We start from the raw sequence: 115343 nt of genomic DNA, 5'->3' as shown, positions 1-115343 counted from the left end.
CCCTGATCGTAACAATGCGGTAACAGGGTGATTGACTTCCCCCCCATCGCTCACGACTATAGGCGTCCCGCGGCGCCCGTATGCCGCATCACACCCATTTAGGCCCGGACAGCCCTGTGACCGAACATCACGCACGATGATGTGCCGCTCCGGAAGATGAATACACGCGTTGTACGCAGTCGTTTTTCACAGCGCCTGAACGAGGATTTCGCTACATGCCTGAAGTAACCCTGACCACCCTGCATGGCCTGAAGGCCAAGGGTGAGAAAATCACCATGCTGACCTGCTACGACGCTACCTTCGCCAAGGCCGCCAGCCAGGCCGGCGTCGAGGTGCTGCTGGTTGGCGATTCGCTCGGCATGGTCCTGCAGGGCCATGACAGCACCCTGCCCGTCACCACCGACGACATGGCCTACCACACCGCCTGCGTCAAACGCGGCAACGACGGTGCGCTGATCCTGGCCGACCTGCCCTTCATGGCCCATGCCACGCTCGAGCAGTCGTTCGCCAACTGCGCCAAGCTGATGCGCGCCGGTGCGCACATGATCAAGGTCGAAGGTGCCGCCTGGCTGGCCGAAACCATCCGTCTGCTGGCCGACCGCGGCGTGCCGGTGTGCGCGCACATGGGCCTGACCCCGCAGACCGTCAACGTGCTCGGTGGTTACAAGGTCCAGGGGCGCCAGGAAGGCCAGGCGCAACAGATGCGCGCCGATGCCATCGCCCTCGAGCAGGCTGGCGCCGCCATGCTGCTGCTCGAATGCGTGCCCAGCGAGCTGGCCACGGAGATTTCCCAGGCGGTGAGCATTCCAGTAATCGGTATCGGTGCCGGCAGTGGTACCGACGGTCAGGTACTGGTGCTGCACGACATGCTGGGCCTGTCGCTCAGCGGTCGCGTGCCGAAATTCGTGAAGAACTTCATGGCTGGCCAGCCCGATATCCAGAGCGCCCTGGCGGCCTACGTCAAGCAAGTCAAGGACGTGAGTTTCCCAGCACCTGAGCACGGGTTCAGCGCATGAATACCGTCAAGACTGTCCGCGAACTGCGCGCCGCCGTAGCGCGCGCCCGCGGCGAAGGCAAGCGTATCGCCTTCGTCCCGACCATGGGCAACCTGCACAGCGGCCATGCCGCGCTGGTGACCAAGGCCGCCCAGCGCGCCGACTTCGTGGTAGCCAGCATCTTCGTCAACCCGCTGCAGTTCGGCGCAGGCGAAGACCTCGACAAATACCCACGCACCCTCGCCGCCGACCAGGAAACCCTGTTGCAGGCCGGTTGCCATCTGCTGTTCGCGCCCACGGTCGAAGAAATGTACCCCGACGGCATGACCGTGCAGACGCGGGTGAGCGTGCCACAACTGTCCGAAGGCCTGTGCGGCGCCAGCCGCCCCGGGCACTTCGAGGGTGTGGCGACGGTGGTCAGCAAGCTGTTCAACATGGTCCAGCCGGATCTGGCCGTGTTTGGCGAGAAAGACTACCAGCAGTTGGCGGTCATCCGCGCCATGGTGCGTGACTTGAACATGCCAATCCAGATCATCGGTGAGCCGACCGTGCGGGCTGAAGACGGATTGGCGCTGTCTTCGCGCAACGGTTATCTCAACGCTGAGCAACGCGCTGCGGCACCTGCGCTGTACCAGGCGCTGGGCCAACTGGCCGAAGGTATTCGTCGCGGGCGACGCGACTTCGCGGCATTGCTCGACGAGGGCCAGGCCAAACTGGTGGCGGCCGGGTTCCGCCCGGACTACCTGGAAGTGCGTCATGCACTGACCCTGAAGCCTGCGCAGCCGGGCGATCGCGATCTGGTGATTCTGGGGGCGGCGTATCAGGGGAGCACGCGGTTGATCGACAACCTCTACCTGCATCTGGACGAGCCTTCGGCGTAATCCAGACCGGCCTCTTCGCAGCACTACGTGCGAGGAGGCCGCAACTGCCCTACCCTGTCCCGAAACCCCGCAAAAATTTCATCCTCCTCCTGCCCCTGACCATTCCCGCCGCCTGACCAATGCCTATAATGGGCCTCTCCTGCAACTGGCAAAGACTGCCAGTGTCAAAGCCTGACCATGCCCCAAGGAAACCATCCGCAATGGCGTATTACCGCACTCCCCACGATGTGACGGCCCTGCCCGCCTGGCAGGCGCTCCAGCAGCACCGCGATGCCATGCAGGGATTCAGCATGCGCGACGCCTTCGCAGCCGACCCCAAGCGCTTCGAGCAATTCTCGCTCAGCAGCTGCGGCCTTTTTCTCGATTACTCGAAGAACCTGATCAACGAAAAGACCCGCGAACTGCTGGTCGAACTGGCCCAGGAAGTCGGCCTGGCTGATGCGATCAAGTCGATGTTCAGCGGCGAGATCATCAACGGCTCCGAAGGCCGTCCCGTACTGCACACCGCCCTGCGCCGCCCGGTTGGCGACAAGCTCAGCGTTGGCGGCGTCAACGTGATGCCCGAAGTGCACAAGGTTCTCAACCAGATCACCGAACTGGTCGGCCGCATCCACGACGGCCTATGGCGCGGCTACAGCGAAAAGCCGATCACCGACGTGGTCAACATCGGCATCGGCGGCTCCTTCCTCGGCCCCGAACTGGTTTCCGAGGCCCTGCTGCCCTACGCCCAGCGCGGCGTGCGCTGCCACTACCTGGCCAACATCGACGGCAGCGAGTTCCACGAACTGTCAGCCAACCTGCGCGCCGAAACCACCCTGTTCATCGTTTCGTCGAAGTCGTTCAACACCCTCGAAACCCTGAAGAACGCCATAGCGGCACGCACCTGGTACCTGGCCCAGGGCGGCTCGGAAGCCGAGCTCTATCGCCACTTCATCGCAGTCTCCAGCAACAAGGCCGCCGCCGTGGCCTTCGGCATTCGTGAAGAAAACATCTTCCCGATGTGGGATTGGGTGGGCGGGCGCTATTCGCTGTGGTCGGCCATTGGCCTGCCGATCGCCCTGGCCATTGGTACTGCCAACTTCAAGGAGCTGCTGTCCGGCGCCTATACCATGGACCAGCATTTCCAGACCGCGCCGTTCGAAAAGAACATGCCGGTCCTGCTGGCCCTGCTCGGCGTTTGGTACGGCAACTTCTGGAATGCCAGCAGCCACGCGATCCTGCCGTACGACCACTACCTGCGTAACATCACCAAGCACCTGCAACAGCTGGACATGGAGTCCAACGGCAAGAGCGTATTGACCGACGGTTCCCCGGTGAAAACCGAGACCGGCCCGGTGATCTGGGGTGGCGTTGGCTGCAACGGGCAGCACGCCTATCACCAGTTGTTGCATCAAGGCACCCAGATGATTCCGGCCGACTTCATCGTGCCGGTGGTGAGCTTCAACCCGGTGGCCGACCATCACCAGTGGCTGTATGCCAACTGCCTGTCGCAGAGCCAGGCGCTGATGCTGGGCAAGACTCGCGAGGAAGCCGAGACCGAGCTGCGCGCCAAAGGCCTGAACGAAGCAGATATCGAAAAGCTGGCACCGCACAAGGTGATTCCGGGCAACCGTCCGAGCAACACCCTGGTGGTCGAGCGCATCAGCCCACGCCGCCTCGGCGCGCTGGTGGCGATGTACGAGCACAAGGTCTTCGTGCAGAGCGTGGTCTGGGGCATCAACGCCTTCGACCAGTGGGGCGTGGAGCTGGGCAAGGAGCTGGGCAAGGGCGTCTACCAGCGTCTGGTCGGCAGCCTGGAAGACAGCGCCGAAGATGGCTCGACCCAAGGGCTGATCAACTACTTCCGCGGCCGTCACCGCGGCTGACCTGAACGCTGCATTCGCGGGCGAGCCCGCTCCTACAGGCCCTCTGTAGGAGCGGGCTCGCCCGCGAAGAGGCAAGCGCAGGTTGAACAACAGTTCCAGCTACACTGTCCATCGAATAGCCGTTGAAGTCCCTCCGACAAGAGCAGGACCACCCGCCATGTTCGATATCCGCGACTACCCCCAGGCCCTGTCTGTCAGCCAGGCCGCCGAACTCTCCGACGCAGATTACCGCCGCCTCTACCGCCAGTCGGTGGACGACCCCGATACCTTCTGGGCCGAGCAGGCCAAACGCCTGGACTGGATCAAGCCCTGGTCGAGCGTGCAACAGTGCGACCTCAAGACCGGCACCGCACGCTGGTTCGATGGCGCCCAGCTCAACGTCAGTTACAACTGCATCGACCGCCATCTCGACAAACGTGGCGACCAGACCGCCCTGCTCTGGGAAGGCGACGACCCGAAAGACGCCAAACCGATCACCTACCGCGAGCTGCATCGCCAGGTCTGCCGCCTGGCCAACGCCCTGAAGGCCCGCGGCGTGAAGAAAGGCGACCGGGTCTGCATCTACATGCCGATGATCCCCGAAGCCGCCTACGCCATGCTCGCCTGCACGCGGATCGGCGCCATTCACTCGGTGGTGTTCGGCGGTTTCTCCCCCGATGCCCTGCGCGACCGCATCCTCGATGCCGACTGCCGCACGGTGATCACCGCCGACGAGGGCGTGCGCGGCGGCAAGCGTATCCCGCTCAAGCAGAACGTCGACAAAGCCCTGGCCAATTGCCCGGATGTCAGCAGTGTGCTGGTGGTCAAGCGCACCGGGGGCGATGTGGCCTGGAGCGAAGGACGCGACCTCTGGTACCACGAAGCCACCGAGCACGTCGGCGACGACTGCGCCCCCGAACCGATGGCCGCCGAAGACCCGTTGTTCATCCTCTACACCTCAGGCAGCACTGGCAAACCCAAGGGCGTGCTGCACAGCACGGCGGGCTACCTGTTGCAGGCAACGATGACGTTCAAGGTGGTGTTCGACTACCGCGACGGCGAAGTCTTCTGGTGCACCGCCGACGTCGGCTGGGTCACTGGCCACAGCTACATCGTCTACGGCCCGCTGGCCAACGGTGCCATCTCGCTGATGTTCGAAGGCGTGCCCAACTACCCGGATATCTCGCGTTTCTGGCAGGTGGTCGACAAGCATCAGGTGAACATCTTCTACACCGCGCCCACGGCCCTGCGCGCCTTGATGCGCGAAGGCAACGCACCGTTGCAGGGTACCTCGCGCAAGAGCCTGCGCCTGCTCGGCAGCGTCGGCGAGCCGATCAACCCCGAAGCCTGGGAATGGTATTTCGAAGCCGTGGGGCAAAAGCGCTGCCCCATCGTCGACACCTGGTGGCAAACCGAGACCGGCGGCATCATGCTCACCCCTCTGCCTGGCACACCACGCCTGAAGCCCGGCTGTGCCACGCAACCGATGTTCGGTGTACAACCGGTGCTGCTGGACGAAAAAGGCAAACCGATCGAAGGCCCTGGTGCCGGCCTGCTGGCGATCAAGGCCAGTTGGCCAGGGCAGATCCGTCGCGTCTATGGTGATCACCAGCGTATGGTCGACACCTACTTCAAACCCATGCCCGGCTACTACTTCACCGGCGATGGCGCACGCCGCGATGCTGACGGCGACTACTGGATCACCGGGCGTATCGACGATGTGATTAACGTATCCGGCCATCGCATCGGCACCGCCGAGGTGGAGAGTGCGCTAGTCCTGCACGACAAGGTCGCCGAGGCTGCGGTGGTCGGCTACCCCCACGACCTCAAGGGCCAGGGCGTGTATGCCTTCGTCACCACGATGAATGGCATCACCCCGGACGATGCACTCAAGGCCGAGCTGCTGGCGCTGGTCAGCAAGGAGATCGGCAGCTTCGCCAAACCCGAGCTGATCCAGTGGGCACCGGCCTTGCCCAAGACCCGCTCGGGCAAGATCATGCGGCGTATACTGCGCAAGATCGCCTGCAACGAACTGGACAACCTCGGCGATACCTCGACCCTCGCAGACCCCAGCGTGGTCCAGGGCCTCATCGACACACGCCTCAACCACTAGACGGCCGCCAGGCGGCCAGTACAGGTCGCCATGGAAGCCTTACGTCGCCGCATCGAAACCCAGGTCATGAGCCTCACCGGGCTGGCCCTCGGCCAGCTCGACCTGGAGTCCCCCAAGGGTGACCCGGGCCTGTTCGGCCCGCAAAGCGTCAGCTGGCAAGTACATGGTGATTTCCCCAGCATGCTGATCGGCGGCATCAGCGCATTGATGCTGCAACTGCTGCATCCACTGGCACTGGCCGGGGTCTGGGATCACTCGAATTTTCGCGAAGACCTGCTCGGCCGGCTGCGCCGCACCAGTCAGTTCATCTCCGGTACGACCTTCGGCTCGACTCGAGATGCCGAATGGTTGATCGACAAGGTCCGCAGCATCCACCTCAAGGTGGTCGGTACCGCTCCCGACGGACGCCATTACGCGGCCAGCGACCCGGACCTGCTGACCTGGGTGCACGTGGCGGAGGTCAGCAGTTTTCTCGCCGCCCACCTGCGCTACTGCAACCCACGGCTGTCAGTGGCTGACCAGGATGCCTACTACGACGAGATCGCCTTGATCGCCGAGCGGCTGGGCGCCCGAGACGTCCCGCGTTCATGTCGTCAGGTAGACGACTATCTGCAGCACATGCGCCCACAACTGCACTGCGATGCCCGCAGCCTGGAGGTGGTCGGCATACTGCTCGAAGCCCCGGCGCCCAGTCGGCTGGCAGAACCCGTGGGCAAGCTGATGCTGCACGCGGGCATCGACTTGCTGCCCGATTGGGCCAGCGCCCTGCTCGGTCTGCACCAAGGCCCCCTGCAGCGTCGCATGGTGCGCCTGGGCGTGGAGCGTACAGCGCCCGTGTTGCGCTGGGCCATGCGCGACGGTTCGGCGCATCGCGCCCGGCGGCGGATGGGCTTGCTCTAGGAGTTCTCCGATGTATCGGAACTGATTTGACGTGCCATACTCCAAGCACCTCCGCTCGAGACAGACGACGCCGCACATGCCCAAAGGATTGAATCGCGCCATTGGCGCCTTGCTGGCCATCGTGGCCCTGTACAGCCTGCTTGGCTTCTTCATTCTTCCCGGTGTGGGCCTGCGCATCGCCAACCAGCAACTGGCGCAGTACGCCACCGTGCCGGCGCACCTGCAGCGTATCGAGTTCAACCCGTTCAGCCTTGAGCTGACGTTGTGGGGCCTGCAGATCGGCGAGCCGGGCAAGGAGCAGGTGGCCTTCGAACGCCTCTACGCCAACCTCTCCCTCGACAGCCTATGGAGCGGCGCCCTGCACCTGGACGCGGTAGAGCTGGACAAGCCGCGCACCGAGCTGCTGTTCGCCAAGGACGGCAGCCTCAACCTCAGTCAGCTGTTCAAGCTGCCGCCGAGCGAGCCGAAACCGGACGAGCCGCCGAGCGATCCGTTCCCGCTGCGCATCGCCAGCATCAAGCTCAACGAAGGCTACCTGCACTTCCAGGACCTGCGCCCGAGCGAACCCATCGAGTTCCTCTACGACTCGATGAACCTCGAACTGAAGAACCTCAGCACCTTGCCGGACGACAGCGCCGACATGACGCTGGTCGCCAACGGCCCAAATGGCGGGCGTATCGACTGGAGCGGCAACCTGAGCCTGTCGCCCATCACCTCCGAAGGCACGCTGAAGATCACCGACAGCAAGATGAAGCTGTTCTGGCCCTACGTACGTGATGCTGTACCGCTGGTGCTGGAAGACGGCGTGCTCAGCCTCGATACCCACTACAAACTGAACCTGTCCAAGGAAACCGAGCTGCTGCTCGATAACGCCTCCGTGCGCGTCGCGCCCTTCGCCATCAAGGCGCCCGATGGCCGCCCGCTGGCGCGCCTGGCCAGCCTTGAGGTCAGCGAAACCTCCATCGACCTGGCCAAGCAGCTGGTGACCGTCGGCAAGATCCGCAGCGAAAAACTCGAAACCTGGGCGGCCCTTGAACGTGACGGCCAGCTCGACTGGCAGAAGCTCTTCGCCAGTCAGCCCGCCAAAGCCACCCCCAAGGAAAAGGCCGAGCCCGCCACCGCAGCGCCGCCCCCCGAGGAAAACGCCGCCAAGCAGCCCAGCAAACCCTGGCAGGTTCTGCTCAAGGATGTTCAGGCACGCAACTACATGATTCACCTGGCCGACCGCAGCCAGAAAGAGCCCGTGGCACTCGATGTCGGGCCGCTCAACCTGGACATGCAAGGCTTTGACAGCCTCAACAAGTCGCCCTTCACGCTCAAGCTCGACACCGGCGTGGGCCGCCAAGGCAAGCTGCAGGCTGCCGGCCAGGTCAACCTGGCACCGGTCACCGCCAAGCTGGACGTCAGTACCCGCGACATCGACCTGCGCGTGGCCCAGGCCTACATCAGCCCGTTCATTCGCCTGGAGCTGCGCAGCGGCATGCTCGCCAGCGATCTCAAGGTCGACCTCAAGGGCACCGAGCCACTGGCCTTCAGCGTGGCGGGCAAGGCCCAGGTCAACCAGTTGCACACCCTCGACACGATCAAGGGGCGCGACTTCGTGAAATGGCAGCAGGTGAACGTCGATGGGCTGTCCTATGTGCACGGCGATGCCCTGTCGATCGACAAGGTCACCCTGTTGCAGCCCTACGCGCGCTTCATCATCAACGAAGACCGCACCACCAGTGTCGACGACCTTCTCATCCCGCAACCTGCTGACGCACCAGCCGCCAGCCAAGCGAAACCGGCCACAGCCAGCAATGAAAAGCCACTGGGCATCCGAATCGGCCAGATCGATATCAACGATGGCTCGGCCAACTTCGCCGACCTGACATTGACGCCCAACTTCGCCACCGCCGTGCAGCAGTTGAACGGCCAGATCGGCACCATCGACAACCGCAAGCCGCTCCCGGCGAAAGTGGACGTCAAAGGCAAGGTCGATCGCTACGCGCCGGTGACCATCAAGGGCGCATTGAATCCGTTCGACCCGATGGCCAGCCTCGACATCGCCACCAGCTTCAAGCGCGTCGAACTGACCACCCTGACGCCCTACTCCGGCAAGTTCGCCGGGTTCCGCATCCGCAAGGGACGCCTGAATCTCGACCTGCACTATGTGATCACCAAAGGCCAGCTCAAGGCCGAGAACAAGGTCGTGGTCGAGCAACTGCAACTGGGTGAAAAAGTCGACAGCCCCGATGCCGTCGACCTGCCTATTCGCCTCGCTGTCGCGTTACTCAAGGATACCGAGGGCAAGATCTCCATCGAGCTGCCTGTCACGGGCGATCTCAACAACCCGCAGTTCAGCGTCATGCCGATCGTCTGGCAGACCCTGCGCAACCTGGTGCTGCGTGCGGCGCAGGCGCCGTTCAAGTTCATCGGCGGATTGATTGCCGGTGGCGGTTCGGAAGATCTGGGCAACGTATCCTTCGCTCCCGGCTCCAGCGATCTCAGCAGCGAGGCCCAGTCGGCCCTAGACAAGCTGGCCTCGGCCCTGCAACAGCGGCCGGAACTGCGCCTGGAGATCGAAGGTACCAGCGCACAGAGCAGCGACGGCCCATTGATCGCCCAACAGCGTCTGGAACGCGAATACCAGGCGACCTGGTACAAGATTCTGCAGCGGCGCGGTGACAAGGTTCCGGCCAATGCCTCGATGCTGGTAGTCGACGACAGCGACAAGCCGGCCATGCTCGAGGGCATCTACCGCACCCGTCTCAAGCAGCAGCCACCTGCGGAATGGGAAAAGCTCAGCCGCGAAGAGCGCACCATCAAGCTGCGCGAGGCGGTGCTCAAATCCTGGGCCGAAAGCGCGGCCTTGCTGCGCAACCTCGGCCAAGACCGGGCGAGCAGCATCAAGGACTACCTGGTAGACAAGGGCAAGCTGGAGGATGACCGGGTGTACTTCATCGACACCACCCTGGGGCAGGCCGAAAGCGACGGGCGAGTGATCACCCCGATGCATCTGGACGCAGAGTAATCCCTGAACGATTTCAGAGGCGCAAAGAGAAAGCCCCGGCAGATGCCGGGGCTTTCTCTTTGGGTGGCCAGATCCTTCTGACCGACGGGACAATCCTTATTCAGCTTTCAGCGCTTCAGCGGTCACGCTTTTCACGCCTTTAACGTTCTGGGTGATGCGCACCGCTTCTTTCTTCTGCGATTCGGTTACTTTGACATCGGAAGAAAGGGAGACAACACCGTGGCTGGTTTCAACTTTGATATCGCTGCCTGGGATGCCTTTTTCGGTCAGCAGATCAGCCTTGACCTTGGTGGTGATCCAGGTGTCCGAGGTTTCTTGCTTGGCGTCGGCCACCGGTTGGTTGGAAGCCAGCATCACTGGAGCTTGGGTAGCCTCTGCGGCGAATGCGCCGTTAGCCATCGACAGAGTCAGGGCGGTAGCAGTAGCGGCAGCAATGGCAAACTTCTTCATGTGGGTCACTCCTGTTTATTCGAAAGATCTGCGCCGAGGTTCCTGGCTGCAGGTATGAAGGTAGTTGCAGGGGCTGTGCCAGTTTTTCCGCTTCGCTTGATTCCTTTAAAAACAAAGAGTTACGGCATTTCACTTGTCAGGAGAGTCGTGCAATTTGCAACCCCGACGAAAAACCTGCATGCAAGATGCAAGTCCAACAGGTTTTTCTGCGCGCATAAAAAAAGGACCTCCGAGGAGGTCCTTTTTTCAGTCATTGCCGATAAGGCTTAGACACCCGATGCCTTGGCAGCGGCGACGTCCTTGATCGACAGCTTGATACGGCCGCGGTTGTCCACGTCCAGTACCAGTACTTCGACTTCCTGGCCTTCTTTCAGCACGTCGGTAACCTTCTCTACACGCGCATCGCTGAGCATGGAGATGTGCACCAGACCGTCCTTGCCAGGCAGGATGTTGACGAAGGCGCCGAAGTCGACGATACGCTCGACCTTGCCGACGTAGATCTTGCCGATCTCGGCTTCTGCGGTGATACCCAGGATGCGCTGCTTGGCAGCATCTGCCGCTTCCTTGGTTTCGCCGAAGATCTTGATCGAGCCGTCGTCTTCGATGTCGATCGAAGCTTTGGTCTCTTCACAGATGGCGCGGATGGTGGCGCCGCCTTTACCGATGACGTCACGGATCTTGTCGGTGTCGATCTTCATCGCGATCATGGTCGGGGCGTTGGCCGACAGCTCGGTACGCGACTGACCGATGATCTGGTTCATCTGGCCGAGGATGTTCAGGCGAGCTTCCAGGGCCTGGCCCAGGGCGATCTCCATGATCTCTTCGGTGATGCCGTTGATCTTGATGTCCATCTGCAGCGCGGTAACACCTTTGGCGGTACCGGCAACCTTGAAGTCCATGTCGCCCAGGTGGTCTTCGTCACCCAGGATGTCAGTCAGGATCGCGAACTTCTCGCCTTCCTTGACCAGGCCCATGGCGATACCGGCAACCGGCGCTTTCATTGGAACGCCAGCGTCCATCAGAGCCAGGGAAGCACCGCAGACCGAAGCCATGGAGCTCGAACCGTTGGATTCGGTGATTTCCGAAACGACGCGGATGGTGTACGGGAACACGTCAGCGGCAGGCAGCATGGCCTGGACCGAGCGACGAGCCAGACGGCCGTGACCGATCTCACGACGGCCAGCACCGCCCATGCGACCACATTCGCCTACCGAGAACGGCGGGAAGTTGTAGTGCAGCATGAAGGGGTCTTTCTTCTCGCCTTCGAGAGTGTCCAGCAGCTGGGCGTCACGGGCGGTGCCGAGGGTGGCAACGACCAGGGCCTGGGTTTCACCACGGGTGAACAGTGCCGAACCGTGGGTCTTGGGCAGAACACCGACTTCGATGTTCAGCGGACGTACGGTCTTGGTGTCGCGACCGTCGATACGCGGCTTGCCGTTGACGATGTTTTCGCGAACGGTGCGGTACTCGATTTCGCCGAAGATGTCTTTGACTTCGCTCGCCGATGGCTGGCCTTCTTCACCGGAGAACTTGGCGATGGCCTGGTCACGCAGCTCGCCCAGGCGCGCGTAGCGGTCGGCCTTGACGGTGATGGTGTAGCCCTGGGATACGGCTTCACCGAACTCGGCACGAATAGCGTCGAACAGTGCAGTGTTGGCAACGGCTGGTTTCCAGTCCCAGGTTGGCTTGCCGGCTTCGGCGGCCAGTTCCTTGACGGCCTTGATCACAGCCTGGAACTCGTCGTGGGCGAACAGCACGGCGCCCAGCATCTGGTCTTCGGTCAGTTCCTGGGCTTCCGATTCGACCATCAGTACGGCGTCGGAGGTACCGGCAACGACCATGTCCAGGCTCGAGGCAGCCAGTTGCTCGTAGGTCGGGTTAAGCAGGTAGCCGGTGCTTTCGTGGAAGGCAACGCGGGCGGCGCCGATCGGGCCTTCGAACGGAATGCCGGAGATGGCCAGGGCAGCCGAGGTACCGATCATCGCAGCGATGTCCGGATCGGTCTTCTTGCTGGTGGAAACCACGGTGCAGACGACCTGCACTTCGTTCATGAAGCCTTCAGGGAAGAGCGGGCGAATCGGACGGTCGATCAGACGCGAGGTCAGGGTTTCTTTCTCGGAAGGACGGCCTTCACGCTTGAAGAAACCGCCAGGGATCTTGCCAGCGGCGTAGGTCTTTTCCTGATAGTGCACGGACAGCGGGAAGAAGCCCTTGCCTGGATCGGCTTGCTTGGCACCGACCACGGTCACCAGCACGGTGACATCGTTGTCGACGGTGACCAGCACGGCGCCGGTGGCCTGACGGGCAATGCGGCCCGTTTCGAGAGTGACGGTCGATTGACCGAACTGGAACGTCTTGATTACCGGGTTCACGGTTTCCTACCTTTTCAGTGGCTCTTGGGGGAACTGGGAAAACTGGGATCTTGCGAATTCTTGGGCGGAAGGGAGTGTCGACTCCGTTGACCGTCCAGATACAACACGAGGCTGGGAGCCTGGGCGTCTTGCGAAAAATTCGCTCGACGGCATCAGGCTGCCAACCTCGGAGATACGCGTGGCGTGTCCAAGGGTAGCGCTGACAAGCAGCGCTCCCCAAGCATGCGACACGCCATGCACACCACTGGCCAGTCCGCTATTAGCGACGCAGGCCCAGGCGACCGATCAGGGCGCTGTAACGAGTGGTGTCTTTGCCCTTCAGGTAATCCAGCAGCTTACGACGCTGGTTGACCATACGGATCAGACCACGACGGGAGTGGTGGTCTTTTTCGTTGGCCTTGAAGTGGCCTTGCAGCTTGTTGATGTTGGCGGTCAGCAGAGCAACCTGCACTTCCGGGCTACCGGTATCGCCGGCGGCTTGCTGGTAATCGGCAACGATCTGAGCTTTTTCTTCGACGCTGAGGGCCATTTGGCTTCTCCTGATAAACGGATCCCGCAAGCGGGGTCCAATAGGCCAGGGACTTGAATCCCTGTATTAATAAAAAGAGGTATGACCGTGCCTACTGACAGCCATCCTCGGTTCCCCAGCGCACGACCGAAGCCCTGCCCTGTGGTTTCGGTCATTCCGACCGAATCAGTCGACGCGGCGCAATGCGCCCGTCTTCGCTCACTTCACCGATACCGATGAAGCGACCATTGTGATCCTGTACCCGGACCATGCCGAACTGCGGCGCGTCCGGTGCTCGCACTGACTGACCGTGCAGCCAGTAGAACGCGCTGTGCTCGGACAACAGCACCAGCGGCCAGTCCTGCAGCCCGCTGTCGGACGGCATGAGGAAGCGATCGAGTGCTTCGTTGCCGCCTTCGGCATGCGCCTGCTCGAGCTCCTCGAGCGTCACGGTCTGTGCCAGGGCGAAAGGCCCGGCCTGGGTGCGACGCAGTTCTGCGACATAGGCACCACAGCCCAGCACCTCACCGATATCCTCGACCAAGGTGCGGATATAGGTGCCTTTGCTGCAGCCGACCGAGAGGCGCGCACGGGTGCCTTCGCACTCGAGCAACTCCAAGCGGTTAATAGTAACAGAACGCGCCTCGCGCTCCACTACCTCTCCTGCACGCGCCAGCTTGTAAAGCGGCTGGCCGTCACGCTTGAGCGCCGAGTACATCGGCGGCACCTGGCGGATTTCACCTCGAAAACGCGGGATCGCGGCTTCGATATCGGCGCGACCAACGGTCACCTCGCGGGTCTGCAGCACCTCGCCTTCGGCGTCCGCGGTGCTGGTAGTCTGCCCCAGCTGCATGACGGTTTCGTAGCCCTTGTCGGAATCGAGCAGGTACTGCGAAAACTTGGTGGCCTCACCGAAGCACAGCGGCAAAACACCGGTGGCCAGTGGGTCGAGGCTGCCGGTATGGCCGGCCTTTTCTGCATTGAGCAGCCAGCGGACCTTCTGCAACGCTGCATTGGAGGTGAAACCCAAGGGCTTGTCGAGCAGGATGATACCGCTGACGTTACGACGGATACGTTTGACCTGGGCCACCGCTTACTCCTTGGTGTCCAGCTCGTCGGCATCCTTGTGCAGGCGATCTTCAGCCACCGCACGCTCGATCAGTGCCGAGAGGTGAACACCCCGGCTGACACTTTCATCGAAGTGGAAATGCAGTTGTGGAACGCTGCGCAGTTGCATCGCCCGCCCGAGGTGCAGACGCAGGAAACTGGCGGCACTGTTGAGCGCCTTGAGGGTCTGGGGTACGGCGTCGGCGTCATCCTGGCCCATCACGGTGATGAAAACCTTGGCGTGACCGAGATCACGACTGACGTCGACCGCGGTGATGGTCACCAGGCCCACACGTGGATCCTTGACTTCACGGCGGATCAACTCGGCCAGCTCGCGCTGCATCTGGTCGCCGATGCGTTGGGTACGGCTATATTCTTTTGCCATTTTTGCTACCTGTATCTTAAAGCGGCAAACGCCCGGTCAGGCGGGTGTGCCTGACCGGGCGTTACCTTCAGAGGCCCAGCCAGCCGCCTTGCGACGGGGCCTGGGCCGCGCCCATCCCTTACAGGGTACGGGCAACCTGGACTTTCTCGAAGACTTCGATCTTGTCGCCGACCTTGACGTCGTTGTAGCTCTTGACGCCGATACCGCACTCCATGCCGTTACGCACTTCGGCGGCGTCGTCCTTGAAGCGACGCAGCGATTCCAGCTCGCCTTCGAAGATCACAACGTCCTCGCGCAGTACGCGGATCGGACGGTTGCGGTACACGGTACCTTCGATGACCATACAGCCAGCGATGGCGCCGAACTTCGGAGAACGGAACACATCACGCACTTCGGCGACACCCAGGATGTTCTCGCGAACATCGCTGCCGAGCATGCCGGTCAGGGCTTTCTTGACGTCTTCGATGATGTCGTAGATCACGTTGTAGTAACGCATATCCAGACCTTCCTGCTCGACGATCTTGCGCGCGCCGGCATCGGCACGCACGTTGAAGCCGAACAGTACTGCATTCGAAGCCAGCGCCAGGTTGGCGTCGCTCTCGGTGATACCACCGACGCCGCCACCGATGACGCGCACCTGAACTTCGTCGTTGCCCAGGCTGCCGAGCGAGCCCTGGAGTGCTTCCAGAGAGCCGCGCACGTCGGTCTTGAGGACGATGTTGAGGGTCTTCTTCTCTTCCTGACCCATGGTCTCGAAGATGTTTTCCAGCTTGCCGGCGTGAGCACGGGCCAGCTTGACCTCACGGTACTTGCCTTGACGGAACAGGGCGACTTCACGTGCCTTCTTCTCGTCAGCGACCACGGACAGCTCGTCACCGGCTTCCGGGGTGCCATCCAGGCCGAGGATCTCGACCGGGATCGACGGGCCGGCTTCCTTCACAGGCTTGCCGTTCTCGTCGAGCATGGCACGTACGCGGCCATAGTTGGAGCCAACCAGAACCATGTCGCCCTGACGCAGCGTACCGTCCTGAACCAGGATGGTGGCGACCGGACCGCGGCCCTTGTCCAGACGCGACTCGACGACAACGCCACGACCAGGTGCGGTCGGGGTGGCGGTCAGCTCGAGAATCTCTGCTTGCAGCAGGACGGCTTCGAGCAGTTCGTCGACACCGGTACCCATCTTCGCCGAAACCTTGACGAACGGAGTGTCACCACCCCAGTCCTCGGAGGTCACGCCTTCGACGGCCAGTTCGTTGCGGATGCGATCGAGGTCGGCACCCGGCTTGTCGATCTTGTTCACCGCGACCACCAGCGGAACACCAGCAGCTTTCGCATGCTGAACGGCCTCACGGGTCTGTGGCATCACGCCGTCGTCCGCCGCCACCACCAGGATGACGATGTCGGTCGCCTTGGCACCGCGGGCACGCATTTGGGTAAACGCAGCGTGGCCCGGAGTATCGAGGAAGGTGACCATGCCGCGGTCGGTTTCCACGTGGTAGGCACCGATGTGCTGGGTGATACCACCGGCTTCGCCAGCGGCGACCTTGGCACGACGGATGTAGTCGAGCAGCGAGGTCTTGCCGTGGTCGACGTGGCCCATGACGGTCACGACCGGCGCGCGGGACTCGACTTCACCTTCGAACTTCAGCGATTCGGCCAGGGAGTCTTCCAGGGCGGTATCGCTGACCAGGGTGACCTTGTGGCCCAGCTCTTCGGCGACCAACTGAGCGGTCTCCTGGTCAAGCACCTGGTTGATGGTGACCGGAGTACCCAGCTTGAACATGAACTTGACGACTTCGGCAGCCTTGACCGACATCTGCTGAGCCAGCTCGGAGACGGTGATGGTCTCGCCGATGCTGACATCACGGATGACCGGACCAGTCGGGCTCTGGAAGCCGTGCTGGTTGCGCTTCTTCAGCTTGCTCTTGCCGCCACGGCCACGACGCGCGCCATCGCTCTCTTCGTCAGTGGTGCGCGGTGCAGCGCGCGGAGTCGGAGCTTTTTCCTTCTCCTTGACCTTGACCTTGATCGACACGCGAGGGGCTTCGCCACGACGCTCACCACCGGCGCCACGACGGTCGTCGTCACGGGTGCGGTTTTCGTTGCGACGGTTCTCGTCCTTCTTGCGCTCGGCGGCACGTGCCGCGGCGTCATCGGACACCGGGGCATCGGCCACTACAGGCTCGGCAGCAGCCGGAGCCGATTCGGCACGTGGCGCAGGCGCCGCAACCGGAGCTTCGGCGGCCTGACGGCGAGCCTGCTCTTCGTTACGCTGGCGAGTCTCGGCCTCGACCTTCTCACGCGCAGCATTCTCAGCGGCACGGCGCTCTTCAGCCTCACGCTTCTGCTCGGCCTGGATCTCTTCCGGGCTGCGCTGCACGAATACTTTCTTCTTGCGTACTTCTACGCTGATGCTCTTGCTACCGGCGACACGCAGGGTGCTGGTGGTCTTGCGCTGCAAGGTAATCTTGCGTGGCTCTTCCGCCTTGCTCTTGTGGCTGCTCTTCAGATGAGTCAGCAGAACCTGCTTCTCATTGTCGGTCACTACCTGACCGGCGTCGGTGTGCGGCAGACCTGCCTCACGCATCTGCTGCAGCAGGCGCTCTACCGGTGCCTCGACCTCTTGGGCCAGTTCTTTCACCGTGACTTGCGTCATGCACTTCTCTCCTCAGGCCGCGCCTAATTACTCGAACCAGTGGGCTCGGGCGGCCATGATCAACTTGCCGGCACGCTCTTCGTCGATGCCGTCGATGTCGAGCAGGTCGTCGATCGACTGCTCGGCCAGGTCTTCGCGGTTAACCACGCCGCGCACCGCCAGTTCCGCCGCCAGGTCCTTGTCCATGCCCTCGAGGGAGAGCAGGTCTTCGGCCGGATGGGCGTCTGCCAGTTTTTCTTCGGTAGCGATGGCTTTGGTCAACAAACGGTCCTTGGCACGAGCACGCAGCTCGTTGACGATTTCCTCGTCGAAGCCATCGATGTTGAGCATTTCTTCCAACGGTACGTAAGCAATTTCTTCGAGGCTGGTGAAGCCTTCGTCGACCAGCACCTGTGCCAGCTCTTCGTCGACTTCCAGTTCCTCGATGAAGTTACGCAGGATGTCACCTGTTTCAGCTTGCTGCTTGGCCTGGATATCCTTCTCGGTCATCACGTTCAGGGTCCAGCCAGTCAGCTGACTGGCCAGGCGAACGTTCTGACCGCCGCGGCCGATAGCCTGCGCCAGGTTGTCCTCGGCAACGGCGATGTCCATTGCGTGGGCATCCTCGTCAACGATGATCGCCGCGACTTCGGCCGGCGACATGGCGTTGATGACGAACTGTGCCGGGTTCTCGTCCCACAGGACGATATCCACACGCTCACCACCCAACTCACCGGAGACTGCCTGGACGCGCGAACCCCGCATGCCGATGCAGGCGCCTTGAGGATCGATACGCTTGTCCTTGGAGCGCACGGCGATCTTGGCGCGCGAACCCGGATCACGGGACGCTGCCATCACCTCGATCAGGCCCTCGGCGATTTCCGGCACTTCGATGCGGAACAGCTCGATCAGCATCTGCGGTGCGGTACGCGACAGGATCAACTGCGGGCCACGGTTCTCGGTGCGGATTTCCTTGAGCAGTGCACGCAGGCGCACACCGACGCGGAAAGTCTCACGCGGGATGATGTCTTCGCGAGCCAGCAGCGCCTCGGCATTGTTGCCCAGGTCGACGATGACGTTGTCGCGGGTGACCTTCTTGACGGTGCCGGAGATGATCTCGCCGACACGCTCGCGGTAGGCGTCGACCACCTGGGCGCGCTCGGCCTCACGGACCTTCTGCACGATGACCTGCTTCGCGGTCTGGGCGGCGATACGACCGAACTCGATGGACTCGATCTTCTCCTCGATCACGTCGCCAATCTTGGCGTCCGGATGAGAGTCCTTGATCTTGTCCAGCCAGGTTTCAATCGCCGGATCGTCCAGGTCGTTTTCGTCGACCACGGTCCAGCGACGGAAGGTCTCGTAGCTACCGGTGTGGCGGTTGATTTCCACACGCAGATCGACTTCGTCTTCAAAACGTTTTTTGGTTGCGGTAGCCAGGGCCACTTCCAGCGCTTCGAAAATGACGCCGGGTGGTACACCCTTTTCGTTGGATACCGATTCAACAACCAGCAGTACTTCTTTGCTCATCGTACGCCTCGCCTTGCGCAAGCCATTAGGCCCGGAATGTCCGCCGGGCCCGGCACGTCTCAGTCAAAACTGGGAATAATATTGGCCTTGTCGATCGAGTCGATCGGCAGCAGGAATTCGTTGGTATCCACCTGGATCACCACGTCCTGATCCTCCACACCGCGGAGAAGGCCCTGGAAGTTACGACGACCCTCGAAGGGCGTACGCAGCTTGATCTTCACTTGCTCGCCCGCATGCGAAGCAAACTGTTCCAGTGTGAACAGCGGGCGATCCATGCCTGGAGAGGACACCTCAAGGGTGTATTCACTGCTGATCGGATCTTCCACATCAAGAATGGCGCTGGCCTGACGGCTGACCGCTTCGCAGTCGTCCACCAGGATGCCGTCTTCCTTGTCGATATAGATGCGTAGTACCGAATGCTTACCCTGGGAAACGTATTCGATCCCCCAGCACTGATAGCCCAGACCCTCGACAACCGGGGCCAACAAGGCCTGCAACTGTTCTAGCTTGCTCGACACCTGAACCCCCTCGTGCATGCTGTGCAAATAAAAAATGGGCGAAGCGCCCATCCCTGAAAGCGCCGTTGAACAACGACGCGAAGAACTGTTCAGCTAGCAAAAAGCCCCTGAAAAGGGGCTCCGCTGAAGCTGGTTGCGGGGGCTGGATTTGAACCAACGACCTTCGGGTTATGAGCCCGACGAGCTACCAAGCTGCTCCACCCCGCGACAAAGCTGGGGCGAAAGTATAAGACCGAACCCTGTGCAGGGTCAATCCGACCTCCACCTGCAAGAAAGCCCGCTAAAGCGGGCTCTCATGCTTCAATTGGTACCGAGAAGGGGACTCGAACCCCTACACCCTATGGGCACAACCACCTCAAGGTTGCGTGTCTACCAATTCCACCACCTCGGCAATATTACATCTTGAAACCCGTTACTTCTGCTCTTCGGTAGGAGGAGGGACGTCACCTTTTGGGGCGGCTTCACTCTTCTGTTCCTGGAGCACCGGTACATCATCATTTACTGCCGGCTTTTGCTCTTTAACTTCCAGCACTGCTGGATCTGGCAAACCGGCTTGAGTCAGCTGGTGTGCCTGCTGCTTGGCGAAGTATCCTAACCCAAGTGCAGTCAAAAAGAAAGTGGCAGCAAGTATAGCAGTAAATTTACTCAGGAAGGTAGCAGAACCTTGGCTTCCGAACACAGTATTTGAAGCACCTGCGCCGAAAGATGCACCTGCTTCCGCACCTTTACCCTGTTGCATCAGAACCAGCGCTACCAGCGCCAGTGCAGCCAACAGATGAAAAACAACTACGACTGTTTCCAGCATATGTTCAGTTTCCTGCGGCGCGACAAATTGCACCGAATTCGTCTGCGTTCAGGGATGCTCCACCAATGAGCCCCCCATCAATATCCGGCATGCCGAACAGTTCGGCCGCATTGGCCGCCTTCACGCTACCGCCGTAGAGAAGTTGCGCATTCGCTGCAACTTCGGCGTCCAGCGCCTTCAGCTGCGCACGGATGGCAGCATGCACATCCTGGGCTTGCTGAGGCGAGGCCGTCAAACCAGTGCCAATGGCCCATACAGGCTCATAGGCAATTACTGCATTGGCAAAAGCCTTGATACCGAATGCATCGATAACACTGCTTAGTTGACGCCCGACAACTTCGAGCGTCCTGCCAGCCTCGCGCTCCTCGAGAGTTTCCCCTACGCAGAGCACCGGCTTCAAACCACTTGCCTGTGCGGCTGCAAACTTGCGATTCAGCACTTCGTCCGTTTCACCAATAATCTGGCGACGCTCCGAATGGCCAATCAACACCAACTTGCAACCGACTTCAGCCAACTGACTAGGTGCAACTTCACCTGTCAGCGCACCCTGTTCGGGCTGTACTGCAGAATTCTGTGCTCCAACGATGATCCCCTTGCCGCTCAACTCATCAATGACTTGATTGATGAACAACGACGGCGGAAACACCGCAACTTCGACACCACTCGGAAGAGCCAGATTACTCAGGCTCAGGCTCAGCTCAGCGACGCTGGCGCGGGTACCGTGCATCTTCCAGTTACCAGCTACCATGGGGCGACGCATGCTCTACCTCGTCGGTCAAAGTGGGCGCAGATCTTACCCAACCAGAATCGCGCTGGCAAGCGTCTTTCAGGCACAAACTTCTGCAACGACCTTGGCCAAGGCTTCGGCATGGCTGCGCACCTGACTTTCGTCGTCGCCCTCGACCATCACTCGCAGCAGCGGCTCGGTCCCGGACTTGCGCAGCAGCACACGGCCACGGCCAGCCATCGCCTCGGTGACCTTGGCACTGGCTTCCTGCACGGCAGGATTTTCCAGCGGATCGGCACTACCGGCGGCATAACGGACATTGATCAGTACCTGCGGGCATTTGCGAATCGCCTGACGGGCCTGGGCAAGGTTTTCACCACGACGCTTGAGCGCCATCAACACCTGCAGTGCCGCAATGATCGCGTCGCCTGTGGTGGTGTGGTTGCAGCACACCACATGGCCGGAATTCTCACCACCGAGCAGCCATTCGCGTTCAAGCAGCTCGGCCATGACATAGCGGTCACCGACCTTGGCGCGTGCGAATGGAATGTCGAGGTCCTTGAGCGCCAGCTCCAGGCCCAGGTTACTCATGAGCGTGCCAACTACCCCACCCTGCAGCTTGCCTCGTTCCTGCAGGTCGCGGGCAATGATGAACAGCAGCTCGTCACCGTCGACGATCGCTCCCGTATGGTCGACCATCAGTACACGGTCGCCATCGCCATCGAAGGCAATACCCAGATCGGCATGCCCCACCAGCACGGCCGCCTGCAACGACTCGATATGCGTGGAGCCACAGCCCTCGTTGATGTTCAAACCATCAGGCTGGGCATGCAGCACAGTGACATCGGCACCCAGCTCGCGGAACACGCTGGGAGCGACCTTGTAGGTGGCACCATGGGCGCAATCGACGACCAACTTGAGGCCGGCGAAATCAGTGCTGCTAGGCACGCTGCTCTTGCAGAACTCGATGTAGCGACCGGCAGCGTCGTTGATGCGAGAAACCTTGCCCAGTTTGCTCGACTCGACCACATTCATCGGCTGATCGAGCAACTCCTCGATCATCAGCTCGACCTCGTCTGGCAGCTTGGTACCGTTGCCCGAGAAGAACTTGATGCCGTTGTCATCATGCGGATTGTGCGAAGCACTGATGACGATACCCGCTTCAGCATGGAAGGTACGGGTCAGGTAGGCGATGGCCGGGGTCGGCATCGGCCCGAGGAGCATCACGTCAGCGCCGGCAGCCGAGAGGCCGGCCTCCAGAGCCGACTCGAACATGTAGCCGGAGATACGGGTATCCTTGCCCACCAGAACGCGGCAGTTGCCCTGCTTGCGGAAGGCCATGCCCGCCGCCCAGCCGAGCTTCAGCATGAAGTCGGGAGTGATCGGATATTCGCCAACGCGGCCACGGATACCATCGGTACCAAAGTATTTTCTGCTCATAGGAACTCCAAACGTTCTTATTCGGCGCTCTGTACCGCAGCGATCATGCGCACCACATCGACAGTCTCGGCCACATCATGCACGCGCAGGATGCTCGTCCCCATGGTCATGGCCAATGCCGCCAGTGCGAGGCTGCCGTACAGCCGCTCGCCGACCGGACGATCCAGCGCCTGGCCGATCATGCTCTTGCGCGAGACGCCCACCAGCAGCGGCCGTCCCAAGCGATAGAGTGCTTCCATATGCTTGAACAGGCTCAGGTTGTGCGCCAGGTTCTTGGCGAACCCGAAGCCCGGATCAAGAATGATTCGTTCCGCACCGATGCCGACTGCCGCGCAGGCAGCCATACGCCGCTCCAGATAGCTAGCCACCTCTTGGGTGACGTCGTCATACCGCGGATTGTCCTGCATGTTACCCGGCTCACCGCGCATGTGCATCAGGCATACCGGCAGGCCGGTGTCGGCCGCAGCATCCAGCGCACCATCGCGCTCCAGGGCACGCACATCGTTGATCAGCCCGGCGCCAAGCCGAGCCGTCTCGCGCATTACCGCGGGCGTAGAGGTATCGACGGAGATGATGACATCAAGGCGACTGCTGATCGCCTCGACGATCGGAGCGACCCGCTCCAGCTCCTCGACGGGCGACACTGCGCGAGCGCCGGGACGAGTAGACTCGCCACCTACATCGATAAGCGTGGCACCCGCCGCGACCATGGCCTCGGCATGGCGCAAGGCCTCGTCACGGCGGCTGAAGCGACCGCCGTCGGAAAATGAATCAGGGGTGACGTTGAGGATACCCATGACATGGGTACGGGACAAATCAAGAACCCGGTTGCCGCAAGGCAACCGGGTCGGGTACTGCTGAGAGGTCATATGAACCCTTAGTGTTGAGCCGCCGGACCACCGATCGGCGACTCTGGACGATCACCCTGCGACGCCTGGTTGCCGGAGGTACCGGCATCGTTGTCCCAGTCGCGCGGCTCGCGCGGCGTACGACCTGCCATGATGTCGTCTATCTGGTCGGCATCGATGGTTTCGTACTTCATCAGGGCCTCGGCCATCGCGTCAAGCTTGTCGCGGTTGTCGGTGAGGATCTGCTTGGCGGTGGCATAGCACTGATCGATGATGCTGCGCACTTCGGAATCGATCAACTTGGCGGTCTCGCCGGAGACGCTGGCGTGCTGGCTGCCAGCACTGCGGCCAAGGAACACCTCGCCCTCTTCTTCGGCGTACATCAACGGACCGAGCTTCTCGGACAGGCCCCACTTGGTGACCATGTTCCGGGCGATCTGGCTGGCACGCATGATGTCGTTGGACGCACCCGTGGTGACGCCATCGAAGCCCAGGGTCATCTCCTCGGCGATACGGCCGCCGTACAGCGAACAGATCTGGCTGATCAACGCACGCTTGGAGAGGCTGTACCGGTCTTCCTCGGGCAGGAACATGGTCACACCGAGCGCACGACCGCGCGGAATGATCGAGACCTTGTACACCGGGTCATGCTCAGGCACGACACGACCAACGATGGCGTGACCGGCCTCGTGATAAGCCGTGTTCTGCTTCTCTTTCTCGGACATGACCATGGTCTTGCGCTCGGCGCCCATCATGATCTTGTCCTTGGCCAGCTCGAACTCCTTCATCTCGACCAGGCGCTTGCTGGAGCGAGCGGCGAACAGCGACGCCTCGTTGACCAGGTTGGCAAGATCGGCACCGGAGAAGCCGGGGGTACCACGGGCAATGACGGCGGCGTTGACGTTCTCGCCGACCGGCACCTTGCGCATGTGCACCTTGAGAATCTGCTCGCGACCACGGATATCCGGCAGGCCCACCACCACCTGGCGGTCGAAGCGACCAGGACGCAGCAGCGCCGGGTCGAGCACATCAGGTCGGTTGGTCGCAGCGATGACGATGATGCCATCGTTCATCTCGAAGCCATCCATCTCGACCAGCAACTGGTTCAGTGTCTGCTCGCGCTCGTCGTGACCGCCACCCATGCCGGCGCCACGGTGGCGACCGACAGCGTCGATCTCGTCGATGAAGATGATGCACGGCGCGTGTTTCTTCGCCTGCTCGAACATGTCACGAACACGGCTGGCACCGACACCGACGAACATTTCGACGAAATCGGAACCGGAAATGGTGAAGAACGGCACTTTCGCCTCACCGGCGATGGCCTTGGCCAGCAAGGTCTTACCGGTACCGGGCGGGCCGACCATCAGCACGCCACGTGGGATACGACCGCCCAGGCGCTGGAATTTGCCTGGATCACGCAGAAACTCGACCAGTTCGCCGACTTCTTCCTTGGCTTCGTCGCAACCCGCGACATCGGCCAGGGTGGTTTTCACCTGGTCTTCGGAGAGCAGGCGCGCCTTGCTCTTGCCGAAGCTCATCGGCCCGCCCTTGCCGCCCGCACCGCCTTGCATCTGGCGCATGAAGAACATGAACACGGCGATGATCACGAGGATCGGGAAGCTGGCGACCAGCAGCTGGGTCCAGATGCTCTGCTGTTCGGGTTGCTTGCCTTCGATCACGACATGATTGTCGACCAGGTCGCCGATCAGGCCGTTGTCGGCGATGGCCGGACGAACGGTCTTGAAGTTGTCGCCATCGGTACGCTTGCCGGTGATGACGGCGCCGTCGACGGTCACACGCTCGACCTTACCGTCCTTGACCTGCTGGATGAAGTCGGAATAGTTGAGGGTCTGCGGCTCGTTAGGGCTGGAGAAGTTGTTCATCACCGTCACGAGGACAGCCGCGATGATCAACCACAGGATCAGATTCTTTGCCATGTCGTTCAATTAGCTACCCTCTGAGGTCGGCGCACGACGCAGCCGTGCCTCGCATGATATTCACCGCCCTAACTTACTACATTACCTGCGCATCCGCAGGCACCGTCTGTAACCCTTTGTGAAACCTAGACTACACGAAGTTCGGACGATCCTGAGGCCGCGGCCGATTGGAAATAACTATCGGCCAGCCCGCAAGCGCCCGCTCACTCGCCCTTGTACCCCCTGGCCAGCAAGTACTGTTCACGGGACCGATCCCGAGAGGACGACGGCTTGCGCATCTGCACCTTGTCGAACTTGCTGCGCACGTCCTTGAGGTACACATCGAAGCCTTCTCCCTGGAAAATCTTGATCAGGAAGTCACCACCGGGCTTGAGCACACGGGTTGCCAGATCCAGGGCGAGTTCGCAAAGGAACATGGCTCGCGGCATGTCCACAGCGGGCGTACCACTCATATTGGGGGCCATATCGGAAATCACAAGGTCCACATGCGAATCGCCGACCGCCTGGAGAATCTGCTCGAGTACCGAATCCTGGGTGAAATCGCCTTGGATGAAGGTCACGTCAGGGATCGAGTCCATTTCCAGGATGTCGGAGGCAATCAGACGTCCTTGACCACCAATCAGACGACTGGTCACCTGCGACCAGCCGCCCGGCGCAGCACCAAGGTCGATAACGCTCATGCCGGGGCGGATGAGGCGGTCCTTTTCCTGGATCTCCAGCAGTTTGTAGCTCGCACGCGAGCGGTAGCCGTCCTTCTGCGCCTGCTTGACGAAAGGATCGTTGAAATGCTCTCTCAGCCAGTTATGGCTGCTTTTGGAACGCTGCGCCACGGGGCACCTCGATGATTAGCGTCGTGATTGACTGGGCGGAGCCAGTGGCCCTCGGGTAAAATGGCCACCAATTTTACAGAATCAGACGAAAAGGGTCAGATTATGCCGCTCAATAACGAGCAGAAGAAACAGTACAAGTCTATTGGTCACGACCTGAAACCGGTCCTGATCGTTGCCGGTAACGGCTTGAATGAAGGCGTGATCGCCGAACTGGAGCGTGCGCTGGCCGATCACGAACTGATCAAGGTCGAAATTCGCTCGGAAGATCGCGAAGAGCGCGCCGCCGCTATTGCAGCACTGTGCAAGGCAGGCCGTGCCGAGCTGGTACAGACCATTGGCAAGAAGGCACTGATCTATCGCAAGAACCCACAGCCGAACAAGCAGCTGTCCAACATCCACCGCTACAAGTAAGGGTGGCGCCGGTCAGTGGCGCGCCTTGCGCACCCTGACCGGGACCGGCTGGGCCACCAGCACGATGCCAGAAAAGCCCAGCACCAGGAAACAGAACATCTGCCAGCGCTCCCCTACGGAAATCCCGTAGCGCAGCGTGTAGTAGCCGACACAGGCACCAAAGCCGAGCAACAGCATCTGGCCGCGGAACTGCCGCCACCAAGCCGCCAGGCCATCCACCCTCGCCAGCACTGCCAACTGGGTCAACAGCCCGAGCAGCGCCACGCCGATCAACCAGCGATCGATCTGCCCGGCGATGTCCTGCACCAATAATGGCGCAAGGCCGCTGACCTTCAGCGCCGGCACCAGCCCCACATGAAACACCCACAGACCACCGACCCAGAATACCTGGGCCAGTTGCCAGAGGATGCCCTCGAGGGACGGCGCGCGCTGGCGCCGATCAGATGTGCTTGACTTCGACAATCTCGTACTCGACGGTGCCGCTCGGCGTCTTGACCACGACCGTATCACCCTCTTCCTTGCCAATGATGGCACGGGCGATAGGCGCGCTCGCCGAGAGCTTGCCTTTCTTGATGTCCGCTTCATCCTCGCCAACGATCTGGTAGGTCACCTGATCGCCGGTCTCGGTATTCTCCAGATCCACGGTGGTCCCGAAAATCACCTTGCCGGTATGGGCGATGGTGGTGACATCGATCACCACCGAGTTCTGCAGACGCCCTTCGATGTCGCGGATACGCGCCTCGACCATGCCCTGCTCCTCACGGGCGGCGTGGTACTCGGCATTTTCCTTGAGATCGCCGAGCTCACGAGCCTCGCCGATCGCCTGGCTCAGACGTGGACGCTCGGTCTTGCTCAGGAACAAATGCTCTTCTTCCAGGGCGCGAGCGCCCTGGACGGTCATCGGGTACTTGGTAATGCTCATGCTTTGAGTCCTGCATGCAGATCCTGCAGGCGACGAACGGTCTTCTCGGGACCGAATTTCAGCGCCTCGCAGATGGCTTCACCTGCCGCAATGGTGGTCGTGCAGTAGATCTTGTGCTGCAGCGCATTGCGACGAATCGAGTAGGAATCGGCGATCGACTGGCGGCCTTCGGTGGTGTTGATGATCAGCGACACTTCGTCGTTCTTGATCATGTCGACCACGTGCGGACGACCTTCGGTCACCTTGTTCACACGGCGCACTTTCAGGCCAGCCGCTTCGATAACCTTGGCGGTGCCGGCAGTAGCAACCACTTCGAAGCCCAGGGCGATCAGGTCGCGGGCAACGCCAGCCACTTGTGGCTTGTCGTCGTCACGCACGCTGATGAACGCGGTACCGCCGGTCGGCAGCACTTCGCTGGCCCCCATCTGGGCCTTGGCGAAGGCTTCACCGAAGCTGTCACCGACACCCATGACTTCACCGGTTGATTTCATCTCAGGGCCGAGGATCGGGTCAACCCCTGGGAACTTGGCGAACGGGAAGACAGCTTCCTTGACGCTGTAGAAGTTCGGGATGATTTCCTGGGTGAAGCCCAGCTCCTTGAGGGTTTTACCAGCCATGACGCGGGCCGCGATCATCGCCAGCGAGGTGCCGATGCACTTGGACACGAACGGTACGGTACGCGAAGCGCGCGGGTTGACTTCGATCACGTAGATCTTGTCGCCCTGCAGGGCCAGCTGCACGTTCATCAGGCCGACAACGCCGAGTTCCAGGGCCATTTTCTTGACCTGAACGCGGACTTCGTCCTGCACTTGCTGGCTCAGCGAGTAAGGTGGCAGCGAGCACGCCGAGTCACCGGAGTGAACGCCAGCCTGTTCGATGTGCTGCATGATCGCGCCGATCACCACGTCGGTGCCGTCGCAGACAGCGTCCACGTCCATCTCGATGGCGCAGTTAAGGAAGTGGTCGAGCAGGACCGGGCTGTCGTTGGACACCTGGACCGCTTCGCGCAGGTAGCGCTTGAGCTCGTCCAGCTCGTAGACGATCTCCATGGCGCGACCGCCCAGGACATACGACGGACGCACGACCAGCGGGTAGCCGATGCCACCAGCAGCGTTGATGGCTTCTTCTTCGCTGCGCACGGTGGCGTTTGGCGGCTGCAGCAGGTTCAGGCGCTGCACCATCTGCTGGAAGCGCTCGCGGTCTTCGGCGCGGTCGATGGCGTCCGGGCTGGTACCGATGATCGGCACACCGGCTTCTTCCAGGGCACGGGCCAGTTTCAGCGGGGTCTGGCCGCCGTAATGGACGATCACGCCCTTCGGCTTCTCGACGCGGCAGACTTCCAGCACGTCTTCCAGGGTCAGCGGCTCGAAGTACAGGCGATCGGAGGTGTCGTAGTCGGTGGAGACGGTTTCCGGGTTGCAGTTGACCATGATGGTCTCGTAACCGTCTTCACGCAGGGCAAGGGCTGCGTGTACGCAGCAGTAGTCGAACTCGATACCTTGGCCGATACGGTTCGGGCCACCACCCAGGATCATGATCTTGTCGCGGGTCGACGGGTTGGCCTCGCACTCTTCCTCGTAGGTGGAGTACAGGTAGGCGGTGTCGGTGGCGAACTCGGCCGCGCAGGTGTCGACGCGCTTGTAGACCGGGAACACTTCCAGCTTGTGGCGGTGACGACGCAGGTTCTTGTCAGTGATGCCGAGCAGCTTGGCCAGGCGCTGATCCGAGAAGCCCTTGCGCTTGAGGCGCAGCATGTAGTCCTTGTCGATGGCCGACAGGGCCAGGGTCTTGACCTTCTCTTCTTCCTTGATCAGATCTTCCATCTGCACCAGGAACCACAGGTCGATACCGGTCAGCTCGAAGATTGCTTCGATCGTCATGCCCGAGCGGATGGCGTCAGCCACGTACCAGATACGCTCGGCGCCCGGCACGGTCAGCTCGCGCTTGAGGATGCTGGAGGCATCGGCGCTGGCCAGGTCGACTTTCGGGTCCAGGCCGCAGGCGCCAACTTCCAGGCCGCGCAGGGCTTTCTGCAGGGACTCCTGGAAGGTACGGCCAATGGCCATGACTTCACCGACCGACTTCATCTGGGTGGTCAGGCGGGCGTCGGCTTTCGGGAATTTCTCGAAGGCGAAGCGTGGCAGTTTGGTTACGACGTAGTCGATGGACGGCTCGAAGGACGCCGGGGTACGACCACCGGTGATGTCATTCTGCAGTTCGTCCAGGGTGTAGCCGATGGCCAGCTTGGCGGCGATCTTGGCGATCGGGAAGCCAGTCGCTTTCGAAGCCAGGGCGGACGAGCGCGAAACCCGCGGGTTCATCTCGATCACGACCATGCGACCGGTGTTCGGGCAGATACCGAACTGCACGTTGGAACCGCCGGTTTCGACACCGATCTCACGCAGCACCGCCAGCGAGGCGTTGCGCATGATCTGGTATTCCTTGTCGGTCAGGGTCTGTGCGGGAGCAACGGTGATGGAGTCACCGGTGTGCACGCCCATCGGGTCGAAGTTCTCGATGGAGCAGACGATGATGCAGTTGTCCTTCTTGTCGCGGACCACCTCCATCTCGTATTCCTTCCAGCCGATCAGCGACTCGTCGATCAGCAGTTCCTTGGTCGGCGACAGGTCCAGGCCACGGGTGCAGATTTCTTCGAATTCTTCACGGTTGTAGGCGATGCCGCCACCGGTGCCACCCATGGTGAACGAAGGACGGATGATGCACGGGAAGCCCAGTTTCTCGAGAACCGCGTAGGCCTCTTCCATGCTGTGGGCGATACCGGAGCGCGGGCACTCCAGGCCGATGTCCTTCATCGCCTTGTCGAAGCGCGAACGGTCTTCGGCCTTGTCGATGGTGTCGGCGTTGGCACCGATCATCTCTACACCGAACTTTTCCAGAACGCCGTGGCGCTCCAGGTCCAGGGCACAGTTCAGTGCCGTCTGGCCGCCCATGGTTGGCAGCACCGCGTCAGGGCGCTCCTTTTCGATGATCTTGGCCACCGATTGCCACTTGATCGGCTCGATGTAGGTGGCGTCGGCCATGGCCGGGTCGGTCATGATGGTGGCCGGGTTGGAGTTCACCAGGATGACGCGGAAACCTTCCTCGCGCAGGGCTTTACAGGCCTGGGCGCCGGAATAGTCGAATTCGCAGGCCTGGCCGATCACGATCGGGCCAGCGCCGAGAATCAGGATGCTTTTGATGTCTGTACGTTTTGGCATGGTTGTCACTCAAATCCGCGGGTCAGTCGGCAAGCCGTCTTGAACAATCTGGGTCAGGCGCTTCCGGACGCGGCGTGTGCCGGTCCGGGGCCTTGATGCAGGATGCTCAGCGGCGCTTGGCCATGGCATCGATGAAACGATCGAACAGTGGCGCGACATCGGTCGGGCCTGGGCTCGCTTCAGGGTGGCCCTGGAAGCTGAACGCGCTCTTGTCGGTACGCTCGATACCCTGCAGGGTGCCGTCGAACAGCGACTTGTGGATGGCGCGCACATTGCCCGGCAGGGTGGCTTCGTCGACGGCGAAACCGTGGTTCTGGCTGGTGATCATGACCACACCGGTATCCAGGTCCTGGACCGGGTGGTTGGCACCGTGATGGCCGTGCCCCATCTTGACGGTCTTGGCACCGGAGGCCAGGGCCAGCAACTGGTGGCCGAGGCAGATGCCGAACACCGGAGTCTCGGTCTCGAGAATCTCTTTGATCGCCTGGATCGCGTAGTCGCACGGCTCGGGATCGCCAGGGCCGTTGGACAGGAACACGCCGTCAGGGTTGAGGGCCAGCACTTCGCTTGCCGGCGTCTGGGCAGGTACCACGGTCACGCGGCAGCCGCGAGCAACCAGCATGCGCAGGATGTTCAGCTTGACGCCGTAGTCGTAAGCGACGACATGATACGGCAGCTCGGACGCTTCGAGGGTCGGGTGGCTGTCGGTCTTCAGCTCCCACACGCTGGAACGCCACTCGTAGCGCTCCTTGGTGCTGACCACTTTGGCCAAATCCATGCCCTTGAGGCCCGGGAAGGCACGTGCAGCCGCGATGGCGGCCTCTTCGCTGATATCGTCACCGGCCAGGATGCAGCCGTTCTGTGCGCCTTTCTCACGCAGGATGCGGGTCAGGCGACGGGTATCGATACCGGCGATGGCCACGACATTGTTGGCCTTGAGGTAGTCCGGCAGGGACTGAGTGTTACGCCAGTTGCTGGCCAGCAGCGGCAGGTCGCGAATCACCAGGCCCGCGGACCAGACGCGATCGGACTCGGCGTCTTCGGCGGTGGTGCCGGTATTGCCGATGTGCGGGTAAGTCAGGGTAACGATTTGCTGGGCGTAGGAAGGGTCTGTAAGGATTTCCTGGTAGCCGGTCATAGCGGTGTTGAACACCACCTCACCAACGGTTTGCCCGTCGGCCCCAATGGCCTCACCGCGAAAAATGCTGCCATCAGCAAGGGCGAGTATGGCTGGCTTTGTCAAGAAGACCTCCCGTAAATGACGCATGAAGGGGCGATCGCAGGTTGCAAAAAAGCGGAGTGCCGTATGGATACGTCACCCCGCTTTTATGTGCTGAATTCAATTCTCTGCGCGCTTTTAGTGGATACACTAAAGCTGTAGTTTACAGAAAAGTGAGGTTTCGGTCTACCGCATATGTGCCTCTAAAACACATGATTGCGACAGAACGACGTCGGCAGTGACGGCTCAATGCAGCTCGAGCACATCCTGCATGTCGTACAGCCCAGGCTCGCGCCCATCGAGCCACAGCGACGCGCGCACGGCCCCCTTGGCAAAGGTCATGCGGCTCGAGGCCTTGTGGGTTATCTCGACACGCTCACCCTCTGCCGCGAACAGCACGGTGTGATCGCCGACAACATCCCCGGCACGCACGGTGGCAAAACCGATGGTCTCGCGCTTGCGCGCACCGGTCTGGCCTTCACGACCATATACAGCCACTTCCTGCAGATCGCGCCCCAACGCCTGGGCAACCACCTCTCCCATGCGCAGCGCAGTACCCGACGGCGCGTCGACCTTGTGCCGGTGGTGAGCCTCGATGATCTCGATGTCCACCTCGTCACCCAGCACCCGCGCAGCAGTATCGAGCAACTTCAGGCACAGATTGACGCCAATGCTGAAGTTGGCAGCGAAGACGATCGGAATCTCCTTGCCCGCCTCCGCCAGCAGGGCCTTTTCGTCCTGCGAAAAACCGGTGGTACCGATGACCATGGCCTTGCCTGCCTTGCGGCAGAACGCCAGGTTCTTCAGGGTCACCGAGGGGTGAGTGAAGTCGATGAGCACATCGAACTCGTCGGCGACCTTGGTCAGGTCATCGGAAATCGGTACGCCGATACGGCCCAACGCCGCGAGCTCGCCGGCGTCAGCCCCCACCAGGGTGCTGTCCGGGCGATCGATCGCTGCCGTCAGGCCCGCCTGGGGAGCCTGCTGCTGCACGGCTTCGATGAGGATCTTGCCCATCCGCCCTGCCGCACCCATCACTGCAATACGTCGCATAGCCTGTTCCTTGTCAGAGATCGCCGAAGAAGCGCTTCATACCCTCGAACCAACCACTGGCCTTGGGCGAATGGGAGCTGTCGCCATCGAGCGAATCACGCAGCTCTTCAAGCAGCTCGCGCTGGCGGCGACTCAGGTTGACCGGTGTCTCGACCGCGACGCGGCACAACAGGTCGCCCGCCGCACCACCACGCACCGGCGCCACGCCCTTGCCGCGCAGGCGGAACTGCTTGCCGGTCTGGGTGCCTTCCGGGATCTTCAGCTTGACCCGGCCGTCCAGTGTCGGCACTTCCAGCTCGCCACCGAGCGCCGCATCGGTGTAGCTGATCGGCACCTCGCAATACAGGTGCTTGCCATCGCGCTGGAAGATCGAGTGCTCACGGACACTGATGACCACATACAGGTCGCCGGTCGGGCCACCATGCGCCCCGGCCTCGCCCTCGCCAGACAGGCGGATGCGGTCACCCGTATCGACACCCGCCGGCACCTTGACCGACAGGGTCTTGTATTCCTCGACACGGCCTTCGCCGTGGCAGGAGTTGCACGGGTCGGTGATGATCTTGCCCGAGCCATGGCAACGCGGGCAGGTCTGCTGCACCGAGAAGAAACCTTGCTGCATGCGTACCTGACCGATACCGCCGCAAGTCGGGCAGGTCGACGGCGTCGAGCCCTTCTTGGCGCCGGTACCATCGCACGGCGCGCAGTTGACCAGCGTCGGCACACGGATATTGACCGTGGTGCCACGCACCGCTTCTTCCAGGTTCAGCTCGAGGGTGTAGCGCAGGTCACTGCCGCGCTGGGCGCCGCCACGACCACCGCCCCGGCCACCGCCGAAGAAGTCGCTGAAGACGTCGCCGAAGATATCGGAGAAGTTGGCGCCGCCGAAGCCGGCACCGCCGCCACCCATGCTCGGGTCGACACCGGCATGGCCGTACTGATCGTAGGCGGCGCGCTTGCTGGCGTCGGAGAGCACTTCATAGGCCTCGTTGGCCTCCTTGAATTTCTCTTCCGACTCTTTGTCGCCCGGGTTGCGGTCTGGGTGAAACTTCATCGCCAGGCGGCGATAGGCCTTCTTGAGGTCACCTTCGCTGGCGCCGCGCTCGACACCCAGGACCTCATAAAAATCACGCTTTGCCATAGGTCATTTGCACTCTTGAGGGCTTTCGGCATCTGTGCACCGTGCCGTCAGCACCTGCCGCAACACGCCTGATGCGCCCTGACAGATGCTGGAAATATTTCCCGTGTTCCAGACACGCCAACGCGGGAGCAAGCCCCCGCGCGGCGACATCCTACCAGTTCACCGACCAATGGCGATGAACTGGCCGACAACATGCAGGCATTACTGCTTGTTGTTGTCTTTCACTTCCTCGAACTCGGCGTCAACCACGTCATCGTGCTTGGCTTCCGGCTCGGCCTGCTGGGCGCCGCCTTGAGGCTGCTGAGCCTGTTGCTCGGCATACATCTTCTGGGCAACTGGCGCGGAGACTTTGGACAGCTCCTCGACCTTGGCGTCGATGGCGGCCTTGTCGTCGCCCTTGACGGCGGCTTCCAGGGCAACCACGGCAGCTTCGATCGCAGCCTTTTCCTCGGCAGTAGCCTTGTCACCGGCATCGACGACCATCTTGCGGGTCGAGTGAACCAGCGCATCACCCTGGTTGCGGGCAGCGGCCAGCTCTTCGAACTTGCGGTCTTCCTCGGCGTTGGCCTCGGCGTCACGCACCATGCGCTCGATCTCTTCGTCCGACAGGCCGGAGTTGGCCTTGATCACGATCGACTGAGCCTTGCCGGTGGCCTTGTCTTTGGCGCCTACGTGCAGGATGCCGTTGGCGTCGATGTCGAAGGTCACTTCGATCTGTGGAACGCCACGCGGAGCTGGCGGGATGTCCGACAGGTCGAACTTGCCCAGCGACTTGTTCTGCGCGGCCTGCTTGCGCTCGCCCTGCAGGACGTGGATGGTCACTGCACCCTGGTTGTCGTCGGCAGTCGAGAACACCTGCGACTTCTTGGTCGGGATGGTGGTGTTCTTCTCGATCAGCGCGGTCATCACGCCACCCATGGTTTCGATACCCAGGGTCAGCGGGCTGACGTCGAGCAGCAGGACGTCCTTCACGTCACCGGCCAGTACGGCGCCCTGGATGGCTGCACCCATGGCAACGGCTTCGTCCGGGTTGACGTCCTTGCGCGCTTCCTTGCCGAAGAAATCGGCGACCGCTTTCTGTACCAGCGGCATACGGGTCTGGCCACCGACCAGGATCACGTCGTCGATCTTGCTCGCATCGATACCGGCATCTTTCAGGGCGATGCGGCAAGGCTCGATAGTACGGCTGACCAGGTCTTCGACCAGCGACTCCAGCTTGGCGCGGGAGATCTTCACGTTCAGGTGCTTCGGACCGGTTGCATCAGCAGTGATGTACGGCAGGTTGACGTCGGTCGACTGGGCGGAAGACAGCTCGATCTTGGCCTTTTCAGCGGCTTCTTTCAGACGCTGCAGTGCCAGCGGATCGTTCTTCAGGTCCATGCCGGACTCTTTCTTGAACTCGTCGACGAGGTAGTCGATCAGGCGCATGTCGAAGTCTTCACCACCCAGGAAGGTGTCACCGTTGGTGGCCAGTACTTCGAACTGATGCTCACCGTCGACTTCGGCGATTTCGATGACCGACACGTCGAAGGTACCACCACCCAGGTCATAGACGATGACGGTGTGGTCGCCCTTGGCCTTGTCCATGCCATAGGCCAGTGCAGCAGCGGTCGGTTCGTTGATGATGCGCTTGACGTCCAGACCGGCGATGCGACCGGCATCCTTGGTAGCCTGGCGCTGGCTGTCGTTGAAGTAGGCCGGAACGGTGATGACCGCTTCGGTGACAGGCTCGCCGAGGTAGTCTTCGGCGGTCTTCTTCATTTTCTTCAGGACTTCGGCGCTGATCTGCGGCGGAGCCATTTCCTTGCCAGCAGCCTCGACCCAGGCGTCACCGTTGCCGGCCTTGACGATCTTGTAAGGCACCAGCTTGATGTCTTTCTGCACGACGTCTTCTTCGAAGCGGCGGCCGATCAGGCGCTTCACTGCGAACAAGGTGTTGTGCGGGTTGGTGACGGCCTGGCGCTTGGCCGACTGGCCAACCAGGATTTCGCCGTCGTTGGCGTAGGCCACGATCGAAGGGGTGGTACGCGCACCTTCGGCGTTCTCGATGACCTTGACGTTACCGTTTTCCAGAATGGAGACGCACGAGTTGGTCGTCCCCAGGTCGATACCGATGATTTTGCCCATGTTAACTCTCCCGAAACTTGAATTTGGTAGCAGCGACTACTTTGGCCAACTGCGGTAATACTTGAAGGCTTGACACCTAGATGGGGATGCCCCGGTGGATTTCAAGCCTTTTCATCGATGGAAGGCTGGGGCGCTGCCGGCGCCTTGCTGACCACCACCATGGCGGGGCGCAGCAGACGACCGTTGAGCAGATAACCCTTCTGGAACACGTTGAGCACGCTGTTCGGCTCTACCTCGGCGTTTTCCTGCATGGCCATGGCCTGGTGATGCTCAGGGTTGAATGGCTGGCCATGAGGATCGACGGCTTCGAGGTTGTAGCGCTTGAGTGTGTCCTGGAACATCTTCAGGGTCAGCTCGACACCTTCGCGGATCTGCTTGACGTTTTCGTCATCGGCGCTGGAGTGGGTCAGGGCCAGCTCCAGGCTGTCGATCACCGGCAGCAGGTCGCCAGCGAATTTCTCCAAGGCGAACTTGTGAGCCTTCTCGACATCCTGCTCGGCACGACGGCGGATGTTCTGCAGGTCTGCCGCCACACGCAGCGACTGATCCTTGGCGGCGGCCAGCTGCTCCTCGAGCACCTGGACGCGGGCACCGAGGTCTTCGGATCCGGCTTCTTCGGCGTTAAGGTTTTGTTCATCCAGCTGTTCGTCAGCCATCGGTGCTCTCCTCCGCAATTTCTGGTTACAGGTCATGCCTGCCTTGTCTGCCGGTTATATGGGGTCGGAAAAATCAGGTTCAAGGGGCAAGCGGCATTTCCACATTCAACAGGCGGGCATTGGCAGACGCGAAAAAAGTACTGTATAAATAACCAGACATGACCTTCGGGAGCGGCCCTCATGCTGGTGCACCTGTCCATTCACAACTACGCCATCGTCGAGCACCTCGACCTCGAACTCGCCCGCGGGATGTCGGTGATCACCGGCGAAACGGGGGCCGGCAAGTCGATCATGCTCGACGCGCTCGGCCTGGCGCTGGGCGATCGTGCCGACAGCGGCGTGGTGCGCCCGGGCGCCGACAAGGCCGACCTGCTTGCCACCTTCGACCTGATCGACATCCCCGAAGCCCGCACCTGGCTGGCAGAGCGCGACCTCGACAACGACGGCCCATGTATCCTGCGCCGAGTGATCACCGCCGAAGGCCGCAGCCGCGGCTACATCAACGGCACCCCTTGCCCGCTCGGCGACCTCAAGGCACTCGGCGAGTTGCTGATCGACATCCACAGCCAGCACGAACACCAGTCGCTCCTCAAGACCGACACACATCGTCGCCTGGTCGACGAGTACGCCGGCGCCACCGACCTCGCCCGCCAGGTGCAACTGGCGGCCCAGCGCTGGCGCCAGACCCGCCTGGAGCTGGAGCGTCTGTCCAACTCCGGCGATGAGCAACGCGCCCGTCATCAGCTGCTGAGCTACCAGCTCGAAGAGCTCGACAATCTGGGCCTGGGCGAAAACGAGCTGGAACAGCTTGAGCACGAGCACAAGAACCTGACCAATGCCGAAGCCCTGTTCGGTATCTGCCGACAGGTCATCGATCAATGCAGCGAAAGCGACTCCGGCAACGTGCTCAGCGCCCTGACGGTCAGCCTCAATCGCCTGACCGCCGTGAACAATGCCCCCAAGGCATTGGGCGAGGCCGTCAATCTGATCGCCAGTGCACAGATCCAGATCGAGGAAGCGGTTGGCGAGCTCAACCGCTTCCTCGACAACTTCGACGCCGACCCTCTGCGCCTGCAGGCGCTGGAAGAGCGGCTCGACACCCTTTATACGCTCGCTCGCAAGCACCGCGTGCACCCGAGCGAGCTGCCACACCTGCAACAGCGCCTCATGGAGGAGCTCGAAGGGCTCAACGCCAGCGATGAATCCATCGAGCGCCTGGGCGGCGAACTGGCCGCCTATGCACAGCACTATAAAGAGAAGGCCGTCGAGCTCAGCAACCTGCGCCGCCAGGCCGCAGCGCAGCTGGCGGTGGCGGTCGAGCAGGAGATCCAGCGCCTGGGCATGCCTGGCGGGCGCTTCTGCATCGAGCTGTCGCCGAACGAGAGCGATGAGCTTTCGCCCCACGGGCTGGAGCAGATCGAGCTGCTGGTCAGCGCCAACCCCGGCCAGCCGCTCAAGGGCCTGGCCAAGGTGGCGTCGGGAGGCGAGCTGTCACGCATCAGCCTGGCGATTCAGGTCATCACCGCACAAACCTCGCGCATTCCCACGCTGGTCTTTGACGAAGTGGACGTGGGCATCGGCGGCCCGACCGCCGAGATCGTCGGCCAACTGCTGCGCCGCCTGGGTGAGCGCGGCCAGGTCCTGACCGTCACCCACCTGCCGCAGGTTGCAGCCCAAGGGCACCACCACCTGTTCGTGCACAAGGTGCGCAACAGCGACACCACCCATACAGCCGTGGCCAGCCTCGGCAAACGTGAGCGGGTCGAAGAAGTGGCACGCATGCTGGGCGGGATAGACCTGACCAAGGAGTCCCTGGCGCATGCGCGCAAGATGGTGGTTAGCGGCAAGGCCTGAGGTAGCACACTTCTCATCCGTGGCAGAAAGCACAAAGGCGACCCGAAGGTCGCCTTTGCTGTTCATAACGATCGAAATCGTTACTTTTTCTTACGCACATACAGGACCAGGTTGTGGTCCACGAGCTCGTAGCCATGCTCGGCCACGATCTCTTTCTGACGGCGCTCGATCTCCGCATCCATGAATTCGATCACTTCGCTGGTATCCACGTTGACCATATGGTCGTGGTGGCCGCCATCGGCCAGCTCGAACACCGCGTGGCCGCCATCGAAGTTGTGGCGAACCACCAGACCCGCTGCTTCGAACTGGGTCAGTACACGGTAGACGGTCGCCAGACCGACATCCTCACCTGCTTCCATCAGCGCCTTGTAGACATCCTCGGCGCTCATGTGACGCTGCTCGGTCGAATCGAGCATCTGAAGGATCTTGACTCGAGGCAGGGTCACCTTGAGACCGGCTTTGCGCAATTCGCTATTTTCAACCATGGTCAGCTTTCTCGCCGATGCTGCTTCGCAGCTTCTCTTAATACGGGTATGATCGGGGTTTACGTTGTCCAGCCAAGATAGTGGAAGTCGCCCACCGATGCAAAACACCAAGCTCTTGCTAACCAGCCTCACCCTCGTGGGACTGCTCGCACTCGCCGGTTGCTCGTTTCCCGGGGTTTACAAAATCGACATCCAGCAGGGCAATGTCGTCACGCAGGACATGATAGACCAATTGCGCCCCGGAATGACCCGACGGCAAGTAAGGTTTATCATGGGCAACCCGCTCCTGCAGGACACCTTCAACACCAATCGCTGGGATTATCTCTACAGCATCCAGCCTGGCGGCGGTAAGCGCCAGCAGGAGCGCATGAGCATCTTCTTCAACGAAAGCGACCAACTGGTCAGCCTGTCCGGCGATTTCATGCCAGGCGTGAGCCGCGACCAGGAAATCCTGGGGGGCAGCAGCACCACGACCGTCAGCCCGGCCAACCAGCCGTCTCAACAGCCAGAGAAGCCAGCCAAGGCCGGCTCGACGGAAGAGTCGATCCAGCGTGAAATCGACACCATCGAGACGACACCGGTGCCCACACCGGCTCCCCTGGAGACCTCGCCGCAATAACGGCATGGCCCATGAAAAAGCCCGGACATGGTCCGGGCTTTTTATTGCGCAGCGCATACAGCAACAACCTTACCCGCGTGCAGCCTTGGCCTTTTCGGCTCGCTGTCTGCGCATCGCCTTCGGGTCGATCAGCAGCGGCCGGTAGATTTCCAGGCGCTCGCCCTCCTCTACCTGACGCTGCTGCGGATCGGCGACGACCTTGCCGAACACGCCTACCGGGCAGCTTTCAATATCCAGCCCTGGCACTTGCGCAGCGATACCAGACAAGCGCAAGGCCTCACGCAGCGTCACGCCCTGCGGCACCCGGCACGCCAGCAGCCACTGGCGTGCCGCAGTCGCGTAAGCCACCTCGATACCCAGCGTCTCAGCCATGCAGCTGCTTGGCTCGCTGGCAGAAGGCATCGACGAGGGTGTTGGCTGCCTGGTTGAACAATGGCCCGAGGGTGGCGCGCACCAGCGGCCCGGCGTAATCGAACGACAGGTCGAGGCTGATCTTGCAGGCTTTCTCGCCCAACGCCTTGAACACCCACACACCATGCAACTGGGTGAAGGGCCCTTCTTCCAGGTTCATCTCGATGGATTGCCCCGGTACCAGCACATTGCGCGTGACGAACTGCTGGCTCATGCCACCCTTGGCTACCTCCAGCTTCGCCCGCATGTGCGTGTCACTCGCCTCGAGCACCGTCGAGTCCGAGCACCAGGGAAGAAACTCAGGGTAGCTGGCCACGTCGTTGACCAGGTCGTAGAGCGCCTGGGCAGGGTATGGCAGCAGGGCGGAGCGTTGAATATGGGTAGTCATCCAGGCATCACTTCCAAGCTGGGCGGCAGCGCATCGCAGCGCTTCGGAACGGTTCCGTACAACGGAACGAGGCCTGCATTGTCCGGGATTCATCCTGCTGGCTCAAGCGCACCGAACCCCATAGCCAGAGGACGTGGCGACTGCCTATAATGCCGCCCCTATGGCTAAGCAAAAGAAACATCCGACCGGGACCATCGCGCAGAACAAGAAAGCGCGACACGATTACTTCATCGAACACAAGTTCGAGGCCGGGCTGGTCCTGTCCGGTTGGGAAGTAAAAAGCCTGCGGGCCGGCAAGGCGCACCTGACCGACAGCTACGTGCTGCTCAAGGATGGCGAAGCCTGGCTGTTCGGCAGCCACATCACCCCGCTGAACACCGCCAGCACCCACGTCATCGCCGACCCCATGCGTACCCGCAAGCTGCTGCTGAACAAGCGCGAGCTCGAGCGCGTGGAGGCTGCCGTGGCGCAGAAAGGCTACACCTGTGTGGCCCTGGCGCTGTACTGGAGCAAGCACCTGATCAAGTGCGAAATCGCGCTCGGCAAGGGCAAGAAGGAGTTCGACAAGCGCGACACGATGCGCGAGCGCGACTCCAACCGCGAGCTGCAGCGTGCGGTGCGCAACAAGGGCAAGGAAGAGTAGATCTTCTTCGGCGGGCAAGTCGGAGCGGCGGTTCGGCGCTCCGACTTGCCCGCGAATGCTGCGACACGTTTCTAGCGCCCGTTGCGTCGCTCAGCGCGCGCCAAGCGCTGGGCCTCCTGCTGCGCTTCTTCCAGCACTTCCTGCACATACAGGATGTGCCGGCTCGACACCTCCCGCGCATCTTCCGCACGCCCCTCGACGATCGCCTCGTACAGTTCGCGATGCTGACTGATCAGCATGTCGCGCGTTTCCGTACGCTGCTGGTACATGCCCCCGATGTTGGTCACTACATTGCGCTTGAGCAGGTCGAACAGACCACGAATGGTATGCAGCAGCACGGCATTGTGGCTGGCCTCGGCAATCGCCAGATGAAACCGGGCATCCGCTGCGCCCTCTTCTGCACGACTGACCTCATCGACGCGGGCATAGCAGTCCTGCAGCGCATCGAAGGCGGCCTTCAACCGCGCCCGATCCGGCTCGGTGGCACGCTGGGCTGCGTAGAAGGCGCATGAGGCCTCAAGGGTGTGACGAAACTCCAGCAGGTCGCGCTGAGCCTCAGGGTTGTGCTCAAGCAACTGCAACAAGGGATCACTGAACGTCGATCCCAGCGACTCGGCCACATAGTTGCCGCCTCCCTGGCGGCTGACCAGCAGCCCCTTGGCCACCAGTTTCTGGATCGCCTCGCGCAACGACGGGCGGGAAACGCCGAACTGCTCGGCCAGGGCGCGTTCGGCGGGCAGGCGTTGCCCCGAGGTCAACGTCCCCTCGAGAATCATCCCTTCCAGTCGATCGACGATATCGTCGGACAGGCGCCGTTGGCGGACCTGATCAAAAACCATCACATGCTCTCCACAAACCCCGGCACCGATTTCGGGGCGCCTATTCTGCGCCTATCCGCGGCAGCCCGACAGATATTCCTCGATTGATCCGACGCGATCTCGCCCTCCGCTCATCGGCACTCGACCAAAGTTTTGCTTGGGACAAATTGACACACCCCGTATCCGGCTTTTAACCTAGCGACCAGTCATTGTAAATTGGTCTTACCAATTATCCAATGCCAGTGCTGACCAACAACAATTAGGGGTTACCCCATATGCAAACCTGGCAACAACTCTACACACCGCTTGGTAGTCTCGGCCTGTCCGCACTGGCGGCGGTCATCCCCATCGTGTTCTTCTTCCTCGCCCTCGCCGTGTTCCGCCTCAAGGGACACGTGGCAGGCAGCATTACCCTCGGCCTGTCGATCCTGGTGGCGATCTTCGCCTTCCAGATGCCTGTCGACATGGCCCTTGCCGCAGCAGGCTACGGCTTCCTCTATGGCCTCTGGCCGATTGCCTGGATCATCGTTGCCGCGGTGTTCCTGTACAAACTCACGGTCAAGAGCGGTCAGTTCGAAGTCATCCGCAGCTCGGTACTGTCGATCACCGACGACCAGCGCCTGCAGGTGCTGCTGATCGGCTTCTGCTTCGGTGCCTTCCTCGAAGGCGCAGCCGGCTTCGGCGCGCCCGTGGCCATCACCGCCGCACTGCTGGTGGGTCTGGGCTTCAACCCGCTGTATGCCGCGGGCCTGTGCCTGATCGCCAACACCGCGCCGGTCGCCTTCGGCGCGCTGGGCATTCCGATCATCGTCGCCGGGCAAGTGACCGGTATCGACGCCTTCCACATTGGCGCCATGACCGGCCGCCAGCTGCCGCTGCTGTCGCTGTTCGTGCCGTTCTGGCTGGTGTTCATGATGGATGGTCTGCGTGGCGTGAAAGAGACCTGGCCCGCCGCGCTGGTCGCCGGCCTGAGCTTCGCCGTGACCCAGTACTTCACGTCCAACTTCATCGGTCCTGAACTGCCGGACATCACCTCGGCCCTGGCCAGCCTGGTCGCCCTGACCCTGTTCCTCAAAGTCTGGCAGCCCAAGCGCGCGTTCGCCGAGGCCAAGGGCAGCGTCGGTGCGGCCGTGGTCAGCAGTGGCGGCAGCCAGCCTTCGCCGTACAGCTTCGGCGAGATCTTCAAGGCCTGGTCGCCATTCCTGATTCTCACCGTGCTGGTGACCATCTGGACCCTCAAGCCCTTCAAGGCTGCGTTCGCGCCGGGCGGCGCGATGTACAACTTCGTGTTCAACTTCGCCATCCCGCACCTCGATCAACTGGTGATCAAGACTGCCCCGATTGTCACCGCACCGACCGCAATGCCGGCCGTGTTCAAGCTCGACCCGATCTCCGCCACCGGCACCGCGATCTTCCTGTCGGCACTGATCTCGATGTGGGTCCTGAAGATCAATGTCAAAACTGGTCTTACCACTTTCAAAGAGACCTTCTGGGAACTGCGCTGGCCGATCCTGTCGATCGGCATGGTGCTGGCCTTCGCCTTCGTCACCAACTACTCGGGCATGTCCTCGACCATGGCCCTGGTCCTGGCCGGCACCGGCGCGGCGTTCCCATTCTTCTCGCCGTTCCTGGGTTGGCTGGGCGTGTTCCTGACCGGATCCGACACGTCGTCCAACGCCCTGTTCAGTTCGCTGCAGGCCACCACCGCGCACCAGATCGGCGTCAGCGACACCTTGCTGGTCGCCGCCAACACCAGCGGCGGCGTGACCGGCAAGATGATCTCGCCGCAGTCGATCGCCGTGGCCTGCGCCGCCACCGGCCTGGTCGGCAAGGAGTCGGACCTGTTCCGCTTCACCGTCAAGCACAGCCTGTTCTTCGCGACCATCGTCGGCCTGATCACCCTGGTCCAGGCCTACTGGCTGACCGGTATGCTGGTTCATCACTAAAGTGACAGGGGCCGGGCGCTCTGAGCGCCCGGCAGTTCCCTCAACCCACGCTGCGAGAATCCATGATCATTTCAGCCTCCACCGACTATCGCGCCGCGGCCCAGCGCAAGCTGCCCCCCTTCCTGTTCCACTACGCCGACGGCGGCGCCTACGCCGAGCACACCCTGCGCCACAATGTCTCGGACCTGGCCAGCATCGCCCTGCGCCAGCGAGTCCTGAGAAACATGTCCGAGCTGAGCCTTCAGACCCGGCTGTTCGACGAAACCCTGAGCATGCCCGTGGCCCTGGCCCCGGTCGGTCTCACCGGCATGTACGCGCGCCGTGGCGAAGTGCAAGCGGCGCGCGCGGCGGCGGCGCACGGCATTCCCTTCACCCTGTCCACGGTGTCGGTCTGCCCGATCGAGGAAGTGGCGCCGGCCATCGACCGGCCCATGTGGTTCCAGCTGTATGTCCTGAAGGACCGCGGCTTCATGCGCAACGCCCTGGAGCGCGCCAAGGCCGCCGGGGTGAAGACGCTGGTGTTCACCGTCGACATGCCCGTGCCCGGCGCCCGCTACCGTGACGCCCATTCCGGCATGAGTGGCGCCAACGGCCCGATGCGTCGTGTGTTGCAAGCCATGACCCACCCTGAATGGGCCTGGGACGTCGGCGTGATGGGACGCCCCCACGACCTGGGCAATATTTCCACCTATCGCGGCAACCCGACCGGCCTTGCCGACTACATCGGCTGGCTGGGCAACAATTTCGACCCGTCGATTTCCTGGAAGGACCTGGAGTGGATCCGCGAATTCTGGGACGGCCCGATGATCATCAAGGGCATCCTCGACGCCGATGACGCCCGTGACGCCGTCAGGTTCGGTGCCGACGGCATCGTCGTCTCCAACCACGGCGGCCGCCAGCTCGACGGCGTGCTGTCCAGCGCCCGCGCCCTGCCGGCCATTGCCGACGCGGTCAAGGGTGATTTGAAGATTCTCGCCGACTCGGGTGTCCGCAGCGGCCTGGACGTGGTGCGCATGATCGCCCTGGGCGCCGACACGGTGCTGATCGGCCGCGCCTTCCTCTGGGCCCTGGCCGTGCATGGCCAGGCTGGGGTGAAGAACCTGCTGGAGCTGTTCGAGAAAGAAATGCGCGTGGCCATGGTGCTGACCGGCGCCAAGTCGATCGGCGAGATCAGCCGCGATTCACTGGTACGCGAGTTGGGCGCCTGAGCCCTTACGAAACAAACGCCTGATAGTCCGGGGCACGTCGCGCGCCAGACGCGCCGGCCCCGCGAGGAGATTGCATGAGCCTGCCCGCTGCGTTCCTGCGTGATGCCGAGCGCCTGATCCCTGCCGAACGCCGTTTCGACGACCCGACCTCGACCCTGGCCTTCGGCACCGACGCCAGTTTCTACCGGCTGATCCCCAAGCTGGTGGTGCGCGTCGAATCCGAGGACGAGGTGGTCGAGCTGATCCGCCTGGCCCAGCGTGAGCGCGTGCCGGTAACCTTCCGCGCTGCAGGCACGAGCCTCTCCGGGCAGGCCATCAGCGACTCGGTGCTGATCGTGCTGGGCGACAACTGGAACGGCCGCGAGATTCGCAACCAGGGCGAACAGATCCGCCTGCAGCCCGGGGTCATCGGTGCCCAGGCCAATGCCTGGCTGGCCCCCTACGGGCGCAAGATCGGACCTGATCCGGCGTCGATCAATGCCTGCAAGATCGGCGGTATCGTCGCCAACAATGCCAGCGGCATGTGCTGCGGTACCGCGCAGAACACCTACCACACTCTTGCTGGCCTGCGCCTGGTACTGGCCGACGGCACTCGCCTGGACAGCGAAGACCCGGCCAGCGTCGCCGCCTTCGAGCAGAGCCACGCCGCACTGCTCGACGAACTTGCCCGACTTGGCCGGGAAACCCGCGCCAACACCGAACTGGCCGACCGCATCCGCCACAAGTACAGGCTGAAGAACACCACCGGCCTCTCGCTCAACGCACTGGTGGACTACGACCAGCCGCTGGATATCCTCCAGCACCTGCTGGTCGGCTCCGAAGGCACCCTGGGTTTCATCAGCGCAGTCACCTATGACACCGTGCCTGACCACCCGCACAAGGCCAGCGCCCTGCTGGTGTTTCCCACTGTCGAAAGCTGCTGCCGGGCAGTGACCGTGCTCAAGCGCCAGCCCGTGTCGGCGGTCGAGCTGCTCGACCGCCGCAGCCTGCGCTCGGTGCAGGAGATGCCAGGCATGCCGGCCTGGGTGAAAGGCCTGTCGAGCAACGCCTGCGCCCTGCTGATCGAGTCCCGCGCCGCCAGCCAGAGCCTGCTGCACGAACAACTGGCGCTGGTGATGGGGTCAATCGCCGAATTCCCGCTCGAGCAGAAGGTCGAGTTCAGCGAAGACCCGACGGTGTACAACCTGCTGTGGAAGATTCGCAAGGACACCTTCCCTGCCGTCGGCGCCGTACGCCAGACCGGCACCACGGTGATCATCGAAGACGTGACCTTCCCGGTAGAGCAACTGGCCGAGGGCGTCAACCGCCTGATCCAGCTGTTCGACAGGCATCGCTATGACGAGGCGATCATTTTCGGCCACGCACTGGAAGGCAACCTGCACTTCGTTTTCACCCAGGGCTTCAACAGCGCCGAGGAAGTTGCGCGTTACCAGGCCTTCATGGAGGACGTCGCGCAACTGGTGGCGGTGGAGTTCGGCGGCTCGCTCAAGGCCGAGCACGGCACCGGACGCAACATGGCGCCCTTCGTCGAGCTGGAATGGGGCAAGGACGCCTACCAGTTGATGTGGGCACTCAAGCGCTTGCTCGACCCCAACGGCATCCTCAACCCGGATGTGGTGCTCAGCAACGATCCGGACATCCACCTCAAAAGCCTCAAGCCACTGCCGGCGGCCGACGAGATCGTCGACAAATGCATCGAGTGCGGTTTCTGCGAGCCGGTGTGCCCGTCCAAGGGACTGACCCTCAGCCCGCGGCAGCGCATCGTCATGTGGCGCGATATCCAGGCCAAGCGTCGTGCCGGCCTCGACACTCGCGAGCTGCTGCAAACCTATCAATACCAGGGTATCGATACCTGTGCCGCTACCGGCCTGTGCGCCCAGCGTTGCCCGGTGGGGATCAATACCGGCGAACTGGTGAAGAAACTGCGCGGCCAGGCCGCCGATCACCTGAAGACTGCCGACTGGCTGGCCGAGCACTTCCACTCTGCCCTCAGTGGCGCACGCCTGACCCTCGCCGCGGCCAACGGCGCACGCAAGCTGCTCGGTGCCCCACGCCTGGCGCGCCTCAGCAGTGGCCTGCGCAAGGTCAGCAACGGTCGCCTGCCGCAGTGGACAGCGGCCATGCCGCAACCGCTCAAACCGATCGACTTCGGCCCGGCAAGCCACGATGCACGACCCCGGGTGGTTTACCTTGCGGCCTGTGTGTCGCGTGTCATGGGTCCGGCCTATGGCGATCGCGAGCAGCGCTCGTTGCTGGACAAGACCCAGGCCCTGCTGGAAAAGGCCGGCTACCAGGTGATCTTCCCCGACAACGCCGATAGCCTCTGCTGTGGCCAGCCATTTGCTTCCAAGGGCTACGCCGAGCAGGCCGAGCACAAGCGCCAGGAACTGATCGCCGCCCTGCTGCATGCCAGCCGCGGCGGCCTCGATCCAATCTATTGCGACACCAGCCCCTGCACCTTGCGCCTGGTGCAGGATCTGGGGGACACCCGGTTGGATCTTTACGACCCGGTGCGCTTCATCCGCACGCATCTGCTCGACAAGCTGGAGTTCACCCCACAGGAGGAACCTGTGGCCGTACATGTCACCTGCAGCACCCAGCACCTGGGCGAAAGCCAGGCGCTGATCGACCTCGCGCGGCGTTGCAGCAAACAGGTGGTGATTCCCGAGGGTATCCACTGCTGTGGGTTCGCTGGTGACAAGGGGTTCACCACGCCAGAGCTCAATGCCCATTCCCTGCGCAGCCTGAAAGATGCCGTGCAGTACTGCAGCGAAGGGATTTCCACCAGCCGTACCTGCGAGATCGGGCTGTCGAGCCATAGTGGTATCGACTATCACGGATTGGTCTATCTGGTGGACCGAGTGACACGCGCACGAGCTATTTAGGTCAGCGCAATCCCTGTGGGAGCAACTGTCTTGCTCAAAATCTAAAGACCAGCCCAATCCCCTGTGGGAGCGGGCTTGTCCCGCGAACACGGGCGTAGCCCGTGCCAGGCAGCGCGGTGTCTTTTTCGCGGGTAAACCCGCTCCTACAATGGGAGCGGGTACCCAGGCGATTGCCCAACAGCCCGCAACCATTTGTTACAAGTAAATGCTAATCTGCAGCCCCCTTCTTCCGCTGTCGTTGGCCCCCGATGTCTGAGTCCGCACCGTTGCTGTTGCGTCACCACCGTCCGTTCATCGCGTTCTGGCTTGCGCGGGTCTTCACCGCCAGCGGCTTCCAGATGCTCACCGTGGCCATCGGCTGGCACCTCTACCAGCTCACCGGCAACGTCCTGGACCTGGGCCTGGTCGGCCTGGTCGAATTCGCCCCACGGGTGCTGTTCATGCTGCACACCGGGCATGTCGCCGACCGCTACGACCGGCGCAAGGTCGCCGCCCTGTGCCAGTGCCTGCAAGGGCTCATCGCCCTGGCCCTGGCGCTGGGCAGTGCCACCGACAGCGTCACCCGTGAACTGATCTTCGTGCTGGCCTTCCTGCTCGGTGCCACCCGCTCCTTCGAGATGCCTGCGACCCAGGCACTGCTGCCCAACGTGGTGCCGCCGGGGCTGTTCCCGCGCGCCGTCGCTGCGTCGGCGTCGGCGACCCAGGCAGCGACCATCGTCGCCCCGGCGGTCGGCGGCCTGCTCTACGCTTTCGGCAGCATCTGGGTGTATGGCCCGACGGTATTGCTGTACGCCATTGCCTGCCTGCTGATGCTCAGCCTCGACTCGCGCCAGCAGACACCCCAGCGCGGCCGTGCCAGCCTGGAATCACTGCTGGCCGGCATCCGCTTCATTCGCAGTCGCCCGGACATCCTCGGCGCCATCTCGCTGGACCTGTTCGCCGTACTGCTCGGCGGTGCCACGGCGCTGCTGCCGGTGTTCGCGAAGGATATCCTGCTCACCGGCGCCTGGGGCCTGGGCCTGCTGCGCTCGGCCCCGGCGGTAGGTGCCTTGTTGATGTCGCTGTGGCTGGCGCGCTTCCCGGTAGAACGCAAGGTCGGCCGGACCATGTTCACCGCCGTCGGCGTGTTCGGCGTGGCGACCATCGCCTTTGGTCTGTCGACCTCGTTCTGGTTCTCGCTGGCGGTGCTGGTGGTACTGGGCGCGGCAGACATGATCAGCATGGTTATCCGCAGCGCCTTCGTGCAACTGGAGACACCCGATGAAATGCGCGGCCGGGTCAGCGCGGTGAACGGGCTGTTCATCGGTGCCTCGAATCAGCTCGGCGAGTTCGAATCCGGGGTCACTGCGCACTGGTTTGGCACAGTTCCGGCGGTGGTGCTGGGTGGTGTGGGCACGCTGGTGGTCACTGGCGTGTGGATGAAGCTGTTCCCGACCCTGGCCAACCGCGACCGCATGCACACTCCGCAATAGTCTTCATGGGGCTGCCTGGCAGCCCTTTCGCGGCACCAGGCCGCGCCGACAGCGGGCGCCACGCCACAAAGACCAACAGCCATAGGCCCCCGCCCCCCATGCTGGTATGATGCGCGGCTTTTTTCCGCCCCCACAAAACCACGGCAACCGGTACGGTCTGTGCTTTGCTGATGGGGTCGAATACATTCACGGCGCCGCGGCGCCATGGGAGCAGGCATGCTGGAAAGGCTGTTTCAACTAAAAGCACACAACACCAACGTGCGCACCGAGATCCTCGCGGGCGTCACCACCTTCCTGGCGATGGCCTACATCCTGTTCGTCAACCCGAGCATCCTCGGCGAAACCGGCATGGACAAGGGCGCGATCTTCGTCGCCACGTGCCTTGCCGCCGCCATCGGCTCGGTCACCATGGGCCTGATCGCCAACTATCCGATCGCCCTCGCCCCGGGCATGGGCCTGAACGCCTTCTTCACCTACACCGTGGTCCTGCACATGGGCCACACCTGGCAGGTGGCACTGGGTGCGGTATTCCTCTCGGCGGTGCTGTTCTTCCTGCTGTCGATCTTCCGCATCCGTGAGTGGATCGTGAACAGCATCCCGCTGCCGCTGCGCTCGGCGATCGCCGCCGGTATCGGCCTGTTCCTGGCACTCATCGCCCTGCACAATGCGGGCATCGTCGTCGATAACCCAGCCACCCTGGTCGGCCTGGGCGACCTCAAGCAGCCTGCACCGATCCTGGCCACCCTCGGCTTCTTCCTCATCGTCGGCCTCGAGTCGCTGAAAGTACGCGGCGCCGTGCTGATCGGCATCCTCGCCGTGACGGTGGTGTCGATCCTGGTGGGTGCCAGCCAATTCGGCGGCATCGTTTCCATGCCGCCGTCGCTGGCCCCGACCTTCCTGCAACTGGACATCAAGGGCGCGCTGGACGTCGGGCTGATCAGCGTGATCTTCGCCTTCCTGTTCGTCGACCTGTTCGACAACTCCGGCACCCTGATCGGCGTGGCCAAGCGCGCCGGCCTGATGGGCAAGGACGGCCACATGCCGAAGATGGGCCGTGCGCTGATCGCCGACAGCACCGCAGCCATGGCCGGCTCGCTGCTGGGCACCTCGACCACCACCAGCTATATCGAATCGGCTGCCGGCGTAAGTGCCGGCGGACGCACCGGCCTGACCGCCATCGTGGTAGCCGTGCTGTTCCTGCTCGCGCTGTTCTTCGCGCCGCTGGCCGGTAGCGTGCCGGCCTATGCCACCGCGCCGGCACTGCTGTTCGTTGCCGTGCTGATGGCCTCGGGCCTGGCCGAGATCAACTGGGACGACGTCACCGAGGCCGCGCCGGTAGTGGTCACCGCCCTGGCCATGCCGTTGACCTATTCGATCGCCAACGGCATCGCCTTCGGCTTCATCGCCTGGACCGCCATCAAGCTGATCTCCGGTCGTCATCGCGACCTGAACCCGGCCCTGGTGATCCTGTCCATTCTGTTCGTCATCAAGCTGGGCTGGTTCAACGCATGAGTGCCGTCTTCGACCCTTCGCAATACACGACCCAACTGCAGGCCAAGGTCGAGCGCCTGCGCGAGCTGCTGGCGCCCTTCGATGCACCGCAACCTGCCGTGTTCGAGTCGCCGCGCGAGCACTATCGCCTGCGCGCAGAGTTCCGTCTGTGGCGCGAAGAGGGTCAACGCCACTACGCGATGTTCGCCCCGGGCGAGAAGCACAAGGCAATTCTCATCGACGACTTCCCCATCGCCAGCCAGCGCATCAATGAACTGATGCCCCGTCTCAAGGCCGCCTGGCAGGGTAACGAAGACCTGAGCAATCGTCTGTTCCAGGTCGAGTTCCTGACCACACTGGCAGGCGACGCCATGGTCACCCTGTGCTATCACCGCCCGCTCGACGAGGCCTGGGAAGCTGCCGCGCAGCAACTGGCCGCACAACTGGGCGTCAGCGTGATCGGTCGTTCCAAAGGCAAGCGCGTGGTGATCGGCCGTGACTATGCCGTGGAGAAACTCGACATCGCCGGCCGCACCTTCAGCTACCGCCAGCCTGAAGGCGCCTTCACCCAGCCCAACGGGGCAGTGAACCAGAAGATGTTGGGCTGGGCCTGCGAGGCGATGGGCGAGCGCAGCGACGACCTGCTGGAGCTGTACTGCGGCAACGGCAACTTCACCCTGCCCCTGGCCACCCGCGCGCGCCAGGTGCTGGCCACCGAGATCAGCAAGACCTCGGTCAACGCCGCCCTGCACAACCTCGACGAAAACGGCATCGACAACGTGCGCCTCGTACGCCTGTCGGCCGAGGAACTGACCGAGGCGCTGAACGAGGTCCGCCCATTCCGTCGCCTGGAAGGCATCGACCTGAAAAGCTACGACTTCGGCACCGTGTTCGTCGACCCGCCACGCGCCGGCATGGACCCGGACACCTGCGAGCTGACCCGGCGTTTCGAGCGGATCCTGTACATCTCCTGCAACCCCGAGACGCTGGCGCAGAACATCGCTCAACTGCACGATACCCACCGTATCGAACGCTGCGCGCTGTTCGACCAGTTCCCCTACACCCACCACATGGAAAGCGGGGTCCTGCTGGTCCGGCGCTGATCGATGGATGGCCGGGGCCACCTGTCAGGCCCCGGCATTCATTCAGAAGTCGAAGAACACCGTCTCCCCTTCCCCTTGAATACGGATATCGAAGCGATACGCCGTCTTCCCATCGACCTCGCAACGCTTGGCGATCAGCGTCTCGCGCCGCTGCGGCTGCTCGATCAGGTTGAGCACCGGGCACTTGGCGTTGGCCTCGGCCTCGTCATCGAAATACAAACGGGTGTGCAGGTGGATGTTGATCCCCCGGGCGAACAGGCTGATGTTGATGTGCGGTGCCATCGGCACCCCGGCAGCATTGTTCACCATGCCTGGCTTGACCGTGTGCAAGGTCCATTCACCTGCATCGAAGGTGGTGGCGGTCCGGCCGAAGCTGTTGAAGGTGTTCTCCAGGTTGAACATGTCCTGGTAGTGGCCGTTGGCGTCGGCCTGCCACACCTCGAGGAAGGAATCACGCACCAGATGGCCATTGCCATCGTACACCTGGCCGATCAGCAGGATGTGCTCGCCCGGAGCCTCCGGGCGGGCCAGGCGGTTCCAGATTTCCTGGTCGCGGGTCGGGTTACCGGCAGCTTCCAGGGCCAGGCCGATGTGCACATAGGGGCCGGCGGTCTGCGAGGGGGTCTCCGGCAGCAGTTCGATAGGCATGACGGGTCTCCTCAGCGATTCTCGAAGTGGGTCTGGCGCTGGCCACGCAGCACGATGTCGAAGCGATAGGCCAGGCAGTCCATCGGGTTGGCGTGGCTCATGTCGAGCCGGGCGATCAGGCGCTGCACCGCGTCCGGGTTGGCGATCGACTTGACGATCGGGCACATCGGAATCAGCGGATCACCTTCGAAATACAGTTGGGTGATCAGCTTGGTGGCAATCGAAGGGCCGCTGATGGAGAAGTGGATGTGCGCCGGACGCCAGTCGTTGGGGCCGTTGCGCCAGGGATAGGGGCCGGGCTTGATGGTGCGGAAGCTGTAGTAGCCGTCACGGTCGGTCAGGCAGCGACCGACGCCACCGAAGTTGGGATCGAGCGGGGCCAGGTAGCGGTCGTTCTTGTGGCGGTAGCGACCACCGGCGTTGGCCTGCCACATCTCCACCAGGGTATTGGGCACCGGCTTGCCGTACTGGTCGACGACCCGCCCGGCAACGATGATGCGCTCACCGATCGGCAGGCCACCGTTGTTGAAGTTCAGCAACAGGTCATGGTCATGCTCGCCGAAGCGCAGGTGGGAAAAATCAGGGCCGGTGCTTTCGCTGACCGACTGGGCAATGCTCACCAGCGCCTGGCGCGGCGAGCGGGCGATGGATGTCTTGTAATCAGGCGTGAGGGCCTTGGGGTGCCAGTTGCGATCACGGATCACGAAGCGGCTGGTGTCCTGAGCGGGCATGCCGTTTTCCTCTCTTGGAATTGTTCGAACCACCTGTGCGTGGCAGGCGGACTTGCAGTTTCCGGCAGGTCGCGCAGGGCGAAAACTGAAAACATGCGCGCCAGACATAACCATTTGGTTATGCAACTTTTCGTCAGACCACCTGATCTGAAGCGCTGGACTATTCTGGATGGACTGCGGTGCTGGCTGCGCAGAGCCCACGGCCCTTCAACCAGGCACGACCCTCACAGCGGAGAACTTCTATGGATTGGCGAAAAGGCCGACGCAGCGACAATGTGGTGGATGCACGCGGCGAAGGCGGTGGCGGCGGGATGCGCTTCGGCGGTGGCAAGGGCCTGGGGCTGGGCGCCGTGCTGCTGATCATCGGCATCGGCTGGATCACCGGCCAGGATCCGCTGCAGATCCTCGGCCAGCTCGCCGGCCAGATGGAGCAACAGCAGGCAGCGCCCAGCGGCGCTGGCGGCAAGGCACCGTCGGCCAATGATCAACAGGCCGAGTTCGTCGCCTCGATCCTGGGCGACACCGAAGATACCTGGAAGGCCCTGTTCGCCCAGGCCGGCAAGCAATACCGCGACCCCAAGCTGGTGCTGTTCAGCGGTCAGGTCAACTCCGCGTGCGGCTTCGCCTCCTCGGCGGTCGGCCCCTTCTATTGCCCGGCTGATCAGCGGGTGTACCTGGACATGTCGTTCTTCCGCGAAATGGAAACCCGCTTCGCTGCCGCCGGCGACTTCGCCCAGGCCTACGTGATCGCCCACGAAATTGGCCACCACGTACAGACCCTGCTCGGCGTCTCGGCCAAGGTCGATGCCGCACGCCGCAGCGGCCAGCGCCTTGAGGGCGACAATGGCCTGCTGGTACGCCAGGAACTGCAGGCCGACTGCCTGGCCGGTGTCTGGGCCTACCAGGCACAGAAACGTCTCAACTGGCTGGAGCCCGGCGATGTCGAAGAGGCACTCAACGCCGCCAACGCCATCGGCGACGACCGCCTCCAGCAACAGGGGCAAGGGCGCGTGGTGCCCGACTCCTTCACCCATGGCACCTCGGCGCAGCGGGTACGCTGGTTCAAGGCTGGCTTCGGCAGTGGCGACCTCAACCGCTGCGACACCTTCAACGCACGCAACTTGTAACGCCCTGCTGCAACGGGCGTTGCAGCGCCTCTCCAGAACGCAATACGACCAATGGGTCATTTTTCTGCTGATAAACGTTTCAGCCGCAGCCGATTCGGCCGATAACCCCGTGGACCCATCAGCTGGCCCCTACAAGAACAACGCCCGGCGACGTGAGATTTTGCAAGACACATTTTCTGGAGAGCGTGCATGAACAGATGGTTTGCCGACAAGAGCGTGAACCTCAAACTCGGGCTGGGCTTCGGCCTGGTCCTGGTATTGACCGGCCTGCTGGCCCTGGCCAGTTGGACCAGCCTGGGCAGCCTCATCAATCGCAGCAACTGGATGAGCGACATTACCCGCCTCAACACTGACCTGACGAATCTGCGCGTGGCGCGCCTGCAATACATGATCGCCAACGGCGACGACGCCGCCGCCGCCAACACGCTGGCGAAGCTGGAAACCTTCAGCGCCCAGCAGCAGCACCTGGAAAGCACCTTCAAGAGCCCCGAGAACCTCAAGCTGCTGCGTGAGCTGGGCAAGATCATCGCCGACTATCGCATCTCGCTCGACAAGATGCGCGCAGGCTACAAGATCACCCTTGCGGCCCGTGAAACCCTCGACCAGAACGCGACCAAGGCGATCCAGTTGATCGAAACGATCAGCAAGGATGTCCTGGCCCGTGACGAAAGCGATGCGACCCGCTTGCAGCAATACCTGGTAATCAGCAAGGCACGCCAGCAGCTGACCCAGTTGCGCCTGGACGTACGCAGCTATGTCGCGGCGCCAAGCGACGTCGCCGAGCAAGCGGTGCTGCGCCAACTGCAGCAGACCTTCACCGAGATCGACGGCCTCAAGCGCCAGCTGACCAGCGATGGCGCTGCCATCGAGCAGTTCGAAGGCGCAGTGCGTGCCTATGGCGAGTCGGTTCGCCAGCTCAGCGCCTCGACAGCCCAGATCGCTGTGTCCCGTCAGGAAATGACCGTGCAGGGCGGCGACATCGTCAAGCTCAGCGACGACCTGTACAAGATCCAGCTCGAACGTCGTGACATCGAAAGTGCCGAGGCCCGCACCCTGCAGATCGGCGCGACGCTGCTGGCCCTGCTCATCGGCGTACTCGCCGCCGTGATCATCACCCGCCAGATCACCCGCCCGCTGCGCGAGACCCTCGCCGTGGTGGAGAAGATCGCCGGTGGCGACCTGACCCACAACCTGCAGGTCACCCGCCGCGACGAACTGGGCGTGCTGCAGCAAGGCATTGCGCGCATGGGTACGACCCTGCGCGACCTCATCAGCGGCATCCGTGACGGTGTTACCCAGATCGCCAGTGCGGCCGAGGAGCTGTCGGCGGTGACCGAGCAGACCAGCGCCGGCGCCAACAGCCAGAAGGTCGAGACCGACCAGGTCGCCACCGCCATGCACGAAATGGCCGCCACCGTGCAGGAAGTCGCGCGCAACGCCGAACAGGCGTCGCTTGCAGCAACCAACGCCGACGGCGAAGCCCGTGCCGGTGACAAAGTGGTGGGCGAGGCGATCAACCAGATCGAGCGCCTGGCCGCCGAGGTCAACCGCTCCACCGAAGCGATGAATCTGCTGCAACAGGAAAGCCAGAAGATCGGCAGTGTCATGGACGTGATCAAGTCGGTGGCCGAGCAGACCAACCTGTTGGCGCTCAACGCCGCCATCGAAGCGGCTCGCGCCGGTGAGGCGGGGCGTGGGTTCGCCGTGGTCGCCGACGAAGTGCGTGGCTTGGCGCAGCGCACGCAGAAGTCCACCGAAGAGATCGAAGAGCTGGTCGCCAGCCTGCAGAACGGCACACAGCAGGTAGCCAACGCCATGCTCGGCAGCCGCACCCTGACCGACAGCAGCGTGGAACTGGCACGCAAGGCCGGCGCGTCGCTGGAGAGCATCACCAGTACCGTGTCGGGCATCCAATCGATGAACCAGCAAATCGCCGCCGCCGCAGAGCAGCAGAGTGCCGTGGCCGAAGAGATCAGCCGCAGCATCCTCAACGTACGCGATGTGTCCGAGCAGACCGCCGCCGCGAGCGACGAGACAGCCGCCTCCAGCGTCGAGCTGGCGCGCCTGGGTGGACAGTTGCAAACCCTGGTCAGCCATTTCCGCGTCTGACCACGCCTTCCGGGGCCGCGTCGCGGCCCCAATCCTTCCCCCAAAAAATCTGCTGAACGGCGTTTCAGCTCCTGCAAACATTGCCGATATCTCTTCTGCGGCAACGGAGGGCCCATCACAAAAACAAATGCCGTGTGACGGGAAATCCCGCGAGCAGGCGCTTTCCCCCGGGGAACCTCCATGAGCAACTGGTTTGCCAACATCAGCGTCAAACTCAAACTGATGCTGGGCTTCGGCCTGGTCCTTCTACTCACCACTGCACTGGCCTTGACCGGCTGGAACAGCCTGGAAAACCTCGTCGCACGCAGCAACTCGATGGGGCAGATCACCCAGTTCAACACGCACCTGAACAACCTGCGCGTGGCGCGTCTGCAATACATGCTCGCCGATGGCGACGAGAGCGCCGCCGCCACCGTGCTAGCCCGCCTGGACACCTTCGAACAGCACAAGCAGGAACTGCTCGCCAGCTTCGACCACCCCCAGAGCCTGCAACTGCTGCGCGAACAGGCCAGCTACATCGACCAGTACCGCGCCTCGCTGGACAAGATGCGCCAGGGCTACCGCGCCATCGCCAGCAAACCCGACGCCGAGCAGCCGGTACGCGACGCCCGGGCGGCGATCGCCACGGCACGCCAGGAAATGATCGAGGAGCAGGCGCAGATCACCAAGCGCAGCGACGAGCTGTACAAGATCGAACTTGGCAGACGCGACGTCGATACCGCCCAGGCGCGCAACCTGCAACTGGGCGTGGCGCTGCTGGCGCTGGTGTTCGGCCTGCTCGGCGCCGTGGTCATCACCCGCCAGATCACCCGCCCCTTGCAGGAAACCCTCGAGGTGGTGAAGAAGATCGCCGAAGGCGACCTCACCCAGCGCCTGGAAATCACCCGGCGTGACGAACTCGGTGCCCTGCAGCAGGGCATCGCGGGCATGGGCGACACGCTGCGCGCACTGATCACCGGTATCCGCGACGGCGTGACCCAGATCGCCAGCGCCGCCGAGGAACTGTCGGCGGTGACCGAGCAGACCAGTGCAGGGGTCAACAATCAGAAGGTCGAGACCGACCAGGTCGCCACCGCCATGCACGAGATGACGGCGACCGTACAGGAGGTCGCACGCAACGCCGAGCAGGCATCCCAGGCCGCCACCCAGGCCGACGGCGAGGCCCGTGCCGGCGACAGGGTGGTGAACGAGGCCATCGGCCAGATCGAACGCCTGGCCGCTGAAGTACAGCACGCCACCGAGGCGATGAACCTGCTGCAACAGGAAAGCCAGAAGATCGGCAGCGTCATGGACGTGATCAAGTCGGTGGCGCAGCAGACCAACCTGCTGGCACTGAATGCCGCCATCGAAGCGGCGCGTGCCGGTGAAGCCGGGCGCGGCTTTGCGGTGGTCGCCGATGAGGTCCGTGCCCTGGCCCAGCGCACGCAGAAATCCACCGAAGAGATCGAAGAGCTGGTCGCCAGCCTGCAGAACGGCACCCAGCGCGTGGCCAACGCCATGCAAGGCAGCAGCGGGCTGACCGACAGCAGCGTGGAACTGGCACGCAAGGCAGGCACCTCATTGGCCAGCATCACCCGCACCGTGTCGGGGATCCAGGCGATGAACCAGCAGATTGCAGCGGCAGCCGAGCAGCAGAGCGCCGTGGCCGACGAGATCGGCCGCAGCATCATGAATGTGCGCGATGTGTCGGAGCAAACGGCGGCGGCCAGCGAGGAGACAGCGGCGTCAAGCGTGGAACTGGCGCGGTTGGGTGGGCAATTGCAGACGATGGTCAGCCACTTCCGCGTTTGAAGCGCATCCCGCAGGTTCCCCGCTGCGGTTGAGCTCGGCGGGGTACCTGCGGGAGCGGGTTTGTCGGGGCGCCGAAGCGCTGCGAAGCAGACACACGGCGGATGGCACCGGCTGCGCCGGTGCTCGCCAAGGGTATTACTTGACGATCAACCCTACCCCGCGTCCGCGCGGATCGGATGCGGTCTCGAGCTTGTCGCCGGTGACCCGGATCGCCTGGATATCGCCCATCTCCCAGCCTTGGTCCTCAAGCACGTAGCCCATTTTCTTCAGATCCTCTGCCACCTGCCCTTTGAGCGGTGCATAGCTGTCGAAATAGATGGTGTCCTTGGGCAGCAACTGATGGTGCACGCGCTGGGCGGCCACGGCTTTTTCCAGCGGCATGCCATAGTCGTACAGGTTGTTCATCACCTGGAAGATCGAGGTGAAGATCCGCGAACCACCGGGCGTACCGACCACCAGGGTCAGCTTGCCGTCGCGGGTGACCAGGCTCGGGCTCATGGACGAGAGCATGCGCTTGCCCGGCTCGATGGCGTTGGCATCCCCACCCACCACGCCAAAGGCGTTGGCCGCTCCCGGCTTGGCGCTGAAATCGTCCATCTCGTCGTTGAGCAGGAAGCCCGCGCCCTTGACCACCACGCCGCTGCCATAGTCGAGGTTCAGGGTATAGGTGTTGCTCACCGCATTACCCTGCTTGTCGACGATGGAGAAGTGCGTGGTCTGGTGCGGCTCCAGGCCCGGCTTGACCTTGTCGGTGTCGGAGATCGCATTGGGGTTGACCTGCGCCGCGCGCTTGGCGAGGTAGTCCTTGGCCACCAGCTCCTTGACCGGCACCTTGGTGAAGGCCGGGTCGCCCAGGTAGTCGGCGCGGTCGGCGAACACGCGCTTCTCGATCTCGGCCAGCAGGTGGATGTACTTCGCCGAGTTGTGCTCGACCCCCTTGAAGTCGGCTGCGCGGTCTTCCTTGATGCCCAACAGCTGGGCCAGAGCGACGCCACCAGAGCTTGGCGGTGGCGCGGTATAGACCACATTGCCACGCCAGTCGATGGCGATCGGATCGCGCCACACGGCCTTGTAGTCCTTCAGGTCTTCCTTGGTGATCAGGCCCTTGTCGGCCTGCATCTGCGCCACCAGCAGGTCAGCGGTCTTGCCCTGGTAGAACTCGCTGACGCCCTTGTCGGCGATGCGCTCCAGGGTCTTGGCCAGCTCGGGTTGCTTGAACAGCTCACCGACCTTCATGTTGCCGAAGTAGTCATTGAAGTTGGTGGCGGTCTTGAACAGGCCCTGGGCATCGTCGCGATATTGGTATTGCTTCTGCGCGATCTTGAAGCCGTTCTGCGCGTAGCCGATGGCCGGGGTAAGCAGCTCGCTCCACTTGAGCTTGCCGAACTTCTGGTGCGCCTCCCACAGGCCCATCACCGTGCCGGGCACGCCAGCAGCGCGCACGCCAACCAGGCTGAGGTTTTCGATGACCTCGCCCTTGTCGTCCAGGTACATGTTGCGCGTGGCGGCCTTGGGCGCGACTTCACGATAGTCGAGGAAGTACGGCTTGCCGTCGACGAACAGGGTCATGAACCCACCGCCGCCGATGTTGCCGGCTTCCGGGTAGGTGACCGCCAGGGTGAAGGCGGTGGCGACCGCGGCATCCACCGCGTTACCGCCCTTCTTGAGAATGTCGGCGGCTACCTGTGCGCCATATTGATCGGGCGCCGCCACCGCGCCACCTTCGAGCGTCACGGCATAGGCGGAAGAACAGCTCAGGATCGCGGCCCCGAGGGCCAGGGACTGGAACATGACGATACGCATGACACTTCCTTGGTGTTGTTTTTGTCGAGCACTCATTTAAGGCTCAACCGTTGCGACTAAGCAAACGGCACACAGGAAGGGAGGCGTCTTTGGGCAAATCTGTCGCGTTCAGGTAACTCAGCAGGCGTACATCGATAGCTTGCGCTGGATGAAGTCGAGGAAGCACTGGATGCGCAGCGCCAGTTGAGTATTGCGGTAGTAGACCGCGTGGATCGGCTGGCGATAGCCGTTGTTGGCCTCGGCCAGCACCACCTGCAGGCGGCCAGCGCGAATGTCTTCGTGGGTCATGAAATGCGACAGGCTGACAATGCCCTCACCGGCCAATGCCAGCTGGCGCAGGGTCTCGCCGCTGGAGGCGAGGATCGCCGGGCGGATCGGCCAGCGATCGCCCTGAGCATGGCGCAACGGCCATTGATTGAGCGTTTCGGGTGCGCTGAACCCCAGCAGGCAGTGCGCACTGAGGTCTTCGACCTTCTGCGGTGTGCCGCGCCGGGCCAGGTAATCCGGGCTGGCGAGCACCTGCACGGGGCTGCACCCCAGCGATCGGGCGTGCAGGCTGGAATCGGCCAGTTCACCGATGCGAATGGCCACGTCGGTGCTCTGTTCCAGCAGGTCAATGATCAGGTCGTCGGTATTGAGCTCGAGCTCGATGCCGGGGTACTGGCGGCGAAACTCGCCGATCCACGGCAGGATGGCATGCAGCATGAACGGTGCAGCGGCGTTGATCCGCAAACGCCCGGATGGGGTCTGGCGATTCATCGACAGGCGCTCTTCCATGTCGTCCATCTGCTCGAGGATGGCCCGCGAACGCTCGAGGAAGAAACGCCCTTCCTCGGTCAGGTCCATGCGCCGGGTGGTGCGGTTGACCAGCGTGGTCCCAAGCTTGCCCTCCAGGCGCGACAGGGTGCGACTCACCGCCGACGGGGTCTGGCCCATCTGCTCGGCGGCGGCGGAGATCGAACCGCAGTCGATGACGGCGACGAATACCTGGAGTTCTTCGGATCGGGTTTTCACGCGGCGGCCTTGGGCTTGGGGTAGTGCTGATTGATAGCTGCTGGGCGATCACGGCGCAAGTGGCGCCGCGTCATCACTCGGCCTTGCCGAACACCTTCGCCAGGTGCGCTTCATACGCTGCCAGTGCTGCCGGCACATCCGGGCGCTTCATCACATCCACCGCCAGGAAGGTCGGCAGGCCGGTCATGCCAAGGAACTGATTGGCCTTGTGGAACGGGAAGTACACCGCATCCACACCTTTGCCTTCGAAGAAGTCGGTCGGATCGTCGAAGGCCTGCTGCGGTGCGTTCCAAGTCAATGAGAGCATGTACTGCTTGCCCTGGATCAGGCCGCCGCTGCCGTACTTCTGCGAGGCATCGGAACGGGTGCGGCCATCGTTGGCGTACAGGCTGCCATGGCCCTCGGTGAAGACATCATCGATGTACTTCTTCACGGTCCAGGGCGCGCCCATCCACCAACCTGGCATCTGATAGATGACCACGTCCGCCCAGAGGAATTTCTGCACCTCTTCCTTGACGTCATAGCCTCCGTCGATGAAGGTCTGCTGCACATCGAAACCGGCGCGGTCTAGATAGGCCAGGGCGGCCTCGTGCAGGGTGCGGTTCAGGCGGCCGTCGGAATGAGCGAACTGTTTGCCGCCGTTGAGCAGAAGAATCTTTTTCATGGTGAGCCTCGCAGGTCTGGGTCGGCCCGAGGCAAGTACGCCTGCCGACCGAGTCAAAAGTGATGGCGGCAGATTAGGCAGTCGCGAGCGCAGGAAAAAGCCGGGTGGCGGCAAAATACATTTGCCTTCAAGTCACGAATATACATCTGATTGTTGCAATACAATCTGCTCACTTTCCCCCCGCACAGGCCATCGCCATGAGTGAGCAGTTCGCTTTCATCCTCAAAGCCAAGACCCGCCCTGAAAAGGCCGAAGCCTTCGAAACCCTGTTCCGCGCCTACGTCGAACCGAGCCGCCAGGAGCCCGGCTGCATCGAGTACCACATGCTGCGTGACAAGGAAGATCCGAGCCTGTTCGTGTTCTACGAGGTCTGGGCCGACAAGGCCGCCCTCGACGTGCACTCGGCGCTGCCGCACATGGCTGCGTTCTTCGAGAAGCGCATGGACTACCTGGAGCGCGACTTCGATATCCAGATGATCGAGATGCTCAGCCCGCCTTCCGCTAGCCGTTGATCAACAGGTGCCCGCCGAGCAGCGCCAGGCCGATGAAAAAGCAGCGCTTGAACAGCGCGGCGCTGATGCGCTGACGCAGCCAGGTGCCGGCGAACATGCCGAGCAGAGCAGGCACCAGCATCAGCAATGACGCGCCCAGGGCCGGGCCGTCGAGCGCGTCCTGCCCGGCCAGGCCAAGCGCCAGTGCGAAGGTCGAGACCGTGAACGACAGCCCCATCGCCTGGACCAGCTCATCGCGATTCAGCCCCAGGCCCTGCAGGTAGGGCACACCGGGCATCACGAACACCCCGGTCGCTGCCGTCACCACCCCCGTCAGCAGGCCGCACAGCGGCCCCAACCACCACTCCCATTGCGGCGCGACCCGCAAACCCGGCCCCACCAGCCCATACAACGCATACACCAGCAGTGCCCCGCCGAGCGCATGCGCCGCCCATGGGCCGCTGTCGATGCCAAGCCACAGGCTACCCAGCAGCGTACCCACGACGATCATCACCAACATGCCGCCCAGGCGCTTGAGTAGCCCACGCAGGTGGCCACCAGAGGCGAGCTGCCACAGGTTGGTGAGAGTAGAAGGCACGATCAGCAACGCCGCTGCCTGCGCCGGAGGCATAGCCAGCCCGAGCAGGCCCATGGCGATGGTCGGCATTCCCAGACCGATCACACCCTTGACCGCACCGGCCAGGGCGAAGGTAAAAATAACCAGCAGCGAAAGCGCCAGCCCCATGTCTTGATACAACGCGATAAAGGTATTCATGACGCCATCCTGCACCCTCGGCGATGGGCTGAAAATCTGCCATATACTCAGCCAGACTCTTGCCAGGACAGAGGCACATGCATTTCGACCTGACCGACCTCAGCCTTTTCCGCCACACGCTCGAATGCGGCAACATCACCGCCGGCGCCCGCCGCAGCCACCTTTCGCTGCCTGCGGCCAGTGCGCGCATCCGCGCCATGGAAACCTCGCTGGGCATTGCCCTGCTCGAACGCAACCGGCGAGGGGTGCAGCCAACACCTGCGGGCCAGGCGCTGTTGCAGCATGCGCGGCTGATCGCCCAGCAGGTCGAGCGGTTGCAGTACGACCTTGGCCAATATGCCCAAGGCCAACAGGGGCAGGTGCGCCTGCTGTGCAATACCGCGGCGCTGACCGAATATCTGCCGGAGTTGCTGGCTGCATACCTGGTGGCGTTTCCCGGCGTCAGCGTTGACGTGCAGGAGCAACCGAGCCTGCGCATCGTACAGGCGATCACCCAGGGGACTGCGGACCTGGGCATCATTTCCACGGCGGCACCGAGCGAGCACTTGCAGGTGCGGCCATTTCGGCAGGACCCGCTGGTGCTGATCATGCCCCTGGCCCATCCGCTGGCGGCAGAGCCGTCGCCGCGGTTCGTCGACAGCCTGGTACACGGTCATGTGGGATTGGCAGCAGACAGCGCCCTCGCCTTGCACCTGGAAGAACAAGCGCTACGCCTTGGGCGGCGGATGCAGGTGCGAGTGCGGGCCGAGGGTTTTGACGGGGTGATCCGCATGGTGGCCGGGGGTGCCGGGGTCGGCGTGGTGCCGTTGGCCTCGGTGAGACGCTGGGAGGGGGTGCTGCCCTTGCGCTGGGTGGCGCTGGAGGAAGACTGGGCCAATCGTCGGCTGCAGCTGTGCGCCCGGGATTTTACCGGGTTGCCGGGGTATGCGGCGGCGCTGGTCGAGCGGCTTGGGCTTGAGGAGTGAGTTAGCCTGGGAGCGGCGGTTCGGCGCCCCGACTTGTCCCGCGAACAAGATAACGCGCTGCATGGCACCGGCTACGCCGGTGATCGCGGGACAAGCCCGCTCCCACAACTAACACCGCAGTATTCAGAAAGTTGCGGAGCTCTTGTAGGAGCAACGGTCTTGCTCAAAATCTAAAGACCAGCCCAATCCCTGTGGGAGCGGGCTTGTCCCGCGATCACCGGCGTAGCCGGTGCCATGCAGCGCGTCGTCTGCCTCGCGGGACAAGTCGGGGCGCCGAACCCTCGCCCCCACAGGGCGAGCGGTTCTCCGTTGCGACTTGCCCGCGAAAAGGCCGGTACTGACTCAGCACACCCCGATCAGAACAACTTCACCGTATAGCTCAGGATCAACCGGTTCTCATCGATATCGGTCCGGTAGTTGGACCGCGCCATGACATTGCGAACCCGCACTCCCAGCCCGGCCAGCGGCCCGCTCTGCACCACATACGCCAGGTCCAGATCGCGCTCCCGGTCACGCCCTTCGAAGCCAAGCCCGGTGTCCACATCCCCGCCCTTCACATAGCGCAGAGTCGAGGTCAGGCCGGGAATGCCCAGGGCCACGAAGTTGTAGTCATGGCGCACCTGCCAGGAACGTTCCCCCGGCGCCGAGAACTCGTAGGTTGGCAGCGTGTTGCCCATCGGGTTGGTGTTGGCCCCGACCTGGATGAAGCCATCCTTGCCGCCGATCTGCTGGTAGCCCACATAGAAGGTATGCCCGCCAGTCTTGGCCGAGAACAGGCTGAACAAGGCATGGTTGTCGTAGTCACCGGCAATCTTGCGACCGTCCTCGCGGGCATCGAAGTACCCGGCATTGACGCCCAGCGTCCAGTCACCCACCGGCTCGGCGTGCTTGAAGCTGTAGAAGCGCTGCTGGTAGATATCCTCCAGTTGCGCCTGCCACACCCCGACGCTGGTGCGGTTGTCGTTGAAGGCATAGTCGGCGCCGACGTAGTTGAAGCGGTCGCTGGTGAAGCGCGCCAGCCTCGACGGGTTGATCGGGTCGTTGACCAGCGCGTACATCTTCTGGCTGTTGGACGAGTCGCGCAGGCTGGTGGAGCGGAACTGGCCGGCGTTCAAGGTCAACCCGGCGATCTCGCGGGACTCGAGCATCGCACCCTGATACGTTGGCGGCAGCAGGCGCAAGTCGCTGAACAACAGCACTGGCAGGTTGGGCATCAGCTCACCGACCTTGAGCTCGGTCTGCGACACCTTGAACTTGATCGCCGCACCCAGGCGGCTGTACTCGTCCGCCGACTTGCCGCTGGCAAGGCTCGGCAGCAGGCCCGACTTCGAATGCTCCGGACTGCTGTCGAGCTTGAAGCCAAGCAGCCCGGTCACATCGAGGCCGACACCCACCGTCCCCTGTGTATAACCGGAGCTGGCATTGAGGATGAACCCCTGCGCCCACTCCTGGGTACGGGACTGGGTGCTGGCACCCTTGATATCCGCATAGTCGCGGCTGAAGAAGTAATTGCGCGCCTGCAAGGTGGCGCGGGCGCCTTCGATGAAACCGCTGTCTTCGGCAGAGGCATCGAGGCACAGCGCTGCGGCGACGCAGCCACCGGCCAGTCGGGTGGCCGATGAAAAACGTTGGGAAATCTGTACGTGCATGGGGAGCGACTCCTGGATTCGGGCAACAGCGATCCACCGCGGCAGCCCAAAGGCCGCCGACGTGGGGATGGCGTGATGAAGGGATCAGGCGGGCGCCGGGCCCGCCGGGCTACCGTTGCGAGAAGCGGTCGACCGCTAGCGGTTGACCAGCTTCGCGGGCAGCGCGATCACCAGGAAGCAGCTCAGGATCAGGCAGCCGGCGAACACCCACAATGCCGCATGGGAGGTGCCGGTGAGATCGGTCACGATGCCCATCAGCGAGTTGCTCACCAGGCCCGCGATATTGGCCAGCGAGCAAGCAAGTGCGAAACCGGTGGCCGCGGCGGTACCCTTGAGGAAGGTCGCCGGCAGGCTGAAGAACACCGGCACCGCACCGATGATCGCCGCCGAGGCGATGGCGAACAGCGCCACGGTCATCACCAGGTTCTGGCTGAACAGAGTGCTGCTGGCCATGGCGATGGCGCCGATGATGAACGGCACGATGATGTGCCAGCGACGCTCGCGATGACGGTCGGAACTGGCGCCGATCATCAGCATGCCGAGTAGCGCGGCCAGGCTCGGAATCGCAGTGAGCAAGCCGATGTGGAAGGTGTCGCTGACGCCTGCATCGCGGATGAAGGTCGGCATCCAGAACCCCATGGCATAGGCACTGAGCAGGATCGAGAAATCGATGCCGCCGAGCATCCATACCTTCAGGTTGAAGAAGCCATCGCGGAAGCTGTGCTTGCTGCCCTTGCCCTCGGCATCGTCCGCAGCCAGGTCGCTGGCCAGTTGCGCCTTGTCATCGTCGGACAGCCATTTGGCCTGGTGGAAATTGTTCGGCAGGGCCCAGAAGGTCAGGATACCGAGCAGCACGCTGGGGATCGCCTCGAGCAGGAACAGCCACTGCCAGCCATGCAGGCCGTGGACCTGGTCGAAGTGCCCCATGATCCAGCCAGAGATCGGACCACCGATCACGCTCGACAGCGGCAAGCCGATCATGAACAGCGCGATGATGCGCCCACGCCGGTAGGTCGGATACCACATGGTCAGGTAGTACAGCACGCCCGGGAGGAAGCCCGCCTCGGCGGCCCCGAGCAGAAAACGCAGGATATAGAACTGGGTGGTGGTGGACACGAACATGGTGCAGGCCGACAGCAGGCCCCAGGTGATCATGATCCGGGCAATCCAGAGCTTGGCACCGACGCGCTCCAGGATCAGGTTGCTCGGCACCTCGAAGATGATGTAGCCGACGAAGAACAGCCCGGCCCCCAGGCCGTAGGCTGCGGTACTGAACTGCAGGTCTTCGAGCATCTGCAGCTTGGCGAAGCCGACGTTGATGCGGTCCAGATAGGCCGCGAGATAGCAGAAGCACAGGAAGGGAATCAGCCTCCATGTGATCTTGCGGTAGAGCGCTTGTGTGCCCTGGTCGGTTGCACTGTGAACCGCGGTTGCATTCGCAATTGGCATTTCTTGTCTCCTGGCGGCGACTTTGTGGTTGTTTTTAGGCCAGCAGTTTTCGACGCTCCAAGAGCGCCGCACACTACAGGCGGCTGTCCAGGGCAGCGTCACAAGACCCCGAGTGCTCCTGCGGGGCGACCGTCCGCACAGCGGACGGCGATGGAGCGGGCGTTCCTGCACCGTTCCTCGATTGTTATGGGTACAAGGCGCCCGGTTCAGTCGGCCAGGCGCTTGAGTTGCTCCATCGCCTCCTGGCGGCTGACGACATCGCCGTACTTGCTGTCGATGTCGAACAGGTTCGCTTCGTGCGGATCCTCATGGCGATCGCCGACGCATTCGCGCACCACGATGGTCCGGAACCCGTGCTGCAGCGCATCCACCGCACTGGCGCGGATACAGCCGCTGGTGGAGCAACCGGCCAGCACCACGGTGTCGACCCCTTGCGCATGCAGCAGCGGTGCAAGGCTGGTGCCGAAAAAGGCGCTCGCATACTGCTTGCTCAGCACCACTTCCTGCGCCAGTGGCATCACCGCCTCGCAGAACGCGGCCAGTGGATTGCCCTCGACCATGTCCTTCATCACCGGCGCCTTGCGCACCCACACGCCACCATCGGCAAAGTGCGGGGGCTGGTAGCGGATATTGGTGTGGACCACCAGAGTACCGGAGTCACGCGCCAGCGCCAGCAGGCCGCTGGCCTGCTCGACGGCCGACACCACGCCGGGGGCGTAGAGCGGCGCACCGGGGGTGGTGTAGCCCTGCATGAAGTCGATCATCAGCAGGGCCGCCTTGCGGCCGAAGCCGATGCGCTGGCCCCACACGCCCTGGTAGTTGTCACGGGCGCTCTGTGCGTCGCTCATGTCCGTCTCCCGTTTCAGTAGGCGCCCGACAGCAGGGCACCAGCGCCCGGAACCACAGGCTCCAGGTCCAGTGCCTTGAGCATGGCGTAGGTGGTGGCGATGGCCGCGGTGACCACCGGCTTGCCGGTCTGTGCCTCGACCTTGGCCACGGCGGGTAGCGACTGCATCTGCACGCAGGCCGACAGCACCACCACATCGACGCCTTCCAGGTTCATGCCGGCGACGATGCCCGGCAGGTTGGCCGGGTCATGGCGCGCCACGGCGAGGTTGTCGGGGATCTCCAGCGCACGCCAATCCTGAACCTCGAAGCCCTCCTCACGGATGTAGTTCACCACCAGCTCGGTCAGCGGCTTCATGTAGGGCGCGACGATGGCGATGCGCTTGGCCTTCATGACGTGCAGCGCCTCGACCAAGGCACCTGCACTGGTGATCACCGGCGCCAGCGCGTCGTTGTCGGCGGTGGCTTTCTGCAAGCGTTTCTCCGACTGGCGGTGATAGCCCAGCCCCATGGCCATGATCGCCACCAGGCACGCGTAGCCCAGCACGTCGACCTTGGCGTCGGACAACTCCACCGCGCAGCGGTCGGACTCGGCATCCATCGCCGCCAGCTCTTCCTTCTTCACCTGCTTCATGCGCATGCGGCTGGAGTGGAAGGTGAAGCGCTCCGGGCGGATCGCCTGGCGCGCGGTGAGCATCGCCGGGATCTCGGTTTCCATGGTGGTGTTCGAACTCGGCACGATCTGGCCGATGCGATACAGCTTGGTCATGTCTCGTGCTCCTTCAGACGAGGGAATGGTCGAGGAAATCGCCGAAGGCGGCAAAGAAGCCTTCGAGGTCGTCCCAGGGAATCATGTGGCCGGCGTTGTCGACCTGAACCACCTGGATGTCCGGCTTGAGCTCGCGGATCTCGGCGATGTCCTGCGCCTGGATCACACCGCCACGCCCGGCCACCATCAGCAGCGCCGGCTGGCGCACGGCAGGCAGGTCCTGATGGATATCCACCTCGTGGAAATCGTTGAAGGCTCGCACGATCGCCGGCTCGTGGCAGGTGTGCAGCCATTCGGCGCGCAGGGCCAGTTGCTCGTCGCTCCAGGTCGCGCAGAAGGCGCGCATGTCCTCACCGGTCATGCCGGTCGTGGCCTGGCGGATCGAATCGACGTACCACGGCAGCTTGCTCGGGTACTCGCGACGGCCCGGACCGGACACCGGCGGATCGATCAGCACCAGGCGCTGCAGGCCCGGCGCGCCCTGGGCGGCAGCGCGAATGGCGAAGCGTGCGCCCATCGAATGACCGACCAGGTGATAACTGCCAAGCCCAAGCGCTGCGGCGAAGGCCGGAATGTCGGCGGCGCAGGCATCGGTGCCATAGTCCAGGCCAGGGCCGCTGGAGGACAAGCCACGCCCGCGCACGTCCAGCACATAGGTGTCGAAGTGCTGGCCGAGGCGCTCGGCGACGAACCCCCAGGTGATCGCCGGGCTGGTGATCCCCGGCACCAGGATCAGCGCCGGCCCTTTGCCGCCGTAGCGCAGGTAGTGCTGGCGGATGCCGTTGGCGCTGACGTTGCCGCCGGCGACGAAGCTGCTCATGCCGCCTCCCCGCTTTTCAGTTCCTGGCCATAGAGGTCATAGCCGTAGACCCACGCCGGGTCTTCCTGGGTGTAGAGGAAGGTGTTGGCGTTGGACACCGACTGCACCCGCGAGGCGCGTTCCTTGCGGTTGGCTTCGTAGAGGGCGAAGGCGGTGCGGTGGTCGGACAGCCCGGTTTCCTGCAGGCAGCGGGTCAGCATTGCCGCGTCCTCGATGGCCATGCAGGCGCCCTGGGCCATGTGCGGCTTCATCGGATGGCAGGCATCGCCCAGCAGCACCAGGCGGCCACGGCTCCACAGCGGCAGCGGGTTGCGGTTGCGCAGCGGCCACTTGGTGATGGACTCGGTCGCGTCGATCAGCTTGTGCACCGTCGAGTGGTAGCCCTCGAAGGCGGCGCGCATCTCTTCCTGGCTGCTGTCCACGAACGGGCCCTGGAAGTCCCAGGCCTCGTGCGGTACGCCGGTGACGAAGTAGTACTCGTCGCGTTTGCCGGTGGTGTAGTAGACCATCATGTGACGATCGTCGGTCCACCACTTCACGCAGTCCTCGAACACGTCTGCGTGCTGCTTGAGCTTGTCGCCGCGAATCAGCGCACGGTGAGCGACCCAACCGCTGTAGATCGGCGCTTCAGCGCCCAGCAGTTCCTCGCGGATCTTCGAGTGGATGCCATCGGCACCGATGACGATATCGGCCACGGTATGAGTGCCGTCGGCGAAGTCCAGGCGCACCTGGTCACCCTCGTCGACGATCTTTTCCAGGCGCTTGCCGAAATGCACGGTGCCCGGCTTGATCGCCTCGATCTGCAGCGCGTGCAGGTCGCCGCGGTGGATGGTGATGTACGAGGCGCCGTACTCGCGGCGAGCGAACTCGCCCAGCGGGATCCGCGCCAGGTAGTCGCCGGTCCTGCCGTCGCGGCTGAACCAGAAGTCCGGGTGCGAGCTCATCAGCTCCAGCTTCTGCTCGAGGCCCATGCGACGGAAGATCTTCATCACGTTGGGGCCGATGTGGATGCCCGCACCGAGGCGGGTGAACTCCGGCGCCTGCTCGAACACCTCGACGTCGAACCCGGCCTGCTGCAGCAACGTAGCGGCCGCCGCCCCACCCAGACCTGCACCGACGATTGCGATTTTCTGCCTACCCCGCATGGGTATGTCTCCTCTTGTTCTGATGTGTTGCCAGCGGTTCGGCCGCTCGACGATTTAGAGTGTATACGCTCTATTTTTTTAATTGGAAGAGGCAGTGCGAAATATTTTCAAGGACCGTGATAAATGGCGATAACGCGGCTATTGTTACCGCAAACATTGGAATATGTGTGAATAGGTAACGTTTGAACGCAACGCTTGCGCTAATCGACGGGATGCGCTTTCATCTGAGCAAATATGGTGTACACACTATTGTTTTGCACCGAGATGACGCGCCAGGCACTGCCGTGGTGCAGCCGCTCGACCCTTGAGTCCTGACCAGGAGACCCCCCATGCCGGTGAGCAATGCAGAGCTGACCCAGATGTTCGAACACGTGCTGAAACTGTCTCGGGTTGACGAAACCCAGAGCGTCGCCGTGCTCAAGAGCCACTACTCCGACCCGCGCACGGTCAACGCCGCGATGGAGGCAGCGCAGCGCCTGAAGGCCAAGGTCTATGCGGTGGAGTTGCCGTCGTTCAACCACCCCACGGCGATGGGCAACGACATGACCGCTTACTGCGGCGACACCGCGCTGACCGGCAACATCGCCGCCCAGCGGGCGCTGGAAGCGGCCGACCTGATCGTCGACACCATGATGCTGCTGCACTCTCCCGAGCAGGAGCAGATCCTCAAGACCGGCACGCGCATCCTGCTGGCGGTCGAACCCCCGGAAGTACTGGCGCGCATGCTGCCCACCGAGGACGACAAGCGTCGCGTGCTGGCCGCCGAGACCCTGCTCAAGCAAGCGCGCAGCATGCATGTGCGTTCCAAGGCCGGCAGCGACTTCCACGCCCCGCTCGGCCAGTATCCGGCGGTCACCGAATACGGCTACGCCGACGAGCCGGGGCGCTGGGACCACTGGCCCAGTGGCTTCCTGTTCACCTGGCCGAACGAGGACAGCGCCGAAGGCACGCTGGTACTGGATGTCGGCGACATCATCCTGCCGTTCAAGAACTACTGCCGCGAGCGCATCACCCTGGAGATCGAGAAAGGCTTCATCACCGGTATCCACGGCGGCTTCGAAGCCGAATACCTGCGTGACTACATGAAGTACTTCAACGACCCCGAGGTGTACGGCATCTCCCACATCGGCTGGGGCCTGCAACCCCGCGCGCAATGGACCGCCATGGGCCTGCACGACCGCAACGACGGCATGTGCATGGACGCACGCGCCTTCTACGGCAACTTCCTGTTCTCCACCGGCCCAAACACCGAGGTCGGCGGCAAGCGCAAGACCCCGTGCCACCTGGATATCCCGCTGCGCAACTGCGATATCTACCTGGACGACCAGGCCGTGGTGCTGGCCGGCGAGGTGGTCGCGCCCGAGGAGTCCAAGGCCCGATAGGGGTTATACTGGCCCGGCGCTCCGCTTTCGGGGGCCGGCCAGCCAACCCACACAGCCCAAGCCATCACATGCCGAAGAAAACCGCCCCCGTTGCCACTCCGCTCGACACCACGCCCTATGACGTCACCGAACAGATCGGCCACCTGCTGCGCAAGGCGTACCAGCGGCATACGGCGATCTTCCAGCAGCAGGCGTGCGACCCACAGCTCACCTCGATCCAGTTCGTCACCCTGTGCGCCCTGCGCGACCACGGGCCCAGTTCCCAGGCCGAGCTGATCAAGGCCACGGCGGTGGACCAGGCGACCATCCGTGGCATCGTCGAGCGCCTCAAGGCGCGCGAACTGGTGCAACTGTCGCCAGACCCGGACGACCGGCGCAAGGTCATCGTCGAGCTCACCGAAAGCGGCTCGGCGCTGCTCGACGCGATGATTCCGTGCGCACGACAGATCAGCGAGCTGAGCATGGGCAGCCTCAATGCCGGGGAGCGGGTGGCGATCCTGTTCCTGTTGCGCAAGATGATCGACAGCGACGAGTCGGCCGGCTAGCAACGCCTCCACTCCTCCCCCCTCAACGCCATCTCTGGCCTACTTCTTGCTCACCATTTCATGTAGTGAGTACTTACCGAAAAAGCGCACCAATTGTGTTCTTTGGTAGCGCCCCAGAGATGAGCCAACAATGCAAACAACCATCTCCCTACGGATCAACGGTCAGCCTGTGGATGTCAGCGCCGACGCCGACACACCGCTGCTGCTGATCCTGCGCAACGACCTGTGCCTGAACGGCCCCAAGTACGGCTGCGGCCTGGGCGAGTGCGGGGCCTGCACGGTAATCATCGACGGGGTGGCCGCGCGCTCCTGCGTGATCCCCCTGGCCGGCGCCGAAGGCCGCGAGGTCACCACGCTCGAAGGTCTCGGTAACAAGGCCGCGCCGCACCCGGTGCAGCAGGCGTTCATCGACGAACAGGCGGCCCAGTGCGGCTACTGCATGAACGGCATGATCATGACCGCCAAGGCCCTGCTCGACCGTATCCCCAATCCCACCGACGAACAGATCCGCAACGAACTGTCCGGCAACCTCTGCCGCTGCGGCACCCACGTCGAAATCCTGCGCGCGGTGCGCCGCGCCGCCGGCCGCCAGGCCTGAGATCCGGAGAACCTCATGAATCACTCGCAACAGGTGCCTTCACGCGAGCAATTGCTGGCCAGCAGCGGCGTGCTGCTGATCGTCGACGAGATCACCCCACCCTCAGGGCCGGTCGCAAAGGGCGTGACACCGGTCATCAAGGACCGCGAACTGGCACTGTTCATCGCCGTCAGCGACGACGGCCTGGTTTATGCCTTCAATGGCCACGTCGACCTGGGTACCGGCATCCGCACCTCGCTGGCGCAAATCGTCGCCGAGGAGCTGGACCTGCGCATGGACCAGGTGCACATGGTGCTCGGCGACACAGAGCGTGCGCCGAACCAGGGCGCGACCATCGCCAGCGCCACCCTGCAGATTTCCGCCGTGCCATTGCGCAAGGCCGCGGCCACGGCGCGACGCTTCCTGCTGCAGCAGGCCGCCCTTGAGCTGGGCTGCGCAGCCAATGCGTTGCGGATCGAAGAGGGCGCGGTGATCGCCGAAGACGGCCGTCGCCTACCTTTCGCCGACCTGGTGCGCGGGCAAAACCAGCAATTGCGCATCGCCGACGACGCCCCGCTCAAGGCCGTCGAGGACTATCGCCTGGTCGGGCGCAGCGCCGCGCGGGTAGACATCCCCGGCAAGGCCACCGGCGAGCTGACCTACGTGCACGACATGCGCCTGCCCGACATGCTCCACGGCCGGGTGATCCGCCCGCCCTATGCCGGTCACGACAGTGGCGACTTCGTCGGCAACAGCCTGCTGGCGGTGGATGAAAGCTCCATCGCCCATGTGCCTGGCGTGGTCGCCGTGGTGGTGATCCGCGACTTCGTCGGCGTGGTGGCCGAGCGTGAGGAACAGGCGATCCGCGCCGCCCACGACCTCAAGCTGAGCTGGAAGCCGTTCACTGGCAAGCTGCCCGACCTCAGCGACGTCGCCCAGGCCATCCGCGACAACCCCAGGGTGCAGCGCACCGTACTGGACAAGGGCGAGGTCGACGCGGGCATCGCCAATGCCAGCCAGCGCCTGAGCCGCAGTTACCTGTGGCCCTACCAGCTGCATGGCTCGATCGGCCCGTCCTGTGCCCTGGCCGACTTCACCGAAGGCCAGATCCGCGTCTGGTCCGGCACCCAGAATCCACACCTGCTGCGCGCCGACCTCGCCTGGTTGCTGGAGTGCCCCGAAGCGCGCATCGAGATCATCCGCATGGAAGCGGCGGGCTGCTACGGCCGCAACTGCGCCGACGACGTGTGCGCCGACGCGGTGCTGCTGTCGCGTGCGGTCGGACGCCCGGTGCGGGTGCAACTGACCCGCGAGCAGGAGCATGTCTGGGAGCCCAAGGGCACCGCGCAACTGATGGAGATCGACGGCGGCCTGAACGCCGACGGCACGGTCGCCGCCTACGACTTCCAGACCAGCTACCCCTCCAACGGCGCCCCCACCCTCGCCCTGCTGCTGACCGGCGCGGTGGAACCGGTGCCGGCGCTGTTCGAAATGGGCGACCGCACCTCGATTCCGCCCTATGACTACGAACACATGCGCGTCACCATCAATGACATGACACCGCTGGTACGCGCCTCGTGGATGCGTGGCGTGTCGGCGATGCCCAACAGCTTCGCCCACGAGTCCTATATCGACGAACTGGCCTTCGCGGCAGGCGTCGACCCGGTCGAATACCGCCTGCGCCACCTTTCCGACCCGCGTGCCATCGATCTGGTCAAGGCCACCGCCGAACGCGCGCAGTGGCAGGCGCACACCCAGCCCATGCAGGCGCCCGCCGAGGGCGATGTGTTGCGCGGTCGCGGCTTCGCCTATGCGCGCTACATCCACAGCAAATTCCCGGGTTTCGGGGCGGCCTGGGCGGCCTGGGTCGCCGATGTGGCGGTGGACCGGCGCACCGGCGAGGTAGCCGTCACCCGTGTGGTGATCGGCCATGACGCGGGCATGATGGTCAACCCCGAAGGCGTGCGCCACCAGATCCACGGCAACGTGATCCAGTCCACCAGCCGCGTACTCAAGGAACAGGTGCACTTCGAGGAATCGACGGTAGCCAGCAAGGAATGGGGCGGCTACCCGATCCTCACCTTCCCGGAGCTGCCAGCCATCGACGTGATGATGCTGCCGCGCCAACACGAACCACCGATGGGTAGCGGCGAGTCGGCCTCGGTGCCGAGCGCAGCGGCCATCGCCAACGCGATCTTCGACGCCACCGGCATACGCTTTCGCGAGTTGCCGATCACTGCCGAACGGGTGCGTGCTGCGCTTGGCGGTAACGGCGAGGATTCGTCTGCGCCAGCACCGCCCGCGCCGAAACGCTCGAAGTGGCGGTTCGGCTCGATCGCCGGCGTGTTCGGTGCCGCCCTGGGCATGCTCGCCACGGCCCTGCCCTTTCGCACGGAAATCGCGCCGGTGACGCCTCCGGCGGCCGGCAGCTGGTCGGCGGCGATGCTCGAACGCGGGCGCCAGGTGGCGGCGGCCGGCGATTGCGCGGTGTGCCACACGGTCAGCGGCGGCAAGGTCAATGCCGGCGGCCTGGCGATGGAAACGCCGTTCGGCACGCTGTACAGCACCAACATCACGCCCGATCCGGAAACCGGCATCGGCCGCTGGTCATTCGCCGCCTTCGAGCGCGCCATGCGCGAGGGCATCAGCCGCGACGGCCGACATCTGTACCCGGCCTTTCCCTACACCTCGTTTCGCACTATCACCGACGGTGACATGCAGGCGCTGTACGCCTACCTGATGTCGCAGACACCGGTACGCCAGGAGGCGCCGGCCAACGACATGCGTTTCCCGTTCAACCAGCGCCCGCTGATGGCCGGCTGGAACGCGCTGTTCCTCAAGCGCGGCGAGTACCAGCCCGACCCGCAGCGCAGTGCACAGTGGAACCGCGGCGCCTACCTGGTCGACGGCCTCGGGCACTGCACCGCCTGTCACTCGCCGCGCAACCTGATGGGCGCGGAAAAAGCCGGCAAGAGCTACCTGGCCGGGGGCATGGTCGATGGCTGGGAGGCGCCAGCACTCAACGCCCTGGGCAAGTCGTCCACGCCCTGGAGCGAGAGCGAGTTGTTCACTTATCTGCGCACCGGTTTCTCCGACAAGCACGGTGTCGCCGCCGGGCCCATGGGGCCAGTGGTCAGCGAGCTGGCGACCTTGCCGGAGAGCGACGTGCGGGCCATTGCCCACTACCTGAGTTCACTGGACGGCGAGCCGCACACGATCGCGACCCAGGCTGCGCCTCAGGTCGATACGCAACTGTCCATCAGCAATGGCGAGCGGGTATTCAAAGGTGCGTGCATGGCCTGTCACAGCGATGGCCTGGGCCCGAAGCTGTTCGGTGTCAGCCCGTCGATGGCGGTCAACAGCAACGTGCACAGCGATGTGCCGGACAACCTGCTGCGCGTGATCTTGCACGGTATTCCAACGCCTGCGACCCGCGACCTGGGCTATATGCCCGGCTTCAGGGATAGCCTTTCGGACCGCCAGGTGGCGGACCTGGCCGCCTACCTGCGCCAGCGTTTCGCCGCCGACAAACCGGCCTGGCAAGGGCTGGCGGCGAAGAGCGCGCAGGTACGCGCCAACCCCGGCAGCCACTGAGGCTAGCGGCGCAGGCCGCGCAGGGCGAGATCGCTGATGAAGTCCAACCAGTCGGCCTTGGCCTGCTTGTCGGCGAGGTCTACGGCGAGGAACGAGCTGAGCGTATGGCGGTTGGAGTTATAGAAATAGCAGAGCGAGGCAATCATCAGGTAGGCGTGGGTGATGTCGATGTCATTGCGGAACAGGCCCTTGGCCTGCCCCGCCTCGATGATCGGCCGCAGCACGCCGACCGCCTCGCCGGACAGCGCCTGCAGGTTCTGCGACTTGCGCGCGTGCTGGCCCTGGTGAAGGTTTTCGGTGGCCAGGATGGTAACGAACTCGGGATGACGTACGTAGTAGTCCCAGATGAACGCCACCAGTTGGCGCAACGCGCTCTCGGGGTCGGACAAGTCAAGGCGCAGCTTGGCCTCGGCCTGGTTGAAGCTGGCGTAGATATGCTCCAGCACGCTGATGAACAACTTTTCCTTGTTGCCGAAGTAGTAATAGATCATCCGGTCGTTGGACTTGGCCAGCGTGGAGATCTGCTCGACGCGCCCGCCGGTGAAGCCCTCCTTGCTGAAGACCTTCACCGCGGCCTTGAGGATGTTGTCCTTGGTGCGGTCGGCCTGCTGGGCACGAACACCGGTTTTGCGAGTCTGCATGTCGGTCCCTGTGGGGCTGGCCAGATAGCCAACACTGCCACAGACATGGGGTGTGGCGCCAACGATTGAAACGGGGTAACCAACATGCAGCATCTCGACCGGCCCAGCAGATCGAACGCCTGCACAGGCCGATCGGGCTGGACCTGGGCAGCAAGTCGCCAGCGGAAATCGCCCTGGCGGTAATGGCGGATGTGCTGCGGGTGTATCGCGGCAAGGCGCGGGATGCGTTGTAGCCTGCCGAGCCCCTGTGGTGCACAGATGTGAACCACCACACGCCACCCCCTTGCCGCCCGCCAATCTCTTTCCCCACAATCCCCTCCACGCCGCACCACGACAGGGAACTCACCGTGCCATCCATCTATCAGCTCAAACCCCGCTTCCAGGCTCTGCTGCGCCCTTCGGTGCAGCGTCTCTACGATCGCGGCGTCACGGCCAACCAGGTCACCGTCGCCGCAGCGTTGGTGTCGGTGCTGCTCGGGCTGCTGCTCGCCTGGCTGCCCCACGTCACCTGGCTGTTCATCCTTGTCCCGGTGTGGATGCTGCTGCGCATGGCGCTCAATGCCGTCGACGGCATGCTGGCCCGCGAGTTCGGCCAGCAATCGACCCTGGGTGCCTACCTCAACGAACTGTGCGACGTGATCGCCGACGCGGCGCTGTACCTGCCCTTCGCGTTGCTGGTCGGGGTGTCGCCGGCACTGGTGGTGCTGGTGGTGTTGCTTGCCGTCATCAGTGAATACGCCGGGGTGATGGGCCCGCTGGCCGGTGCTTCGCGGCGTTACGACGGCCCGATGGGCAAGAGCGACCGGGCCTTTGCCTTCGGCGTACTGGGTACCGGCGTGGCCTTCGGCGTGCTGAATCCGACGTGGATCAACGGCCTGCTGCTGGTCATCCTGCTGCTCTCGCTCTATACCCTCTACAACCGGGTACGCCACGGGCTGGCCGAAACCCGCTGACCCCATTGCCGCAGGACAAGGACTTTCACCATGCGCCAAGCGCAATCGCTGCACTTCTCGACCCACGACGGCGTCGAGCTGCACTACCGGCACTGGCCGGCCACCCGCAACGAGCACCAGCCGCGCCGGGCACTGGTGATGTTCCATCGCGGGCACGAGCACGGCGGGCGCATGGCGCACCTGGCCGACGAACTGGACCTGCCCGGTTACGACATTTTCGCCTGGGACGCCCGTGGCCATGGCCTGTCGCCAGGGGCCCGTGGCGACAGTCCGAGCTTCGCCACCAGCGTGCGCGACGTGCAGACCTTCATCGAACATATCCAGGCGCAGCACGGTATCGCCGAGCCCGATATGGTCGTGCTGGCGCAGAGCGTCGGCGCAGTGCTGATCGCCACCTGGGCCCACGACTACGCGCCCAAGGTGCGCTGCCTGGTGCTGGCCTCGCCGGCGTTCAAGGTCAAGCTCTACGTGCCCTTCGCTCGCCCCGGCCTGAAACTGCTCAAGGCCCTGCGCGGCAACTTCTTCGTCAACAGCTACGTCAAGCCACGGCTGCTCACCCATGATCCGGAACGGGTGATGTCGTACACCGCAGACCCGCTGATCAGCCGACCGATCTCGGTGACCGTGCTGCTGGGCCTGTACGAGGCAGCCGACCGCGTGGTCGCCGACGCCCAGGCCATCCAGATACCGACTCAGTTGCTGGTGTCTGGCGCGGACTTCGTGGTGGAACGCGGCCCGCAGGAGCGTTTCTTCGAGCGCCTGGGCAGCCCGCGCAAGGAGATGCATATCCTGCCCGGCTTCTTCCACGACACCCTCGGCGAACGCGACCGCGCCCACGCCCTGGCGCGGATCGAGCGCTTCATCGCCCACTGTTTCAACGCACCGCTGCCTGCGCCTTCGCTGCTCGATGCCGACAAGGTCGGTGCCAGCTGCGCCGAGGCCGAGAGCCTGGCCGCACCGCTGCCGCACAACTCGCCGCGCGACCTCTACTGGCGCAGCTACCGCGCCAGCCTGCGCCTGGGCAAGGGGCTGTCCGAAGGGGTGAAGCTGGGTTTCGACACCGGCTTCGACTCCGGCAGCACCCTGGACTACGTGTACCGCAACCAGGCGACCGGCAAGGGCAAACTGGGCGAGCTGATCGATCGCAACTACCTCGACGCCATCGGCTGGCGTGGTATCCGCCAACGCAAGGTGCATGTCGAGGAACTGCTGCGCCTAGCCATCGCTCGCCTGCGCGAACAGGCACGACCTGTGCACATCGTCGATATCGCCGCCGGCCACGGCCGCTACATCCTCGAAGCGCTGCAGGAGCAATTGCCGGACTCGATCCTGCTGCGCGACTACAGCGAGCTGAACGTGCAGCAGGGCAGCGCGCTGATCGACGAAAAGGGCCTGGGCGAGATTGCCCGTTTCGTCCAGGGCGATGCCTTCGACCGCCAGAGCCTGGCGAGCCTCGACCCGCGCCCCACCCTGGCGGTGGTGTCCGGGCTCTATGAGCTGTTCGCCAGCAACCAACTGGTGGGCGACTCCCTGGCGGGCCTGGCCGACGCCGTGGAAGACGGCGGCTACCTGGTCTACACCGGCCAGCCATGGCATCCGCAACTGGAGATGATCGCCCGTGCCCTGACCAGCCACCGCGGCGGCGACGCCTGGGTCATGCGCCGGCGCAGCCAGGCCGAGATGGACCAGTTGGTGGAGGCCGCAGGCTTTCGCAAGATCGCCCAGCGCATCGACGAGTGGGGCATCTTCAGCGTCAGCCTGGCCCAGCGGGTTCGCTGATGACGCGCGAAGCCGGGCTGATCCGGCGCGGCGTCCTGTGGCTGTTGCTGCTCGGGCCGTTCTTCTTCCTCAGTTACGGCCTGGCCAACACCTACACCGCCGGGCGCGACGATGTCGGCAGCCTGGTGTTCGGCTGGGAACGGCACATGCCGCTGTGGCCATGGACGATCATTCCGTACTGGTCGATCGACCTGTTGTACGGCCTGTCATTCCTGCTGCCGCTCACGCGTCGGGAGATGGACCGCCATGCCCTGGCGCTGTTGACCGCGCAGCTGGTCAGCGTCAGTTGCTTCCTGCTGTGGCCGCTGCGTTTCACCTTCGAGCGACCGGAACTGGCAGGCGTGTTCGGCTGGCTGTTCGATGTGCTGATGGGCTTCGACAAACCCTATAACCAGGCACCGTCGCTGCATATCGCGCTGCTGGTGATCATCTGGAGCATGTTCGCCCGGCACACCCGCAAACCGCTCTGGCGCTGGGCCGTGCACGGCTGGATGGCCTTGATCGGGCTCTCGGTGCTGACCACCTGGCAGCACCACTTCATCGACCTGCCCAGCGGCGCACTGGTGGGGCTGCTGTGCCTGTGGCTATGGCCGCACCAGGGCGCGTTGCCGCTGCGCGAGGCGCATCTGGCGCGTGAGCCGAAACGCTGGCGGCTTGGCTTGCGCTATGGCATCGGCGCCCTGTTGTGTGCGCTGCTGGCCTTCAAGCTGGGTGGAGGGTGGCTGTGTTTGCTGTGGCCGGCAGTGGCGTTGCTGGTGGTAGCGCTGAACTATGTGCTGCTGGGGGCCAGCGGATTCCAGAAAGCTGCGGATGGGCATCTGTCGAACGCCGCGACCTGGCTGCTGGCGCCTTACCTGATTGGCGCCTGGATCAACTCCCGAGCCTGGACCTGGCGGCATCCGCAGGCAGATGAAGTCTGCGACGGGGTGTATCTGGGACGGATTCCCGGATTGGGCGAGGCAGGTGATTTTGCGGCGGTAGTGGATTTGTGTGCGGAGCTACCCTGCCCATGGCCAGCCACAGCGCCTGTTGACCCTGTAGGAGCGGGCTTGCCCGCGAATGGGCCAGAACAGACAACCTACCTCAGCCTGCCCACCCTGGACCTCATCCCCCCAAGCCCCGCTTTGCTGCTGCAGGCCGCCGAAGCCATCGACCGCCTGCGCCAGCAAGGCCCGCTGCTGGTCTGCTGCGCCCTGGGCTATTCACGCAGCGCCAGCGCCGTGGCGGCCTGGCTGATCCACAGCGGCCGCTGCGCCGACATCGACGCCGCCGAAGCCCTCATCCGCCAGGCCCGCCCGGGCGTGGTACTGCACCCAGGCCACCGTCATGCCCTGCTGCAACTCGGAGTCCAGCCATGAACCTGCACCTGGTCGCCATCCTGCTAGCCCGTGGCCGACAACTGGAACGCCTGTCCGACGCCCTGACACTGCTGGCCGTCGCCTACGGCCTCGCGCCACTGCTCGGCCTGCACCTGCATCCGCTGGCCAGTGCGCTATGCATCGTGCTGCTGCTCCTGGGCCTTGCCCACAAATACTGGGCCGTGCGCGTGGCCCTGGATGCCGAGCTCTTCGATCGCATGGCCAGCAGTACCCGGCTCACTGACGACACCCGCGCCCTGGACCGAGCGCTGTTCGAGCTGAACCTCAAGGCCCGCGACGACGATCCGCGCGACTGGCCAACCCGCAGCCAGGCTGCACTCGCCCTGTTGCGCCGCCAGGCCCTGTGCCTGGGCCTGCAGTTGCTGTTGACCTTGGCTACCCTGCTGACACTGCCCTTCACCGGATGACCCGCACCATGCTCGCCGCCCTCACCGCCTTCGCCATCACCTCCGCCGCGCGCCTGATCACCGGCGCCCGTGCCCTGTGGCTCGGCTGCACGCCACAACCGGTGCAGCGCCTGTACTTCGCCAACCACAGCAGCCACGGCGATTTCGTCCTGCTCTGGGCCTCCCTGCCGGAGCCCTTGCGGCGCCGGACGCGGCCTGTGGCCGGGGCGGATTACTGGAACAAACCCGGGCTGCGCAATTTCGTCATACGCAAGGTGTTCAACGGCATCCTCATCGATCGCCAGCGCAGCGAAGGCCAGGACAACCCGTTGCAACCGGTGTTCGACGCCCTGGCCCAGGGCGATTCGCTGATCTTCTTCCCGGAAGGCACGCGCAATCTTGGAGACGATCCACTGCTGCCGTTCAAGAGCGGCCTGTTCCACCTCGCCTCTGCCCAGCCGGAAATCGAGGTGGTACCGGTGTGGATCGCCAACCTCAACCGGGTGATGCCCAAAGGTCGCGCCCTGCCGTTGCCGCTGCTGTGCACGCTGAGTTTCGGCGAGCCATTGCAGGTGCTGCCTGACGAAAGCAAGCAGGCGTTTCTCGAGCGGGCCCGTCAAGCCTTGCTGAACCTGGCCCCGAAGGAAGTCTGAGATGGATCACAACACCTTGTCCCTGTTCGCCGGCATCGGCGCCCTGCTGCTCCTGGCCAGCATCATCGGCCGCCTGCTCAAGTGGCGCGCAGGCTCCGCGCCGCACGCGGTGATCGACAACCTCAATGCACGCATCAACGCCTGGTGGGTGATGGTGCTGGTGATCGGCCTTGCCTTCGTGTTCGGCAAGTACGGTGTGATCGTGCTGTTCTATTGCGTGTCGTTCTACGCCCTGCGCGAGTTCATGACCCTCACCCCGACCCGGCGCAGCGACTACCCGGCGCTGGTGGCTGCGTTCTACGTCGCGTTGCCGGTGCAGTATTTGCTGATCGCCATGGACTGGTACGGCATGTTCAGCATCTTCATCCCGGTGTACCTGTTTTTGCTGCTGCCGATCCTGGCCAGCTTTGGCGGGGATACGACGCGCTTCCTCGAGCGCGCCTCGAAGGTACAGTGGGGCCTGATGATCGCGGTGTACTGCGTGTCGTCAGTGCCCGCGCTGATGACCCTGGACATCCCCGGCTACGAGGGCCGCAACCTGCTGCTGATCGCCTGGTTGATCCTGGTGGTACAGATCAGCGACGTGCTGCAGTACGTGTGCGGCAAGCTGTTCGGCAAGCGCAAGGTGGCGCCCAACCTGTCGCCGTCCAAAACCGTCGAAGGCCTGGCCGGCGGGGTGGCGTTGGCCACGCTGGTCGGCGCGCTGCTGTGCTGGATCACCCCGTTCAACTTCTGGCAGGCAGCGCTGATGGCGCTGACGGTCAACGCCATGGGTTTCTTTGGCGGGCTGGTGATGTCGGCCATCAAGCGCGACCGTGGGGTAAAGGACTGGGGGCACATGATCGAAGGGCATGGCGGCATGCTCGACCGCATGGATTCGGTGTGCTTCGCCGCGCCGGTGTTCTTCCACTTCGTGCGCTACTGGTGGGCCTAGAACAGCGCAGGGTCGGGGTGCAGCGGTGTTGCGCCCTACCCACCCCTACCGATCCTCACCATTAATACCCCCTGGGGTATAAGCCCTGCGCGACACCCCGCTGGCTCAAGCCCCTGAAGTCACTTGAGGTAGGAGCGCAGCAGCGCAGCCACCTTGTCCGCCTCTTCCTGGCGCTCTTGGACGCTCAGCCCGTCCGCCACCAGGTGCTCGCGGATATGCCCTTCCATGACCTCGGCCATCAGGCCGTTTACCGCCCCGCGCACCGCAGCGATCTGCTGCAGGATCGCGAGACAGTCCTTCTCCTGCTCGAGCGCCGTCTCCAGTGCGCCGGCCTGGCCCTTGATCTTGCGCACTCGGGTCAGCAGCGACTTCTTGTTCTTCAACGTGTGTGCCATGGCGCCTCACATCATGATATGTATACTGGGGTATAGTATATTTCTGGATCATACGGGAGCATGATAAACCATGAAGGCCACCGCCTCTGACAAATGGCTGCACAGCCATCAGTTCCATACCAGCAACCTCGGTGCCGAGCGCAAGACGCGCCTGGCCGTCTGGCTCACGGCGATCATGATGGTCGCGGAAATCGCCGGGGGCTGGTTCTTCAACTCCATGGCGCTGCTCGCCGATGGCTGGCACATGAGCTCGCATGCCCTGGCCCTGGGCCTTTCGCTATTGGCCTACGCCGCAGCACGCCGCTATGCCACAGATCGGCGCTTTGCCTTCGGCACCTGGAAGATCGAGATCCTGGGCGGCTATTCCAGCGCCCTGCTGCTGCTCGGGGTCGCGGGGCTGATGGCCTTCCAGTCGGTCGAGCGCCTGCTCACGCCCGGTCCCATCCACTACGACGAGGCAATCTTCATCGCTGTGATCGGCCTTGGAGTCAACCTGATCTGCGCCTGGCTGCTGCGCGACGATCATGCCCACCACCACGAGCAAAACCATGAGCATGGCCACCACCAACACGACCTGAACCTGCGCTCGGCCTACCTGCACGTCATCGCCGATGCGGCGACCTCCGTGCTGGCTATCGTCGCCCTGGTGGCGGGCAAATTGTGGGGCGCCGCCTGGCTCGACCCAGTCATGGGCCTGCTTGGCGCAGTACTGGTGGCGCTTTGGGCAAGGGGACTGCTGCGCGACACCGGGAGGGTGCTGCTGGATGCCGAGATGGACGCGCCCCTGGTCGAAGAAATCCGCGAAGCGATCGCCGCGCTGCCAGTCCAGGCGAACATCACCGACCTGCACCTGTGGCGCGTCGGCAAAGACCAGTACGCCTGCATCCTCGGCCTGGCCTGCACTACAGAGCTGAGTGCCGACCGTGTACGCCAGGCATTGGCGGAACACGAGGAGCTTGCGCATATCACCGTCGAGGTGAACGCCATAGCGCATCCAGACAGATGAATGTCGAGCGCAGGCAACCGTGCCTTTCGCCCAGCCCCTAAGGTGACGGGTCACTCAGCCCGTCATCAGGAGCCCTGCCATGTCCGACTTCATCACCGTCCTGCGCGAAACCTGTCCGACCCCGGTGGTCGATGCAACCAAGTGGAAACGCATCGGCGGCGACCCGCACACCGTCAACCTCAACGCCTACCTGTCGGCCGATGGCAGCAAGATCATGGGCACCTGGATCTGCACGCCTGGCAAGTTCGAGGTCAACTACGAGAAGTGGGAGTTCTGCCACTTCCTCGAGGGCTACTGCATCATCACCCCCGAAGGCGAAGAGCCCAAGCACCTCAAGGGCGGCGATGTGTTCGTCATCGAGCCCGGCATGAAAGGCACCTGGGAAGTGGTCGAGACCGTACGCAAGTACTTCGTCTTCGCCTGACTGCATCTGATGGATGCGGGCGTGCAGCCGGGCCGGCAGGCTCAGCGCAGCGCCCGGTCCACCAGCACCTGCAAGCGACCACGGGAGCACTGCTCGACCCGCGCCTCGACGCCATATACCTGCGCCAGCAACTGCGGTTCGAGTACCTGCGCCGGGGTGCCGCAGGCCACCACCCGGCCCTTCTCCAGCATCACCAGGCAATCGGCATGGCTGGCCGCCAGGTTGATGTCGTGCAGCACCGCGACCGCCAACAGCCGATGGCGCACCACCCGCTCACGCACCGCATCCATCACCCGCAGTTGGTAGTGCAGGTCCAGGGCGCTGGTCGGCTCGTCGAGCAACAGCACCTGTGGATTGCGCGCCAGCAACTGAGCCAGGGCCACCAGTTGGCGCTGGCCGCCGGACAGGCTGTCCAAGCCTTGCTCGGCCAGGTGCTCGATGCCCAACTGGCGCAGCGCATCGAAGGCAGTCGCCAACAGGTCATCGGCAGCCCCCACGCGCAGCGCAGCGACGATGCTCTCCAGCACCCCGAGCGCCAGCCCCGGCGGCAGTTGCTGTGGCATGTAGGCCAGGCGCCGGGCGCGTTCGGCGAAACTCAGGCGAGTAACGTCCTCATCGCCCAGGTGCACCGCGCCCTGCGTCCGCTCCAGTCCGGCCAGGGCCCGCAGCAGGGTGGACTTGCCCGCCCCGTTGGGCCCGACCAGCGCCACCAGGCTGCCCGTCGGCAACGGCGGCAGGCTCAGTTGCTGGATGATCCGACGCGCGCCATAGCTGACCGACAGCCCTTCGATACGCAAGCTCACAACCTTCTCCCCCGCCGGAACACCAGCACCACGAACACCGGGACGCCCACCAGGGCAGTGACGATCCCCACCGGCACGATCACCCCTGGCAGGATCAGCTTGCTGGCGATCGACGACAGCGACAGCAGCAATGCCCCGACCAGCGCACTCGCCGGCAGCAGGAAGCGCTGGTCCTCACCCACCAGCAGGCGGGCGATGTGCGGGCCGACCAGGCCGATAAACCCGATGGTGCCGACAAAGGCCACCGCGGTCGCCGACAGCAGGCTGATGCGCAGCAGCGAGGCGACGCGCAGGCGCCGGGTGTCCACGCCGAAGCTGCGGGCACGGTCTTCGCCCATGCGCAGCAGGGTCATGGCCGGGGCGGCGCGCAGCGAGAACGGCAGCACCAGCGCCAGCACCGCAGCAAGAATGCCCAGCTTCTGCCAGTTGGCCCGCGCCAGGCTACCGAGGGTCCAGAACACCAGTTGCTGCAGCACATCCTCGGTGGCCAGCAACTGCAGCAACGACACCAATGCGTTGCAACTGAACACCAGCGCGATACCGAACAGCACCAGGCTCTCGACCCCGGCGCCGCGCAGCCGCGACATGGCCTGCAGCAGCAATACCGACAGGCAGGCGAAGACGAACGCCATCACCGTCACCTGGGCGCTCGGCGTCAGCCAGGCAACCGACAGCGGATAGGCGATGGCCAGCGACGCACCCAGCGCCGCGGCAGAGGACACACCCAGGGTGAAAGGGCTGGCCAGCGGGTTGTCGAGGATCGCCTGCATCTCGGCGCCGGCCAGTGCCAGCGCGGCCCCGACCAGCACCGCCATCAGCGCGTAAGGCAGGCGCACGTTCCAGATGATCACCCGTTCGGTGGCGCTCAGTGCATTCGGGTCGAACACCCCATGCAGCAGCTGTCCGAGCCCCATGCCGGAGGCGCCGCTGGCCAGGTCGCCGAGCACCGCCAGCGCCAGCAGCACGGCCAGCCCTCCGACCAGCCCGGCGCGCCGCCAGAGCAGGCGCCGATAACGCCAGGCTGCCAGCGCGGCGCCGTCCAGAGCCTGGGCGGTCACTTGGCGTCGATCCAGTAGTGGCCGTCCAGGCCGACCTTCAGCAAGTGGTTGATGTCGGCCATGGTCGCTTGCGGATCCAGATCCTTGAAGCGCTCGGGGTGAACCCAGCGGGCCATGGCTTCGATGGCGAGGATGTTGAACGGCGAGTTGTAGAAGTCATGCCACAGGCCATGGGCCTGGCCATCGCGAATCGGGCGCAGTGGTGCGAACTCGGGGCGCGCGATGATCCTGGCCAGGCTCTGGCGTGCGGTATCGGCACTTACACCGGCGCCGAGCAGCACGCCGGGGGCACGGTTGCCGGTGGCGATGTAGACGTCCGGGTCGGCCTTGAGCACGTATTCGACGCTGACGTCGCCCAGCGCGCCGGGTACCACGTCGGCGGCAATGTTATGCCCACCGACCGCCTCGACCACGCTGCCCAGGCCGCTCTTGCCGGTGGTGTGCCCCGGCGCCTGCCAGACGCCTGCCAGCAGTTCGAGGAAGACCTTCGGGCGCCCGCTGTCCTTGAGCCCCGCCACCTGGTCGGTGACGTGCTTGAGGTGGCTGTCGTAGAGGTCCAGGTATTCCTGCGCCTGCTGCTCGCGACCCAGCAAGGTGCCCAGGGCTTCGAGGCTGACGCGGGTGTTCTTGATCGGGTGCACGCGGAAGTCGATGAACAGTACCGGGATACCGGCCTGCTCCAGCAGGTCGGCGACCGGGCTGTGCTGGGTCGGACCTTCGCCGGCGATGCTGAAGATCGCCAGGTCCGGTTTCAGTGCCAGGATCTGCTCGGCGCTGACGCTCTGCTCCGAGGCCTGGCCGATCAGCGGCAGCTTGGCCACCTGTGGATAAAGCTTGGCATAGACCTCGTAGGTGTGCGGGTCGAGCAGGCGCATGTCGTTCTGCCAACCGACCACGCGCTGGAACGGATTGTCACGATCCAGCAGGGCCAGGGCGAAGAACAGCCGCCCCTCGCCGAGGACGATACGCTGGGGCGCATGATCGACCTCGACCTTGCGCCCGAGCACGTCGGTAACCTGGGCGGCGCTGGCGGTCTGGAGAGTGCCGAGGCCTGCGGCCAGCAGCATGAGCAACGGCAGCAGGCGCCGCGCGGAACGGAGAATGGAGGGCATCGGAGGGCTCCTGGCAACAGCGGATGCGTGACAGAGAATCGGTCTCATTCAAGACCGGGCATTCTAGTCAGCGGGCTGCCCTTGCCAGTGTCCGGGTATGTAGTGGGATGTCAGTGAATCGTCATGGGTGACGTTTCATTACATTGGGGTTGCGGCGTGTTCTTCGCGGGCAAGTCGCAGCGGCAAACAACAGCTCCCACAGGTAACACCACAGTATTCAGAAGCTATGGCGGCTGTTGTGGGAGCGGGCTTGCCCGCGAAGAACCCAGCGCAATCTTTCAGCCAAGCATCGCCCTCAACGCCCGGCAATCCGCCGCATGCCAGTCCGCCAGCTCCGGCCAGGGGTTGTCGGGCAGGTTGACCAGCACCGTCCTGGCCCCCGCCGCCCGCCCGCAATCCAGGTCGAAGCGGTAGTCGCCCACCATCACCAGCTCCGACGGCGCCACACCCCAGGCCCGGGCAATCTGCAACAGGCCATCCGGGTCGGGCTTGGGCGCCGCCTCGTCGCGTCCCAGAATGTGTTCGACCGGGAAGCAGTCCGCCAGGCCAATGGCCTCCAGCGTGACATGTGCCAGCTCCCGCGCGTTGCGCGTGAGGATCGCCAGTCGGCAGCCACGCGCCGACAGCTCGCGTACCAGCTCGACCGCGCCGGTCGCGGCCTTCGAGGCGATCGCCAGGTCGCGCTCGTGCTCCAGCAGCCAGGCGTGCTTGGCCGTGGCCTCTTCGTGGGGTAGCGCGGCAAGGTGGGTGAGGATGTCGTCCTCGGGCGGAATCTCCAGCGCCTCGCGGATCGCGGCAAAGTCGTGCACCGCCACAGTGAGGGTGCCGTCCATGTCGAACACCCAGTTACGTACTTCGTGCAGGCTCATGCCCAGTCCTTGCGATGGCGGATCAGGCCTTCCTGGGTGGACGAGGCCACCAGTTGTCCGGCGCGGTTGAAGATGCTGCCGCGGGTGAAACCACGGGCGTTGCCGGCCCACGGGCTGTCAGTGGCGTACAGCAGCCAGTCGTCGGCACGCAGGTCACGGTGGAACCACAGTGCATGGTCGAGGCTGGCGATCTGCATATCCTTCTGCCACACCGATTTGCCGTGCGGCAGCAGCGAGGTGGTCAGCAGGCCGAAATCCGAGGCGTAGGCCAACAGGTACTTGTGCAGCGCCGGGATGTCCGGAAGGCTGCCGTCGGCGCGGAACCAGGCGTACTTCACCGGATCCCCCGGCTTGGGGTCGAACGGATCGCGCTCGGTCACCGGGCGGATCTCGATGGGTTTGGCGCACAGCACCTTGTCGCGGATTCGCTCGGGCAGCTTGTCGGCCATGGCGCGGGCCAGTTCGACTTCGCTGGGCAGGTTCTCGGGGCCGACTACATCGGGCATCTGCACCTGGTGTTCGAAACCGCCCTCGTCGTACTGGAACGACGCGCTGCAGGTGAAGATCGGGTTGCCCTTCTGGATCGCCGTGACCCGGCGTGTGCTGAAACTGCCGCCATCGCGTACCCGATCGACCGAATAGACGACCGGCATGCTGGCATCGCCAGGACGCAGGAAATAGCCGTGCAGGGAATGGACATGACGCGCGTCCTCGACCGTCTGGCTGGCCGCCGACAACGACTGGCCCAGCACCTGGCCGCCGTACAACTGACGAAAGCCCAGGTCCTGGCTACGACCACGGAACAGATTCTCTTCGATGGATTCGAGGCTCAACAGGTCGACCAGGTCGTCCAACACATGGCTCATCGGGGGCTTCTCCTAACAGGTGTCACGGCAATTCGGGCATTGGCGCAAATCATACAGAATTTGTCATTGCCTCCGTGCATGGCGGCCCATTCAGGCATGCAGGGTTCGCTCCCAGCGCGGCCGGTCGATGCGATACAGCACGTGCGGGCGCAGCGGGTGCCCCTCGGGCAGCCGCGGGTGTTCGAAGCTGCCTGCCTCGTCCTGAACCATGCCGATCGCCTGCATCACCTTCTGCGAGGGTACGTTGTCCTGAGTGGTGAACGACACCACCTCATCCAGGCGCAACTGGGCGAATGCGCAGCGCAGGCAGGTCCAGGCCGCCTCGCTGGCAAAGCCCTGGCCCCAGTGACGACGGGCCAGACGCCAACTGATCTCGACCGCCGGAGCGAAGGGTGCGTCGAAGTTGACGTTGAGCAATCCGGTCAGGCCAATGAAGGCACCACTGTCCATGCGCTCCAATGCCCATAGACCGTAGCCGTATTCGTTGAAATGACCACGGATGCGTCCGATCAGCGCGGCGGCCTCCAGACGCGTCAATGGCGCAGGAAAATAGCGCATCACCTGCGGGTCGGCGCACATCTCGGCGAACGCCTGCAAATCGTCGTCATGCCATTGGCGCAACACCAGGCGGGCGCTTTCGAGCTTGAGGATCGGGGTCATCGGGGCGGGCTCCAGGTTTTCAGTCCTGCAGTCTACAGATTAGGCGCCGAGGGCGCTTTTCACCTGCCCCCCCCGGGCCCAATGCAATTTTCACAACGGCTTCACTCGGTGCAGACAGGCCGCTTCACAGAATGCCATCACCTGCCGCCGCCCTGTGCGCGGCCCTCTCTGCCGGAGCCCGAGCATGCTGTCGAGCGACATCCTGGAAAACCTGGCCCTCCCCACCCGCCGCAAGCGACACCGACGTTCGCGCAAGGCTTGGGCCGCCGGCCTCGCCCTGGTGCTGGCCGCGGCCGGATTGATGCTGTGGTCGTCAACGAGGACGCACATCGTGAACCTTGGCAATGAACGACAATTGAACGCCAGCGGCCTGTTGCAGAAGTGGGCCGAAGGCAGCGTGATCGTGATGATTCGCCACGCCGAGCGCTGCGACAGCGCGCCCGGCCCTTGCCTGGACGACCCCACCGGAATCACCGTCTCCGGCAGCCAGGCCGCGCAGCGTGTCGGAGAAGGGTTGCAACGCCTTGGGCTGGACGGCGCCGACCTGCTCAGCAGCCCGAAGCTGCGCACCCGACAGACCGCGCACTTCATCGTCGGCGACACGGTCACCAGCGAGGACTGGCTCGAAGGCTGCGAAAGCGGCTTCGCAGGCCAGGCCATGGCGCACAAGCGTGCAGGGCATAATCTTGTGCTGGTGACCCACAACGGCTGCGTCGATCACTTCCAGCGCACGCTCAAGGTTGCGCCGGGCGAACGCGAAAGTGGCTACGCCAGCGCGCTGTTCGTGTCGGTCGATGGCAGCGGCAAGGCGCGCATCCTCGGGCGCATGAACGAGCCGGACTGGCGACGGGTGCTGGCCTCGGCACAACGTTGATGAGTGTTTGAGTTGCGGGGTATTCCGGCCCACTGGCAAGATCAACGCTGCCTCCAGCTGCGATCCTGCCCATGCCCCTGCCGCTGATCTACCACGACGACTACAGCCCCGAGTTCCCGCCGGAACACCGTTTCCCCATGGACAAGTTCCGCCTGCTGCACGATCACCTGATCGACAGCGGGCTGACCACCGACCAGGCCTTGCTGCGCCCCGAACTCTGCCCCAACGACATCCTTGCCCTGGCCCATGACCGCGCCTACATCGAGCGCTACATGAATGGCGAGCTCTCACGCGAAGACCAGCGCCGTCTGGGGCTGCCCTGGAGCGAGGCACTGGCACGGCGGACCGTGCGCGCCGTCGGCGGTTCGCTGCTGACCGCCGAGATGGCCCTGCGTCACGGTATCGCCTGCCACCTGGCCGGCGGCACCCACCACGCCCATTACGACCACCCGGCCGGGTTCTGCATCTTCAACGACCTGGCGGTGATCAGCCACTACCTGCTCGCAGCCGGACGCGTACACCGCGTGCTGATCTTCGATTGCGACGTGCACCAGGGCGACGGCACCGCACGCATCCTTCACGACACACCAGAGGCAATCACCGTGTCGTTGCACTGCGAGCAGAATTTCCCGGCACGCAAGGCCCAGAGCGATTGGGACATCCCTTTGCCGCGCGGCATGGACGACGCGGCGTACCTGAAGGTGGTGAACGATGCGCTGAACTACCTGCTGCCGCTCTACCAGCCCGACCTTGTGCTGTACGACGCCGGTGTCGACGTGCACAAGGACGACGCCCTGGGTTATCTGCAACTGACCGATGCGGGCGTCGCCGCCCGCGACGAAGCGGTACTGCGCCACTGCCTTGGCCGTGATATCCCGGTGGTCGGGGTGATCGGCGGCGGTTACAGCAAAGACCGGGAGGCGCTGGCTCGGCGTCACGGCATCCTTCATCACACCGCGGCGCGGGTGCTGGGTTACACACAATGACTGTGGAACCGCTTGTGGATAACCTGCGAGAAAGCCCCTGGAGCCCTTTAACTGCCTGACCTGCAAACATTTGTTCATTTTTTGAACAGTATCTGCGCAGGCACCGCTGGGGTAGAATGCCGACTCTTTTCCACAGCCTGCCGCCACCATGACCGATTCCCACACCACCTCCACTCCCCTCGTCGCCGTGATCGGCGGCGGCCCCGCCGGTCTGATGGCTGCCGAGGCCCTGGCTCAGGCAGGTGTGGCGGTCGAGGTGTTCGATGCGATGCCATCGGTGGGGCGCAAGTTCCTGCTGGCGGGCGTCGGCGGCATGAACATCACCCACTCCGAACCCTACCCAGCCTTCATCGGTCGCTATGGCGCACGCCGCGAAGCCATCGACGCGCTGCTGCGTGATTTCGATGCCGACGCCCTGCGCCAGTGGATCCACGGCCTGGGCATCGACACCTTCGTCGGCACCTCGGGGCGGGTCTTCCCCACCGACATGAAAGCGGCGCCGCTGCTGCGCGCCTGGCTCAAGCGCCTGCGCGATTCCGGCGTGGTTATCCACACCCGGCACCGCTGGCTTGGCTGGGACGCGGAAGGCGCACTGCGAATCGCTTATCCACAGGGCGAACGCCTGGTACAGGCCACTGCCGTGGTCCTGGCCTTGGGCGGCGGCAGTTGGGCGCGCCTGGGCTCGGACGGCAGCTGGGTGCCACTGCTGGCCGAGCGCGCTGTGGATATCTCGCCATTGCGTCCGAGCAACTGTGGTTTCGAAGTCCAGGCCTGGAGCGATCTGCTCAAGAACAAGTTCGCCGGCGCGCCGCTGAAGAACATCGCCCTGAGCGTACCTGGCAGTGCCCCGCGCAAGGGCGAATTCATCCTCACCGCCCAAGGCGTGGAAGGCAGCCTGGTGTACGCCTGGTCGGCGGCAGTCCGCACCGGTATCGAGCGCAACGGTCGCGCTACCTTGCTGCTTGACCTGCTGCCGGATCGCCCTGTGGATAAAATCGCTCAGGCCCTGGCCAAGCCCCGTGGCTCCCGCTCGATGGCCAAGCACCTGCATGGGCAGCTCGGCATCGACGGTGTGAAAGCCGCGCTGCTGCGCGAGCTGACCGACCAGGCCACCTTTGCCGACCCCGTGCGCCTGGCCCAGGCAATCAAGGCGCTGCCGATCGAACTGGTGCGCACGCGGCCGCTGGATGAGGCGATCAGCAGTGCCGGTGGCGTGCGTTTCGAGGCGATGGACAATGGCTTGATGCTCAAGCAACTACCCGGAGTATTCTGCGCCGGCGAGATGCTGGACTGGGAAGCACCAACCGGGGGCTACCTGCTGACGGCGTGCTTTGCCAGCGGACTGCGGGCCGGACGGGCGGCGCTGGAGTGGTTGTACGAGCGTAAGGCGGCCTCCCTGTAGGAGCCACTCTCTTGTTCGAAACCTAAAGGCTAGCCCAATCCCTGTGGGAGCAGCTGTCTTGTTCAAAATCTGAAGGCCAGCCCAATCCCCTGTGGGAGCGGGCTTGTCCCGCGAACACGGGCGTAGCCCGTGCCAGGCAGCGCAGTGTCTTTTTCGCGGGTAAACCCGCTCCCACACGGATTGGGATGGCTTTCAGATTTTTGAACAAGACCCTGCACTAGGGTTTGCGCTTGCGTGGCCCGCTGTTGAAGCTCGGCACCTTGCGCACCGGCTTGACCGTCGGTGCCGAATCTTCCGAGCTGTCCATCCACTTGCCGAGCCCGCGCTTGGCACTGGTCTCTTTGGGTTTCTTGGGCTTTTTCGGCTTTTTCAGCACCTGGCCGCTGGCATCGGTCATCGGCACCCGGTGATCGGGGATGAAGTCCGGCTCTTCATGACGCGGCAACGTCTGGCGGATCAGGACCTCGATCGCTGACAGCAGTTGCACCTCGTCGGCACACACCAGGGAAATCGCCTCGCCCTTGTTACCCGCTCGCCCGGTACGACCGATGCGGTGCACGTAATCCTCGGCAACGATCGGCAGGTCGAGGTTGACCACCAACGGCAGGTCGTCGATATCGATGCCGCGAGCAGCGACGTCAGTCGCCACCAGCACCTGGATTTCACGCGCCTTGAAGGTATCCAGCGCCCGCTGACGGGTCGCCTGTGGACGATCGCCATGGATGCCATCGGCATTGACCCCCTCTGCCAGCAGCCGCTCGACCAGTTGATCGACGCCGTTGCGGGTCTTGGCGAACACCAGCACCTGCTTCCAGCGCTGCTTGCGCATCAGGTGGCAGAACAGGTCGGCCTTGCGCTTCTTGTCTACCGGCACCATCCATTGCTTGACGGTGGTGGCGGCGGCGTTGCGCGGGCTGACTTCGATACTCAGCGGATCGTTCAGGGCCAGGCCGGCGAGCATGCGGATCTGGTCGGAGAACGTCGCCGAGAACAGCAAGGTCTGGCGCTTGCGTGGCAAGGCGGCATACACGGCCTGCAGCTCTTCGGCAAAGCCCAGGTCGAGCATGCGGTCGGCTTCGTCGAGCACCAAGGTTTGCACCTGGCCGAACTTCACCGCGTTCTGGCGGAACAGATCGAGCAGGCGGCCCGGCGTGGCCACCAGCAGGTCGACGCCACGGCGCAGGCGCATCATCTGCGGATTGAGGCTGACGCCGCCGTACACCGCGTAGGTGCTCAACGGCAGGTGCTCGGCGTATTCACGGATATTGGCGTGCACCTGCTCGGCCAACTCGCGGGTTGGCACCAGCACCAACGCGCGGATCGAATTGCTGGCTACCTTCTCACCCTCGAGCGCCAGGCGTTGCAACACCGGCAAGGCGAAACCGGCGGTCTTGCCCGTACCGGTCTGGGCTGCGGCCATCAGGTCGCGCCCTGCCAGCACGGCGGGGATGGCCTGGGCCTGAATCGGAGTCGGGGTGGAATAGTCCCGCTGCTGCAAGGTGCGCAGCAAGGGTTCGATCAGGCCGAGTTTGGCGAAATTCATGGTGATACCGTCAGGGGGTTCAGCGAAGGCGGCAGTTTACCGCAAGCCCCCTGGAGTTGCGCTGGCTTTGACGCCCGCTGCCCCCCCAACGGATGCACCTGCTCCTCAGGCAACCTGCCGTGGCGCGCGCCGCCACTGTGGCAGCCCGATCAACACCACCGCTCCGACGATCACGCCCATCGCCAGGCATTCCTCGGCGCCGATCCGTTCACCAGCAAAGGCAATCCCGAGCAATACCGCCACCACCGGGTTGACGTACGCGTAGCTGGTCGCGGCCGCCGGCCGCACATGCTTGAGCAGGTACATGTACGAGCTGAAGGCCACGATCGAGCCGAAGAAGATCAGATAGGCCAGTGCCCCCCAACCCGCCGCCGTCGGCATCTGGGTCAGGCGCTCACCGCTCAGGGCGCTGCCGATCAACAACGCAGCACCGCCCACCAGCATCTCGGCAGCACTGGCCATGGCGCCCTGGGGCAAGGGCAGGTTCTTGCTCCACACCGAGCCGAAAGCCCAGGCCGCCGCTGCGAACAGGATCAACGCTGCCCCCATGGGGCTCGCCTGCAGGTTCGAACCGAGGTTGAGCAAGCCGATACCGGCAAGCCCGAGGAAAATCCCCGCCCATTCCAGACGCGAATTGCGATGACCGAACAACAGCCCGAACAGCAACGTGAACAACGGCACCGTGGCCACCGCCAGCGCTGCAACGCCCGATGCCACGCCGGCATGCTCGGCCAGGGTCACGCCACCGTTGCCGCAACTGAGCAACAGAAACCCGATCGCCCCCGCCGCCCGCCATTGCGCCCAGGTCGGAGCCGGCACCCCGCGCCAGCGCAGGAAGCCATACAACAGGCTGCCGGCAATGACAAAACGTACCCCAGCCATCAGCAACGGCGGCCAGGATTCGACACCGATGCGAATGGCCAGGTAGGTAGACCCCCAGACCAGGTAGAGGGCAATGAAGGCGCCGATCAGCAGCCAGGGGAAACGACGGGAGGCAGGCATGACAAAAGACTCGAAATCCGTTTACGGGTGACTTAGTTTAGGAAGGCGCTCCCGTAAACATAAGTTACAAAACACGTTTAATAGGCCCATACACTTTGCAATGAACGGTAATTCGCCTGTTTTCCCGTTGATTGCACATTCGCAACGAGAGACTCATGGACAAGTACGATCGCATGCTGCTCGCCGCCCTGCTCGAAGACGGTCGCCCCACCTATGCCCAGCTCGCCCGTCAGGTCAACCTGTCGGCGCCTGCGGTGGCCGAGCGAGTCGCCAAACTTGAGGTCAGCGGAGTGATCACCGGCTACGCCGCCAAGGTCGACCTGGAAAAGATCGGCCTGCCGATCCAGTGCATCATCGAACTGCGCCTGGCCAGCCATGGCAACCAGCAGGCCTATGACGCCCTGGCGCGCATCCCCCAGCTCACCGAATGCCACCGGGTCACGGGCGACCCGTGCGTGATCATGCAGGCGGCAGTGGGTTCGATGCATGAGCTGGAGGCGCTGATCAACCAGGTGTCGCAACTGGGGTTCAGCAAGACGTCGATCATCCTGTCCAGTGCGGTGGAGCGCCGGGTGCCGCTGGACCACTTGCAGGGCAATGGCAGGAAGGGGTGAGTGCGCCCGCTCAGTGACGCAGCAGCAAATCACCCTCGATCGGTACATAGCGCGTGGCTGCGCGAATCAACGACAACGCCGTGAGCCCTGGTGCGCCGTAGACCACCGTCTCGACGCCATGGCGCAGCATCACCCGCTCGAGCAACTGGTCGAAGTCGCCATCGCCGGAGGCCAGTACGACCTGATCGACCCGGCTGGCGGCCTCATACACGTCCAGGGTGATGCCCACATCCCAATCTCCCTTGGCCGAGCCGTCGCTGCGCTGGATGTAGGGTTTGAGGCGCACCTCGAAACCGAGGTTGCGCAGGATCTGCTGAAATTGCTGCTGCTTGCTGTCACCCCGGTCGATGGCATAGGCCACGGCCTCGACGATGGCGCCATCGCGGCTGACCTGGGACCAGAGGGCACTGTAATTGAAGTGACAACCATGGGCCTGGCGCACGGTGTAGTAGAGGTTCTGCACATCCGCGAACAGCGCGATCTTTTTCACCTGGTGGCCCCGGGATAAAGGCGAAAGGGGCGCAGTGCGCCCCCGGGAATCCCGCGATTATGCCAGACGCGTCAGACGAAGGTGTCGTCATCGTCCGAGAAGAAACCACCGCCGCCGCTGTCGTAGTCGCTGTCCACGAAGCCGCCCTGATCATTGCCCCAACCGTCGTTGTCAGCAACCTGGCGCTGGTTGTCCTGATCATTCCAGCCGCCATTGTCGCTGGCCGGCGCCGGCTCTTCACGGATCACCTCGACCACCTCGTTGGGTTGCGAGTTATGGCTGAACAAGCTGCTGATACCTTGCGCCAGCAGTACACCACCCGCCACGCCCGCTGCGGTCTGCATGGCGCCCCCGAGGAAGCTGCTCGCACCACTGCGCGCCGGAGCCGCAGCGAAACCTTGCGCTTGCGCCTGGGGCTGTGGGGCATAGGCCTGGGGCGCAGGCTCGCGCCAGCCACCAGAGCCGGAGGCAGGGGGCGTCGCGACCGGACGCTGAGGCTCCGGGCTACGCGCACTGCTGCCAAAGATGCTCGACAGGAAGCCACCACTGGCCTTTGGCGCCTCTTGCTGGGCCTGGGCGCGGGCTTGTCTGAGCTCGGCCTCGAGTTGCTTGTTCTGCTCGTCGAGCTTCTTGATCGCCGCCTCTTGGACCAGGATCGCCTGGGCCATGTAGTAAGGCGCCGCAGGCTGCTGGCGCAGGTGCTCCTCGATCCGCGCCTGGGCCTGGGCATCGCGCGGCTGCTGTGGATCCTCGGCCTGCTTGATGCGGCCGAACAGACCGTCGATCAGGGTTTGTTCTTCAGTGTTCATGGGCTACCTCTTGGGCCATGCGGAACATCGGACAAGGTCAAAGATGGGGCGTGCCTGGTCAGGATTCAATTACAGGGCCGATGAAACTTTTTTCAGCATCGCCCGCTCCTGGGCTAAAGTGACGCACTGCTTTTTCCTGCGATATAGACCGATGAACCCGCTGACGATCCTGCGCGACTCCCTCTACTTCTTCCGCCGTCACTTCACCAGCATCCTGCAGTTGTGCCTGCCGCTGGTGGTGCTGGAAGCCCTGTTCAGCCAATTGCTGTACCGCCAGTTGGGTGACGACGCCTCGCCGGCCTACGGCATGCTTGTCAGCCTGCTGTTCTACCCGCTGTACAGCGCCGCGCTGATCCTCTACCTGGATACCCGCAGCAACGGCCAGCAGATCAGCAAGCGCAACCTGTTCGCTCGCGCCGTGCAGTTGTGGCCGGCGCTGGCCCTGCTGATCCTGATCAGCTCGCTGCTGATCATGGCGGGCCTGGCGCTGTTCATCTTCCCGGGCGTATGGATCATGATCAAGCTGGTGTTCGCCGAGTACCTGCTGGTCCTGCGCGGCCTTCCCGTCATGCAGTCGATGCGCGAGAGCGCACGCATGACCACCGGGCACTTCATGCGCATCCTGATCTGCGTGCTGTCGGTGCTCGCACCGCTATGGCTGCTCGATGGCCTGCTGCTGATGGCCTTCCCAGAGCCGCAGCCAGGCGCGCAACTGGTGCTGGACAGCCTCAGTGGCTTCCTGCAGTTGTTCAGCAGTGTGGTGCTGTACCGCTTGTTCATGCTGTTGGAGAGCGAGGCCGGCGCCGCTGCGGGAAACTGAAAGCTGTACGGGATGACGGCAACGCTCTGGAAAGCGTTCGCGGTGCCCTGCCCAACGTATTGCATCGACACTCCTGAACGACGCCCGACAGTCGCGGGCCACCCTCAGGAGCTGCATGCAATGGGTATGACAACAGATTCCGCAACTGAGCTACAGCGTGACTTCAAAGCCACGATCTACTGGATGAAGGGGGACGTGCTCGTCCCGATCAGGCGGAGCAAAACGACGGATAAATTCACCTGGGGCGTAGTTCCGGGGGACGACTGGCTGCAGGCGGGAGGTGACCAACCTTCTCTGATTCTGGACTTCGAGTTTCACTCCAAGACCGAAGACCGCCTGCACTACATGATCAGCAGGTCGAGCGGATTCAGCAGGCTTGGGCGAAGCGTCGGCGGCTATCTCGGGCTCTATCAGGTCAGCGAGGTGACCGACTACTGGAAACTCGAACCGTTGCGGCACGCGCCCAATGGCTGGGTCTGCCGCTTGCGTGATCACGAAGGGCATGGCGTGAAGACCTGGCAGGACGACCCTCATTTCGATAACTTCACCTACCACTTCCTGAACACCTACGAAGGGAACGACGCCGAGTTCCTCGTGGTTCCCACAACCTGAACCCCAGCGCTCACAGCAACCCGAGGGTCAGTGCCTTGAGCGTTGCTGCAGCGCGCGTGGTGCATTCGAGCTTGCGGAAGGTGCTCTCGACATGGGTGCGCACGGTACTGGGACTGATGCCCAGCAACCGCGCGACTTCCTTGTTGCTGTGACCCAGGCTGATCTGACGCAGCACCTCGCTTTCGCGTTCACTCAACAGTCCACCGCCCCCTTTGGCTGCCGGCAGCTTGCGCTCCCCGCGCGCGGCAGCGAACACGGCTTCACAACACTGCAGGTCGAAGCGCCCCTGTTGCGCCTCCAGCCTGAGCAACTGCTCGGCCTCCTGCTGGCCAAGCGCCGCTCGCCATGGGCGCTCGGCCCGCAGCGCCTGCCAGGCGAGCGCCACGGCCAGCAAGCGCTGCTCCGGCGCCAGGGCATCACCCTCCACGCCACGAAAATAACCACTGCCATCGAGACGCTCGTAGGCGTGTGCTGCAAGCTTGCCCGCACGCTGCAATGCCGGTATCTGCGCGCAAGCGCGCTGAGTCCAGTAGGGCACCAGGCGAATCTGCTCGCGGTCGCCCTCAAGCAATGCACCCGGCAGGTTCCATACCCGGTTCGGCACCGCGGCGCGGCCGATGCCATGCACCAGCGCCGCCTGTCTTAGCACGCCCTGCAGCGCCTCCGGCATGCCCATCAGCCCGGCGGCGTCATGCACCAGCGCAGCCACACCACGCGAATAGCCCGCAAGCCAGGTCAACTTGAGGTCGATGACATCGGCAACCAGGGTCAAAGGCACATCGGAGCAAGCTGTATTCGAGGTCGTCGCTTGTTCAGCCTCCTGCAAGTCATGCAACCAGTCGGCCGCCTGACACTGCAGCTCCCTCACCAGGCTGCGCGGGTAGCGTTGATCGGCCTGCCCCTCGATCCAGGCCAGCGCAGCCTCAAGACCCCGCGCTCGCGAAAGGATCTCCAGGTCACCTGCCAGCACCACCTGATACACCACCTCAGGCACCTGTGGATGACGCAGGCCGGATGGGCGACCGCTACCGTCGAAGTGCTCGAACACGTGCCGCAGCCCCTGCTCCACTGGCGCGCCCAGTCCAAGAGCAACTGCAACCTCACCAGCCACCTCGCAGTGCACGCGCGCCAGCGGCCCGGTCTGCAGCATCGCCCGCTGCCCGGCGGCGTCGAGGGTCTGCGCGAGCATGGCTTGACGGCCACCCACGTCGTCCCCGAGCAGGCGGGTGAAATCTTCGGCATTGGCAGTGCACCCCGACCAGCGCAACCGTGCGACATCAGCGGCCACCTGCAGGTGGTCGCCCTCGCCCATACAGGCGTGCGCGAGCCTGCGCGCCAGCTGCGCCGTGCGGCGCGACTGATCGATAGGCTGGCCCATGCTCAGGTCACCCACCATCGACAAGGCGAGGATGGCGTCTTCCAGGGGGATGTAGTCGGCAACAGGCATGAGCGGTCCACAGTTCAGTGAGTTGGAGGCTCGGTCATTCGACCGATACCCGTGAAGGCACAGCCTGCCGAGAATACAGCCATCACTCACAGGAGACCGCGCCATGTTCCGATTCAAAACGCTTGCCACCGCAATAGCAATGACTGCCTCGATCTTCACCCTCGGCAGCAGCTTCGCCGACACCGCCAAACCGTCGGTCGTCATCGTCCACGGTGCCTTCGCCGACGGCTCGGACTGGGCCAAGGTCGTGCCGCTGCTGCAGGCCCAGGGCATCAAGGTCACGGTGGTGCAGAACCCGCTGACCTCACTGGCCGAGGACGTCGCCGCGACCCGGCGCGTGCTGAACAACCAGCAAGGGGACGTGGTCCTGGTCGGCCACTCCTGGGGCGGCACGGTGATCAGCCAGGCAGGTACCGACGCCCACGTCCGCGGGCTGGTCTATGTCGCGGCATTCGCACCCGATGCCGGCCAGGCCAGCAAGGACCTGGGCCAGGGCTACCCGACCCCACCCGGCATCAGCCAGATCGCGGCCGACAGCAACGGCTACCTGTACCTGACGCCTCAAGGCATGGCCACCGATTTCGCCCAGGACCTGCCCAAGGCCCAGACCGACATCATGACCGCCACCCAGGGCCCGATCCGCGCCTCGGCCTTCGAGGACCGCACCAGCGCTGCTGCCTGGAGCAGCAAACCGTCCTGGTACGTGGTTGCAGGTCAGGACCGCATGATCGACCCAGGCCTGCAACGCGCCTTCGCCAAGAAGCTGGGAGCACAGACCACCCAACTGCAGACCAGCCATGTGCCGCAGCAGTCGCAGCCGGCCGAAGTGGCCAATGTGATCCTGCAAGCGGTGGACAAGGTTGCCAGCAGTCAGTGACCTGCGCGACATGCTTCGCCCTTGCAGGAACGCTTTCGCTGCTGCTATCGGTGAAGCAACTACAAAGTCGAGGGTGTGTATCCGTTCCGGACACGCCCTCGACTCGCCTCAAGGCATCATCGCCTAACTCAAGTACCCCTTGGTTTGGCGCGGGCAGTGGCTTGCGCGACCAACGGGTCATCTGGCCAGAAATGCTTGGGGTACCTGCCCTTCAGATCCTTCTTCACCTCGAGGTAGGTCGAGCGCCAGAAGTTCGCCAGGTCCTGGGTCACCTGGACCGGGCGCCGGGCTGGGGACAGCAGGTGCAGCTTGAGCACCTGCCTGCCGTTGGCAATGCGTGGCGTGTCGGCCTGCCCGAACAACTCCTGAAGTCGAACGGCAAGCACGGGTGGGCGCTCGCTGTAGTCGATACGAATACTGGATCCCGAGGGTACCGCCATCGTCTGGGGTGCCTGGGCATCCAGTTGCTGCGGCAGCGGCCAGGGCAGGAGATTGCGCAGGATCGAAGACAGATCGAGCAGGGCGAAATGGCTGAGCCGGGCGACTTTGCCGACATAGGGCCCCAACCATTCATCCAATGATTGCAGCAACGTCTCATCCCGCAGGTCGGGCCATTGGCCGACGACACCCGCTTCCTCATCCAGTACCCGCAACAGCTCCACACGTGCCTGCCACTGACGAAGGTCAGGCGTCCAGGGCAGAAGCTCCAGGCCTTTGCGTCGAACATAGTCGAGCAGCGCCTGCACGCGCGCCTCATCGCTCAGAGAGGCCAGGGGCGTGCGCGACAGCACGAGCTCGCCAACCTTGGTTTGTCGTTCGGCGCGCAGGGCGCCCTCTCGCTCATCCCAGTCGAGCTCATCCACCGTACGGACCTGCTCCTTCAGCACGGTGTCGAACAGCGCCGCGTCGAGGTCGGCGGCCAGGTAGATCCGCTCCTCCCGCTGGCCCTGTCGGCTGCCCAGGTCCGCGATGGCCAGCCAGGTGTGCTTCATCAAGGCGTCCGGCTCGGTGAACATCGCTGCCCGGCCATTGGCCAGACGATATTCGGCCCCGCCATCACGGCGCTGCTGGGCGACACGGTCGGGATAAGCCAGCGCGAGCAGGCAGCCCACCCAACGTGGATGATGAGGATCGGCGACGGCTTGCGACACAGGGCCGCGCAGGTAGGATCGATACTGCCTGGAAAGTTGCCTGGCGCGCTGGGCGCCCCCCTGCTCACCGCGCTGGGCACGTTGCTCACCGCTGAGAATGGCCAGCCGACTGTGCAGGTCAGCGCCCGCGCCACGCTGTATATCCCGCTCTCCCAGCAAGGCCGCGATAGTGCACGCGGTTTCGGCCAGCCCCAACTCGTGACCTCGCAGCAGAAGATGGGCGATTCGAGGATGGCTCGGCAGCTCGGCCATCGCCTGACCGTGCCGGGTCAGTTGCCCATCCGGCTGGAGCGCGCCAAGGCGGCGCAGCAAGTCGTTGGCCTGTGCGTATGCAGCCGCAGGGGGTGCATCGAGCCACGCCAGCTCATTCGGCTGGACACCCCACTTGGTCAACTGCAGCGCCAGCCCGGTCAGGTCCGCCTGCTGGATTTCGGCGGTGGCGAAGCCTGCCATCTGATCGTGCTGCGCTTCGGACCACAAGCGATAGCAAACGCCGGGCTCCAGCCGCCCGGCACGCCCTGCCCGCTGGGTAGCGCTGGCCCTGGAGATCCGCTGGGTATCCAGACGAGTCATGCCGCTGCGTGGATCGAAGCGCGGAACACGCTCAAGCCCGGCATCGATGACCACCCGCACGCCATCGATGGTGACGCTGGTCTCGGCAATGTTGGTGGCCAGCACCACTTTGCGCATCCCCGGTGGCGCAGGGTCGATCGCGGCCCGTTGCTGGTTCAGGTCGAGCTCTCCATGCAACGGGCAAAGCAACGTATTGCGCTTCAGGGATGGGGAGGCATCGAGGCTGTCCTGAAGCCCTGCCAGGACGCGACGGATTTCAGCCTGGCCCGGCAGGAACACCAGCAGGCTTCCCGACTGCTCGGCCAACGCATCGAGACAGGTGCTGATCACTCGCGGCTCGATGTACTCGCCGGCTTGCTGCGGCTTGCCCCAGATCGTCGTGACCGGGAACATCCGCCCCTCGCTGGTGATGATTGGAGCGTCATTCAGGAGGCGCGACAGCCTTTCTCCTTCGAGGGTCGCCGACATGAGCAGCACTTTGAGCGCCGTATCGTCCCGGAACAGTTCACGACCATTGAGCGTGAGCGCCAAGGCAAGGTCAGCATCGAGGTTTCTCAGGTGGAATTCATCGAATATCACCAGCCCCACGCCCTCCAACGCCGGATCGGCCTGCAGGCGGCGGGTGAGAATGCCTTCGGTAACCACTTCGATGCGGGTATCCGGCCCGACCTTGCTGTCCAGCCGGATGCGATAGCCGACCGTCTCACCGACCTTTTCCCCCAGCTCGCTGGCCATGCGCTCGGCGGCAGCGCGAGCCGCGAGACGACGCGGCTCGAGCATGACGATACGCTGTCCGGCCAGCCATGGCTCGTCGAGCAGCGCCAGGGGCACACGGGTCGTCTTGCCCGCGCCAGGCGGCGCCTCGAGCACGGCTTCGTGGCGTTCGGCCAGGGCCTGACGCAGGGCGGGCAAGACAGCATCGATCGGTAAAGAATTCATGGTGGTCCTCAAGCTGGCGAGCGAGTATAACGGCGAACCGAGACCGCTTCGTCATGGTCTGAGCATCAGGTGCGGACGTTTTTGCCCGACCTCCTGCAGTCACCTTTCCGGAGATTCACATGCGCATCCATTCCCGCGTCATCGGTGGCGCCCTCATCGCCGCCCTGCTGACCCAGCTGACGGCCTGCGGCACCATCCTCTATCCCGACCGTCGCGGCCAGATCGAAGGCAAGATCGATCCGGTAGTCGCCGTCATGGACGCGATCGGCATCCTCTTCTATGTCATCCCTGGCCTGATCGCCTTCGGTGTCGACTTCGCCACGGGCGCCATCTACTACCCTGGCGGCAAGACCGCCCAGGTCGACCCGGCCAAGCTCAAGCCTGCGGTCGATGCCGATGGCAAGATCGACAACCTCAAGCTGCAGGCTATTCTCGAAAGCGAACTGGGCCAGCGCCTGCCCCTGAACGATCCGCGGCTGATCCAGCACCGTGGCAGCGTTGAACAGCTGGCCGCCTTCGGCCTGGTCCCGGCCGCCTGAGCGACACCGGAATGACACGCCACGCATGACTGCCACCGCCGAACATCAACGCCTGCTGCGCCTGGCCACCCGTGCCTCGCTGACGGTAGCCAGCATTCTCGTCCTGGCCAAGGCCATTGCCTGGTGGCTGAGCGGCTCGGTGAGCCTGCTCGCGGGCCTGACCGATTCGGCGCTCGATGCCGTCGCCTCCTTCCTCAACCTGCTGGCAGTGCATTACGCCCTGCGCCCGGCCGACGACGATCACCGCTTCGGCCACGGCAAGGCCGAGGCCCTGGCCGGTATGGCCCAGGCATTGTTCATTGCGGTCAGTGCGGTATTGATCGGATTCCAGGCGGTGGAGCGCCTGCAGACCCCACAGCCGCTGGGCGACACGGGCGCGGGCATTGCGGTGATGCTGCTGTCGCTGGTGTTGACCGTGGCGCTGCTGGCATTCCAGCTCAAGGTCATCCGCATCACCGGCTCCACTGCGGTACGTGCCGACTCGCTGCATTACCGCTCCGACCTGCTGCTCAACGGCAGCATCCTGCTCGCCCTGCTGCTGGCCGGCTTTGGTTGGCCACAACTGGATGCGCTGTTCGGCCTGGGGATCGCGCTGTACATCCTCTGGAGCGCCCTGCAGATTGCCCGCGAGAGTACCTCGATCCTCATGGACCAGGAGCTGCCCGCCGACATTGGCGAACGCATGCAGGAACTGGCCCTGGCCATTCCCGGCGTCAAGGGGGTGCACGACCTGCGTACCCGGGTGTCAGGCAGCCATTGGTTCGTCCAGTTGCACCTGGAACTGCCCGGCGTACTGCCGCTGCATGAAGCCCATGCCCTGTGCGTAAAGGCATCGGAGGCGATCCGCGAGCGTTATCCGCGCGCAGATGTCATGGTGCACGCCGACCCTGTCTAGCGGCGAGAGCACATTTGCTCTGCCTCCCCTGAGCCTCGCCCCTCAGTTGACGCTGTACCCCCGACCGCTCAGGCACGCTGCCAGCGAGCGGCGATAGCCGTTGGCTACATTGGCCGGTGGCGCATAGGTGGCCGTGGCCGGATCGAACCCGGACTGGCTGACGGCCCAGCGATGGCATTGGTAACGATCCTGCTCCTGCTGCTCGGGGCCCTGTCCGCTCGCCGGATAGGCGACGACGTCATAACCATTGTCCACCTGAGGCTGGGGTTGCGGCGCATACGCCGGGGCGGACGGATTGACCACCACGTACTCCTGGCTGTCAGGCTGATACTGGTAGTAGGTATCGGCTACCAGGAAGTAGAGCAATCCGCTCAACCACACTTCCTGGGCGTAGGGAGGCAGGTAATTCACCCGCACGCCATAAGGCGGGCGCACCACGATGTAGCCGCCGCTATGCGGGCGGTACCAGTAGCCGCCGGAATAGAAGTAGTCCTGACCGCGGTAAGGCACTTTCCAGTAACGGTCCGGAAAACGGTCCGTGGTGTAGCCAGTGCGGTATTGCGGCCCCGGCCCCCAGCCATTGCCATGGCCGTCGGGTCGGCCCTGCCAATCACCGCCCGGGCGCTGGCCAGGGCCGCCCGCCTCCCAGTGGCGGATATCGCCGTTACGGCGCGGAATATCCTGATAGTAGCCCTGGCGCGGTGGCTGGGTCTGGCGCACTTCGTCACGGGAGTTGAGTGGCGAGCTACCTTGGGCTGGACCGTTGGGCTCCTGCTGGCCACCCCAGCCACGCCCGTCGCCCGGCCCCTGGGCCAGCGCCCCGAGGCTGATGCCCATGCCCAGCAAACCAACACCCGCCCACTGCCAGATGCGTGACCTCATGCTCGTCCTCTCGATAACCACAGCGCTTGATGGCAGCAGTCTAACCTGAGGCGGGGGCAGGCAGATGAAATCCCCCCAGGCACACGAGCAATAAAAAAGGGAGGCCATTGGCCTCCCTTCAGGAATTGTCGTCCGTGCTCGACGCTTGTGGCGTCGGCTCACCTCACAGTGTCTTCTGGACGCTGTGTAGCCCGGGGGCCAGGGCGATCCGGTTGGATGGCTGGCCGCGACCGCCCGCCTAGGGCGCGTCGCCGTGGACTTGAGTCCGGGCAGTGATTCTGTTGATAAAGATAGAGGAATGGGTGCGGCAGAGGATTGCGAAGATTGCTCTGATAAATAGTACTTGCGCAATTTTTCACTCAGGATTGATAATTCGCCGCAATCTGAACAGAAAAGGCATTCTTGATGAGCAAGCTCGACCGCTACGACCTGAGCATTCTTGCCGAATTGCAGCGCGATGCACGCATTTCCAACCAGGAACTGGCCGAGCGTATCGGCCTGTCCCCCTCGCCCTGCTCCCGGCGGGTCAAGCAGCTCGAAGACGACGGCTATATCTCGCGCCAGGTGGCCCTGCTGGACCGCAAGAAGCTCGGCCTGAGCCTCACCGCCTACGTGCTGATCGGCATGGACCGCCACACCCCCGAGCGTTTCGAAACCTTCGAAGCCGCCATTCGCAACCTGCCACAGGTGCTCGAGTGCAGCCTGGTGACTGGGATGGACGCCGACTACCAGCTCAAGGTGGTGGTACCGGACATGGACCACTATCAGAAATTATTGCTCGGCAGCCTGACCCGTATCGAAGGCGTCACCAGCGTGCGTTCGAGCTTCGTGCTCAACCAGGTACTGGCCAGTACCGAGATGCCATTGACCCACCTCCGTTAAAACCTGCGATACCCGGCGTATGATCGGGTCTTCAGACTGCCTGGAGCTTTAAAGATGGATCCCGCCGTTTTCGAAGAATGGATGATGATCATCCTGGTCACCGTGCTGATCGGGTTCATGGGCTTCATCGTCTGGGACCTGGCGAAAAAGTCCAAGGCCGGGCGCTTCGGCACGCTGATCCTGTTCTTCGTGCTGGGGTTGGGGGTGCTGGCCTTCATCATCAAGAGCGTGGTGGTGGGGTTTCTCGAAGGGGTGTAGCGCAAATCCGAGCAGGCCCCGGCGCAGGCTTACAGCCGTGCCGGCACCTCGCGCCAGCAGCCCTGCTCCAGCCCATCGAGGCTCCAGTCACCGATCCGGACCCGCACCAGACGCAAGGTCGGCAGCCCCACCGCCGCCGTCATCCGTCGCACCTGGCGGTTGCGCCCTTCGCGGATCACCAATTCCAGCCAATGGGTGGGAATGCTCTTGCGAAAGCGTACCGGCGGGTTGCGCGACCACAGCGCTGGCTCATCCAGAAGACGTGCCTCGGCTGGCAGAGTCTTGCCGTCGTTGAGTTCGACTCCATCGCGCAAACGCTGCAACTGCTCTTCGCTCGGCTCGCCTTCGACCTGCACCCAATAGGTCTTGGGCAGCTTGTGCTTCGGGTCGGCAATGCGCGCCTGCAAACCGCCATCATTGGTCAGCAGCAGCAGCCCCTCGCTGTCACGGTCCAGACGCCCCGCGGGGTAGATACCCGGGATATCGATGAAGTCCTTGAGCGTGGCGCGCCCCTGGTCGTCGCTGAACTGGGTCAGCACATCGAAGGGCTTGTTGAACAGGATCAGGCGAGGCTCGGCCGGCGGCGCCTTGGGCGGGCGACGCGGGCCGGAAGGACGCGCCGCCGGGCGGCGCGGTTTGGAGCGGGGTGGCAGGGGCATGGATCCTCAGCGGAACGGCGGCTCATCGAAGCTGCGCAGTTTACGCGAGTGCAGCGAGTTGAGCTCGGTGCGCAGCAGGTCGAGGGCAGCGATGCCGATCTTCAGATGCTGGCTGACCGCACGGTTGTAGAAGGCGTTCGCCGAGCCCGGCAGCTTGATCTCGCTGTGCAGTGGCTTGTCGGAAACGCACAGCAAGGTGCCGTAGGGCACACGCAGGCGATAACCCTGTGCGGCGATGGTGCCGCTCTCCATGTCCACCGCCACGGCGCGCGACAGGTTGATCAGCGGGCGCTCCTGGGCCCAGCGCAGCTCCCAGTTGCGGTCGTCGTAGGTAAGCACGGTGCCGGTACGCAGACGCTTTTTCAGTTGCTCGCCGCGCTCGCCGGTCACCTGCGCCGCCGCTTCCTGCAGCGCCAGCTGCACCTCGGCCAGGGCCGGGATCGGAATGTTCGGCGGCACCACGCGATCGAGGATGCCGTCGCGACGCATGTAGGCGTGGGCCAGCACGTAGTCGCCGATGGTCTGCGACTGACGCAGGCCGCCACAGTGGCCGATCATCAGCCAGCAGTGCGGACGCAGAACGGCCAGGTGGTCGGTGATGTTCTTGGCGTTGGACGGGCCGACACCGATGTTGACCAGGGTGATGCCATCACCGTCGGCGGCGATCAGGTGGTAGGCCGGCATCTGGTAGCGATGCCAGACCACGCCCGCCACCAGAGCCTGGGCCTCGCCGTTGTCCATGCCCTTCTCGATCACGACATTGCCCGGCAGCACCATGCGCACGAAACGCGGATCCTGGCGCAACTGCTCAAGGCCATGGGCAATGAACTGGTCGACATAACGGTGGTAGTTGGTCAGCAGGATCCACGGCTGCATGTGGCGCCAGTCACTGCCGGTGTAGTGCACCAGGCGACGCAGCGAAAAGTCCACGCGGGCGGCGTCGAACAGCGCCAGTGGCAGCGTCTCGGCGCTTTCCCAGTCGTACAGGCCATCGGCGATGTTGTCAGTGGCGGCAGACAGGTCGGTGCTGGGGAACACCCGCGCCAGCTGCGCGGCAGTGATGCCGCTGCCGGCCAGTTCGTCGCCCTGGTCGACCACATAGGGATACGGGATGTTCTGCTCGCTGACACCCACTTCCACCGTCACGGTGTAGTCGCTCATCAACGGGCGTAGCTGCTCCAGCAGATAACCGCGGAAGGCGGCCGGCTGGGTGACGGTGACGCTGTAGGTCCCGGCGACCTGCACCTTGGCATAGGCGCGCGTGGTGGCGGCAACTTCGCCCTGGCTGTAGTAGGTGAGGCGCAGGGCCGGATAGCGGAACTGGGCGCGCTGGTCTTCGTCCGGCTCGGTGCGGTCCTTGAGGTAACGCTTGAGGGCCTGGCTGAGGGCCCCGGTGGCCTGTTCATGCAGGGCCGCCAGACGATCGACGGCCTGTTCGGGGGTATCAACGACTACAAAGGCTTGGCTCACGCTGGGCTTCCTGTCTTGGAGTGCATGCAGGGTTTCCATCTTGCCTGCCTTCGGCGCTAAAAACACCCCCGGTGGTAAATGGCGACCCCTTCGTGGGTAAACCCGCTACCACAGGTGCTGCGCTGTAATTGAAACCAGCGGTGAACGTGTGGGAGCGGGTTTACCCGCGAAGGGGCCAACGCGATCAGAGCGGCGTGGCGCGCGCCACCAAGGCCTGAGCATCGACGCCACGCGGCAACGCGCCATACACCCGGCCGCCCGTGCCCAGCCGACTGCCGATAAATGCATCGCTCACCGTGGCATTGCCCGCCTCGAGCAGCAGCTTGGCCTGAATCGCCACGGCGATGTCCTCGGTCAACTGGCGTGCCCGGTACTGGATGTCGCTGGTGTCGGCGAATGCCCCCTTCAGGTTGCCGATGTGCGCGGCCAGCCGCGGATCGCCATGGCCATCCCCCAGCTCGACGAACAGGGCCTCGAGCACGCCCGGCTCCTTGGACAGCGCACGCAGCACATCCAGGCACTGCACATTGCCCGAGCCCTCCCAGGTGGAGTTGACCGGCGCCTCGCGGTACAGCCGTGGCAGGATGCTGTCCTCGACATAACCGGCGCCGCCCAGGCATTCGGCCGCTTCGTTGATCATCGCCGGGGCACGCTTGCAGATCCAGTACTTGCCCACCGCCGTGACCAGACGGGCGAAATGCGCCTGCTGCGGATCGTCGAGCTGATCCAGCGCCTGGCCCATGCGCAGGCTCAGGGCCAACGCTGCTTCGCTTTCCAGCGCCAGATCAGCGAGCACGTTCTGCATCAGAGGCTGCTCGCTGAGCAGCTTGCCGCCGACCTTGCGGTGCGCGCAGTGATGGGTGGCCTGGGTCAGGGCCTGGCGCATCAAGGCACTGGAGCCAACCATGCAGTCGAAGCGGGTCATGGCCACCATCTCGATGATGGTCGGCACGCCGCGCCCCTCCTCACCGATCATCCAGGCCAGGGCCCCCCGAAACTCGACCTCGCTGGAGGCGTTCGATACGTTGCCCAGCTTGTTCTTCAAGCGCTGGATGTAGAACTGGTTGCGCTGATCGTCCGGTCGATGGCGCGGCAGCAGGAAGCAACTCAGGCCTTTTTCGGTCTGCGCCAAGGTCAGGAAGGCATCGCACATCGGCGCCGAACAGAACCATTTATGCCCCACCAGCTCGTAGGCCTGCCCCGGTCCGGGCGTGCCGACCGGATAGGCGCGGGTGGTGTTGGCACGCACGTCGGTGCCGCCCTGCTTCTCGGTCATGGCCATGCCAATGGTCACCCCGGCCTTGTGCTGGTCACCGATGTTGCGCGGATCGTACTCACGCGCCAGTACCTTGGGTAGCCAGTATTCGGCCAGCTCCGGCTGCAGGCGCAGCGCCGGCACGGCGGCAAAGGTCATGGTCAAGGGGCAGCCGGTGCCGGCTTCGGCCTGGCTGTGCAGGTAGGTCATCGAGGCCCGGGCCACATGGGCGCCAGCGCGCGGCTCCGCCCACGGCAACGAGGGCAGGCCGTGCTCGACCGCAGTGCGCATCAGCTCGTGGTAGGCCGGATGGAAGGTCACCAGGTCGATGCGGTGCCCATAACGGTCGTGGCTGCTGAATTCGGGTTTGTGGGCATTGGCCAGGAACCCTGCAGCCATCAGCGGCCCGCCCGCCAAGGCACCATAGGCATCGATCCGCGCCTCGGCCCATCCCGCCCCGAAACGCCTCGACCATTCCTGCAGCGGGACATCGAGGCGGTACAGATTGGCGCCGTCGAGCGGCGGCGGCTGGTTGGTGACTTCGTGGGTTTCGGCGTACTGGTGCAGGTTCATGGGCGGCTCCTGGATCCGAACTGGCCTGGAAAGTCCAGTGAAGCACTCATTCCCCATGAGTCAAAGTGGCAAAAGCGCCGATTCTGGCGACCCGACCAACTAAGCCCCAGGCCCGGAAGCCATTCGCCCGGCAGGGGCCTGCACCTGGGCCACGGCCACCGTCATCGCCAGTTCGAAGCGGCTGCCCAGGCCACGCGTCGACTCATGGGAAAGACGCGCGCCGATGAGCTCGCCCAACTGGCGACAGATCGACAAGCCGATCCCCAGGCCGCCATAGCGCCGGGTCATGGAACCATCGACCTGGAAAAAGCGCTGGTACAGGATGGCCTGGTCCAGATCGTCGAAACCGATGCCGCTGTCGCTGACCGTCACACTCAGCGCCAGGCTGTCGGGGCCGATCCGGCGACCGCGGGCCTGGATCATCACACCGCCGTGATGGGTGAATTTCAACCCGTTGTCCACCAGGCAGGCGAGGCAGCGAGCAAGCTTTTGCGCATCGCACACCAGGCTGTCGGGCAGGTCCGCAGGCACGTCCAGGCTCAGGTACAACCCCTTGCCCAGTGCCTGCCCGGCATACCCTGCCCGCAGCTCCTGCAACAGTCGCCGAAGGCTGAACGGTGCGCCGTGAGCGCGCAGACGGCCCGCCTGGAGTTCGGTGAGGATCAGGATGTCGTCGACCATCGCCATCATGTCCTGTGCCGAACCCACGGCCGTGCGGTGATATTGCGCCTGCTCGGCGCCCATGGGCAGGGTCTGCATCAGTTCCAGCGAACCGATCACGCCGTTCATCGGTGTGCGCAGCTCATGGGTGACGGTGGCGAGGAATTCATCCTTGAGTCGATTGCTGCGCGCCAGTTGCTGATTGAGCTGCTCGAGTTTTCGGCCGCTGTCACGCAGCGCCCGCGACTGTTCCTCGCGCAGGCGGTTGATGCGATCGGCCAGGGCCAGCGACAGCAGCGCTACCTCCAGTGCCGCGCCGATCTGGCTGGCGTACATGGTCAGGAACACATTGGGCAGGTAACCCAGCACCATCAACGTATTGACCAGCCCGCCGAGCAGAAACGCCGTCCAGGCGATGACGAACCAGCGCGCAACGCGCACGCCACGCCGCCAGGCCATCACACCGACAGCAAACACACTCACCGTGAAGGTCAGCGCCAACGCCGTGGCCATGCGCAGCGCCACGCCATAGGACAGGCTGACGGCCAGCAGCATCACCAGCACACCCCAGGCCATCAACAGCAACAACAGCCGGTCGAACCCCGGGCTGAGGCGACGCACCTGCAGGAAGTGACGGGTGAACTGGCAGCCGAACAGACCGGCCGCACCGATGAACAATGGCGTGGCGGCGTTGGTCCACCAGGGGCTGTCAGGCCAGAAGTAAGCGACCCCGGCACCGTTCACCGAGATCTGATACAGGCCGAACGCACCTATATAAAGGATGTAGTAGAGATAGCTGACATCGCGCACGCTCAGATAGATGAACAGGTTGTAGACCAGCATCACCAGCAGTACGCCGTAGATCATGCCCAGTACGTAGAAGCGCCCCGGCTGCGACTCGATGTAGGCCTCGGCCGACCAGAGGGTCAGCGGCGCCTGCACCGATCCCTGGCTGTGCAGTCGCAGGTAGACCGTGGTGGTCTGCTCACGGGGCAAAGGCAGCTCGAACAGGTAGTTGTTCTGCCGGATCTGCCGACTGGCGTAGGGCAAGGCATCGCCGGTGCGTTGCGCCAGGCGCCATTTGCCCTCCCCATCAGGCAGGTAGAGCTCCAGGTGATCCAACGGTGGGTAGGCCAGTTCCAGTAACCATTGGCGGGGCGCGGCTGCTGGCAGACCGACAGGACGCAGGTCGAGTTTCAGCCAGAACACCGACGTCGAGTAGCCGGCATTGAGTACGTCCTGGGTGTGCGTGCGAAAGCGCGAGGCGAACGCTGGCGCGCTGACCTGGTCGATGCTGGCGCTGCCATCTACGTCTTCGTAGACCTGCATCAGCTTGCCCAAGGGGAGTTGCCGGGTAGCATCGTCGAAATCGACCGCTCCGGCGAGCAGGGGCAGGCAGCCCAAGAGCACAATCAGCAAATAGCGCATACAGCCCCAGCATGGTCTGCGCGGTTGCGTCGTGATTGCCTCCCATCCCTTTGAGACGACGAAACCCGGCAGCGCCGTTAATAGAGTTATCCGAGCACTCTAGCATAGCCTTGGGAGCCGTCCAGCAGCCACTGTCAATTTGCCAGAAAGCGCTCTAGAACGGTAATTTCAGGCATTACCACAGACACAAGCTGACCAAACGGTCAACTAAATTGCCGCACTCGCCGATTCGCGCAAAGGGGTTTGATGGTAAGCTCGCCGAACATGAATACCTACAGCTCCCGCCCCGTTGTCCTCTGTCTCTCCGGCCACGACCCCAGTGGCGGCGCCGGCCTGCAGGCAGATATCGAAGCCCTGATCGCCCAAGGCTGTCACGCCGCCCCTGCCGTGACCGCACTGACCGTCCAGGATACCGTCAACGTTTCCGACTTCCGCGTGCTCGACCGCGAGTGGGTGCTGGCCCAGGCCAACGCCGTGCTGACCGACTCCAGCGTGGCAGCGGTCAAGCTGGGCATGCTCGGCTCGACCGAGATGGTCGATACCGTCGCCGAACTCCTCGCCGCGCATCCGCACCTGCCGCTGGTCTGCGATCCGGTGCTGCGTGCCGGTGGTGGCGGCCGCCTAGGCAAGGACGAGGTCGGCTACGCCCTGCGCGAGCGTCTGCTGCCGCGGGCCACCATCGCGACGCCCAACCTGCCCGAGGCACGCATCCTTGCCGAACTGCCGAACGGCAGCGCAGACGAATGCGCAGAGAAACTTCTGCCGTTCTGCGAGCATCTTCTGATTACCGGCGGCCATGGCGACGAGGTGGAAATCCACAACCGTCTGTACAGCCGCAGCGGCCAGCAACACACCTGGACCTGCCAACGCCTGCCCGGCAGCTACCATGGTTCAGGCTGCACGCTGGCCAGCGCCCTGGCCGGTCGCCTGGCGTTGGGCGAGCAGCTCGAAAGCGCGGTGCGCAGCGCCCTGGACTACACCTGGCG

At 63.7% G+C, this 115343-nt stretch carries 102 protein-coding genes, 2 tRNA genes and 2 pseudogenes (1 of these 106 running past the window's edge); 47 read left to right on the top strand and 59 right to left on the bottom strand.

The annotated features are described in order from the left end of the window. Positions 1-215: 215 nt before the first annotated feature. From panB to AB688_RS05900, 6 genes are all read left to right on the top strand, one after another. Positions 216-1016 carry a 3-methyl-2-oxobutanoate hydroxymethyltransferase gene (panB, locus tag AB688_RS05925; protein ID WP_063542751.1) on the top strand — a complete coding sequence of 267 codons (801 nt, stop codon included), beginning with the start codon at positions 216-218 and terminating at the stop codon, positions 1014-1016. After that, on the top strand, positions 1013-1876 hold the full coding sequence (gene panC / locus AB688_RS05920) for a pantoate--beta-alanine ligase (protein ID WP_063542749.1): 864 nt from the start codon (positions 1013-1015) through the stop codon (positions 1874-1876). Before panB ends, panC begins: the two co-directional genes overlap by 4 nt. 200 nt (positions 1877-2076) lie before the next feature. After that, positions 2077-3741 (top strand): glucose-6-phosphate isomerase, encoded by a 1665-nt coding sequence (gene pgi / locus AB688_RS05915; protein ID WP_063542747.1) that lies wholly within the window; start codon positions 2077-2079, stop codon positions 3739-3741. A 157-nt stretch (positions 3742-3898) separates the two neighbouring features. Further along, positions 3899-5833, top strand: coding sequence for an acetate--CoA ligase (acs, locus tag AB688_RS05910; protein ID WP_063542745.1), 1935 nt, complete (start codon positions 3899-3901; stop codon positions 5831-5833). Positions 5834-5863: 30 nt separating this feature from the next. After that, positions 5864-6733 (top strand): oxygenase MpaB family protein, encoded by an 870-nt coding sequence (locus AB688_RS05905; protein ID WP_063542743.1) that lies wholly within the window; start codon positions 5864-5866, stop codon positions 6731-6733. 76 nt (positions 6734-6809) lie between these two features. Next, entirely contained in the window at positions 6810-9746 is a 2937-nt protein-coding gene (locus tag AB688_RS05900; protein WP_063542741.1) for a DUF748 domain-containing protein, read from the top strand. Positions 9747-9842: 96 nt separating this feature from the next. On the opposite strand, the gene AB688_RS05895 is transcribed toward AB688_RS05900, so the two are convergent. The 16 genes from AB688_RS05895 to rlmE form a co-directional block, all read right to left on the bottom strand. After that, entirely contained in the window at positions 9843-10196 is a 354-nt protein-coding gene (locus AB688_RS05895) for a BON domain-containing protein (RefSeq protein ID WP_063542739.1), read from the bottom strand. Between the two features lie 266 nt (positions 10197-10462). Continuing rightward, entirely contained in the window at positions 10463-12568 is a 2106-nt protein-coding gene (gene pnp / locus AB688_RS05890) for a polyribonucleotide nucleotidyltransferase (RefSeq protein ID WP_063542737.1), read from the bottom strand. A gap of 259 nt (positions 12569-12827) precedes the next feature. Continuing rightward, positions 12828-13097, bottom strand: a complete 270-nt coding sequence (gene rpsO / locus AB688_RS05885; protein WP_029613930.1) for a 30S ribosomal protein S15 — start codon at positions 13095-13097, stop codon at positions 12828-12830. A gap of 151 nt (positions 13098-13248) precedes the next feature. Then, the gene (gene truB, locus AB688_RS05880; protein WP_063542735.1) at positions 13249-14166 is read right to left on the bottom strand and encodes a tRNA pseudouridine(55) synthase TruB; all 918 of its coding nucleotides are present in this window, start codon (positions 14164-14166) and stop codon (positions 13249-13251) included. 3 nt (positions 14167-14169) lie between these two features. Beyond that, positions 14170-14568: a 30S ribosome-binding factor RbfA gene (gene rbfA, locus AB688_RS05875; protein ID WP_054892610.1), complete on the bottom strand. Its 399-nt coding sequence runs from the start codon at positions 14566-14568 to the stop codon at positions 14170-14172. Between the two features lie 118 nt (positions 14569-14686). After that, complete coding sequence (gene infB / locus AB688_RS05870; RefSeq protein ID WP_063542733.1) at positions 14687-17224, bottom strand: translation initiation factor IF-2; 2538 nt, start codon at positions 17222-17224, stop codon at positions 14687-14689. Positions 17225-17251: 27 nt separating this feature from the next. Further along, positions 17252-18733 carry a transcription termination factor NusA gene (gene nusA, locus AB688_RS05865; RefSeq protein ID WP_054892612.1) on the bottom strand — a complete coding sequence of 494 codons (1482 nt, stop codon included), beginning with the start codon at positions 18731-18733 and terminating at the stop codon, positions 17252-17254. Between the two features lie 59 nt (positions 18734-18792). Next, positions 18793-19251: a ribosome maturation factor RimP gene (gene rimP, locus AB688_RS05860; protein ID WP_054892673.1), complete on the bottom strand. Its 459-nt coding sequence runs from the start codon at positions 19249-19251 to the stop codon at positions 18793-18795. A 130-nt stretch (positions 19252-19381) separates the two neighbouring features. After that, positions 19382-19458, bottom strand: a tRNA-Met gene (locus AB688_RS05855). Between the two features lie 98 nt (positions 19459-19556). Next, positions 19557-19642 (bottom strand) — tRNA-Leu (locus AB688_RS05850). Positions 19643-19663: 21 nt separating this feature from the next. Continuing rightward, positions 19664-20056, bottom strand: coding sequence for a preprotein translocase subunit SecG (secG, locus tag AB688_RS05845; RefSeq protein ID WP_054892613.1), 393 nt, complete (start codon positions 20054-20056; stop codon positions 19664-19666). A gap of 4 nt (positions 20057-20060) precedes the next feature. Continuing rightward, positions 20061-20816 (bottom strand): triose-phosphate isomerase, encoded by a 756-nt coding sequence (gene tpiA / locus AB688_RS05840; RefSeq protein WP_063542731.1) that lies wholly within the window; start codon positions 20814-20816, stop codon positions 20061-20063. Positions 20817-20882: 66 nt separating this feature from the next. Next, complete coding sequence (glmM, locus tag AB688_RS05835) at positions 20883-22223, bottom strand: phosphoglucosamine mutase (protein ID WP_063542729.1); 1341 nt, start codon at positions 22221-22223, stop codon at positions 20883-20885. Between the two features lie 17 nt (positions 22224-22240). After that, positions 22241-23092 (bottom strand): dihydropteroate synthase, encoded by an 852-nt coding sequence (gene folP / locus AB688_RS05830; protein WP_054892616.1) that lies wholly within the window; start codon positions 23090-23092, stop codon positions 22241-22243. An 8-nt stretch (positions 23093-23100) separates the two neighbouring features. Then, positions 23101-25008: an ATP-dependent zinc metalloprotease FtsH gene (ftsH, locus tag AB688_RS05825; protein WP_054892617.1), complete on the bottom strand. Its 1908-nt coding sequence runs from the start codon at positions 25006-25008 to the stop codon at positions 23101-23103. Positions 25009-25211: 203 nt separating this feature from the next. Next, positions 25212-25838: a 23S rRNA (uridine(2552)-2'-O)-methyltransferase RlmE gene (rlmE, locus tag AB688_RS05820; protein WP_054892618.1), complete on the bottom strand. Its 627-nt coding sequence runs from the start codon at positions 25836-25838 to the stop codon at positions 25212-25214. Between the two features lie 102 nt (positions 25839-25940). Between rlmE and yhbY the strand changes: the two genes are divergently transcribed. Continuing rightward, complete coding sequence (yhbY, locus tag AB688_RS05815) at positions 25941-26249, top strand: ribosome assembly RNA-binding protein YhbY (RefSeq protein ID WP_063542727.1); 309 nt, start codon at positions 25941-25943, stop codon at positions 26247-26249. Positions 26250-26261: 12 nt separating this feature from the next. Here yhbY and AB688_RS05810 read toward each other — a convergent pair whose 3' ends face one another. The 8 genes from AB688_RS05810 to grpE form a co-directional block, all read right to left on the bottom strand. After that, positions 26262-26711: an MFS transporter gene (locus AB688_RS05810; protein ID WP_081255198.1), complete on the bottom strand. Its 450-nt coding sequence runs from the start codon at positions 26709-26711 to the stop codon at positions 26262-26264. Next, positions 26689-27171, bottom strand: coding sequence for a transcription elongation factor GreA (greA, locus tag AB688_RS05805; protein WP_081255197.1), 483 nt, complete (start codon positions 27169-27171; stop codon positions 26689-26691). Before greA ends, AB688_RS05810 begins: the two co-directional genes overlap by 23 nt. Continuing rightward, positions 27168-30389: a carbamoyl-phosphate synthase large subunit gene (gene carB, locus AB688_RS05800; protein ID WP_063542724.1), complete on the bottom strand. Its 3222-nt coding sequence runs from the start codon at positions 30387-30389 to the stop codon at positions 27168-27170. Before carB ends, greA begins: the two co-directional genes overlap by 4 nt. A 106-nt stretch (positions 30390-30495) precedes the next feature. After that, positions 30496-31632: a glutamine-hydrolyzing carbamoyl-phosphate synthase small subunit gene (carA, locus tag AB688_RS05795; RefSeq protein WP_054892621.1), complete on the bottom strand. Its 1137-nt coding sequence runs from the start codon at positions 31630-31632 to the stop codon at positions 30496-30498. A gap of 222 nt (positions 31633-31854) precedes the next feature. Further along, positions 31855-32661, bottom strand: a complete 807-nt coding sequence (gene dapB / locus AB688_RS05790; RefSeq protein ID WP_063542722.1) for a 4-hydroxy-tetrahydrodipicolinate reductase — start codon at positions 32659-32661, stop codon at positions 31855-31857. Between the two features lie 13 nt (positions 32662-32674). Then, positions 32675-33799, bottom strand: coding sequence for a molecular chaperone DnaJ (dnaJ, locus tag AB688_RS05785; RefSeq protein WP_054892623.1), 1125 nt, complete (start codon positions 33797-33799; stop codon positions 32675-32677). Positions 33800-34000: 201 nt separating this feature from the next. Further along, the gene (gene dnaK, locus AB688_RS05780; protein WP_054892624.1) at positions 34001-35926 is read right to left on the bottom strand and encodes a molecular chaperone DnaK; all 1926 of its coding nucleotides are present in this window, start codon (positions 35924-35926) and stop codon (positions 34001-34003) included. A gap of 101 nt (positions 35927-36027) precedes the next feature. Continuing rightward, positions 36028-36582 (bottom strand): nucleotide exchange factor GrpE, encoded by a 555-nt coding sequence (gene grpE, locus AB688_RS05775; protein WP_054892625.1) that lies wholly within the window; start codon positions 36580-36582, stop codon positions 36028-36030. Between the two features lie 180 nt (positions 36583-36762). Here grpE and recN point away from each other — a divergent pair, with 180 nt between their 5' ends. Then, complete coding sequence (gene recN, locus AB688_RS05770; protein ID WP_054892626.1) at positions 36763-38436, top strand: DNA repair protein RecN; 1674 nt, start codon at positions 36763-36765, stop codon at positions 38434-38436. 80 nt (positions 38437-38516) lie between these two features. Here recN and fur read toward each other — a convergent pair whose 3' ends face one another. Further along, entirely contained in the window at positions 38517-38921 is a 405-nt protein-coding gene (fur, locus tag AB688_RS05765; RefSeq protein WP_046788147.1) for a ferric iron uptake transcriptional regulator, read from the bottom strand. Positions 38922-39018: 97 nt separating this feature from the next. Between fur and AB688_RS05760 the strand changes: the two genes are divergently transcribed. Continuing rightward, entirely contained in the window at positions 39019-39540 is a 522-nt protein-coding gene (locus tag AB688_RS05760; protein WP_054892627.1) for an outer membrane protein assembly factor BamE, read from the top strand. A 69-nt stretch (positions 39541-39609) separates the two neighbouring features. On the opposite strand, the gene AB688_RS05755 is transcribed toward AB688_RS05760, so the two are convergent. Further along, positions 39610-39912, bottom strand: coding sequence for an RnfH family protein (locus AB688_RS05755; protein WP_054892628.1), 303 nt, complete (start codon positions 39910-39912; stop codon positions 39610-39612). After that, positions 39905-40339, bottom strand: coding sequence for a type II toxin-antitoxin system RatA family toxin (locus AB688_RS05750; protein ID WP_054892629.1), 435 nt, complete (start codon positions 40337-40339; stop codon positions 39905-39907). Before AB688_RS05750 ends, AB688_RS05755 begins: the two co-directional genes overlap by 8 nt. A gap of 160 nt (positions 40340-40499) precedes the next feature. On the opposite strand from AB688_RS05750, the gene smpB reads away from it, so the two are divergent. Beyond that, entirely contained in the window at positions 40500-40982 is a 483-nt protein-coding gene (gene smpB, locus AB688_RS05745; RefSeq protein ID WP_027917703.1) for an SsrA-binding protein SmpB, read from the top strand. A gap of 71 nt (positions 40983-41053) precedes the next feature. Here smpB and AB688_RS05740 read toward each other — a convergent pair whose 3' ends face one another. Next, a complete protein-coding gene (locus AB688_RS05740; protein ID WP_063542720.1) occupies positions 41054-41821 on the bottom strand; it encodes an FCD domain-containing protein in 768 nt (255 codons plus the stop codon). Between the two features lie 254 nt (positions 41822-42075). Between AB688_RS05740 and AB688_RS05735 the strand changes: the two genes are divergently transcribed. The 6 genes from AB688_RS05735 to trmA all read left to right on the top strand — a co-directional run bounded on the left by AB688_RS05735 (position 42076) and on the right by trmA (position 51905). Continuing rightward, complete coding sequence (locus AB688_RS05735) at positions 42076-43746, top strand: lactate permease LctP family transporter (protein ID WP_063542718.1); 1671 nt, start codon at positions 42076-42078, stop codon at positions 43744-43746. 62 nt (positions 43747-43808) lie between these two features. After that, complete coding sequence (gene lldD / locus AB688_RS05730; protein WP_063542716.1) at positions 43809-44954, top strand: FMN-dependent L-lactate dehydrogenase LldD; 1146 nt, start codon at positions 43809-43811, stop codon at positions 44952-44954. Positions 44955-45028: 74 nt separating this feature from the next. After that, positions 45029-47839 (top strand): FAD-binding and (Fe-S)-binding domain-containing protein, encoded by a 2811-nt coding sequence (locus AB688_RS05725; RefSeq protein WP_063542714.1) that lies wholly within the window; start codon positions 45029-45031, stop codon positions 47837-47839. A 248-nt stretch (positions 47840-48087) separates the two neighbouring features. Next, the gene (locus AB688_RS05720; RefSeq protein WP_063542712.1) at positions 48088-49311 is read left to right on the top strand and encodes an MFS transporter; all 1224 of its coding nucleotides are present in this window, start codon (positions 48088-48090) and stop codon (positions 49309-49311) included. 216 nt (positions 49312-49527) lie between these two features. Then, positions 49528-50823: an NCS2 family permease gene (locus tag AB688_RS05715; protein ID WP_054892635.1), complete on the top strand. Its 1296-nt coding sequence runs from the start codon at positions 49528-49530 to the stop codon at positions 50821-50823. Beyond that, entirely contained in the window at positions 50820-51905 is a 1086-nt protein-coding gene (trmA, locus tag AB688_RS05710) for a tRNA (uridine(54)-C5)-methyltransferase TrmA (RefSeq protein WP_054892636.1), read from the top strand. The genes AB688_RS05715 and trmA overlap by 4 nt, the downstream gene beginning before the upstream one ends. A gap of 42 nt (positions 51906-51947) precedes the next feature. Here the strand turns inward: trmA and pcaG are convergent, their stop codons facing one another. Both pcaG and pcaH read right to left on the bottom strand, forming a co-directional pair. After that, the gene (gene pcaG, locus AB688_RS05705; RefSeq protein WP_063542710.1) at positions 51948-52553 is read right to left on the bottom strand and encodes a protocatechuate 3,4-dioxygenase subunit alpha; all 606 of its coding nucleotides are present in this window, start codon (positions 52551-52553) and stop codon (positions 51948-51950) included. 11 nt (positions 52554-52564) lie between these two features. Further along, positions 52565-53284 (bottom strand): protocatechuate 3,4-dioxygenase subunit beta, encoded by a 720-nt coding sequence (pcaH, locus tag AB688_RS05700; protein WP_063542708.1) that lies wholly within the window; start codon positions 53282-53284, stop codon positions 52565-52567. Between the two features lie 242 nt (positions 53285-53526). Between pcaH and AB688_RS05695 the strand changes: the two genes are divergently transcribed. The 4 genes and pseudogenes from AB688_RS05695 to AB688_RS27435 all read left to right on the top strand — a co-directional run bounded on the left by AB688_RS05695 (position 53527) and on the right by AB688_RS27435 (position 58311). Continuing rightward, positions 53527-54411: a neutral zinc metallopeptidase gene (locus AB688_RS05695; protein ID WP_063542706.1), complete on the top strand. Its 885-nt coding sequence runs from the start codon at positions 53527-53529 to the stop codon at positions 54409-54411. Between the two features lie 189 nt (positions 54412-54600). Then, a complete protein-coding gene (locus tag AB688_RS05690) occupies positions 54601-56520 on the top strand; it encodes a methyl-accepting chemotaxis protein (RefSeq protein WP_063542704.1) in 1920 nt (639 codons plus the stop codon). 180 nt (positions 56521-56700) lie between these two features. After that, positions 56701-57408, top strand: a pseudogene (locus AB688_RS27440) (methyl-accepting chemotaxis protein); the annotation flags it as partial. A gap of 39 nt (positions 57409-57447) precedes the next feature. Next, entirely contained in the window at positions 57448-58311 is an 864-nt protein-coding gene (locus tag AB688_RS27435; RefSeq protein WP_419555265.1) for a methyl-accepting chemotaxis protein, read from the top strand. A 135-nt stretch (positions 58312-58446) separates the two neighbouring features. On the opposite strand, the gene ggt is transcribed toward AB688_RS27435, so the two are convergent. From ggt to AB688_RS05670, 3 genes are all read right to left on the bottom strand, one after another. Continuing rightward, entirely contained in the window at positions 58447-60114 is a 1668-nt protein-coding gene (gene ggt, locus AB688_RS05680; protein WP_063542700.1) for a gamma-glutamyltransferase, read from the bottom strand. A gap of 117 nt (positions 60115-60231) precedes the next feature. Continuing rightward, positions 60232-61128 carry a LysR family transcriptional regulator gene (locus tag AB688_RS05675; RefSeq protein ID WP_054892645.1) on the bottom strand — a complete coding sequence of 299 codons (897 nt, stop codon included), beginning with the start codon at positions 61126-61128 and terminating at the stop codon, positions 60232-60234. Positions 61129-61201: 73 nt separating this feature from the next. Continuing rightward, positions 61202-61792, bottom strand: a complete 591-nt coding sequence (locus AB688_RS05670; protein WP_063542698.1) for an NAD(P)H-dependent oxidoreductase — start codon at positions 61790-61792, stop codon at positions 61202-61204. Between the two features lie 197 nt (positions 61793-61989). Here AB688_RS05670 and AB688_RS05665 point away from each other — a divergent pair, with 197 nt between their 5' ends. After that, entirely contained in the window at positions 61990-62304 is a 315-nt protein-coding gene (locus tag AB688_RS05665) for a putative quinol monooxygenase (RefSeq protein WP_063542696.1), read from the top strand. On the opposite strand, the gene AB688_RS05660 is transcribed toward AB688_RS05665, so the two are convergent. After that, positions 62294-63058, bottom strand: coding sequence for a sulfite exporter TauE/SafE family protein (locus AB688_RS05660; protein WP_063542694.1), 765 nt, complete (start codon positions 63056-63058; stop codon positions 62294-62296). The genes AB688_RS05665 and AB688_RS05660 overlap by 11 nt on opposite strands. Positions 63059-63135: 77 nt before the next feature. Between AB688_RS05660 and AB688_RS05655 the strand changes: the two genes are divergently transcribed. Then, complete coding sequence (locus AB688_RS05655) at positions 63136-64023, top strand: LysR family transcriptional regulator (RefSeq protein ID WP_063542692.1); 888 nt, start codon at positions 63136-63138, stop codon at positions 64021-64023. Between the two features lie 356 nt (positions 64024-64379). Here the strand turns inward: AB688_RS05655 and AB688_RS05650 are convergent, their stop codons facing one another. From AB688_RS05650 to nicC, 6 genes are all read right to left on the bottom strand, one after another. After that, a complete protein-coding gene (locus tag AB688_RS05650; RefSeq protein WP_063542690.1) occupies positions 64380-65672 on the bottom strand; it encodes an OprD family porin in 1293 nt (430 codons plus the stop codon). A gap of 135 nt (positions 65673-65807) precedes the next feature. Then, positions 65808-67121 carry an MFS transporter gene (locus tag AB688_RS05645; RefSeq protein ID WP_063542688.1) on the bottom strand — a complete coding sequence of 438 codons (1314 nt, stop codon included), beginning with the start codon at positions 67119-67121 and terminating at the stop codon, positions 65808-65810. A 206-nt stretch (positions 67122-67327) separates the two neighbouring features. Further along, positions 67328-67969, bottom strand: coding sequence for an N-carbamoylsarcosine amidohydrolase (locus AB688_RS05640; RefSeq protein WP_063542686.1), 642 nt, complete (start codon positions 67967-67969; stop codon positions 67328-67330). A 14-nt stretch (positions 67970-67983) separates the two neighbouring features. After that, entirely contained in the window at positions 67984-68736 is a 753-nt protein-coding gene (locus tag AB688_RS05635; RefSeq protein ID WP_054892653.1) for an Asp/Glu racemase, read from the bottom strand. A 13-nt stretch (positions 68737-68749) separates the two neighbouring features. After that, positions 68750-69556 (bottom strand): N-formylmaleamate deformylase, encoded by an 807-nt coding sequence (gene nicD, locus AB688_RS05630; protein WP_063542684.1) that lies wholly within the window; start codon positions 69554-69556, stop codon positions 68750-68752. Next, positions 69553-70701, bottom strand: a complete 1149-nt coding sequence (gene nicC / locus AB688_RS05625) for a 6-hydroxynicotinate 3-monooxygenase (protein ID WP_063542682.1) — start codon at positions 70699-70701, stop codon at positions 69553-69555. Before nicC ends, nicD begins: the two co-directional genes overlap by 4 nt. Before the next feature lie 329 nt (positions 70702-71030). Between nicC and AB688_RS05620 the strand changes: the two genes are divergently transcribed. The 4 genes from AB688_RS05620 (at position 71031) to AB688_RS05605 (ending at position 76799) form a co-directional block, all read left to right on the top strand. Further along, on the top strand, positions 71031-72083 hold the full coding sequence (locus tag AB688_RS05620; RefSeq protein ID WP_063542680.1) for a 2,5-dihydroxypyridine 5,6-dioxygenase: 1053 nt from the start codon (positions 71031-71033) through the stop codon (positions 72081-72083). 68 nt (positions 72084-72151) lie between these two features. Continuing rightward, positions 72152-72628, top strand: a complete 477-nt coding sequence (locus AB688_RS05615; RefSeq protein ID WP_063542678.1) for a MarR family winged helix-turn-helix transcriptional regulator — start codon at positions 72152-72154, stop codon at positions 72626-72628. Between the two features lie 130 nt (positions 72629-72758). Then, positions 72759-73226 carry a (2Fe-2S)-binding protein gene (locus tag AB688_RS05610; protein ID WP_054892658.1) on the top strand — a complete coding sequence of 156 codons (468 nt, stop codon included), beginning with the start codon at positions 72759-72761 and terminating at the stop codon, positions 73224-73226. A gap of 15 nt (positions 73227-73241) precedes the next feature. Next, a complete protein-coding gene (locus tag AB688_RS05605; RefSeq protein WP_063542676.1) occupies positions 73242-76799 on the top strand; it encodes a molybdopterin cofactor-binding domain-containing protein in 3558 nt (1185 codons plus the stop codon). A gap of 2 nt (positions 76800-76801) precedes the next feature. Here the strand turns inward: AB688_RS05605 and AB688_RS05600 are convergent, their stop codons facing one another. Then, positions 76802-77440, bottom strand: a complete 639-nt coding sequence (locus tag AB688_RS05600) for a TetR family transcriptional regulator (protein WP_054892660.1) — start codon at positions 77438-77440, stop codon at positions 76802-76804. A gap of 104 nt (positions 77441-77544) precedes the next feature. On the opposite strand from AB688_RS05600, the pseudogene AB688_RS26075 reads away from it, so the two are divergent. The 7 genes and pseudogenes from AB688_RS26075 to AB688_RS05570 all read left to right on the top strand — a co-directional run. Then, a pseudogene (locus AB688_RS26075) lies at positions 77545-77673 on the top strand (XdhC family protein); the annotation flags it as partial. Between the two features lie 114 nt (positions 77674-77787). Further along, complete coding sequence (locus tag AB688_RS05595) at positions 77788-78393, top strand: CDP-alcohol phosphatidyltransferase family protein (RefSeq protein ID WP_054892662.1); 606 nt, start codon at positions 77788-77790, stop codon at positions 78391-78393. Positions 78394-78423: 30 nt separating this feature from the next. Then, a complete protein-coding gene (locus AB688_RS05590) occupies positions 78424-80172 on the top strand; it encodes a bifunctional alpha/beta hydrolase/class I SAM-dependent methyltransferase (protein WP_063542674.1) in 1749 nt (582 codons plus the stop codon). After that, on the top strand, positions 80172-81530 hold the full coding sequence (locus tag AB688_RS05585; protein ID WP_063542672.1) for a phosphatase PAP2/dual specificity phosphatase family protein: 1359 nt from the start codon (positions 80172-80174) through the stop codon (positions 81528-81530). The genes AB688_RS05590 and AB688_RS05585 overlap by 1 nt, the downstream gene beginning before the upstream one ends. Further along, positions 81527-81958 (top strand): hypothetical protein, encoded by a 432-nt coding sequence (locus AB688_RS05580; RefSeq protein ID WP_063542670.1) that lies wholly within the window; start codon positions 81527-81529, stop codon positions 81956-81958. Before AB688_RS05585 ends, AB688_RS05580 begins: the two co-directional genes overlap by 4 nt. An 8-nt stretch (positions 81959-81966) precedes the next feature. Beyond that, complete coding sequence (locus AB688_RS05575) at positions 81967-82590, top strand: lysophospholipid acyltransferase family protein (RefSeq protein ID WP_063542668.1); 624 nt, start codon at positions 81967-81969, stop codon at positions 82588-82590. A 1-nt stretch (position 82591) separates the two neighbouring features. Next, positions 82592-83524 carry a phosphatidate cytidylyltransferase gene (locus AB688_RS05570; protein WP_063542666.1) on the top strand — a complete coding sequence of 311 codons (933 nt, stop codon included), beginning with the start codon at positions 82592-82594 and terminating at the stop codon, positions 83522-83524. A gap of 119 nt (positions 83525-83643) precedes the next feature. Here AB688_RS05570 and AB688_RS05565 read toward each other — a convergent pair whose 3' ends face one another. Beyond that, complete coding sequence (locus tag AB688_RS05565; RefSeq protein WP_063542664.1) at positions 83644-83919, bottom strand: metal/formaldehyde-sensitive transcriptional repressor; 276 nt, start codon at positions 83917-83919, stop codon at positions 83644-83646. A gap of 70 nt (positions 83920-83989) precedes the next feature. Here AB688_RS05565 and dmeF point away from each other — a divergent pair, with 70 nt between their 5' ends. Then, positions 83990-84925 (top strand): CDF family Co(II)/Ni(II) efflux transporter DmeF, encoded by a 936-nt coding sequence (dmeF, locus tag AB688_RS05560; protein WP_063542662.1) that lies wholly within the window; start codon positions 83990-83992, stop codon positions 84923-84925. 79 nt (positions 84926-85004) lie between these two features. Further along, positions 85005-85349 (top strand): cupin domain-containing protein, encoded by a 345-nt coding sequence (locus AB688_RS05555; RefSeq protein ID WP_063542660.1) that lies wholly within the window; start codon positions 85005-85007, stop codon positions 85347-85349. Positions 85350-85390: 41 nt separating this feature from the next. Here AB688_RS05555 and AB688_RS05550 read toward each other — a convergent pair whose 3' ends face one another. The 6 genes from AB688_RS05550 to AB688_RS05525 all read right to left on the bottom strand — a co-directional run bounded on the left by AB688_RS05550 (position 85391) and on the right by AB688_RS05525 (position 90717). Then, positions 85391-86152: an ABC transporter ATP-binding protein gene (locus AB688_RS05550; protein WP_063542658.1), complete on the bottom strand. Its 762-nt coding sequence runs from the start codon at positions 86150-86152 to the stop codon at positions 85391-85393. Beyond that, the gene (locus AB688_RS05545) at positions 86149-87210 is read right to left on the bottom strand and encodes a FecCD family ABC transporter permease (protein WP_054892671.1); all 1062 of its coding nucleotides are present in this window, start codon (positions 87208-87210) and stop codon (positions 86149-86151) included. Before AB688_RS05545 ends, AB688_RS05550 begins: the two co-directional genes overlap by 4 nt. Then, entirely contained in the window at positions 87207-88322 is a 1116-nt protein-coding gene (locus tag AB688_RS05540) for an ABC transporter substrate-binding protein (protein ID WP_081255196.1), read from the bottom strand. The genes AB688_RS05545 and AB688_RS05540 overlap by 4 nt, the downstream gene beginning before the upstream one ends. A gap of 278 nt (positions 88323-88600) precedes the next feature. Then, complete coding sequence (locus tag AB688_RS05535; RefSeq protein WP_063542656.1) at positions 88601-89191, bottom strand: HAD family hydrolase; 591 nt, start codon at positions 89189-89191, stop codon at positions 88601-88603. Continuing rightward, positions 89188-90057 (bottom strand): acyl-CoA thioesterase II, encoded by an 870-nt coding sequence (gene tesB, locus AB688_RS05530; protein ID WP_063542654.1) that lies wholly within the window; start codon positions 90055-90057, stop codon positions 89188-89190. The genes AB688_RS05535 and tesB overlap by 4 nt, the downstream gene beginning before the upstream one ends. A 90-nt stretch (positions 90058-90147) precedes the next feature. Continuing rightward, positions 90148-90717 carry a GNAT family N-acetyltransferase gene (locus AB688_RS05525; RefSeq protein WP_054892852.1) on the bottom strand — a complete coding sequence of 190 codons (570 nt, stop codon included), beginning with the start codon at positions 90715-90717 and terminating at the stop codon, positions 90148-90150. A gap of 184 nt (positions 90718-90901) precedes the next feature. On the opposite strand from AB688_RS05525, the gene AB688_RS05520 reads away from it, so the two are divergent. The 3 genes from AB688_RS05520 (at position 90902) to AB688_RS05510 (ending at position 93979) form a co-directional block, all read left to right on the top strand. Beyond that, positions 90902-91591, top strand: coding sequence for a histidine phosphatase family protein (locus AB688_RS05520; protein ID WP_063542652.1), 690 nt, complete (start codon positions 90902-90904; stop codon positions 91589-91591). A gap of 71 nt (positions 91592-91662) precedes the next feature. Beyond that, positions 91663-92577, top strand: a complete 915-nt coding sequence (locus AB688_RS05515; protein WP_063542650.1) for a histone deacetylase — start codon at positions 91663-91665, stop codon at positions 92575-92577. Between the two features lie 148 nt (positions 92578-92725). Beyond that, positions 92726-93979, top strand: a complete 1254-nt coding sequence (locus tag AB688_RS05510) for a TIGR03862 family flavoprotein (RefSeq protein ID WP_063542648.1) — start codon at positions 92726-92728, stop codon at positions 93977-93979. Between the two features lie 217 nt (positions 93980-94196). Here the strand turns inward: AB688_RS05510 and AB688_RS05505 are convergent, their stop codons facing one another. Together AB688_RS05505 and yedA are read right to left on the bottom strand one after the other, a co-directional pair. Continuing rightward, positions 94197-95522, bottom strand: a complete 1326-nt coding sequence (locus AB688_RS05505) for a DEAD/DEAH box helicase (protein WP_063542646.1) — start codon at positions 95520-95522, stop codon at positions 94197-94199. A 105-nt stretch (positions 95523-95627) separates the two neighbouring features. Then, positions 95628-96524 carry a drug/metabolite exporter YedA gene (gene yedA, locus AB688_RS05500; RefSeq protein ID WP_054892847.1) on the bottom strand — a complete coding sequence of 299 codons (897 nt, stop codon included), beginning with the start codon at positions 96522-96524 and terminating at the stop codon, positions 95628-95630. A 155-nt stretch (positions 96525-96679) separates the two neighbouring features. Here yedA and AB688_RS05495 point away from each other — a divergent pair, with 155 nt between their 5' ends. After that, positions 96680-97138, top strand: coding sequence for an Lrp/AsnC family transcriptional regulator (locus tag AB688_RS05495; protein WP_063542644.1), 459 nt, complete (start codon positions 96680-96682; stop codon positions 97136-97138). 10 nt (positions 97139-97148) lie between these two features. Here the strand turns inward: AB688_RS05495 and AB688_RS05490 are convergent, their stop codons facing one another. Both AB688_RS05490 and AB688_RS05485 read right to left on the bottom strand, forming a co-directional pair. After that, the gene (locus tag AB688_RS05490; protein WP_054892845.1) at positions 97149-97628 is read right to left on the bottom strand and encodes an NYN domain-containing protein; all 480 of its coding nucleotides are present in this window, start codon (positions 97626-97628) and stop codon (positions 97149-97151) included. A gap of 71 nt (positions 97629-97699) precedes the next feature. Further along, positions 97700-98437: a DUF2076 domain-containing protein gene (locus tag AB688_RS05485; protein ID WP_063542642.1), complete on the bottom strand. Its 738-nt coding sequence runs from the start codon at positions 98435-98437 to the stop codon at positions 97700-97702. Between the two features lie 151 nt (positions 98438-98588). On the opposite strand from AB688_RS05485, the gene AB688_RS05480 reads away from it, so the two are divergent. Both AB688_RS05480 and AB688_RS05475 read left to right on the top strand, forming a co-directional pair. Continuing rightward, positions 98589-99257, top strand: a complete 669-nt coding sequence (locus AB688_RS05480; RefSeq protein ID WP_063542640.1) for a YciC family protein — start codon at positions 98589-98591, stop codon at positions 99255-99257. Between the two features lie 120 nt (positions 99258-99377). Then, positions 99378-99869, top strand: a complete 492-nt coding sequence (locus AB688_RS05475; RefSeq protein WP_112897253.1) for a hypothetical protein — start codon at positions 99378-99380, stop codon at positions 99867-99869. A 10-nt stretch (positions 99870-99879) separates the two neighbouring features. On the opposite strand, the gene AB688_RS05470 is transcribed toward AB688_RS05475, so the two are convergent. Beyond that, positions 99880-101316 (bottom strand): HD domain-containing phosphohydrolase, encoded by a 1437-nt coding sequence (locus AB688_RS05470; RefSeq protein ID WP_063542638.1) that lies wholly within the window; start codon positions 101314-101316, stop codon positions 99880-99882. Positions 101317-101419: 103 nt separating this feature from the next. Between AB688_RS05470 and AB688_RS05465 the strand changes: the two genes are divergently transcribed. Continuing rightward, positions 101420-102193, top strand: a complete 774-nt coding sequence (locus tag AB688_RS05465; RefSeq protein ID WP_063542636.1) for an alpha/beta fold hydrolase — start codon at positions 101420-101422, stop codon at positions 102191-102193. A gap of 128 nt (positions 102194-102321) precedes the next feature. Here AB688_RS05465 and hrpB read toward each other — a convergent pair whose 3' ends face one another. Continuing rightward, positions 102322-104856 (bottom strand): ATP-dependent helicase HrpB, encoded by a 2535-nt coding sequence (gene hrpB, locus AB688_RS05460; RefSeq protein ID WP_063542634.1) that lies wholly within the window; start codon positions 104854-104856, stop codon positions 102322-102324. A gap of 119 nt (positions 104857-104975) precedes the next feature. On the opposite strand from hrpB, the gene AB688_RS05455 reads away from it, so the two are divergent. Together AB688_RS05455 and AB688_RS05450 are read left to right on the top strand one after the other, a co-directional pair. Next, on the top strand, positions 104976-105395 hold the full coding sequence (locus AB688_RS05455) for a hypothetical protein (protein WP_054892836.1): 420 nt from the start codon (positions 104976-104978) through the stop codon (positions 105393-105395). Positions 105396-105420: 25 nt separating this feature from the next. Beyond that, positions 105421-106290: a cation diffusion facilitator family transporter gene (locus AB688_RS05450; RefSeq protein ID WP_063542632.1), complete on the top strand. Its 870-nt coding sequence runs from the start codon at positions 105421-105423 to the stop codon at positions 106288-106290. 42 nt (positions 106291-106332) lie between these two features. Here the strand turns inward: AB688_RS05450 and AB688_RS05445 are convergent, their stop codons facing one another. Beyond that, entirely contained in the window at positions 106333-107172 is an 840-nt protein-coding gene (locus AB688_RS05445) for a DUF6515 family protein (RefSeq protein ID WP_063542630.1), read from the bottom strand. Positions 107173-107577: 405 nt separating this feature from the next. Between AB688_RS05445 and AB688_RS05440 the strand changes: the two genes are divergently transcribed. Then, positions 107578-108054, top strand: coding sequence for an Lrp/AsnC family transcriptional regulator (locus tag AB688_RS05440; protein WP_016712159.1), 477 nt, complete (start codon positions 107578-107580; stop codon positions 108052-108054). A gap of 54 nt (positions 108055-108108) precedes the next feature. Beyond that, on the top strand, positions 108109-108312 hold the full coding sequence (locus AB688_RS05435; protein WP_013974331.1) for a DUF2788 domain-containing protein: 204 nt from the start codon (positions 108109-108111) through the stop codon (positions 108310-108312). 29 nt (positions 108313-108341) lie between these two features. On the opposite strand, the gene AB688_RS05430 is transcribed toward AB688_RS05435, so the two are convergent. From AB688_RS05430 to AB688_RS05415, 4 genes are all read right to left on the bottom strand, one after another. After that, the gene (locus AB688_RS05430; RefSeq protein ID WP_063542628.1) at positions 108342-108971 is read right to left on the bottom strand and encodes a pseudouridine synthase; all 630 of its coding nucleotides are present in this window, start codon (positions 108969-108971) and stop codon (positions 108342-108344) included. Between the two features lie 6 nt (positions 108972-108977). Next, positions 108978-110480: an AMP nucleosidase gene (gene amn / locus AB688_RS05425; RefSeq protein WP_178117571.1), complete on the bottom strand. Its 1503-nt coding sequence runs from the start codon at positions 110478-110480 to the stop codon at positions 108978-108980. A 145-nt stretch (positions 110481-110625) separates the two neighbouring features. Then, a complete protein-coding gene (locus tag AB688_RS05420) occupies positions 110626-112269 on the bottom strand; it encodes an acyl-CoA dehydrogenase family protein (RefSeq protein ID WP_063542626.1) in 1644 nt (547 codons plus the stop codon). A gap of 99 nt (positions 112270-112368) precedes the next feature. Continuing rightward, a complete protein-coding gene (locus AB688_RS05415; protein ID WP_063542623.1) occupies positions 112369-114357 on the bottom strand; it encodes a sensor histidine kinase in 1989 nt (662 codons plus the stop codon). 264 nt (positions 114358-114621) lie between these two features. On the opposite strand from AB688_RS05415, the gene AB688_RS05410 reads away from it, so the two are divergent. After that, a protein-coding gene (locus AB688_RS05410) for a hydroxymethylpyrimidine/phosphomethylpyrimidine kinase (RefSeq protein WP_063546626.1) crosses the window boundary here: on the top strand, positions 114622-115343 show its 5' portion. The gene runs 76 nt beyond the window's last position; the window shows 722 of its 798 coding nt (coding positions 1-722); the start codon lies at positions 114622-114624; its stop codon lies off the right edge, out of view.

Origin of the sequence: Pseudomonas putida (assembly GCF_001636055.1) — a bacterium.
GTDB classification, from domain to species: domain Bacteria; phylum Pseudomonadota; class Gammaproteobacteria; order Pseudomonadales; family Pseudomonadaceae; genus Aquipseudomonas; species Aquipseudomonas machongensis.
The sequence above is the reverse complement of the archived record's forward strand: the minus strand, read 5'-3'. Positions and strand labels throughout refer to the sequence as shown.

Bases quoted from the DNA above. Each gene is read 5' to 3' on its own strand.
- AB688_RS05450 (WP_063542632.1), top strand. From the start codon at position 105,421: ATGACTGCCACCGCCGAACATCAACGCCTGCTGCGCCTGGCCACCCGT.
- AB688_RS05485 (WP_063542642.1), bottom strand. From the start codon at position 98,437: ATGAACACTGAAGAACAAACCCTGATCGACGGTCTGTTCGGCCGCATC.
- AB688_RS05695 (WP_063542706.1), top strand. From the start codon at position 53,527: ATGGATTGGCGAAAAGGCCGACGCAGCGACAATGTGGTGGATGCACGC.
- AB688_RS05480 (WP_063542640.1), top strand. From the start codon at position 98,589: ATGAACCCGCTGACGATCCTGCGCGACTCCCTCTACTTCTTCCGCCGT.
- AB688_RS05905 (WP_063542743.1), top strand. From the start codon at position 5,864: ATGGAAGCCTTACGTCGCCGCATCGAAACCCAGGTCATGAGCCTCACC.
- AB688_RS05665 (WP_063542696.1), top strand. From the start codon at position 61,990: ATGAGTGAGCAGTTCGCTTTCATCCTCAAAGCCAAGACCCGCCCTGAA.
- panC (WP_063542749.1), top strand. From the start codon at position 1,013: ATGAATACCGTCAAGACTGTCCGCGAACTGCGCGCCGCCGTAGCGCGC.
- pgi (WP_063542747.1), top strand. From the start codon at position 2,077: ATGGCGTATTACCGCACTCCCCACGATGTGACGGCCCTGCCCGCCTGG.
- AB688_RS05445 (WP_063542630.1), bottom strand. From the start codon at position 107,172: ATGAGGTCACGCATCTGGCAGTGGGCGGGTGTTGGTTTGCTGGGCATG.
- AB688_RS05495 (WP_063542644.1), top strand. From the start codon at position 96,680: ATGGACAAGTACGATCGCATGCTGCTCGCCGCCCTGCTCGAAGACGGT.
- hrpB (WP_063542634.1), bottom strand. From the start codon at position 104,856: ATGAATTCTTTACCGATCGATGCTGTCTTGCCCGCCCTGCGTCAGGCC.
- nicD (WP_063542684.1), bottom strand. From the start codon at position 69,556: ATGAGCAGCTTCGTCGCCGGCGGCAACGTCAGCGCCAACGGCATCCGC.
- AB688_RS05895 (WP_063542739.1), bottom strand. From the start codon at position 10,196: ATGAAGAAGTTTGCCATTGCTGCCGCTACTGCTACCGCCCTGACTCTG.
- AB688_RS05735 (WP_063542718.1), top strand. From the start codon at position 42,076: ATGCAAACCTGGCAACAACTCTACACACCGCTTGGTAGTCTCGGCCTG.
- AB688_RS05610 (WP_054892658.1), top strand. From the start codon at position 72,759: ATGCAAACAACCATCTCCCTACGGATCAACGGTCAGCCTGTGGATGTC.
- AB688_RS05900 (WP_063542741.1), top strand. From the start codon at position 6,810: ATGCCCAAAGGATTGAATCGCGCCATTGGCGCCTTGCTGGCCATCGTG.
- AB688_RS05725 (WP_063542714.1), top strand. From the start codon at position 45,029: ATGAGCCTGCCCGCTGCGTTCCTGCGTGATGCCGAGCGCCTGATCCCT.
- AB688_RS05440 (WP_016712159.1), top strand. From the start codon at position 107,578: ATGAGCAAGCTCGACCGCTACGACCTGAGCATTCTTGCCGAATTGCAG.
- AB688_RS05555 (WP_063542660.1), top strand. From the start codon at position 85,005: ATGTCCGACTTCATCACCGTCCTGCGCGAAACCTGTCCGACCCCGGTG.
- yedA (WP_054892847.1), bottom strand. From the start codon at position 96,524: ATGCCTGCCTCCCGTCGTTTCCCCTGGCTGCTGATCGGCGCCTTCATT.
- AB688_RS05605 (WP_063542676.1), top strand. From the start codon at position 73,242: ATGAATCACTCGCAACAGGTGCCTTCACGCGAGCAATTGCTGGCCAGC.
- AB688_RS05525 (WP_054892852.1), bottom strand. From the start codon at position 90,717: ATGACCCCGATCCTCAAGCTCGAAAGCGCCCGCCTGGTGTTGCGCCAA.
- dnaK (WP_054892624.1), bottom strand. From the start codon at position 35,926: ATGGGCAAAATCATCGGTATCGACCTGGGGACGACCAACTCGTGCGTC.
- AB688_RS05755 (WP_054892628.1), bottom strand. From the start codon at position 39,912: ATGGCTGAGACGCTGGGTATCGAGGTGGCTTACGCGACTGCGGCACGC.
- AB688_RS05565 (WP_063542664.1), bottom strand. From the start codon at position 83,919: ATGGCACACACGTTGAAGAACAAGAAGTCGCTGCTGACCCGAGTGCGC.
- AB688_RS05470 (WP_063542638.1), bottom strand. From the start codon at position 101,316: ATGCCTGTTGCCGACTACATCCCCCTGGAAGACGCCATCCTCGCCTTG.
- greA (WP_081255197.1), bottom strand. From the start codon at position 27,171: ATGAGCATTACCAAGTACCCGATGACCGTCCAGGGCGCTCGCGCCCTG.
- AB688_RS05750 (WP_054892629.1), bottom strand. From the start codon at position 40,339: ATGACTACCCATATTCAACGCTCCGCCCTGCTGCCATACCCTGCCCAG.
- AB688_RS05510 (WP_063542648.1), top strand. From the start codon at position 92,726: ATGACCGATTCCCACACCACCTCCACTCCCCTCGTCGCCGTGATCGGC.
- AB688_RS05690 (WP_063542704.1), top strand. From the start codon at position 54,601: ATGAACAGATGGTTTGCCGACAAGAGCGTGAACCTCAAACTCGGGCTG.
- AB688_RS05645 (WP_063542688.1), bottom strand. From the start codon at position 67,121: ATGCCAATTGCGAATGCAACCGCGGTTCACAGTGCAACCGACCAGGGC.
- carB (WP_063542724.1), bottom strand. From the start codon at position 30,389: ATGCCAAAACGTACAGACATCAAAAGCATCCTGATTCTCGGCGCTGGC.
- recN (WP_054892626.1), top strand. From the start codon at position 36,763: ATGCTGGTGCACCTGTCCATTCACAACTACGCCATCGTCGAGCACCTC.
- AB688_RS05435 (WP_013974331.1), top strand. From the start codon at position 108,109: ATGGATCCCGCCGTTTTCGAAGAATGGATGATGATCATCCTGGTCACC.
- AB688_RS05515 (WP_063542650.1), top strand. From the start codon at position 91,663: ATGCCCCTGCCGCTGATCTACCACGACGACTACAGCCCCGAGTTCCCG.
- AB688_RS05430 (WP_063542628.1), bottom strand. From the start codon at position 108,971: ATGCCCCTGCCACCCCGCTCCAAACCGCGCCGCCCGGCGGCGCGTCCT.
- AB688_RS05420 (WP_063542626.1), bottom strand. From the start codon at position 112,269: ATGAACCTGCACCAGTACGCCGAAACCCACGAAGTCACCAACCAGCCG.
- AB688_RS05465 (WP_063542636.1), top strand. From the start codon at position 101,420: ATGTTCCGATTCAAAACGCTTGCCACCGCAATAGCAATGACTGCCTCG.
- lldD (WP_063542716.1), top strand. From the start codon at position 43,809: ATGATCATTTCAGCCTCCACCGACTATCGCGCCGCGGCCCAGCGCAAG.
- dapB (WP_063542722.1), bottom strand. From the start codon at position 32,661: ATGCGACGTATTGCAGTGATGGGTGCGGCAGGGCGGATGGGCAAGATC.
- AB688_RS05620 (WP_063542680.1), top strand. From the start codon at position 71,031: ATGCCGGTGAGCAATGCAGAGCTGACCCAGATGTTCGAACACGTGCTG.
- amn (WP_178117571.1), bottom strand. From the start codon at position 110,480: ATGGAAACCCTGCATGCACTCCAAGACAGGAAGCCCAGCGTGAGCCAA.
- AB688_RS27435 (WP_419555265.1), top strand. From the start codon at position 57,448: ATGGGCGACACGCTGCGCGCACTGATCACCGGTATCCGCGACGGCGTG.
- ggt (WP_063542700.1), bottom strand. From the start codon at position 60,114: ATGCGTATCGTCATGTTCCAGTCCCTGGCCCTCGGGGCCGCGATCCTG.
- AB688_RS05740 (WP_063542720.1), bottom strand. From the start codon at position 41,821: ATGGTTTTTGATCAGGTCCGCCAACGGCGCCTGTCCGACGATATCGTC.
- AB688_RS05585 (WP_063542672.1), top strand. From the start codon at position 80,172: ATGACGCGCGAAGCCGGGCTGATCCGGCGCGGCGTCCTGTGGCTGTTG.
- folP (WP_054892616.1), bottom strand. From the start codon at position 23,092: ATGACCTCTCAGCAGTACCCGACCCGGTTGCCTTGCGGCAACCGGGTT.
- pcaH (WP_063542708.1), bottom strand. From the start codon at position 53,284: ATGCCCGCTCAGGACACCAGCCGCTTCGTGATCCGTGATCGCAACTGG.
- grpE (WP_054892625.1), bottom strand. From the start codon at position 36,582: ATGGCTGACGAACAGCTGGATGAACAAAACCTTAACGCCGAAGAAGCC.
- acs (WP_063542745.1), top strand. From the start codon at position 3,899: ATGTTCGATATCCGCGACTACCCCCAGGCCCTGTCTGTCAGCCAGGCC.
- AB688_RS05720 (WP_063542712.1), top strand. From the start codon at position 48,088: ATGTCTGAGTCCGCACCGTTGCTGTTGCGTCACCACCGTCCGTTCATC.
- AB688_RS05760 (WP_054892627.1), top strand. From the start codon at position 39,019: ATGCAAAACACCAAGCTCTTGCTAACCAGCCTCACCCTCGTGGGACTG.
- nusA (WP_054892612.1), bottom strand. From the start codon at position 18,733: ATGAGCAAAGAAGTACTGCTGGTTGTTGAATCGGTATCCAACGAAAAG.
- AB688_RS05650 (WP_063542690.1), bottom strand. From the start codon at position 65,672: ATGCACGTACAGATTTCCCAACGTTTTTCATCGGCCACCCGACTGGCC.
- panB (WP_063542751.1), top strand. From the start codon at position 216: ATGCCTGAAGTAACCCTGACCACCCTGCATGGCCTGAAGGCCAAGGGT.
- AB688_RS05670 (WP_063542698.1), bottom strand. From the start codon at position 61,792: ATGAAAAAGATTCTTCTGCTCAACGGCGGCAAACAGTTCGCTCATTCC.
- tesB (WP_063542654.1), bottom strand. From the start codon at position 90,057: ATGAGCCATGTGTTGGACGACCTGGTCGACCTGTTGAGCCTCGAATCC.
- pcaG (WP_063542710.1), bottom strand. From the start codon at position 52,553: ATGCCTATCGAACTGCTGCCGGAGACCCCCTCGCAGACCGCCGGCCCC.
- secG (WP_054892613.1), bottom strand. From the start codon at position 20,056: ATGCTGGAAACAGTCGTAGTTGTTTTTCATCTGTTGGCTGCACTGGCG.
- AB688_RS05660 (WP_063542694.1), bottom strand. From the start codon at position 63,058: ATGAATACCTTTATCGCGTTGTATCAAGACATGGGGCTGGCGCTTTCG.
- rpsO (WP_029613930.1), bottom strand. From the start codon at position 13,097: ATGGCCCTCAGCGTCGAAGAAAAAGCTCAGATCGTTGCCGATTACCAG.
- dnaJ (WP_054892623.1), bottom strand. From the start codon at position 33,799: ATGGCAAAGCGTGATTTTTATGAGGTCCTGGGTGTCGAGCGCGGCGCC.
- infB (WP_063542733.1), bottom strand. From the start codon at position 17,224: ATGACGCAAGTCACGGTGAAAGAACTGGCCCAAGAGGTCGAGGCACCG.
- AB688_RS05635 (WP_054892653.1), bottom strand. From the start codon at position 68,736: ATGACCAAGCTGTATCGCATCGGCCAGATCGTGCCGAGTTCGAACACC.
- AB688_RS05715 (WP_054892635.1), top strand. From the start codon at position 49,528: ATGCTGGAAAGGCTGTTTCAACTAAAAGCACACAACACCAACGTGCGC.
- tpiA (WP_063542731.1), bottom strand. From the start codon at position 20,816: ATGCGTCGCCCCATGGTAGCTGGTAACTGGAAGATGCACGGTACCCGC.
- ftsH (WP_054892617.1), bottom strand. From the start codon at position 25,008: ATGGCAAAGAATCTGATCCTGTGGTTGATCATCGCGGCTGTCCTCGTG.
- AB688_RS05580 (WP_063542670.1), top strand. From the start codon at position 81,527: ATGAACCTGCACCTGGTCGCCATCCTGCTAGCCCGTGGCCGACAACTG.
- AB688_RS05590 (WP_063542674.1), top strand. From the start codon at position 78,424: ATGCGCCAAGCGCAATCGCTGCACTTCTCGACCCACGACGGCGTCGAG.
- AB688_RS05415 (WP_063542623.1), bottom strand. From the start codon at position 114,357: ATGCGCTATTTGCTGATTGTGCTCTTGGGCTGCCTGCCCCTGCTCGCC.
- dmeF (WP_063542662.1), top strand. From the start codon at position 83,990: ATGAAGGCCACCGCCTCTGACAAATGGCTGCACAGCCATCAGTTCCAT.
- AB688_RS05505 (WP_063542646.1), bottom strand. From the start codon at position 95,522: ATGAATTTCGCCAAACTCGGCCTGATCGAACCCTTGCTGCGCACCTTG.
- AB688_RS05600 (WP_054892660.1), bottom strand. From the start codon at position 77,440: ATGCAGACTCGCAAAACCGGTGTTCGTGCCCAGCAGGCCGACCGCACC.
- AB688_RS05455 (WP_054892836.1), top strand. From the start codon at position 104,976: ATGCGCATCCATTCCCGCGTCATCGGTGGCGCCCTCATCGCCGCCCTG.
- AB688_RS05655 (WP_063542692.1), top strand. From the start codon at position 63,136: ATGCATTTCGACCTGACCGACCTCAGCCTTTTCCGCCACACGCTCGAA.
- AB688_RS05520 (WP_063542652.1), top strand. From the start codon at position 90,902: ATGCTGTCGAGCGACATCCTGGAAAACCTGGCCCTCCCCACCCGCCGC.
- rbfA (WP_054892610.1), bottom strand. From the start codon at position 14,568: ATGGCAAAAGAATATAGCCGTACCCAACGCATCGGCGACCAGATGCAG.
- yhbY (WP_063542727.1), top strand. From the start codon at position 25,941: ATGCCGCTCAATAACGAGCAGAAGAAACAGTACAAGTCTATTGGTCAC.
- AB688_RS05475 (WP_112897253.1), top strand. From the start codon at position 99,378: ATGGGTATGACAACAGATTCCGCAACTGAGCTACAGCGTGACTTCAAA.
- AB688_RS05615 (WP_063542678.1), top strand. From the start codon at position 72,152: ATGCCGAAGAAAACCGCCCCCGTTGCCACTCCGCTCGACACCACGCCC.
- fur (WP_046788147.1), bottom strand. From the start codon at position 38,921: ATGGTTGAAAATAGCGAATTGCGCAAAGCCGGTCTCAAGGTGACCCTG.
- glmM (WP_063542729.1), bottom strand. From the start codon at position 22,223: ATGAGCAGAAAATACTTTGGTACCGATGGTATCCGTGGCCGCGTTGGC.
- nicC (WP_063542682.1), bottom strand. From the start codon at position 70,701: ATGCGGGGTAGGCAGAAAATCGCAATCGTCGGTGCAGGTCTGGGTGGG.
- AB688_RS05540 (WP_081255196.1), bottom strand. From the start codon at position 88,322: ATGCCCTCCATTCTCCGTTCCGCGCGGCGCCTGCTGCCGTTGCTCATG.
- smpB (WP_027917703.1), top strand. From the start codon at position 40,500: ATGGCTAAGCAAAAGAAACATCCGACCGGGACCATCGCGCAGAACAAG.
- AB688_RS05570 (WP_063542666.1), top strand. From the start codon at position 82,592: ATGGATCACAACACCTTGTCCCTGTTCGCCGGCATCGGCGCCCTGCTG.
- AB688_RS05575 (WP_063542668.1), top strand. From the start codon at position 81,967: ATGCTCGCCGCCCTCACCGCCTTCGCCATCACCTCCGCCGCGCGCCTG.
- trmA (WP_054892636.1), top strand. From the start codon at position 50,820: ATGAGTGCCGTCTTCGACCCTTCGCAATACACGACCCAACTGCAGGCC.
- AB688_RS05535 (WP_063542656.1), bottom strand. From the start codon at position 89,191: ATGAGCCTGCACGAAGTACGTAACTGGGTGTTCGACATGGACGGCACC.
- AB688_RS05640 (WP_063542686.1), bottom strand. From the start codon at position 67,969: ATGAGCGACGCACAGAGCGCCCGTGACAACTACCAGGGCGTGTGGGGC.